We start from the raw sequence: 114,719 nt of genomic DNA on the forward strand, positions 1-114,719 counted from the left end.
GGACGATCTGGACGAAGGACCGACCGGTCGAGGCGAGCGCCATGATCGCGTAGACGATCACGAGGACGCGGCCGATGCCGGTCATGCGGGGGCGAGGCGAAGACATGACCTCACAATGATAGGCGCGGGATCAGGCGATCTGGACCGTCCAGATCGTCCACATGCGCCACACCATGACCGCGACGGCGAGCGCGGCGATGCCCATGATGACGGTGCTCCACCGGCTGCGCTCCACCAGCGCCCAGGCGACGGAGGCCGGGGGCAGCAGCGCCGCCGACACCAGGTACACCCAGAACTCGAGGAGACTGCCCGTGGGGGCGTTGCCGACGAGCGGCGCGACGACGGAGACCACCACCTGCGCGATGAGCAGCAGGAGGATCAGCGCCATGCCGCCGACGGTCCAGTCGCTGGGGCGGCGGCCCATCAGCCCCGCGACCGTCGCGAACAGTCCGGCGGCGACCGCCACGACCAGCTGGACGACCGTGAACCACAGGATCATGCGCTCTCCTCCGCCATGTTCATGATGCTCTTCACGTCGGCACCGCGGCGTTCGACGATGCCGACCAGTCGGCCGTCCGGGTCGATGGCCGCCGGGGTCGGGCCGGTCAGTCGCTCCGCGGCCCCGGTCAGGCGTTTGCCGTGCCGCAGGTCCCGCGCCTCGTCGGCGGTGACGGGGAACATGCCCAGAACGGATGCCGCGACCTCGGCGTCACGGCGCAGCGTCACGTCGCCGGTCAGATCGGTGACCGCGTCGGCCACGTCGAACGGTCCGATGCGGGTGCGGCGCAGCGCGGTCAGGTGCCCGCCGATGCCCAGGTCTGCCCCCAGGTCGCGGGCGAGGGCCCGGATGTAGGTGCCGCTGGAGCAGTCGACGACGACGTCGAGGTCGAGGTGACCGGCCGCGCGGCGCGTGGCGATGATGTCGAAGCGCGCGACGGTGACCGTGCGGGCCTTCAGTTCCACCTGCTCCCCCGCCCGGGCCAGGTCGTAGGCGCGCTTGCCGCCCACCTTGATCGCCGACACGGTGCTGGGCACCTGCGAGATCTCGCCGGTCAACGCCGCGACACCGGCACGGACGGCGTCATCGGTCACGGCGGCGAGCGTCCCGGCATCCACCCGGCTCGTCTCGGTGCCGTCGGCGTCGTCGGTGTCGGTCGCGATGCCGAGCCGGATGGTGGCCTGGTAGGTCTTGTCGAGACCGACGATGTAAGTCAGCAGGCGCGTGGCCGGACCCACCCCCAGGATGAGCAGGCCGGTGGCCATCGGGTCGAGCGTGCCGGCGTGGCCGATCTTGCGGGTGTTCAGTGCACGGCGGGCCCGGGCGACGATGTCGTGGCTGGTGACCCCGCCGGGTTTGTCGACCAGCAGGACGCCCTTCGGCGCGTTCATGCGTCCCTCGCGGAGCGGGTGGGAGCGGTGTCGTCGATGACGGTGGTCGCCTGCGCGCGGGGTGCGGCGTCGGAGGCGGGCGTGATCGGCAGGCGCATGGATCCAGCCTAGGCTTGTCCGGTGCCCGATCTCGTCCGCCCGCTGGTGCGGTGGTACCACGACCACGCGCGGGATCTGCCGTGGCGCCGTCCCGGCTTCGGCGCCTGGGGTGTGCTGGTCAGCGAGTTCATGCTGCAGCAGACGCCGGTGAGCCGAGTGATCCCGCACCTGGAGGCGTGGCTCCGGCGGTGGCCGACGCCCGCCGACCTCGCCGCCGAGGCGCCGGCGGAAGCGGTGCGCCAGTGGGCGAACCTGGGCTATCCGCGCCGCGCGCTATGGCTGCACCGGGCCGCGGTGGAGATCCGCGACCGGCATGCGGGCGTGGTGCCGCGTGACGTCGATGCCCTGCTGGCGCTGACCGGTATCGGCGACTACACGGCGCGGGCGGTGGCGGTGTTCGCGTACGGCGACCGGCATCCGGTGGTCGACACGAACACGCGGCGGGTGCTGGCACGCGCCGTGGGGGGCCGATCACAGCCCGGGCCGCCGTCGAAGCGCGACCTGGAGGCGATGTCGGCGCTGCTTCCGATCGACGAGACCGAGGCGGCCGTGTTCAACGCCGCGGCGATGGAGCTGGGCGCGGTGGTGTGCACGTCCCGCGCGCCGCGCTGCGACGCCTGCCCGCTCGCGGAGGCATGCGCATGGCGCGCGGCCGGGTATCCCGACACCGGGGACACGCGCCGTCGTCAGGCGCGCTACGAGGGCAGCGACCGCCAGGCCCGCGGCGCGGTGCTGCGGGCGCTGCGTGAGGCGGCCCCGACCGCGCCGGCGACGGACACGGTGGTCGCCGACTGGCCGGACGCACAGCAGCGTGACCGTGCGATCGACTCGCTCATCGCCGACGGACTCGTCGAAGCCGCCGACGGCCGGCTGCACCTGCCCCGGTGATCCGGGACCGGTCAGTCCTCGTCGGACTCGTCGACCTCGCGGGGCTCGCGGTACGGGTCCGCGTCGCCGGCGTAGGCGGCTGAGGAGGCCAGGCCCGCCACAGCGGCATCCCGCTCGCGCGCTTCGCGCAGCAGGTCTTCGATGTGGCCGGCGTTCTCCGGCAGACCGTCGTGGATGAACTCCAGCGTCGGGGTGAGCCGCACGTTGAGGTGCTTGCCCAGCTCGGAGCGCAGCATGCCGGTCGCCGACTTCAGCGCTTGGCCGGAGGCCTCGCGCTCCTCATCGGAACCGAGCACGGTGTAGAACACCGACGCGTGCTGCAGGTCACCGGTCACCCGGACGTCCGTGATCGTCACGAAGCCCAGGCGCGGATCGCGCAGCCCCTTCTCGAGACGCTCGGCCAGGATCACGCGGATGCGGTCGCCCAGCCGTGCCTGCCGTTCACCGGCCATGTTCCTTCTCCTTCTCCTGCCCGGTTTCCTTCCGGGGTGAGCCGGGAGGCGGAGGCGACGGATGCGTCTTCGATAGTCGGGGTCTCGGGGGTCCCGTTATCGAAGACGCATCCGGCGCCGGAGCCTGCACCGGAGCCAACAAGGATCAGCCGCGCGGCTTCTCCACCATTTCGGTCGTCTCGATCTCGTCGCCGACCTGGATGTCGTTGTACTTGCCGAGGCCGATACCGGCTTCGAAGTCGGTGCGCACCTCGGTGACGTCGTCCTTGAAGCGGCGGAGCGACTCGATGGCCAGGCCATCGGCGATCACGACGCCGTCGCGGATGACGCGCGCCTTCGCGTTGCGCGTGATCGTGCCCGAGCGGACGATGACACCGGCGATGTTGCCGAACTTCGAGGAGCGGAACACCTCGCGGATCTCGGCGACACCCGACTGCACCTCTTCGAACTCCGGCTTGAGCAGGCCCTTGAGCGACTGCTCGACGTCGTCGATCGCGTTGTAGATGACCGAGTAGTAGCGCACGTCCACGCCCTCGCGGGCGGCCCGCTCGCGGGCCTTCGTGTCGGGGCGCACGTTGAAGCCGATCACGATCGCGTTGTCGATCGTGGCGAGGTTGATGTCGGACTCGGTGATCGCGCCGACGCCGCGGTGGATGATCCGCAGCTGCACCGAGTCGTCGACCTCGATCTTGAGCAGCGACTCCTCCAGAGCCTCGACGGCACCGGAGACGTCACCCTTGATGATGAGGTTGAGCGACTCGACCTTGCCCTCTTCGAGCGCGCGGGTGAAGTCCTCGAGCGAGATGCGCTTGCGGGCCTTGGCCAGCTGGGCGTTGCGCTCGGCCGCTTCACGCTTCTCGGCGATCTGACGGGCGGTGCGGTCCTCGTCCGTGACGATGAACACGTCGCCGGCACGCGGCACCGAGTTCAGACCCTGCACCTGGACCGGACGCGAAGGCGCGGCCTCTTCGACCGAGTCGCCGTTCTCGTCGATCATCGCGCGCACGCGGCCGTAGGCGGTGCCCGCCACGATCGCGTCGCCGACCCGCAGCGTTCCGGACTGGATCAGCACGGTGGCCACCGAACCGCGGCCCTTGTCGAGCTTGGCTTCGATCGCGATACCGCGCGCCGCCTTGTTCGGGTTGGCCGTCAGGTCGAGTCCGGCATCCGCCGTCAGCAGGATCGCGTCCAGAAGCTCCTGGATGCCGGTGCCGTTTCGCGCGGAGATGTCGACGAACATGACGTCGCCGCCGTACTCCTCGGCGACCAGACCGTATTCGGTGAGCTGCTGGCGCACCTTGGCCGGGTTGGCCTCGGGCTTGTCGACCTTGTTGACCGCGACCACGATCGGCACGTTCGCCGCCTGCGCGTGGTTGAGCGCCTCCACCGTCTGCGGCATGATGCCGTCGTCGGCGGCGACCACGAGCACCGCGATGTCGGTGACCTGTGCGCCTCGGGCACGCATGGCGGTGAATGCCTCGTGACCGGGGGTGTCGATGAAGGTGAGCGCACGCTCGATGCCTTCGTGCTCGGTCCACACCTGGTACGCACCGATGTGCTGCGTGATGCCACCGGCTTCACCGGCGACCACGTTCGTCTGCCGGATCGCGTCGAGCGTGCGGGTCTTACCGTGGTCGACGTGGCCCATGACGGTGACCACCGGCGGACGGATCTCGAGGTCTTCCTCGCTCTCCGCCTCGAGCTCGGCCTCGAGGTCGAGACCGAAGCCCTCGAGGAGCTCCTTGTCCTCGTCCTCGGGCGAGACCATCTGGATCTTGTAGCCGAGCTCGGCACCCAGCACCTCGAACGTGGCCTCGTCGAGCGACTCGGTGGCCGTGGCCATCTCACCCAGGTTGAACAGGATGGTGACCAGGGTGCCCGGCTGCACGGTGTAGCCGGTCAGCGACTCGATCTTGTCGGCGAAGTCCGCGATGGATGCACCGCGGCGCATGCGGATGACCTCGCCGTTGCCGCGCTGGACGTTGACGCCACCGACGACCGGGGCATCCCGCATCTCGAATTCTTGCCGCTTCGCCCGCCGCGACTTGCGCTGACGCGACTTGCCGCCGCCCTTGCCGAACGCACCGGCGGTGCCGCCGCCGGGGCCGCGGCCACGACCGCCGCCACCGGGACGACCGGCGAAACCGCCACCGGGACGCCCGGCGAAGCCGCCACCGGTGCCGCCACCGGGACGACCGGGGCCACCGGAGCGCTGCTGGAACGGCGCGCCGGGACGACCGCCCGGACGGCCCGCACCACCGGGGCGCGGGGCACCGGGACGCGGGGCACCGGGACGCGGGGCCTGGGGCCGCGGGATGTTGCCGGGCGTGGGCCGCTGGCCCATGCCCTGCTGCGACGCGAAGGGGTTGTTGCCTGGACGGGGGCCGGCGGGGCGCTGCCCCATGCCCTGCTGCGAAGAGAACGGGTTGTTGCCCGGGCGCGCGCCACCGGGACGCGGAGCCGGCTTGGCCGGGCCGGGGGTCGGTGCGCCGCCCGCGGCGGGGGCAGCGGGAGCCGCAGGTGCGGCGGGGGCCGGAGCCGGAGCCGGAGCGGGCGCCGGCGCCTGAGCGGCCGGAGCCGGCTCGGCGGCCGGAGCGGCGGGCTTGGCCGCCGGCTTGGCGGGGCCGGGACGACCCGGCGTCGCCTGGGCGGGGGCCGCCTTGGCCTCGGTCTTCGGGGCGGCCGGCTTGCCGGCGCCGTCGGCCTCGAGGGCAGCCCGGAGCCTCCGGGCCACCGGGGGTTCGATGGTCGACGAGGGGCTCTTGACGAACTCGCCGAGCTCCTTCAGCTTCGCGAGGGCGACCTTACTGTCGACGCCGAGCTCGGAAGCGATCTCGTGCACGCGTGGTTTTGCCACAATTCTCCTGTCTGGGGCCTACCCCGGACAGGGCAGACCGTTAGTTGCGGACGGGTCTCATTTCGAGCCGTTCACTTTGTGTCCATAGCCGTTCAGCCGTTTCTCGATGGTCTGCGTGTCAAGCGGGCCTGACACACGCAATGCTCGTACGAAGGCACGACGCCGGAGGGCGGCATCCATGCACTCGCTCGTCTCATGCACCCACGCACCCCGCCCCGGGAGCTTCGCGCGCTCATCGGGGACGAGCGTCGAATCCACGGCGACCACCCTCAAGAGAGTTGACCGGGGGGCACGTACGCGGCATCCGACACACGTTCGTACGGGTTCCATCCTACACCTCGGGGCCCGGGTGGCCGCCCCGTCACCCCTCTTCGAGGATGCTGTCGGGTTGGATGTCGATCTTCGCGCCGGTGAGCTTGGCCGCGAGGCGGGCGTTCTGGCCCTCCTTGCCGATCGCCAGCGACAGCTGGTAGTCCGGCACGAGCGCGCGCACGGCCTTGATACCCGCGTCGAGGACGAAGGCCGAGGTGACCTTCGCCGGCGACAGCGCATTGGCGACGAAGGCCGCCAGTTCGGGGTTGTAGTCGACGATGTCGATCTTCTCGCCGCCCAGCTCTTCGGTCACGGCGCGCACGCGGCGGCCGAGTTCGCCGATGCAGGCGCCCTTCGCATTGATCGACGGGTCCTTCGCGGTGACGGCGATCTTGGTGCGGTGACCGGCTTCGCGGGCCAGCGACACGATCTCGACGAGGCCGGCCGCGATCTCGGGGACCTCGAGGGCGAAGAGCTTGCGGACCAGCCCCGGGTGGGTGCGCGACACCGTGATCGAGGGCCCCTTGGTGCCCTTGGCGACGCTGGTCACGTAGACGCGGATGCGCGCACCGTGCGGGTACTCCTCCCCCGGAACCTGCTCCTCAGGCGGCAGGATGGCCTCGATCGTGCCGAGGTCGACGTGCACCATGCGCGGGTTCGGTCCCTGCTGGATGACACCGGCGACGATGTCGCCCTCCTTGCCGCGGAACTCGCCCAGGATGGCGTCGTCGGCGATGTCGCGCAGACGCTGGCTGATGACCTGCTTGGCGGCGAAGGCCGCGATGCGCCCGAAGTCCTCAGGGGTCGACTCCTCCTCGCCGATGACGGCGCCCTCGTCGTCGTGCAGGGGCACGTAGACGGCGACGTGACCGGTCTTGCGGTCGAGTTCGGCGCGGGCGCCCTCGGGCAGTTCACCCGTGGGAGAGTTGTGCTTGGCGTAAGCGGTCAGGATGGCCTGCTCGATGATCCGCACCAGTTCGTCGAAGGGGATCTCCTTCTCTCGCTCGACCGTGCGCAGCAGTCCCAGATCGATGTCCATCGGGGCGCCTCCCTCTTCCGTTCCCGTATTCACTTCGCAGTGTTCGATTGTGGCTGCCGCCCACGCGCGGGGCGCGTCTGCGGCATCCCACCCACGTTACCGGATGCGTCCGGGCGCGGTGCTGGGAAGATCGAAGGCATGAGGGATGCCGCCAAGCGCACCGCCCGCACTGCGGAGCGGTCCCCCGTGATGCGTGTGCTCGCCCGCGGCGGGTACGCCGCCAACGGTGCGGTGCACGTGCTGATCGGTGTGATCGTGCTCGTCATCGCGTTCGGCGGCCGCGGCGAATCGGATCAGGCCGGCGCGTTCAAGGCGATCGCCGCGGCCCCCGCGGGGGCGATCGCTCTGTGGGCGCTGGCGGTGATGCTGGCCGGGCTCGGCGTGTGGCATGCGCTCGACGGCCTGCTGGTGGCCCGCAGCTCCTCCGCTCAGAAGTGGGGCGTGCGGGTGTCCCGGTGGGGTCAGGCGGTCGTGTTCCTCGCGCTGGGGGCCATCGCCGCGTCGGTGGCGCTGGGCGCACGACCTGACGCGGAGGAGACCGCCGAGCAGGCCAGTCGCGGTGCGCTCGCGCTGCCCGGCGGCGTGGTGGTGCTGCTGCTCGTGGGCGCAGGCATCACGATCGGCGGGGTCGCGTTCGTCGTGATGGGGGTGCGCCGGTCGTTCCGCGACAAGATGATCCTGCCCGAGGGACGGCTCGGTGACGCTGTCGTGGTCCTGGGCCTGATCGGCTTCGTGGCCAAAGGCATCGCGCTGCTGATCGTCGGCATCCTGCTGATCGTGGCCGCCGTCCGGGTCGACCCGGAGGCCGCGGGCGGGCTGGACGGGGCCATCACCGCGCTGCGGGGGATGTTCCTGGGCCCGTTGGCCGTGGCGTCGGTGGGCATCGGCCTCATCGCCTACGGCGTGTTCTGCTTCTTCCGGGCGCGCTTCGCCTGGCTCGACGCGCCGTGAGCGGTCGCCGGGCCGGGCGCGTCAGGCGGCGCGGGCAGGGCCGGCCGGCGCGCTGTCGAGCGCGTTGACGGCGTTGATCAACCGGTAGAGCGCCCCGACGGCGAACTGGTCGTAGACCATCACCAGCCGGGGCAGGTCGAGCCGGTCGTCGTCTTCGACCTCGCGACGCAGCGGCGCGCTGCGCTCGATGCGCCCTTCGAGCAGCACGGGAGCGAACTGCTCGTTCAGCGCCGCGATCTCCGCGTCCGTCGGCTCGGCGCGCAGCCGCAGCACGAGCCGCTTGCCCACCCACCGCAGCGAGTCGTAGTTGCGCCAGAACTCGGTGATCGTCTCGGCCGCGGTCTCGACCGATTCGGTGATGACGACCCGCTCGAAATCGTCCGGGGAGATGACGCCCGACGGGATGAGCTCCTCGTCGGCGAAGCGCTGCAGACCCGCCCAGAACGTGCCGCCGGGCTCGTCGAGCAGCACGATGGGCATGGGCTCGGCCTTGCCGGTCTGTTGCAGGGTGAGCAGCTCGAACAGCTCGTCGAGCGTGCCGAAGCCGCCGGGGACGCAGACGAACCCGTGCGATTCCTTCACGAGCATGAGCTTGCGGGTGAAGAAGTACTTCATGGCGACGTTGCGGTCGTTGGCCGCGACGATCGCGTTGGGCTTCTCCTCGAACGGCAGCCGGATCGAGACGCCGATCGACCGCTCGGCGCCGGCTCCCTCCGCGGCGGCCTGCATGATCCCGGGGCCGGCACCCGTCACGACCATCCACCCGCGCTCGGCCAGCGCCCGGGCCACGTCCGAGGCCTGCCGGTAGAGCTGGTCGTGGGGCTGGGTGCGGGCCGAGCCGAACACCGTCACCTTGGGGATGTGCCGGTACGGCGCGAACAGCGCGAACGCCGCGCGCATCTCGGTCAGCGCGGCCGAGGTGATCTTCAGGTCGAGGCGATCGGAGTCGTCCAGGCCCAGGCCGACGCCGGTGGCGAGGATCCGGGCGACAAGGTCGACGTCGGACGTGATGCCCGCTTCGTCGATGACGGCTCGCAGGGCTTCGGTGACCTCGGGTGGGATCTGTGCGCTCTCAGGCATGACTCCAGCGTGGCACGTCCGCCGAGCACGCGGTGAACGACACGGGAACAGCCGGGGTCGCGGGTGTCAGCGCGCCGCGAGGCGGGCGACGGCGTCGGCGGCGGCCACGACCTCACGCGCGCCGGTGCGGCGGTCCCACAGCTCGACCTGGCCGTCGGCGGCACCGCGCCCCACGACCACGATCTGCGGCACGCCCACCAGCTCGGCGTCGCCGAACTTCACGCCGGGCGACACCTTCGGCCGGTCGTCGTACAGCACGTCGAGGCCGGCTTCTTCGAGATCGGCGCTGAGCGTGTCGGCGAGGTCGAAGGCCGCGGCATCCCTTCCCGTCGCCACCACGTGCACGTCGAACGGCGCGACCGCGGCCGGCCAGATCAGCCCCTTGTCGTCGTTGCTCAGCTCGGCGATGATCGCGAGGATGCGGGTGACGCCGATGCCGTACGAGCCCATCGTGACGGTGACCTGCTTGCCGTTCTCGTCGAGGACCTTGAGGCCGAGCGTCTCGGCGAAGAACCGGCCGAGCTGGAAGACGTGGCCGATCTCCATGCCGCGGGCCAGTTCGACCGGACCGGAGCCGTCGGGGGCGGGGTCGCCCGCGCGCACGTTCGCGATCTCGACGACGCCGTCCGCGGTGAAGTCGCGACCGGCCACGAGCGAGTGCACGTGCTTCTGGTCGATGTTGGCGCCGGTGATCCACCGGGTGCCGTCGACGACCCGCGGATCCAGCAGGTACCGGATGCCGGTGGCCGACTCCTCGCCGAGCACCGGGCCGGTCTCGGACCACGGCCCCAGGTACCCCTTGACGAGGAGCGGGTGGCGTTCGAAGTCCTCGGGGGTGGCCGGGGAGACCTCGGCCGGGGCGAACGCGACCTCGGCGCGCTTGTCGTCGACGTCGCGGTCCCCGGGGATGCCGACGACGACCAGCTCCCGTGTGCCGTCGATGTGGGTGAGGGCGAGCACGACGTTCTTGAGGGTGTCGGCGGCCGTCACCTCGCGGTCGAGCGTGGCGTTGCAGTGCGCGACGAGCGTCTCGATGGTGGGAGTGTCGGGGGAGTCGAAGATGACCGGCGCCGGGGCGTCGTCGTACGGCAGCGGCTCGGGGGCCACCGTCGTGAACGCTTCGACGTTGGCGGCGTAGCCGCCGGCGGAACGGACGAAGGTGTCTTCGCCGACGGGGGTCGGGTGCAGGAACTCCTCCGAGCGCGCGCCGCCCATCAGGCCGTTGTCGGCGGCGACGATGACGTACTCGAGCCCGAGCCGCTGGAAGATCCGCTCGTACGCGTCGCGCTGCGACTGGTAGGAGGCGTCCTGACCTTCGTCGGTGTAGTCGAAGGAGTAGGCGTCCTTCATCGTGAACTCGCGCCCACGCAGGAGTCCGGCGCGGGGGCGGGCCTCGTCGCGGTACTTGTCCTGGATCTGGTAGATCGTCAGCGGCAGGTCCTTGTACGACGAGTAGAGGTCTTTCACGAGGAGCGTGAACATCTCCTCGTGCGTGGGCGCGAGCAGGTAGTCGGCCCCGCGGCGGTCCTGCAGGCGGAAGATGCCGTCGCCGTATGACGTCCAGCGGCCCGACGCCTCGTACGGTTCGCGCGGCAGGAGCGCCGGGAAGTGCACCTCGAACGCGCCGGCGTTGCCCATCTCTTCGCGGATGATGCCCTCGATCTTCGCCTTCACGCGCAGGCCCAGCGGCAGCCACGTGAAGATGCCGGGTGCGGCGCGGCGGATGTAGCCGGCGCGGACGAGCAGCTTGTGACTGGTGACCTCGGCGTCGGCCGGGTCTTCACGGAGCGTGCGGAGGAAGAAGTTGGAGAGACGGGTGACCACGAGCACCAAGCTTACTCAGCGCACACGGCGCGCCCGCGGCCGTGTTGTCCTGCGGGCTGCCCCGGGCGAACCGGCCCCGCCTACACTGGGCGCGTGCCCGTCCGCCGCTCCCGCATCGTCCCCACCGCGGCCCGCGGTGAGCTGGCCGCCTCCCTGCAGGCCCTGCGCGCCGAGCTGGGCGTGCCCGAGGAGTTCCCGGCCGCCGTGCAGGCGGAGGCCGAGCACGCGGCGCACGCCGTTCCGGTCGAACCCGCGACATCCGACCTGCCGGATCTGCGCCATATCGAGTTCCTCACGATCGACCCCGCCGGTTCCACCGACCTCGACCAGGCGCTGCACCTGGAGCGCACCGCCTCGGGCGGCGTGCTGCATTATGCGATCGCGGACGTCGCCGCGTTCGTCGCTCCCGACGGGCCGATGGATGCCGAGGCGCGCACCCGCGGGCAGACGATGTACGCGCCGGATGGGCGCGTGCCGTTGCACCCCGCGATCGTCAGCGAGGGCGCCGCGTCGCTGCTGCCCGACCAGAATCGCCGGGCGTACGTGTGGCGCTTCGTGCTCGACGAGGGCGCGCGTCCGGTCGACACGACGCTGACGCGGGCCGTGGTCCGGTCGCGCCGGCAGTGGGCGTACGACGAGGCGCAGGCGGCGGTGGATGCCGGCACCGCGCCGGGGTCGCTGGCCGCGCTGCGGTGGTTCGGCACCCAGCGTGCCGCGCGCGAGAGCGAGCGCGGCGGGGCGAGCCTGAACATCCCCGAGACGCGGGTGGTGACCGAGCCCGACGGCTACCGGCTCGAGCGGTCCAGCGGCGTCGAACTCGAGGACTGGAACGCCCACGTGTCGCTGCTGACCGGCATGGCCGCCGCCGAGATCATGCTCGCCGGCGGCGTGGGGATTCTGCGGACGATGCCGCCGGCCGGCACCGAAGACATCGAGGAGTTCCGCGCACAGACGGTCGCGCTCGGCCTGCCGTGGCCGGTCGAGCAGCCCTACGGGGAGTACCTGCGGCAGCTGCCGCGGACCCCGGCCGCGCGGGCTGTGCGCGAGCATGCGGGCGGGCTGTTCCGCGGGGCGGGGTACGTCGCCTTCGACGGTGAGCTGCCGGAGCAGACCGAGCAGTCGGCGATCGGCGCCGCGTACGCGCACACGACCGCTCCCCTGCGCCGGCTCGTCGACCGGTGGTCGCTGGCCGTGTGCGAAGCCCTCGTGAACGGACGCGAGGTGCCCGAGTGGGCGCGCGCGTCGCTGGGCGAGCTGCCCAGCCTGATGGCCCGCAGCTCACAGCGCGCGAGCCAGCTGAATGCCGGGGCGCTCGACCGGGTCGAGGCCGCCGTGCTGCACGGCCGCGAAGGCGAGGTCTTCGACGGCCTGGTGCTCGCCCAGCGCGGCGACGGCGCACGGGTCCAGCTGCGCCGCCCGCCCGTCGAGGCCAAGGTGCCCGGACTCGAGTCGGTGACGCCCGGCACCCGCGTGCGGCTGCGCCTCGTGCGCACGTCGGTGGCCGACGGCACCGTGGAGTTCCGCCCGGAGGGATCGTGACCACCGTCCTGCTGACGGGATTCGAACCGTTCGGCGGCGATCCGGTCAACCCCTCCGGCGACGCGGTGCGCGCCCTGGGCGACTCGTGGCACGGCCCGGGCACACTCGTCACCGAGATCCTGCCGGTGACCTTCGCCGGAGCGGCGAGCCGGCTGCGCGAGCTGATCGCACAGCATCACCCCGAGGTGGTCGTCGCCGCCGGCCTCGCCGGCGGTCGCGCGGCCGTCGGCGTCGAACGGGTGGCGGTGAACCTCGCCGATGCCCGGATCCCCGACAACGAGGGTGCGCAGCCGATCGACGAGCCCTGCGTGCCGGGGGCCACCGCGGCGGCGTTCGCGACGCTGCCGGTGAAGGCCATCGCACGGGCGATGCAGGATGCCGGCATCCCCGCCGAGGTGTCGCACACCGCCGGGACGTTCGTCTGCAATCACGTCTTCTTCACGGCGTTGCACGCCGCCGCACCGGGCACGCGCGCGGGATTCGTGCACGTGCCGTGGGCGACCGGTCAGGCACCGGCCGGCCAGCCGGAGCTGCCGCCCGCGATGCTCGCCCGGGCCCTGCGGATCGCCGTGCGTGTCTCGCTCGCCACGTCGGCCGACGACGCCGCTCCCGGCGGCGCGCTGCACTGATCTCGCATTGCACGGGGGCCGGCGCCGGGGATGCGGCGCGTCACGGCATGACGCGGGCGAGCGGTCCGACGCCCTCGCGGCGCTCGAACACGAGGTGCGTCTCGGTGGTGCGCACCGTCTCGTGCACCGTGATGTGCTGCAGCACGATGTCGCGCAGGGCCGCGGCGTCTTCGACGGCCACGTGCACGAGGAAGTCGTCTTCGCCGGCGACATGGAACACCTCGATCACGCCGGGCGTGCGCTCGAGGGCGTCGAACAGCCGCCCGACCCCCTCGCGGGTGTGCCGGCCGAGCCGCACGCGGATCACCGCCTGCAGGGGCAGGCCCAGCGCGGCGGGGTCGATCAGGACGCGGACACCGGCGACGACACCGCGCGAGCGCAGCGTGCGCACGCGGTACGCGCACGTGGATTCGGCCACGCCGAGGTGGCGCGCGAGGTCCTTGTTGGACTGGCCCGGGTGCTGGACCAGCGCGGCGAGGATCCGCAGGTCGAGGTCGTCCAGCCCGGAAGGACGGGTTTGCGCATCAGGCAACGGGAGCCTCCCTCCGGCATCCTTTCTTGCTGATTCCGCAATGCTCTCATGTGTTCACCCGTTCAGGAACAACTGATCTCGATATTCGTCACGTCAGACGCAACACTGGCCGGATGACTCGCGCACAGCACCCCGACACCCGCGCCGTCCACGGTGGACGCGACGACCTCACCGCGCTGGGCGTGCACGCCCCGCCCCTCGATCTGTCCTCGACCTACCCCCTGCCCGATGTCGGAATCGGCGGCGACTCGTACGAGGCGCTCGCCACCGGAGGAACCCCCATCGACGGCGGCAGCCACGTGTACGCCCGCCTGTGGAACCCGACGGTGGCGCGCTTCGAGGAAGGACTGGCACAGCTGGAGGGCGCGGAGGCGGCCGTCGCCTTCGCCTCGGGCATGGCCGCTCTGACCGCCGTGCTGCTGTCACACACCGTGTCGGTGGGACGCCCGCATGTCGTGGCCGTCCGGCCCCTGTACGGGGGCAGCGACCACCTGCTGGCCACCGGCCTGCTCGGCACCGAGGTGTCCTACTGCGCGGCCGAGGAGGTCGCCGGCCACCTGCGTCCGGACACCGGCCTCGTGCTGCTGGAGAGCCCGGCCAACCCCACGCTCGAACTCGTCGACATCGCGGACGTCGTCGCACAGGCCGGTTCCGTGCCCGTCGTGGTCGACAACACGTTCGCCACGCCGGTGCTGCAGAACCCGCTCGCCTACGGCGCGGCGATGTCCGTGCACAGTGCCACGAAGTATCTCGGCGGCCACGGCGACGTCGTCGGCGGGGTGGTGGCGTGCGCGGAGCAGACCGCCTCGGCGCTGCGTCAGGTGCGGGCGATCACCGGGTCGATCCTGCACCCGCTGGCGGCCTACCTGCTGCACCGCGGCCTGCCCACCCTGCCGGTGCGCATGCGCGCGCAGCAGGAATCGGCCACGCGCCTCGCCACGTGGCTGCAGACCCACGACGCGGTGGCCGACGTGTTCTACCCCGGGCTGTCTGGTGATCCGCTCGTGGGGACGCAGCAGCGCGGTCCGGGCGCCATGCTGTCGATCCGCCTCCGCGGCGGCTTCGACGCGGCCGCGCACGTGGCCGGCGCGACCACGCTGTTCACCCACGCAGTCTCACTCGGCGGGGTCGATTCGCTGATCCAGCACCCGGCGGCGCTCACGCACCGGCCCGTGGCACCCGAGGCGCGGCCGGGCGCCGACATCCTGCGGCTGTCGGTCGGGCTCGAACACGTCGACGACCTGATCGCGGACCTCGCCCAGGCTCTTGCGTCCGCGCCGCGGGCCGGGGCCTCGGAGCGCCCGGTGCCGGCCCACGCCGGCTGAACCCGGGCGCGGCCTCACCCGCCTCAGGCGGTGATGACCTGCGCGGTGCCGACTCCGGCATCCGGCCCCATCTCGGCGGCGATGCGGTTCGCCTCGGCGATGAGGGTCGCGACGATCTCGTCCTCGGGGACGGTCTTGATGACCTCGCCCTTCACGAAGATCTGTCCCTTGCCGTTGCCGCTGGCCACGCCCAGGTCGGCCTCGCGGGCCTCCCCCGGGCCGTTGACGACGCAGCCCATGACGGCCACGCGCAGCGGCACGGTCATGTCCTTGAGCCCCTCGGTCACACTGTCGGCGAGCGAGTACACGTCGACCTGCGCGCGCCCGCACGACGGGCACGACACGATCTCGAGCTTGCGCTCGCGCAGGTTCAGCGACTGCAGGATCTGGTGGCCGACCTTGACCTCTTCGGCCGGCGGCGCCGAGAGGGAGACGCGGATCGTGTCGCCGATGCCCTCGGCCAGCAGGATCCCGAACGCGGTCGCACTCTTGATCGTCCCCTGGAAGGCGGGGCCGGCCTCGGTCACACCCAGGTGCAGCGGCCAGTCGCCGCGCTCGGCGAGCTGCCGGTAGGCCTTGACCATGACGATCGGGTCATTGTGCTTGACCGAGATCTTGAAGTCGTGGAAGTCGTGCTCCTCGAACAGCGACGCCTCCCACACCGCGCTCTCCACGAGCGCCTCCGGGGTGGCCTTGCCGTACTTCTCGAGCAGGCGGCGGTCGAGCGACCCGGCGTTGACACCGATGCGCAGCGAGACCCCGGCGGCCTGCGCGGCCTTGGCGATCGCACCGACCTGGTCGTCGAACTTCCGGATGTTACCCGGGTTCACGCGCACCGCCGCACATCCGGCGTCGATGGCCTGGAACACGTACTTCGGCTGGAAGTGGATGTCGGCGATCACCGGGATCTGGCTCTTCGCGGCGATGATGTGCAGCACATCGGCGTCGTCCTGGCTGGGCACCGCCACGCGCACGATCTCGCAGCCCGAGGCGGTGAGCTCGGCGATCTGCTGCAGCGTGTGGTTGATGTCGGTGGTCGGCGTCGTCGTCATCGACTGGACGCTCACGGGCGCGTCGCCGCCGACGAGCACCTTGCCGACCTTGATCTGGCGGCTCTTGCGGCGGGGCGCGAGCAGCTCAGGCACGCGCGGCATTCCAAGATTGACTGCTGGCACGCCTCCAGCCTACGACCGCCCACCCGTGCCGGGGCTGAGTGCCACGGGCCGCCGCGCCGACCTGCTAGGGTGACGGCATGTTCGCGCGCAGCTCCTGGTGGCCCATCCGCTGAGGCGGTGTGCTCGCGACCGAAGAACACAGACCGCCCCTCGAGGCGGTCTTTTCGTTCTCGCGATGACGCGACCGCCCGATCCTCCAGAAAGGCCCCGGCCATGACCGTGCGCCCCTCCGCTCTCGCCGCGGCGATCTCCGGCGACCGTCCCTTCGCACTGCTGGCCCGTGACGGCGCCACGGTGGAGGTGCTCACCGGCTCGACCGTCGACGTGCCGCTGCTGGCCGACATCCCGCTCGTGGATGCCGCGGGCACCGCCCGTGAGGTGCTCGCGCTCGTGCCGTTCCGCCAGGTCGTCGAGCGCGGGTTCGCCTGCCACGACGATCACGCGCCGCTGCGCTGTCTCGTCGTCGACGACCATGACCGCATCCCGTTGGCCGACGCGGTGGCCGCGCTCCCCGACGCCGCCGTCCCGCTGACGGATGCCGGGTTCGACATCCCCGATGCGGAATACGCCGACATCGTGCGCCGTGTGATCGCCGACGAGATCGGGCGCGGCGAGGGTGCGAACTTCGTCATCCGGCGTGACTTCACGGCGTCCATCGACGTCGACGCCGTCACGGCGGGCCTCACGTGGTTCCGCGCGCTGCTCGAGCACGAGCGCGGCGCGTACTGGACGTTCCTCATCGTCACCGACGGCCACCTCGCCGTCGGCGCGAGCCCGGAGGCGCACGTGAGCGCGCAGGACGGCGTCGTCACGATGAACCCGATCTCCGGCACCTTCCGGCACCCCGCCGGCGGGGCGACCGTCGAGACCCTCACCGAGTTCCTGGCCTCGACGAAAGAGACCGAAGAGCTGTTCATGGTCGTCGACGAAGAGCTCAAGATGATGTCGGCGGTGTGCAGCGACGGCGGCCGCATCACGGGCCCGCATCTCAAGGAGATGTCGCGCCTGACCCACACCGAGTACATGCTGCGCGGGCGCAGCACCATGGATCCGCGGGACATCCTGCGCGAGACCATGTTCGCCCCGACCGTGACCGGTTCACCCATGCAGAACGCCTGCACCGTCATCACGCGCCACGAGCAATCTCCGCGGGGCTATTACTCGGGTGTCGCGGCGCTGTTCACCCCCACCGCCGACGGACGCCACGACCTCGACGCCCCCATCCTCATCCGCACGGCCTACCTCGTCGACCAACAACTGCGGGTGCCGGTCGGCGCCACCCTCGTGCGCCACTCCGACCCCGACGGCGAGGTCAGTGAGACCCACGGCAAGGCCGCCGGTGTGCTCGGCGCGATCGGCGCCGTCGATCGCGACACCACGCCGGTCGTCGACGAGGATGCGCCCGCCGCCGCGCCGCGACGACTCGCCGACGACCCCGGTGTGGCGGCGCTGCTGGCCGCACGCAACGAGCGACTCGCCGCGTTCTGGCTGAACCCGCAGGCCGCCGACGGCCACGGCCCGTACGCCGGCCGCACCGCCGTCGTGGTCGACGCCGAAGACCGTTTCACCACGATGCTCGCGCACCAGCTGCGCCACCTCGGGTTCGACGTGACCATCACGCACTGGCGCGACGCCGACCCGGCAGCGCTCGACATCGCCGACCTCGTGGTGGCCGGCCCCGGCCCCGGCGATCCCCGCGACGACACGAGCGACCGCATCGCGGCCATGCGCAGGGTCGTCGACGCCCGGCTGGTCGAACGACGCCCGCTGCTGGCGGTGTGCCTGAGCCACCAGGTGCTCGCGCACCGCCTCGGCCTCGCTCTGGTGCCGTTGGACGCGCCGCACCAGGGCCTGCAGAAGACGGTCGACGTGTTCGGGACTCCGGCATCCATCGGCTTCTACAACACCTTCACCGCCCGCGTGGATGCCGGCACCACCGCCGTTGGGGACACCGAGATCGCCGCGGACCCGGTCTCCGGCGATGTGTACGCCACGCGCGGCCCCGGCTACGCGTCGGTGCAGGGGCACCTGGAGTCGATCCTCTCCCGCGACGGCCTCGACACCCTCGAGCGGCTCGTCACGCACGCGCTGGCCTGACCGCCGGTTCGCCGGCCTCGTCAGCCGAACAGCGCGATCGGGTTGAACACGTCGGCGAGGATCAGGATGCCGCCCATCACCACCAGCGCGATGACCACGACGAAGGTCAGCGGCACGAGCTTCGTGGCATCGACCGGCTGCGGGGGCGGACGGCGGAACAGCCGTGCCCACGCGCGCTTGATCCCGTCCCACAGGGCGACGACGACGTGTCCGCCGTCCAGCGGCAGGAGCGGGATGAGGTTGAAGACGAACAGCGCGATGTTCAGCGCCGCGAGCAGGTCGATGATCGCCGAGACCCGGTTGAGCACGGGCGCGTCGATGGCCGCCACCTCACCGGCGATGCGACCGGCGCCGACGATCGACAGCGGACCGGTCGGGTCGCGCTCCTGGCCGGTGAACATGTCGACGGCCGTCTCATAGACCCGTACCGGCAGCTGCGCCATGATCTCGGCGACCTGCCCGGTGCGCTCCAGCGCGAGGGCCGGGCCGTCCCAGATCGGTTGCCGCACGTACTCGACCGTCGCGGTCATGCCGACGAAACCGACCTGCGCGGTGGTGAGGCGACCGTCATCGCCGAGCACCTCACGCTCCGCGAGCATCGGCGTCATCTGCAGGGTGTGCTGCCGGCCGTCGCGTTCCACGACGACCTCCAGGGTGCGCCCGGGGGCATCCTGCACGAGGGCCGACGCCTCGGCGAACGTCGCGACCGGGGTGCCTCCGACGGACACGAGCACATCGCCGGGCTGCAGTCCCGCCGCCGCCGCAGGTGCGACGGGGTCGTCGGGGGTGCACTCCGTCGCCGTGGACGACGCCGGCAGCGCGCACTCGCTGACGGCGGCGACGGTCGTGGTGGCCGTCTGCACTCCGATGCCGGTGACCACGACGCCGAACAGCACCATCGCCAGCAGCAGGTTCATGACCGGCCCGCCGAGCATGATGACGATGCGCTTCCAGACCGGCAGCTCATAGAACGCCCGCCGATCTCCGACATCCTCGAGAGTCTCGGCGTTGGCGGCTCGGGCATCCTGCACCATGGTCGCGAACACCCCGCCGGCGGCACGACCGGGGCGGGACGAGGACGCGGGGGCGGGCGGATACATGCCGGCCATCGAGATGTAGCCGCCGAGCGGGATCGCCTTGACGCCGTATTCGGTCTCCCGGAACCGCCGCGACCACAGCGTCGGGCCGAAGCCGATCATGTACTGGCCGACGCGCACGCCGAACTTCTTCGCCGGCAGCAGGTGCCCCAGCTCGTGCAGCGCGATCGACACGGCCAGGCCGACGACGAGCAGCACCACACCGATGGCGAATGCGAGGGCGGTCACGACACCCCAGGCTAGTCGCGGCGGCTTTGAGTTTGCCGAGCCGGCGCGGGCGGGCCGGGCCGCGGTTAAGCTCGAGATGTGGAGACGGTGGACAGATCGGCCCGGCGCGGGCGCGCGGTGCGCGGCGCCGCAGCCGCCGCGGTGGCCACCACCGTCGCCTCGACCGCACACACCCTGGCCGGCGGCGCCGCCCCGCCCGTGTGGCTTCTGACCGCCGTCACCCTGCTGGCGATGCCGGTCGCCGTCGCCCTCACCGGGCGCCGCCCCTCCCTGTGGCGCACGAGCGTCGTCGTGGCGCTCAGCCAGGTGCTGCTGCATGTCGCGTTCGCGACGGTCGGCTCCGCGCTCCCCGCCGCGAGCCGGCATGTGCACGGCGCGCCGCCGACCCTGTCGGTGGGGGTGGATGCTGCGGTCCTGGCCGTGGATCCCGTCATGATCGGCGGCCACGTGCTCGCCGCCATCGTCACCGTGGTGCTGCTCACCCGCGGCGAGCGCGCGATGCGCGCCATCGCGGCAGGGCTGCGCCAGGTCGTGAGCCGCGCGACGGTGGCCCTGCCGGCCGCCAGCCCCGTGTCGCTGCCGATGGCCCCGTTCGGCCACCGGCCGGCCCCGCTCGTCGCCCTCGCCTCGTTGTCACGCCGAGGGCCACCACTGCACGCGCACTGAGCCCGTCTCCTGACACGCCGGCCGCGGTCATCGATCGCACCGGCGTTCCCCGGCCCGCCCGGCCGTCCGGCGCGCCCCGGCGTGGCCGCCATCCGGCGATGTCTTCGCCCCTTGCCTCAGCGCACGATCCAGAGAGAAACGCATGTCTTCCACCCCCTCCGTCTCCCCCGCCCGCCGCCGCTTCCGGGTGACCGCCGGCCTCGCCGCCGGCGCTGTCCTGGCCGTCGCCGCGCCGCTGGCGGCGTCCGCCCACGTGCACGTGTCCCCCACTGACAGCCCCGCGGGGACGAGCACCCGGCTGGACTTCACCTTCAACCACGGCTGCGACGGCGCCGCCACCACCGCCCTCGTCTTCGATATCCCCGAGGGCATCGACGCGGTGACCCCCGTCCTCGACGGTGCCTGGACCATCGACCGCGAGCGCGGTGCCGACGGCATCGCCACCGAGATCACCTACGCGGCCACGAACCCGATCGACGACGGGGTGAGCGCCACGGTGTCGCTCGACGTCGTGTTCGCCTCGTCGGTGGCCGGCACCGAGGTCGCGTTCCCCGTGGTGCAGGAGTGCGCGACCGACCAGATCGCCTGGTCGCAGATCGCCGCCGACGGCGAGGACCCGCACGATCTCGACGCGCCGGCACCGGTGGTCGCCGTCGGAGAGGCCGTTGCCGCGGCCGGCCACGGCGACGCACATGCCGATGCCCCGGCTGACGCGAACGCCGACGTGGCCGCCGGCGCCGACCCCGTCGCGCGCTGGCTGAGCGGCGGTGCCCTGGTGGCGGCGCTGGCCGCGCTCGGTGTCGCCGTCTTCGGACGCCGACGCCGCGCTTGACCCACACACGAGGCACGGGCGCGGGTGAGAAGATAGACGCGCTATGCAGACTCCTTCCCCTGCCACCCCGCCCGTGCTTCGTCCGGACCACCCGCCCGTGCGTGCGCTCGATGAGATCGCGACCCGGTTCGGTTATGAGGTGCGCGGCGACCTGACCGGCCGCACGGCCACGGGCGTCACCCTCGCCACCGGGGACCTGCGTCCCGGCGACATCTTCGTCGGCATCCACGGGGTGCGCCGACACGGCGCCGAGTTCGCCGCCGATGCCGCCGGACAGGGGGCCGTGGCGATCCTCACCGACGCCGCCGGCGCGACCCTGGCCGCGGATGCCGGGATACCCGTCCTGGTCACCGACGACCCGCGCACCCGCATGGCCGACCTCGCCGCCTACGTCTACGGCAACGTCGAGGCCATGCCCGTCATGCTCGGCGTCACCGGCACCAACGGCAAGACCTCGACCGTGCACCTGCAGGATGCGCTGCTCCAGCAGCTCGGCCTCACCTCCGGCATGTCGTCCTCCGCGCGGCGACACATCGCCGGCGAGGTCGTCATGGCGCGCCTGACGACGCCCGAGTCGAGCGAACTGCACGCGCTCATCGCCTATATGAAGGAGCGCGGCGTCACCGTCATGGCGCTCGAGGTCAGCGTGCAGGCGATCGTGCGGCACCGCGTCGACGGCGTGTTCTACGACGTCGCGGGCTTCACGAACCTGCAGAACGACCACATGGACGACTTCGCCGACATGGCGGAGTATCTCGAGGGCAAGCTGCGGATGTTCCGCGCCGACCGCGCCGCCCGCGCAGTCGTCTCCCTCGACACCCCCGCGGGCCGCACCGTCGTCGAGCACGCGGACATCCCGGTCACGACGATCGCGACCGCCGAGATCGCCGAGGACGCCGAGCTGGCCGCGACCGCCCAGTGGCAGGTCCGCATGCTCGAGGAGGCCATCAACGCCACCGTCATGGAGCTCACCGGACCCGACGGGCAACACCTGGTCACGACGGTGCCCGTGACGGGGCCGCACATGGCGGCCAACGCCGGCTTGGCCATCGTCATGATCCTCGAGTCCGGGGTGGCCACATGGGAGCAGATCACGAGCGTGCTCCAGCGCGACGGCGGTATCCGCGCCGAACTGCCCGGCCGCACCGAGGTCGTCACCACCGGCCGCGGCCCGAAGGTGTACCTCGACTTCGCCCACACCCCGGACGGGTTCGACATGACCGCACAGGCGGTGCGCCGCCAGACACCGGGCAAGCTGCTCATCATGTTCGGCGCCGACGGCTCGCGCGACACGACGAAGCGCCCGGCGATGGGGCTGGCCGCCGCGCGCAACAGCGACATCGCGATCGTCACCGACCACCACCCGCGCTGGGAGGACGCCGCCGTCATCCGCGACGGGCTCTACTCCGGCGCGGTGCAGGCACCCCCGGCCGGGGGCCTGTTCAACATCACTCCCCCGGAGGACGCGATCGTGAAGGCGGTCTCGCTCGTGGGCGAGGGCGACGCGATCCTGTGGTTCGGTCCGGGTCACCAGGACCACCGGGAGATCCAGGGTGTGCGCCACCCGTACAACCCGCGAGCGATGGCGCTGAAGGCCCTGACCGACGCGGGGTGGTGACCGGCCGCATCCGGCGACCATTGTGGTCTTACCACAAGGGGTCGGCGCGCTCTGCGGTCGGCCGCTTGGCGGTTCCGTGCACGATCCGCCAGTGGTCTGACCACTCGGCGTAGCCTGGTGTCACGGACCCGCCGACACCCACCCGGCGTAGGGCGAGCCCGATCCCACGAGGACGAAGGAAGCCCGATGACCACCGTCACCCCCGACAACGTCGACGCGATCCCCGCCGCCTGGAGCGGCTTCACCCCGGGCGCCTGGCAGGACGGCATCGACGTCCGCGACTTCATCCAGCGCAACTACACCCCCTACACCGGCGACAGCGTCTTCCTCGCCGGGCCGACCGCGCGGACCACGCGCGTCTGGGACACGCTCGCGGCGATGTTCCCCGCCGAGCGGGAGAAAGGCGTGTACGACGTGGACGTCCACACGCCCTCCTCCATCACCGCCCACGCTCCCGGCTACATCAGTGACGACAACGACGTCATCGTCGGACTGCAGACGGACGCCCCGCTCAAGCGCGCCATCATGCCCAACGGCGGCTGGCGCATGGTCGAGGGCGCCCTGGCGACCTACGGCTACGACATCGACCCGACCCTCAAGACGGTCTTCACCCACTACCGCAAGACCCACAACCAGGCCGTGTTCGACGTGTACCCCCCGGCGGTGCGCGCCGCCCGCAGTTCGCACATCATCACGGGCCTGCCCGACGCGTACGGCCGTGGCCGCATCATCGGCGACTACCGACGCGTCGCCCTGTACGGCGTCGACGCTCTCGTGGCGGCGAAGAAGGTCGACAAGCTGACCCTCGACACGGCGCCGTTCGGTGAGGAGATCGTGCGGCAGCGCGAGGAGCACGCCGAGCAGATCCGCGCGCTCGGCGAACTGAAGCAGATGGCCGCGTCGTACGGGCACGACATCTCGGGTCCGGCAACGACCGCCCGCGAGGCCGTGCAGTGGCTGTACTTCGCCTACCTTGCGGCGGTCAAGGAGCAGAACGGTGCGGCGATGTCGCTCGGCCGCACCTCGACGTTCCTCGACATCTACATCGAACGCGACCTGCGCGAGGGTCGCCTCACCGAGATCGAGGCGCAGGAGCTCATCGACGACTTCGTGATCAAGCTGCGCATCGTGCGATTCCTGCGCACCCCCGAGTACGACGCCCTGTTCTCGGGTGACCCGACGTGGGTCACCGAGACGATCGGCGGCATGGGCGAGGACGGTCGACCGCTGGTCACGAAGAACTCCTTCCGCTATCTGCAGACGCTGTACAACCTGGGACCCGCGCCCGAGCCGAACATGACGGTGTTCTGGAGCCCCGCCCTGCCGCAGGGGTTCAAGGACTACTGCGCGCAGGTGTCGATCGACACGTCGGCGGTGCAGTACGAGTCCGACGAACTCATCCGGGCGGCGTGGGGCGATGACGCGGCGATCGCGTGCTGCGTGTCCCCGATGCGCATCGGGAAGCAGATGCAGTTCTTCGGCGCCCGCGTGAACCTGGCCAAGACCCTCCTGTACGCCATCAACGGCGGCCGCGACGAGGTCACCGGAAAGCAGGTGTCGCCGCTGGCGACGCCGGTCGGCGAGGGCCCGCTCGACTTCGACGACGTGTTCGCGAAGTTCGACCAGACGATGGACTGGCTGGCCGAGACCTACGTGGAGGCGCTCAACTGCATCCACTGGTCGCACGACAAGTACGCGTACGAACGACTGGAGATGGCGCTGCACGACAAAGACGTGCTGCGCACGATGGCCTGCGGCATCGCGGGCCTGTCGGTGGCCGCCGACTCGCTGTCGGCGATCAAGTACGCCACCGTCACGCCCGTGCGCGATGAGCGGGGGCTCGTCGTCGACTTCATCACCGAGGGAGACTTCCCCACCTACGGCAACGACGACGACCGGGCCGACGCGATCGCCGTCGACCTCGTCGAGCGGTTCATGGCGAAGATCCGCCGGCATCCGATGTACCGCGATGCGGTGCCGACGCAGTCGGTGCTGACGATCACGTCGAACGTCGTGTACGGCAAGGCCACGGGCAACACCCCCGACGGCCGTCGCGCCGGCGAGCCGTTCGCCCCCGGCGCGAACCCGATGAACGGTCGCGACACCCACGGCATGCTGGCCTCGGCGCTGTCGGTCGCGAAGCTGCCGTACGCCGAGGCGCAGGACGGCATCTCGCTGACCAACACCGTCGTGCCCACGGGCCTCGGCCGGACCAAGCCGGAGCAGGTGCGCAACCTCGCGGGCCTGCTGGACGCGTACATCGGCGCACAGGGCTACCACATGAACGTCAACGTCCTGAACCGGGAGACGCTGCTGGATGCCATGGAGCACCCCGAGAACTACCCCCAGCTCACAATCCGGGTGTCCGGCTACGCCGTCAACTTCGTCCGTCTGACCCGCGAGCAGCAGCTGGATGTGCTCTCGCGCACCTTCCACGGTTCGGTCTGACACCGGAAGAGGTGATCTGACGTGGCCGCCACTGTGATCGGCCGGACCCCCGCGGCCGATCCCCTCCTCGGCACGGCGCTGCCCGGCGGTGCGGCGCCGCTGCCGGCGGACGCGACGCGCCTGGACCTCCCCGTCCGGGCGCGACGCGCCGGCGCCGGGCTGGACGGCCTGACCGTCGAAGCGCTCGACCGGCCCGCACGGCTCGCGGCGATGCGCGAGGGACGGCTCGGCTCGGTGCACTCGTGGGAGCTGGTCACCGCCGTCGACGGCCCGGGCACCCGGCTCACCGTGTTCCTCAACGGCTGCCCGCTGCGCTGCCTGTACTGCCACAACCCCGACACCTTCGCGATGCGGGACGGGCAACCGGTGACCTCCGACGAGATCCTTGCGCGGGTGCGCCGCTACCTCGGCGTCTTCCGCGCGACCGGCGGCGGCATCACCCTGTCGGGCGGCGAGGTGCTCATGCAGCCGGCGTTCGCCGCACGCATCCTGCGCGGCGCGAAGCAGCTGGGCGTGCACACCGCGCTCGACACGTCGGGCTACCTCGGCGCGCACGCGAGCGACGCCATGCTCGCCGACACCGACCTCGTCCTGCTGGACGTGAAGAGCGGTGACCCGGCCACCTATCGCCGGGTCACCGGTCGCGAACTCGAGCCGACGCTGGCTTTCGGCCGCCGCCTGGCGGCCAGCGTCGACGGTCCGGAGGTGTGGATCCGGTTCGTGCTGGTGCCGGGCCTGACCGACGACCCGGGCAACGTCGAACGGGTGGCCGCCTATGCGGCCGCGCTCAACGACATCCGGCCGGGCGTGGTCACCCGCGTCGAAGTGCTGCCCTTCCACCAGATGGGTGCCGACAAATGGGAGGCCCTCGGGCTGCGCTACGAGCTGGCGGGCGTCGCAGCGCCCGAGGCCGAGCTCGTCGATCGGGTGCGCGGACAGTTCCGCGCGCACGGCCTCACCGCCTACTGATCGCCCCGCCCGGGTCGGCCGACGGCGCCTTCGCTATGCTCGGTCGCGAAGGAGGGCCGCATGGCGCACACCGACACCCCCTGGGTGTCGGTCGTGGTCCCGGTGTTCAACCCCGGCCCGTGGATCCGTCCCCTGCTGGACTCGCTCGATGCCCAGCCCGATGCCGCCGGGTCCTTCGAGGCGCTGCTGATCGACGACGGCAGCTCCGACGGCACCGAGCGCCTGCTGGAGCACTGGACGGCGTCCCGGCCCTGGGCGCGTGTGGTGCACCGGCCGCCGTCGGGCTGGCCCAGCCGCCCGCGCAACACCGGACTGGCGCAGGCGCGCGGCGACTACGTGTACTTCGTCGACCACGATGACTGGCTCACCGGCGACGCCCTCGCCCGGCTGCGCGGGTTCGCGCAGCGGACGACCGCCGATGTCATCGTGGGGCGCATGACCGGGCAGGGCCGCAAGGTTCCGCAGGTGCTGTTCCGGGCGACGGTCGACGACGCCCGGCCGCCGGCGCAGCCCGTGCAGGACAGCATGACGACGCACGCCCTGTTCCGCCGTGCGTTCCTCGACACCTCCGGCATCCGGTTCGACGAGTCACTGCGGCGTCTCGAGGACCACCTCTTCATGGCCCAGGCCTACACCCGTGCGCGGCGGATCGCCGTCTACAGCGACACCCCGGTGTACGTCCACGCCGAGCGCGACGACGGTGAGGGCGCGGGCTACCGGCGGTATCGCCCCGACGAGTATTACCCGGCGCTGCGGCGCTGCATCGACACGGTCGTCGACGCCCTGCCGCCGGGCCCGGAGCGCCAGGCCTACCTCGCGCGATGGGTCCGCATCGAGCTGGTCGGCCGGCTGCAGTCCGACGCGGTGCGCTGGCTGCCGCGCCGCGAGCGGGACGCGTTCTTCGCCAGCGTGCAGCAGGTCCTCTCCGCGCACCTGCCGCACGATGCGATCAGTGCCCTGTCCGCGCCGTGGCGGTGGCCCGCCGCGCTGGCGGCCACGGCGAGTGCCGACGAGTTCTACCGGGCCGACGACCTGATGACCACGTCCCCCGCGGCGGACCGCCCGGGCAGCGCTACGCTCACCGGCGCCGTCGCACCTGCCGCGCTGAGCCACGCGGTCCAGCTGCTCGGCGGCGACGAGCCGCTGCCGACTGCCCGCGCCGCGCGCACGCCCGCCACGGCACGCCGTCGCCGCACCCGGCGGCGGCTCATGGAACTGGTCAGCCGGTTTCCGGGTGGTGGGCTGCACCGGGCCCTGGTCGTGTGGGGGCGCACGCCGCGCCTGCTGGCCCGCCGTGCCGCCGCGGTCGCGAGCATCGTCGCCCCGGCGGCGGCGATGGTGCTCGTGGTGAGCGCCCCGGGGTGGGCGTTCGCGGCGGCGGTGGCCGGGCTGGTCCTGTCGACATGGCTGGCGGTGCGGTCACTGAGCGGCGGCCCGACCGCCCTGCGGCAGACCCTCGCGCTCGGCCCGGCCGTGGTCGGCACGATCCTGGCCCCGACCCCGCCGGCGGTGGCCGGCGTCGCGGTGGCCGGCGTCGTGATCGCGGGGGCGTGGGCGGCCGACGTCCGTGCCCGGCGCCGCGATGTACGCGCCCACGCGGGGGTGACCGGCGGGCTGTTCGCGCGCACGGGGTGGATCGCGGCGACCGCTGCGTGCGTGGCTGCGGTGGTGGCGGCCGTGGATGCCGGAGTGCTGCTGGGCTGAGTCGGGGCCGCGGGTCTCAGCGAGCGGCGATGGCCTGGTCGGCGGCCGCGCGCGCCCAGCGCTCGGCCTCCGCGAGGCCGGCCCGGTCGAGCACCGCGGGTGCCTCGTGGGCGTCGACGACCCGCGCCACCGTGTCCACGATCCCGAGGAAGTCGAGCCGCCCCTCGTGGAAGGCGTCGACGGCCTGCTCGTTCGCGGCGTTGAACACCGCGGGGAAGGTGCCGCCGGCACGCCCCACCTGTTTGGCCAGCCGCACGGCGGGGAAGGCTTCGTCGTCGAGCGGCTCGAACGTCCAGCTCTGCGCTCGGGTCCAGTCCAGCGGCGTGCCGACGCCGGTGACCCGGTGCGGCCAGTCGAGGCCGAGCGAGATGGGCAGACGCATGTCGGGCGGCGAGGCCTGCGCGATCGTGGACCCGTCGATGAACTCGACCATCGAATGGACGATGGACTGCGGGTGCACGACGACGTCGATGGCGTCGTAGGGCACCCCGAACAGCAGGTGCGCCTCGATGACCTCGAGCCCCTTGTTGACCAGGGTCGCCGAGTTGGTGGTCACGACGCGCCCCATGTCCCACGTGGGGTGGGCCAGGGCCTGCGCCGGGGTGACCTCGGTGAGCTCCTCGCGGCTGCGGCCGCGGAAGGGGCCCCCGGATGCCGTGAGCACCAACCGCCGCACCTCGTCGGCGGCCCCGGAGCGCAGCGCCTGCGCGATCGCCGAGTGCTCGGAGTCGACCGGCACGATCTGGCCCGGCGCCGCCAGAGCGGTCACCAGATCGCCGCCGACGATGAGCGACTCCTTGTTGGCCAGCGCCAGGGTGCGACCGGCTTCGAGCGCGGCGAGCGTCGGCCCGAGGCCCACCGAGCCGGTGATGCCGTTGAGCACCACGTCGGCCTCGACATCGCGGACCAGCTGCTCGGCCTCGTCGGCGCCGAGGGCGGTGTGCGCGACGCCGAACGCGGCGGCCTGCGCGGCCAGCTGCTCGCGATCGGTGCCGGCGGCCAGCCCCACGACCTCGAACCGGTCGCGGTGGGCGCCGATGACGTCCAGCGCCTGCGTGCCGATCGAGCCGGTGGAGCCGAGGATCAGGACGCGCCGCATGACCACCAGCCTATCGGCGGGTCACTCGGTCGTCGGCTGCTGCACGTGCTGCGCGCCGAGGATGTCGACGACGAACACGAGCGTCTCGCCGGTGAGGTTCTCCGCGTTGATCTCGCCCTCGCCGTAGCCCTCGGCCGGCGGGATGACGGCGAGCACCTGCGAGCCGACGGTCTGCCCGACCAGCGCCTTCTGGAAGCCCTCGACGAACCCGGTCGTCTGGTAGCTGATCGGCACGCCGCCGTCCCACGTCGAGTCGAAGACCTCGCCGTCGGACACGCGCACGCCGTGGTACTGCAGCATGACGAGGTCGCCCTCGGCCACAGTGACCCCGTCGCCCTTCTGCAGGGTCGCGATCTGGGTGGTGTCCGGCGTGGCCGTGTCGCCCACGGTGACCGAGGGCGTGCCGTCTTCAGCCAGGCTGACCTCCGGCATCCCCTCCGGCGCCTCCTGCGGCTCGCCGGAGGCGACGCCGGGCACCGTGCCGAGCACGTCGAGCACGTACACCTCGGCGTCGTACGACTCGGTCGCCGGGACGGTCGCGACCACCCGCTGGCCGGGAGCCGCGCAGCCGATCATCTGTCCCAGCGCACTGTCGGCGGACACCTGCGACGGCAGCACTTCGCCGTCCTGGTAGCCGGCGCTGGTGATCTCCTCACCGGTCGTGGCGTTGTAGACGGTGAACGCGAACGACACGAACTCACCGGCTTCGATCGGCTCGCCTTCCCCCTCGGCGATGACCGAGACCTGCGGCTCGGTGAACTCGAGAGGCGCCGTGAAGGTCGCCGTCGCCGGCTGGCCGGGGTCGCCTTCGACGCTGACCGCCTCCGACGCCTCACCCGGCTCCGCGATCGCCGCGCACAGGTCGTCTGCCGCCGCCGGCGTCGGGTCGGGTTCGGCGGTGGCGCCGCAGCCGGCCAGCAGAAGCATCGAGACGGCGATGGTGGATACAGCAGCGATCGGGCGCAGACGCACGGACAGACCTCACAGACAGGGAGCGGGGATGAGCTCTCATCCTGCCGCACGTTCTTCTGTCCCCGCTGTGAAAGCAGCATGCACGGACGGGCATGAGAATCGGAGTACCCTCGACGGGTGACCGATGCGCAGCCTCCCGCTCCCGCCGAGTCATCCTCAGACGAGGTCTCCGGCGTCGGCTTCCTGTACTACTTCGTGCGGTGGGGCATCGCACCGCTGGCACGGCTGATCTACTGGCCCCACATCGAGGGCCGCCAGCACATCCCCCGCACCGGCCCGGTCATCCTCGCCAGCAACCACCTGTCGTTCATCGACTCGTTCGTGATCCCCATGTTCGCGCCGCGCCCGGTGTACTTCCTCGCCAAGTCGTCCTACTTCGAAGGCACCGGCCTCCGCGGCCGCCTCAGCCGCAGCTTCTTCACGGCGCTGGGCGCCACGCCCGTGCAGCGCGGCGCCGGCCAGGCCGCCCTAGACGCCCTCGAGCAGCAGAAGCGCATCCTGCAGTCGGGCCGGGCCATCGCCCTGTACCCCGAAGGCACCCGCTCGCTCGACGGCCGCCTCTACAAGGGGCGCACCGGAGTCGCCTTCCTCGCCCTGCAGACCGGGGCGAAGGTGGTTCCGGTGGGACTGGCCGGCACCAACGAGGCGATGCCGGTCGGCGCGAAGTGGCCGCGCACGCGCCCCCGCGTCACCATCCGCTTCGGCGAACCGCTCGACCTCTCACAGCACGGCCCGGCCTCATCCGGCAAGGCCCGCCGCCTGGCCACCGACGAGATCATGTCGGCGATCCATGCCCTGTCGGGCCAGGAACTGGCCAACGCCTACAACGAGGCGCCCCCGCAGAACCCGGTCGAGCGGATCCGCCAGGCCCTCCCCCACGAACGCCGCTAAGCCGCCTGCCCGGCCACGGTGACGACCGGCTCATGGCGCACCGGGAAGTTGACCGAGTTGGCGATGAAGCACCAGGCGTTGGCCTGCGCGTGCGCCGCGACCGCGGCATCCACCATCGCCGGATCGGCGACCTCGACCTGTGGACGCAGGGTCACCTCGGTGAACGCGCCGCCGCCGCGGCCGTCCTCGACCATGATCCCGGTCGCGTCGTCGTGATAGGAGACGACCACGACCCCGGCGGTGACGCAGGCGTGCAGGTACGCGAGCAGATGGCACTGGCTGAGTGCGGCCAGCAGCAGGTCCTCGGGGTTCCACCGTGACGGGTCGCCGCGGAAGGGCTTGTCGGAGGATGCCGCGATGTCGGGCTTGCCGTCGACTGACAGGGTGACGCTGCGGTCGTAGTCGCGGTACCCCGTCGTGCCGGAACCCCGGTTGCCGGTCCACGTGCTGCGCAGCCGGTAATGGTGCTCGCCGATCATGAGGTCAGTCTGGCACGCGTGCTCGATAGGCTGGGCTCGTGGCGCAGACCCTTTCTGTTTCGGATGCCGTCGAACTGGCGGTCGTCGAACGCAGCGGCTTCATCGAGTCCCGCCATGCCGGCGCGGCCATCGTGCTGGACCCCGAGGGCACGGCCGTGCTGACCCTCGGCGGCGTCGACCAGCCGATCCTGCCCCGTTCGAGCCTCAAGCCGCTGCAGGCGCTCGCGTGCGTCACCGCCGGCGCACCGCTGACCGACGAACGGCTCGCGCTGGCCACCGCGAGCCATTCCGGCACCGACCGGCACGTGGCCGTCGTGCGGGAGATCCTGAACGCCGCAGACGTCGAGGAGTCCGCGCTGGGCTGCCCACCGGCGTGGCCGGGCGACCGCGCGACCCGCGATGAGCTCGTCCGCGAGCTTGGCGGACCGGACCGGCTGCGGATGAACTGCTCGGGCAAGCACGCGGCGATGCTGCTGGCCTGCCGCTCCGGCGGCTGGAGCACCGACGGCTACCTCGACCCGGAGCATCCCCTGCAGGCCCACATCCGTGACGTCATCGAACGCCTGACCGGCGCGAAGACCCTCGCCACGGCGGTCGACGGCTGCGGCGCCCCAGTGTACGCAATGCCGCTGACGGCGCTCGCGCGCGCGATCCACCGCGTCGGCACGTCGTCCGAACGCTCGCCGTTCGCCCTGCACCGCAGCGCCGGCCAGCTCGTGCAGACCGTCCGCGCCCACCCGTGGGCGATCGACGGCCCCGGGCGCCCCGACACGGTCGTCATCGAGTCGCTCGGCGTGTTCGCCAAGGGCGGTGCCGAGGGCGTGATGGTGATGGTCGCGCCCGACGGGACGACGGTGGCGCTGAAAATCCTCGACGGCAGCGGCCGCGCGGCCACCGCCGTCGCGCTCACCCTGCTCGTCCGCGTCGGGGCGCTGGCCGCCGCCGATATCGCGCACACGCTCACCAGGCTTCCGCTGACCGTATCCGGCGGCGGAGCGGATGTCGGCTCGATCAGGCCGACCGTGTAGCGGCTCCCACAAGAAGCGCGGGAAGGAAGAACGATGAGGATCTGCGTTCCCACCGAGGTCAAGAACAGCGAATATCGCGTTGCGCTCACGCCGGCGGGGGTGCACGGCCTGGTCGCCGACGGCCACGAGGTGTTCGTGCAGCGTGGCGCCGGGGCCGGCTCGTCGATGCCCGACGCCGAATACGCGGCCGCGGGTGCCGTCCTGCTCGACGACGCCGGCGACATCTGGGACCGGGCCGAGCTCCTGTTGAAGGTCAAGGAACCGGTCGTCGAGGAGTACCGGCACTTCCGCGACGACCTGACTGTCTTCGCCTACCTGCATCTCGCGGCCGACCGCACGCTCACGCAACGTCTCGCGGCCGACGGCGTCACCGCGATCGCGTATGAGACGGTGTCCGGCCCTGGCGGCGGACTGCCGCTGCTGGCGCCGATGAGCGAGGTGGCCGGCCGTCTGGCCCCGACCGTCGGCGCTGCCACCCTGCTGCGGTCGGCGGGCGGGCGCGGACTGCTCATGTCGGGCGTGCCGGGCACTCGGCCGGCCACGGTGACCGTCATCGGCGGCGGCGTGGCGGGAGCCAATGCCGCGGTCATCGCCGCGGGGATGGGTGCCGACGTGACGGTGTTCGACACCAGCATCCCCCGTCTGCGGATGCTCGACGACCACTTCCAGGGACGCATCAAGACCGCCGCGTCGAATCCGCTCGACCTCGGCGCCCAGGTGGCGGTGAGCGACCTGGTGATCGGTTCGGTGCTGATCCCCGGGGCGCGGGCACCCAAGCTGGTCACGAACGAGATGGTCAGCCGCATGCGACCGGGCTCGGTGCTGGTCGACATCGCGGTCGATCAGGGCGGCTGTTTCGAGGACACCCGGCCGACGACCCACGACGACCCCACCTTTGCGGTGCACGACACCGTGTTCTACTGCGTGGGCAACATGCCCGGCGTGGTGCCGAACACCTCGACGTCGGCGCTGACGAACGCGACGCTGCCGTATGTGCGACGGATCGCCGCCGACGGGTGGCGCGACGCGCTGCGCGCCGATGCGGGGCTCGCCGCCGGCCTCAACGTCGCCGGCGGGACGATCGTCAACGCCGGCGTGGCCGCCGCGCACGAGCTGCCGCTGCGGGACGCCGCCGACGTGCTGGGGTGATCAGCGCGCCGACCCCGCGGCGCCGGGCAGAAGGACGCGGCGGGCCTGGCCGTCGCGGTCGGTGCGGTGCAGCCAGGCGCGACCGGCGCCGGCCAGGGCGAAGGGCGGCAGGTCGGGGCTGCCGGTCAGCTGGCGGTACTCCGCCGCGCAGGCCGCGTCGATGAGCAGATCCGCCCCGGCGCGCGCCTGGGCCAGGAGCCGCCACTGCGCGAGCCACGTGTCCGGGCGCGCCCACACCACGGTGCCGGGGTCGAGGCCGTCCGTCGCCGCGGTGAGGTCGTCGAGCGCGCGGATCGGCACGCCCGCGTCCCGCCACGCCCGCAGCACCCGCCCTGTCGCCGACCCGCCCGGGGTGATGAATGCCACGGCCCGGCGGCCCGGATGCCACGGTTCACCTGCGTCGGCGGCGCGGGGCACCGGCACGTCTTCCGGTTCGCAGACCTGCAGCAGCGTGCTCCCCCAGCGACCGCGACCGGGCGGGGCATCGACGAGGGCTTCGCGCCCGTCACCGCCGGCGGCGACGTGGTCGGCGCGGGAGGGCAGCGCCAGCAGCAGGCGCCGCGGCAGCAGGTCGGCGACCCGGGTGACGCCGGCCCCGAGCCGTCGCGCCGTCAGCACCACGTGGATGCCGCGGGACCGCGCCTCCCGCGCGGCGTGTTCGAGCCGGCTCAGCGCTTCCGCGGCGTAGTCGGACGGCAGCGTCGTCAGCATCGTGTCGACGTCGTCGACCAGCACCGCGGTGCCCGGCGGCTGGGCGGCGACCTCGCCGAGCGCGTCCCACGCCTGCTCCGCGCTCCCGCCCACCCAATGCACGGCGGCGGCCTGCGTGGCGACCGCGCGCAGCACCGTGGTGCGCCCGGAGCCGGCCTGCCCGACCACGGTGAACCCGGGTTCGTGCGCCGCGAGGACGACCGGCTCCTGCCGCTGCCGCTCCGGCTCGTCGCCCAGACCCAGCACGATCGCCCCCGGGGTGCGCACCGACGCGAGCCGCACGTGTGCCGGCAGCGCCGGCAGCCAAGGTCGCCGCGCCCGAGGACAGCGGTGCTGCGCGGCGACCGCGGCGATCGTCGCGGGGTCGCATCGGGCGACGCGTACGGCGGCGGCCGTGCTGTCGGCTGCGCGGCGCACCAGCGCGGTGCCGATCGCCTCCGCGCCGCCGGGCAGCAGGGCGGCCTCGTCGGTGCCCAGCACGGCGCGGGAGTCGGCGGGGTCGGCCACGCGCAGACTGATGCGCAGCGGCGCGTTGGCGAGCACCGCGTCGCGGAAGACGCCCCCGGCCCGCTGCGAGGCGAGCACCAGGTGAAGGCCCAGCGCGCGGCCCCGCGCCGCGAGGTCGCCGAACAGGTCGTGCAGGCTCGGATGTGCCGCGACGAGCGCCGCATACTCGTCGACGACGATGACCAGCCGCCCGATCGCCCCGTCGGCCTCGGCCACGTCCCGCGCCCCGGCCGTCGCCAGGACCTGCTCGCGGTGCCGGATCTCCGCGCGCAGGCTCTCGACGGCGCGCAGCGCCGCCGTCTCGTCGAGGTCGGTGAGCACGCCCGTGACGTGCGGCAGCGGCTCGAGGGCGTCGAACGTGCGCCCGCCTTTGAAATCCACGAGCAGGAACGACACCTCGGCGGGCGTGTGCGCGGCGCACAGCGCGACGACCCAGCTCGTGAGCAGCTCGCTCTTGCCGGACCCGGTGACGCCGATCACGATCGCATGGGGCCCGTCGGCGACGAGGTCGATGACCGCCGGCGCGCCCGCCCGCACGCCGATGGGAGCGGTCAACGCCCGTGGCTGTGCGGCGGGCGCGGTCGCCAGCAGGTCGGCGAGCGTGCCCGCCGTCTCGGGGGCACCGGTGAGCGTCGTCGCCCGCTCACCGAGCGCCTCGGCCACGGCGGTCGCCTGCGTCGCCGACAGGGCCTCCACGTGCACGTCCCGCGTGAGGCCGTCATGGTCGAGCCGCGCGCGGGTCACCCCCTCGAGGGTGAGCACCGCCGCGCAGCGCGGCGGCGGGGGCGCGCCCGGGGCGACCTGGACGATCGGGATGTCGACGTCGGCGGGGATCGGCCGGGACGTGTCGCCGGCGTACAGGACGAGGGCGTCGGCCCCGCGGTGACGGTGCGGCAGCGCCTGCGGGCAGAGCGTGCTCTCGTCGTGGATGCGGACCGCGCCCGGCGGGTGCGCGAGACACACCTGGAGGGCCAGTGCGCGCGCGACCGCCCGTGCCGGCAGGGACGGCCCGACGACCGCGATCCCGACCGTGAGCGGTACGGTCACCGGCGCGTCGTCCAGGCGCGTGGCACGGCGGCGCAGGTCGCGGGCGCGCTCGCTGTCGTCGCCGCCGGTGACGGTCACGCCGCTGGCATCCGTGCCCCGCCCCACGACGACCGCCTCGGCCCGGCCGGGGACCGTGCGCCACACGTCGTCGCCGCTGCGGGCCAGCCGGGCCGCGTCGGGGTGGTGCGCCCAGCGTCGCCGGCGTTCGCGGTCATGTCGGCGGCGCAGCGCATCGGCGGCGTGGTCGAGCGCGGTGGCGGTGTCGCGGGCGGCGGCGCGGCGGGCCCGACGCGCACTGCGGAGTCCGTCCAGCAGCGAGGCGACCGCCATGAGTGGCCCCAGCGCGGCGAACCAGAGCGCGAACGCCGATCCGGTGACCTGCCACAGCACGACCGCGCCAGCCACCGGCACGAGGGCCGCGAGCACCGGCAGCGGCGGCCTGGGCGCAGGGGTGGGCGGCACGGGAAGCCGCACCGGTCCCGTGTCGTCGGCGGCAGCGTCGGCCGGCTGCGGGAGGGGGCGTTCGACGGGGCGCACGCGCACAGTCAACCCCGCCGCGACGGGACGCCCGACCGGCTCGGCCGGATCGGTGGACGGTCCGGGTCAGTCGGCGGCTGGGGAGGAAGCGGTGTGCGCGACGTTCAGCACGATGATCGTGATGTTGTCGCGCCCGCCGTTCTCGAGCGCGGCATCCAGCATCGCGGCCACCGCCTCGGCGGGGTCGTCGTGTGCGAGCAGGAAGTGCAGGATGCCGTAGTCGGTGAGCTCCTTGGTGAGCCCGTCGCTGCAGATGACGAAGCGGTCGCCGTCGACGACCTCGAGGCGGACGTAGTCGGGGGCGACGTCGTCGCTGGGGCCGACGGCACGGGTGATGACGTTGCCGTACGGGTGGTTCTCCGCCTCTTCGGGGCTCAGCCGCCCGGAGGAGATGAGCTCCTGCACGACGGAGTGGTCGGTGGTGACCTGGGCGAGGCTGTCGTCGCGGAACAGGTACACCCGGGAGTCGCCGATGTTGAGGGTGACCCAGGTGGGCTCTTCGTCGCTGAGGTCGAGATAGACCCCGGTGACGGTGGTGCCGGTGCCGTCGTCGGTGGCCTCCGGATGGGCGGAGATGTCCGCGACGGCGCGGGACAGGGCCTTCTCGATCGTCTTCGGGGTGACGGCGCCCTTCTCGGCGACCGCGGCCAGGCGCTCGACGGTGCTGGTGCTGGCGATCTCGCCGCCGATGTGCCCGCCCATGCCGTCGGCGACGACGAACAGCGGATACTTCGCGAGCACGGCATCCTGATTCACGTCGCGGCGGCGGCCGCGGTCGGTGACTTCGGCCCAGCGCAACTCGAGGGCACCGTCCGCCACCGGGACGGTCCGTGACTGGGTCGTGGGCTCGGGCACGCTCCACCCTTCCCTGGTCGACGACACCGCGCCTTCACACTCTAGTGGACGTCGCGGCGGACGCCGTCCGTCACGCCGCCGGGTCGGCGACCAGGGGGAACAGGTCGTCGATGGCGGCCAGGTCGTCGGCCGTGGGCGTCCAGGCTGCGGCGGCGGCCGCATTGGCGCGGATCTGGTCGGGCGTGGTGGCGCCGGCGATCACGCTGGTCAGCGCCGGCCGCGACAGCAGCCACCCGACCGTCGCCTCGAGCATGCTGATGTCGCGCTGGTCGCAGAAGGCCTGGAACGCCTCGAGCGCGTCCCACGGCGCATCCTCGTGCAGGTGGGGACGCTGCCGCATGATGCGACTGTCGGCCGGCCCGCCGGCGCGGGTGAACTTCCCCGTGAGCAGCCCGTTGTGCAGCGGGAAGTACGGCAGGAACCCGAGCCCGAATCGCTCGACCGCGGGCAGGACCTCCCGCTCGGCCGCGCGTCGCAGCAGGCTGTAGTGGTTCTGGGCGGAGATGAACGCGTTGACCCTCGCGGCCCGGGCCGTCAGCTCGGCCTCGGCGATCTGCCACCCGGCGAGGTTCGAGTGGCCGATGTAACGGATCTTGCCCTCGCGGACGAGGTCGTCCAGCACATCGAGCGTCTCGGGGATCGGTGTCCCCGGGTCGGGGGTGTGCAGCTGGTAGAGGTCGATCCAGTCCGTCTGCAGCCGGGTGAGTGAGGCCTCGACGGCGCGTCTCACGTAGCTGCGCGACCCGCGCGACCCTCCCGAGATCCCCACATCGACCGCGTGGTGTCCGAATTTCGTCGCCAGCACCACCCGATCGCGCCGGCCCCGCAGCGCCTCCCCCATCAGCGTCTCCGACAGGCCGGGTTCGCGCCCGTAGATGTCGGCGGTGTCCAGGAGGGTGACTCCGGCATCCAATGCCGCGTCGATGACCGCCGTGGTGCCCTCGAGGGTCTCGGTGACGGTACCGGCCCGGCCGAAGTTGTTGCAGCCGAGACCGACCGCACTCACGAGCAGGCCGGAGGATCCGAGGCGGCGCTGGGGAATCTGCATGTCTGCCACGTTACCCGGCGGGCCCCACCGGTTCGACGGGATCGAGGTCCTCCTCGATCGGCGCCTCGAACTGCGCGTTGTACAGCCGCCAGTAGGGCCCTCGCGCGGCCAGCAGGTCGTCGTGCGCGCCCTGCTCGACGATCGCGCCGTCCTCCATGACGAGGATGAGGTCGGCGTCGCGGATCGTGGAGAGGCGGTGGGCGATGACGAACGCGGTGCGGTCCTCCCGCAGCTTCGACATGGCCCGTTGGATCAGCAGCTCGGTGCGGGTGTCGACCGAGCTGGTCGCCTCGTCGAGGATGAGCAGGCGCGGGTCGGACAGGAAGGCCCGGGCGATGGTGACGAGCTGCCGTTCGCCGACGGACAGGTTGGTGGCCTCGTCGTCGAGAAGGGTGTCGTAACCGTCCGGGAGCGCGTGCACGAACCGATCGACGTAGGCGGCGGTGGCCGCCGCGACGATCTCGTCCTCGGTGGCGTCGGGCCGGCCGTAGGCGATGTTCTCGCGGATGGTGCCGGCGAACAGCCAGGTGTCCTGCAGCACCATGCCGGTGCGCGATCGCAGGTCGTCGCGGGTCATGCGGCGCGTGTCGAGCCCGCCCAGGGTGATGGCGCCCGCGTCGACGTCGTAGAAGCGCATGATGAGGTTGACCAGCGTCGTCTTGCCCGCGCCCGTGGGGCCGACGATGGCCACGGTGCTGCCCGGGCGGGCGTCGAGCGACAGTGCGTCGATGAGCGGCTTGTCGGGGCTGTAGCGGAACGAGACGCCGTCGAAGGTGAGATGGCCTTCGCCCGCGGGGACGGTCTCGGCCGGCTCGGGATCGGGTGTCTGCTCGTCCTCGTCGAGCAGCTCGAACACGCGCTCGGCGCTCGCGATGCCCGACTGCAGCAGGTTCGCCATGGAGCCGAGCTGGCTCAGCGGCTGGGTGAACTGGCGGGAGTACTGGATGAAGGCCTGCACGTCGCCGATGGACATGAGACCACCGGCCACCTGCAGTCCGCCGACCACGGCGATGGCGACATAGACGAGGTTCCCGATGAACATCATGGCGGGCATGATGATGCCCGACAGGAACTGGGCGCCGAAGCTCGCCCGGTACACCTCGTCGTTCTCGGCACGGAAGTCGGCCTCCGCCTCGGCCTGGTGTCCGAAGACCTTGACGACGGCGTGCCCCGAGAAGGTCTCCTCGACACGGGCGTTGAGGATGCCGGTGGCTTTCCACTGCGCGACGAACAGCTTCTGCGAACGTTTGGCGATCAGCACCGTGATCACGAGCGTGAGGGGAATCGTCACCAGCGCGATCACCGCCAGCAGCGGCGACAGGACGAACATCATGACGAGCACGCCGATGACCGTGAGCAGGGCCACCACCGCCTGCGACAGTGCCTGCTGCATCGTCTGGCCGATGTTGTCGACGTCGTTGGTCACGCGGCTGAGCAGCTCGCCGCGCTGCACCTTGTCGAAGTACGACAGCGGGAGGGCGTGCACCTTCTCCTCCACCTGCATGCGCAGGCGGTGCATGGCACGCTGGACGATGCCGTTGAGGATGCGGCCCTGCAGCCACCCGAAGAGACTCGCGAACACGTAGACGGCGACCACGGCGAGGATGATCGTGCTGAGCCGGGCGAAGTCGACGCCTGCTCCCGGCGTGAACTCCATCGCCGCGAGCATGTCGGCCTGCTGGGCGTTGCCCGAGGCGATGAGCTGGTCGATCACCTGCTGTCGGGTGGCACCCGCGGGCATCTGCAGCGAGATGAACCCGGCGAACACGACGTTGGTGGCCTCGCCGAGGATCTTGGGGCCGATGACGGTCAGCGCCACCGACAGCACGCCCAGTGCGAGCACGGCGACCAGCTGGGGCATGTCGGTGCGCAGCTCGCCGAGCAGGCGTTTTGCGCTCGCGCCGAAGTTCTGCGCCTTCTGGCCGGGCGCGACGCCGGCGGCGGGACCGTGACCGCTCATGCCGCTTCCTCCGCCGTGAGCTGCGATTCGACGATCTCGCGATAGGTGTCGTTGGTGGCGAGCAGGTCGTCGTGGGTGCCGCGGCCCACCATGCGGCCGTGGTCGAGCACGATGATCTGGTCGGCGTTCTGCACGGTCGACACGCGCTGTGCCACGACGATGCGGGTCGCCTCGGGCAGGTGGGTGTCGAGCGCGCGCCGCAGTGCGGCATCCGTGCGCAGGTCGAGGGCCGAGAACGAGTCGTCGAAGACGTACAGCTCGGGCTGCTTGACCAGGGCCCGGGCGATCGCGAGGCGCTGCCGCTGCCCGCCGGACAGGTTGGTGCCGCCCTGGGCGACCGGTGCATCCAGACCGCCGGGAAGCGCCGCGACGAATTCCGCGGCCTGGGCGAGCTCCAGGGCCCGCCACAGCTGCTCGTCGGTCGCGCCGGCGTCGCCGTAGCGGAGGTTGGATGCCACGGTGCCGGCGAACAGGAAGGCGCGTTGCGGGACGAGCCCGATGCGACGCCACAGGTCGTCGGGGTCGAGTCGGCGCACGTCCTCACCGTCGAGGGTCACAGCCCCGCCGGTGACGTCGAACAGCCGGGCGACCAGCCCCACCAGGGTGGTCTTGCCGGCCCCGGTGGAGCCGATCACGGCTGTGGTCGTGCCCGGTTCGACGGTGAAGTCGATGCCGCGGAGGACGGCGTCGTCGGCCCCGGGGTAGGCGAAGTCAACGTTCTGGAACTCGACGCGGCCGCGACCGGCGGGGGCGTCGACCGGGTCGAGCGGCGCCTGGACCGACGGCTCGGTCTGCAGCACCTCGCCGATGCGGCGCGCGCACACCGCCGCGCGCGGGATCATGACGAACATGAAGGTGGCCATCATGACGCCCATGAGGATCTGCATGAGGTAGTTGAGGAAGGCGAAGAGGGTTCCGATCTGGACGCCCTCGTTCTGCACCTGGAAGGCGCCGAACCAGATCACCGCGACGCTGGACACGTTCATGACGAGCATGACGGCGGGGAACATGAGCGCCATGAGGTTGCCGGCGCGCAGGGCCGTGTCCATGACGTCGCCGCTGGCCCGTTCGAACCGGGCCTGCTCGTGGTCTTCGCGTACGAAGGCACGCACGACGCGGATGCCGGTGAGCTGCTCGCGGATCACCTGGTTGACCCGGTCGATGCGCGCCTGCATCTGCGTGAAAGCGGGCACCATGCGCACGACGATCAGCCCGACGATGACGAGCAGCACCGGTACGGCGGCGACCATGAGCCAGGACAGTCCGGCATCCTGGCGGATCGCCATGATGATGCCGCCGATGGCCAGCATCGGCGCCGACACCATCACGGTCGCCGACATCTGCACGAGCATCTGCACCTGCTGGACGTCGTTGGTGTTGCGGGTGATGAGCGACGGCGCGCCGAACTGGCCGACCTCGCGCTGCGAGAACGCGACGACCCGGTGGAACAGCGCCGCGCGCAGGTCGCGCCCCATCGCCATGGCCAGCCGTGACCCGAAGTAGACGGCGACGATGGCGCAGACGACCTGCACGCCGCTGACGAGGAGCATGACCCCGCCGGTGCGCCAGATGAAGTCGATGTCGCCGACGACGACACCTTTGTCGATGATGTCGGCGTTGAGCGTCGGCAGCTGCAGCGAGGCGATGGACTGCGCCAGTTGGAAGACGATCACCGCGAGGATCAGCGGCCAGGCGGGACGCAGATAGCGCACGAGTAGTCGGCCGAGCACGAGGTTCCCTTTCCGGCGCGCAGACGCACCGCACGCGAGGATCGACGCTACGCCGGTCGCCGGCGCGGCTCAACTTGAGGGCGTGCGCTGTCAGCGAACCGATCAGGTCAACGATCTGAGCCTCAGACGACCAGCTCGAGCTCTCCGTCGGCGCCGGGGCGTAGCATCCACCCCGCCTCGTCGGCCCACCGTCGTAACGCGTCCGCGCGCTCGCAGCGGGGCCGGCTCAGTGCCAGGGCACGCACCAGCGCGCCCTTCGCGTGCTTGTTGAAGTGGTTGAGCGCACGCGTCGCGCCGTCGGGCCCCTCGGTGACCACGCGTACGTACGCACCGCGCTTTCGTTCGGGCACCGGTCCCAGTGCCGCATAGGCCTCCGAGCGCAGGTCGAGGACGAAGTGGCCCGGCTCCTCATCGAGTGCCGCGGTCACCGGCGCCGCCCACACCCGGCGCAGTGGCGGCAGGTCGGGCACCGATGTACCGGCGGCCAGCCGATACATCGGGATGCCGTCGAGGGCGCCGACGGGCCCGAACGGCGCCGAGTGGATGAGCACGTGGGCGCCCAGCCAGCGGCGGGCCGCCGCGGGCAGGGTCGCGGCGTCGAGCGCATCGAACAGGACGCCGGTGTACCGGTCGACGGCCGGCATGGTCGGCGCCGTGCGCAGGGCGGCGTTGTGGGGGATGTCGCCACGCTGCCGCTCCGACAGCTTCAGCACCCGCGCCGCACGCTCGGGATCGGCGCTGAGCGCGATGAGCGCATCGACCACGGTGTCGCGCTGGTCGTGCAGCGACGGCAGGGCGAGCCGATCGATGGCGAGCGGTGCGCCATCGCCGCCGGGTCGCTTGGTCTCGGAGGGCGGGAGAAGGATCAGCATGTGGTCTCCGCAGACGACGAACGCCGCCCGGACGGATCCGGACGGCGTCGTCGTGTGACGTCAGGAAGTGAGCGCGGCGTGCCCGGCCACGATGGTGAGCTCGTCGCCCTCCATTGACAGGAAACCCGAGTGCGCGTCCGCGATCACCTTGGTGCCATCGGTCTGCGTGATGCGGACCTGACCCTCGGCGAGGATCGCCAGGACCGGCTCGTGTCCGGTCATGAACCCGATCTCGCCCTCGACGGTCTTGGCGACGACGAGGCTGGCCTCACCGTTCCAGACTTCCGCCTCGGCGGAGACGAGCGTGACCGTCAGTGCCATGTCAGCCGTTCTCCTTCTGGATCTGCGCCCAGCGCTCTTCGACGTCGCTGATGCCACCGACGTTGAAGAAGGCCTGCTCGGCCACGTGGTCGAAGTCACCCTTGACGATCGCGTCGAACGACTCGATGGTCTCCTTGATCGGGACCGTGGAGCCCTCGACACCGGTGAACTTCTTCGCCATGTAGGTGTTCTGCGAGAGGAACTGCTGGATGCGGCGGGCGCGGGCCACGACGACCTTGTCCTCTTCGGAGAGCTCGTCGACACCGAGGATCGCGATGATCTCCTGCAGCTCCTTGTTCTTCTGCAGGATCTGCTTCACGGCGGTGGCCACGCGGTAGTGGTCCTCACCGATGTAGCGCGGGTCGAGGATGCGGCTGGTCGAGGTCAGCGGGTCGACGGCGGGGTACAGACCCTTCGACGCGATCTCACGGCTCAGCTCGGTCGTCGCGTCCAGGTGGGCGAACGTCGTGGCCGGAGCCGGGTCGGTGTAGTCGTCGGCGGGCACGTAGATCGCCTGCAGCGAGGTGATCGAGTGACCGCGGGTCGAGGTGATGCGCTCCTGGAGCACACCCATCTCGTCGGCGAGGTTGGGCTGGTAGCCCACGGCCGAGGGCATGCGGCCCAGCAGCGTGGACACCTCGGAACCGGCCTGCGTGAAGCGGAAGATGTTGTCGATGAACAACAGCACGTCCTGCTTCTGCACGTCGCGGAAGTACTCGGCCATGGTCAAAGCCGACAGCGCGACGCGCAGACGCGTCCCCGGCGGCTCGTCCATCTGACCGAAGACGAGGGCGGTCTTGTCGAAGACGCCGGCCTCTTCCATCTCGTGGATCAGGTCGTTGCCCTCACGGGTGCGCTCGCCGACACCGGCGAACACCGACACACCACCGTGGTCCTGCGCGACGCGCTGGATCATCTCCTGGATGAGGACGGTCTTGCCGACGCCGGCACCGCCGAACAGACCGATCTTGCCACCCTGCACGTACGGGGTCAGCAGGTCGATGACCTTGATGCCGGTCTCGAACATCTGGGTCTTCGACTCGAGCTGGTCGAAGTTCGGCGCCTGGCGGTGGATGCCCCAGCGCTCGGTGACCTCGATCGTCTCGCCCGGCGCGGCGTTGAGGACGTCACCGGTGACGTTGAACACGCGACCCTTGGTGACGTCGCCGACCGGCACCGTGATGGGGCCGCCCGTGTCGCGCACCTCCTGGCCGCGGACCATGCCGTCGGTGGGCTTGAGGGAGATGGCACGGACGAGGTCGTCACCCAGGTGCTGGGCGACCTCGAGCGTGATCTCGGTGGACTCGTCGCCGATCGTGATCGTCGTCTTGAGCGCGTTGTAGATGTCGGGAATCGAGTCGTGCGGGAACTCGATGTCGACGACCGGGCCGGTGACGCGCGCGACGCGACCGACGACCGTGGTTTCGGCCTTCTCGGCTGTGGCAGTCATTCTCTGTCTCTTTCGGTGTGGTCTTACTTGCCCGACGCCAGAGCGTCGGCGCCGCCGACGATCTCGGCGATCTGCTGAGTGATCTCGGCCTGGCGCGCGTTGTTGCGCAGGCGGGTGTAGTCGGTGATGAGCTTGTCGGCGTTGTCGCTGGCGGACTTCATCGCCTTCTGCGTGGCCGCGTGCTTGGCCGCCGACGACTGCAGGAGCGCGTTGAACACGCGGCTCTGCACGTACACCGGCAGCAGCGCGTCCAGCACGACTTCGGCGCTCGGCTCGAACTCGTACAGCGGGTACACACTGGTCGTGGCGACCTCGGCCTCGTCGGCTTCGACGACCTCGAGCGGAAGCAGGCGCACCGTCTCGGGCGTCTGCGTCATCATGCTCACGAAGCGGTTGTAGACGAGGTGGATCTCGTCGACACCGGTCGGGTCCTCGCCCGTGCGGTCGTAGGCGTCCAGCAGGGCGCCGGCGATCTGCTCGGCCGTGTTGAAGTGCGGGGTGTCGGTGTCGCCCACCCACTCACCGGCCGCGCTGATGCGGCGGAACTGGAAGAAGCCCACCGCCTTGCGCCCGACGAGGTAGTACGCGACCTCCTTGCCCTGCGACCGGAGCAGCTCGCCCAACTGCAGCCCCTCACGGAGGATCTGCGAGTTGAACGCGCCGGCCAGACCACGGTCGGAGGCGAAGATCACCACGGCGGAGCGTCGGATGACCTCACGCTCCTGCGTGAGCGGGTGGACGGTGTTCGAGTGCGTCGCGACGGCGGAGACGGCGCGCGTCACGGCCCGCGCGAAGGGGGACGAGGCGCGCACGCGCCCCATCGCCTTCTGGATGCGCGAAGCCGCGATGAGCTCCATCGCCTTCGTGATCTTCTTCGTGGTCTGCGCAGAGGCGATCTTCTGCTTGTAGACCCGGAGTTGTGCGCCCATGGATTCTTCTCCTCAGACGCTCAGCCGCGGCGGCCCTTGACGATCTTCTCCTGGTTCACGTCTTCTTCGTGAGCTGCGGCGACCTCTTCGTGACCCGGCTTGTTGATGGCCTGGCCCTTGCCGCCCTGGAACTCCAGGATGAACGCGTCGGTGACCTTCTCGAGCTCGGCGACGGTGTCGTCGTCGAGCACGTTCGAGTCGCGGAGACGGTCGAGGATCGTCGTGTTGCGCTTCAGGTAGTCGAGCAGGTCGCGCTCGAAGCGCAGCACGTCCTCGACCTCGATCGTGTCGAGCTTGCCGTTGGTGCCGGCCCAGATCGAGACGACCTGCTCCTCCACCGGGTACGGCGAGTACTGGGGCTGCTTGAGCAGCTCGGTCAGGCGCGCACCGCGCTCGAGCTGACGGCGCGAAGCCGCGTCGAGGTCGGAGGCGAACATCGCGAACGCCTCGAGCGAGCGGTACTGGGCCAGCTCGAGCTTGAGCGTGCCGGAGACCTTCTTGATCGACTTGACCTGAGCGTCACCGCCCACGCGCGAGACCGAGATACCCACGTCGACGGCGGGGCGCTGGTTCGCGTTGAACAGGTCGGACTGCAGGAAGATCTGACCGTCGGTGATCGAGATGACGTTGGTCGGGATGTAGGCCGAGACGTCGTTGGCCTTCGTCTCGATGATCGGCAGACCCGTCATCGACCCGGCGCCGAGCTCGTCCGACAGCTTCGCGCACCGCTCGAGCAGACGCGAGTGCAGGTAGAACACGTCACCCGGGTAGGCCTCACGCCCCGGCGGGCGGCGCAGCAGCAGCGACACGGCACGGTAGGCCTCGGCCTGCTTGGACAGGTCGTCGAAGATGATGAGCACGTGCTTGCCGCCGTACATCCAGTGCTGGCCGATCGCCGAGCCGGTGTACGGAGCGAGGTACTTGAAGCCGGCGGGGTCGGATGCCGGAGCGGCGACGATGGTGGTGTACTCCATGGCGCCGGCTTCCTCGAGCGCGCCCTTCACCGAAGCGATGGTCGAGCCCTTCTGGCCGATCGCGACGTAGATGCAGCGGACCTGCTTGTTGACGTCGCCGGACTCCCAGTTGTCCTTCTGGTTGATGATCGTGTCGATCGCCAGCGCGGTCTTGCCGGTCTGGCGGTCACCGATGATCAGCTGACGCTGGCCACGGCCGACGGGGATCATCGCGTCGATCGCCTTGACACCGGTCTGCATGGGCTCGTGCACGCTCTTGCGCTGCATGACGCCCGGCGCCTGCAGCTCCAGCGCGCGACGACCCTCGGTGGCGATATCGCCCAGGCCGTCGATCGGGTTGCCGAGCGGGTCGACGACGCGGCCGAGGTAGCCGTCGCCGACGGCGACGGAGAGGACCTCACCGGTGCGCGTGACCTTCTGGCCCGCCTCGATGCCGGAGAAGTCACCGAGCACGACGACGCCGATCTCGTCCTCGTCGAGGTTCAGCGCGAGACCCTCGACGCCGTTCTCGAACCGCACGAGCTCGTTCGCCATCACGCCGGGCAGTCCCTCGACGTGGGCGATGCCGTCTGCGGCGTCCACGACGGTGCCGACCTCAGTCGCGGCCGCGGCCGTCGGCTCGTACGCGGCGACGAAGTCTTTCAGCGCGTCACGGATGACGTCGGGGCTGATGGACAGTTCTGCCATGGTTTTCCTTCTATGTCTGTCGGAGGGCGCCTGCCCTGCCGTGTCCGCTCCCGGTGGAGCGGGAAGTTCTAGCCGGCCAGCCGCTGACGCAGGTCGCCGAGTCGGGATGAGACGGTGGCGTCGATCACATCGTCGCCGATCTCCACACGCACACCGCCGACGACCGCGGGGTCGATGACGATGTTGAGCGCCACGTCGGTGCCGTAGCGCTGACCGAGCACGGTGCGCAGGCGGGAGACCTGGGCGTCGCTGAGGTCACGGGCGGCGTGCACGATCGCGACCGTGCGGCCACGCTGAGCGGCCACCAGGTTGAGCGCGCGGGTCAGCAGCGCACGCACGCGGCGGTCCCGCGGCCGCTGCACCAGCGACGACACGATGAGCGTCGTCGCCTCGCTGGCCCGGCCCGACAGGATCGACTCGATGAGTCCGCCCTTCGCGTCGGCGTCGCCGAGTCGGCTGCCCAGGGCCAGCTCGAGCTCGGGGCTGCCGGCCACGGCGCGTGCCACCTCGAACAGCTCCGCGTCGATGTCGACCTCCGGCGAGGCGACCGCGGCGGCCCGGATCGCGAGCTCTTCGACACCGCTGATGAGGTCGTCCGTGGACGACCAGCGCTGCGCGGCGACGGTGCTCAGCAGCGACACGGTGACGTCGCGTGCACCGGCAAACACGTCGGCGACGACCTTCGTGCGCGCCTCGGCGGGCGCGACGGCGGCGGAGAGCGCACCGCTCAGCTGCGGCGTGTCACCCAGGGCACGGGCCGCAGCGAACAGCTCGCGGGCGACGTCGAGGTCGATGCCGCTCGCGGCGTCCAACGCCGCGGTCGAAGCCGCGAGCGCCTGAGTGGTCGCGCTGCCCATTACTTCGCCGCCTTCTCGGAGGCCTCGAGGTCGGCCAGGAAGCGGTCGACCACGGCCTGTGCCTTCGCGTCGTCGGAGAGCGTCTCACCGATGACCCCACCGGCCAGGTCGAGGGCCAGCGTGCCGACCTCGCTGCGCAGCGAGACGAGTGCGGTCTGGCGCTCGGCTTCGATCTGCGTGTGCGCGGCGGCGGTGAGGCGGGCGGCCTCGCTCGCGGCGGCTTCCTTGGCCTCGGCGACGATCTTCTTGCCGTCCTCACGGGCGGCGTCACGGATCTCCCCGGCCTCCTTGCGCGCTTCGGCCAGCTGCGAGGTGTACTCCTCGAGCGCGGCCTCGGCCTTGCGCTGAGCCTCATCGGCCTTGGCGATGTTCCCCTCGATGGCGGCGGCCCGCGCGTCGAGCAGGTCCTTCATCTTCGGAAGGGCGACCTTCCAGAAGACGAACAGGATGACCACGAAGCACACAGCCGACCAGATGATGTCGTACCACGCGGGGATGAGCGGGTTGTGCTCCGCCTCCGCCTCCGCGGCGTACGCGACAAGAGCGTTGAGCATCCTGTCTCCTTACGTCAGGTGTGCGGGATCAGAAGCCGAAGATGAAGGCGGTGGCGATGCCGATGAAGGCGAGCGCCTCGGTGAAGGCGATACCGATCCACATCAGCACCTGCAGGCGGCCGGCCAGCTCGGGCTGACGGGCGACGCCCTCGATCGTCTTTCCGACGACGATGCCCACGCCGATGGCCGGGCCGATGGCGGCCAGGCCGTAGCCGAGGGTCGCGAGCGAGCCGGTCACGTCGAGGTTGACAGCGGCCAGAACCGTAGTTGCGTCCACGGGGTGTTTTCCTTTCGGTTGGGTGGGAGGGCTTGAGCCCGCCCGCTCAGTGCTCTTCTGCCACCGCGAGCTGGATGTAGACCGCGGTGAGGATGGTGAAGACGTAGGCCTGGAGGGCGGCCACCAGGATCTCGAAGACCGTGAAGGCGAGGCCGAAGGCGAGCGATCCCGCCGCCAGCGCCGACCACCAGCCGCCCAGGTCGATGAGGAAGAAGTGCGTGGCCGCGAAGAACAGGACCAGCATGAGGTGTCCGACCATCATGTTCATGAGAAGTCGGAGCGTCAGCGTGACGGGGCGCACCAGGAAGGTCGAGATGAACTCGAGCGGCGTCACGATGATGTACAGGAACGGCGGCACGCCCGAGGGGAACAGCGAGTTCTTCACGAACCCCTTGGGGCTCTTCTTCAGGCCCGCGTAGATGAAGGTGACATAGCTGACCACGGCCAGCAGCAGCGGGACGGCGATGATGCTCGTGCCGGCGATGTTCAGGAACGGGATGATGCCGGTCAGGTTCATGAACAGCACCATGAACATGATCGTGGTCAGGATCGGCAGGAAGCGCTGCCCGTCCTTCTTGCCCAGCAGGTCTTCGGCGATGTTGATGCGCACGAAGTCCAGCCCCATCTCGACGATGCTCTGGAAGCGTCCCGGAACGACCGTCATGCGGCGCGTGCCGAGCCAGAAGATCAGGACGACGGCGGCCGTCGCCAGGAACTGGATGAGGTGGATCCGGTTGATGACCAGATCGCCGATCTGGAAGACGGCCTCCGGGAAGAACTCATCAACGGACGGACCATGGAACTCGGGTCCGCTTTCAGCGGTCTTGGCGATCAGGGTCGCAGCTTCAGTAAACAGCGCTGGCTCCAGCTTCGGGGCATCGGTGTGGACCGAGGCAACGATGGTCGGTGAGCGTGATTGCACCAGCGCTCAGCGGCGAACGCGAGCGGGCACGGGGATCAGCCTATCAGGACTCCGGACCGCTAATTACCTCCGGACCGGCCTCATCGTCGGTCGGATCGTCGATGTCGGCCGCGGTGGGCAGGGTGGTGTCGCTGACATGTGGCACCCGCATGCGCAGCATGACCGTCACGTCGATGGCGAGCGCGGCCACGACGCCGGCGATCAGGGCGATCACGAACACGGTCGGATGCAGCCACTCCTGCCCGCGCAGGACGAACAGGGCGACCAGGAACAGGACGAACTTCAGCAGCCATCCGCCCATCACGGCACCGAAGAAGATCGGCACGAACAACGGGTCGCCGTACCAGCGGTTCGCGACGAGGATCGTCACCCCGGTCAGCGACAGGAACACGGCCGCCAGCACGATCGCGATCAGGGCGCTCCACAGTCCCGGCATCCCCGCGACCGCATATCCGATGACCGCGCCGGCGATCGCGAGCACCGCGGTCACCCCCGCGGACCACAGCAGGGTGGTGCGCAGGATGCGGTTGCTGGAGAGGCTCTGGCTGCTCATGAGGGCTGTTCCTGTTCGAGAGGGGTGGATGCCGCGGCCCGCGGGGGCCACGAGGGGGTGAGGGTCACGATGAGGCAGGCGACGACACCGACGCCGAGATAGGCGACGCCGGGCCAGTAGCCCCACGGCCAGTCAGCGGTCGTCCCGATGTACATCAACAGGACGGCCAGGCTCACGATCGTCGTCCACGCGTAGAAGATGACCACGGCGGCGCGGTCGGAGTGCCCCATGTCGAGCATGCGGTGGTGCAGGTGCTTGCGGTCGGGGCTGAACGGCGACTTGCCGCGCGACATCCGCCGCACGACGGCCATCCCGAAGTCCATGAGTGGCAGCAGCACCACCACCAGCGGCAGCAGGATCGGGATGAAGGCACCCAGCAACTGCGAGCGTCCGAACACGTCGTTGTCACCGAGCAGGCCGGGGTCGAGCTGTCCGGTGAACGCGATCGCCGACACGGCCATGAGCAGGCCCAGCATCAGCGCGCCGGAGTCCCCCATGAACAGCCGCGCGGGGCTCCAGTTCAGCGGCAGGAAGCCGATGCACACCCCCACCAGGACGATCGCGATGAACGACGCGAGGCTCGAGTAGCTGTCGATGCCGGTGTCGCGGGCCACGAGGTAGGTGTAGACGAAGAAGATGCCGTTGGCGATGAGGGCCACCCCGGCGACGAGTCCGTCGAGGCCGTCGATGAAGTTGACGGCGTTCATGACGATGACGATGGCGAACACCGACAGCATGAAGCTCTGCCAGCTCGACAGGAGCAGCTGACCGCCCAGCGGGATGACGAACAGCTGCACACCGCCGAAGCCGACGACGATGCCGGCTGCGAGGAACTGCACACCCAGCTTGATCAGCCAGTCGAGGTCCCACAGGTCGTCGGCGACGCCGACGAGGACGATGAGCACGGTGGCCGCGTAGATCGCCCACATCACCTGGGGCTTCTGCCAGATGATGTCGAAGTACGGCACCTGCGACGACAGCGCGAACATCCCGGTGAAGCCCAGGAACATGCCCACGCCCCCCAGGCGGGGCTTGGGCGTCTTGTGCACGTCGCGCTCGCGGATGCCGGGATACAGCTTGTAGCGCATGCTCACCCGCCACACGACCCACGTGAGTGCGAGAGTGAGCGCACCGGTCAGGATGACCGTGAAGATGTAGTGCTTCACGTGTCGCCGCCGGGGTCGGGATCCGCCTCCAGCAGGTCACCGAGCACCCCGCGCAACGCGGCACGATCGACCGCACCCTCGCGGAGCACCCGCACCTCGCGTGCGGAATCGCCGACCAGACCGGTCGCGTCGATGATGGTCGAGGCCACACCGGTGCTGACCGGTCCCCCGTCGAGATACACCGCGACGTCGTCGCGGAGCATGTCGACCGCTTCGTGCACCGCGGTGGCCGCGGGCCGACCGGTGAGGTTGGCGCTGGACACCGCCAGCGGCCCGCACTCCTCCAGCAGCTCCAGCGCGATCCGCTCGGCCGGCATCCGCACCGCGACGGTGCCTGCGGTGTCGCCGAGGTCCCAGGACAGTGACGGCTGGGCAGGCAGGACGATCGTCAGGCCGCCGGGCCAGAACGCGTCGATGAGCCTCTCGATGGGCTCGGGCACCTCGGCCACGAGGGCGCGCATGGTCGCGACCCCGGCCACGAGCACCGGCGGCGGCGACTGGCGGCCGCGCCCCTTCGCCTCCAGCAGCCGGGTGACCGCGCTGGCGTTGAACGCGTCGGCGGCCACGCCGTAGACGGTGTCGGTGGGCACCACCACGAGCTCACCCCGGCCGATGGCCTGCCGTGCGGCCCGCATGGCGGGAAGCAGCTGGTCGGCATCGCAGCAGTCGAAGACGGGAGACATATCCGCAACATTCTACGGTCGGGTCGCTGAGGAACCTGCGCGGGGGCGCTGCGCGATTCCGGTCAGGGGCGGATCGCGGTGGTGGCGCGGTCGCGCAGCGTCAGGTCGGGGTGGGTGGCCGTCGCCCGCCAGCCGTCGGCGGACAACAGCTCGCGGATCGGCGCGCCCTGCCACTCCCCGTGTTCGATCACGAGCGTGCCACCGGAGTGCAGCAGCCGCAGCGCCACCTGCGACAGCGTGCGGACCACATCGAGCCCGTCGGCTCCGCCGTACAGCGCGGCGGGCGGATCCCAGTACCGTACCTCCGGATCGCGCGGGATGGCGTCGTCGGGCACGTAGGGCGGGTTGGATGCCACGACCGACACCGTCCCGTCGAGCTCGGCGAACGCGTCGGCGAGGTCGATGAACGCGAGACGCGCGTTGCCCGCCCCCACCCGGGCGAAGTTCTCCTTAGCCCACACGAACGCGTCGACCGAGTTCTCGGCAGCATGCACCTGCGCGTGCGGCACCTCGGTGGCCATCGCCAGGGCGATCGCCCCCGACCCGGTGCCGAGGTCGACGGCGATCGGCGTCGGGGTCGGCGTCGCGCGCAGCGCATCGATCGCGAGCTGGGCGACCGTCTCGGTCTCGGGGCGCGGCACGAACACCCCCGGCCCCACGCGCAGCTCCAGGTGGCGGAACGCGGCGTGCCCGGTGATGTGCTGCAGCGGTTCGCGCGCGGCGCGGCGGGCGACGAGGTCGCGCACCTGCTGCACCTCGGCCTCCCCCACCGTGTCGCCACGGAGCGCGGCGGCGGCGAGCTGTCCGCGGCCGATGCCTCGCACATGGGCGATCAGCAGCTCGGCGTCGGCGTCCGGTGAGGGCACGCCGGCGGCGGTCAGGGTGGCGGTGGTCTCACGCAGGAGCGCTGCCAGCGGCTGCGGATGGTCGAGGGAGGTCATGAGCGCGCACCAGCCTAGCCGTGAAGATCCGTCATATTCGCCGGTGCCCGCCGGCGCACGCGTACGCTGGTGCGAACAGCTTTGCCCCGCGGGAGTGGCCTCCATGCCGCTCGCGCAGACCCGATCCGCACGAAAGGCCCGCCCATGCCCGGCATCCACTCTGACATCACGAGCACGTTCGGCAACACCCCGCTGGTCCGCCTCAACCGCCTCTCCGACGGGCTGCCGGGCACCGTGATCGCCAAGCTCGAGTACTTCAACCCGGGGTCGAGTGTGAAGGACCGCATCGGGGTCGCGATCGTGGACGCCGCCGAAGAGGCCGGGGCGTTGAGCGCCGGCGGCACCATCGTCGAGGGTACGAGCGGCAACACCGGCATCGCCCTGGCCCTCGTCGGCGCCGCCCGCGGCTACAAGGTCATCCTGACGATGCCGTCGTCGATGTCGATCGAGCGTCGCCAGCTGCTGAAGCGGTTCGGCGCCGAGATCGTGCTCACCGACCCGGCCGAGGGCATGAAGGGCGCCGTCGCGAAGGCGAAAGAGCTGGTCGAGGCCACGCCCGGCGCCATCCTCGCGCGCCAGTTCGAGAACGCGGCCAACGCCGCCATCCACCGCAAGACCACCGGTGAGGAGATCTGGCGCGACACCGACGGCGCCGTCGACGTGTTCGTCGCCGGCATCGGCACCGGCGGTACGATCACCGGCGCCGGCAACCTGCTCAAGGAGCGCAAGCCCGACGTGAAGGTCGTCGCCGTGGAGCCGACCGCCTCGCCGCTGCTGTCACAGGGCACCGCGGGCCCGGCGAAGATCCAGGGCATCGGGCCGAACTTCGTGCCGCCGATCCTGGACACCACCGTCTACGACGAGGTCGTCACCGTCGAGTTCGACGACGCGATCGAGACCTCGCGGGGCCTCGCCGCCCAGGAGGGCATCCTCGCGGGCATCTCGGCCGGAGCCGCGGTCTGGGCGGCCCTGCAGATCGCCGCGCGCCCCGAGAGCGAGGGCAAGAACATCGTGGTGATCGTCCCCGACACCGGGGAGCGCTACCTGTCCACCGCCCTGTTCGAGGACCTCCGCGAGGACTGACCGGCGGGTGCGCCCGCCGTCCGGCCGTCGCTCGAGCTCCGTCCCCGGCCTGGGGCCGGCGCGAGCCGACGGCCGAACGGCGCCGATAGGCTGGATCCATGACCCGACTCGGCATCATCCCGCGGCTGCGCGAAGACGTCGCCGCGGCGAAGCTGCGTGACCCCGCAGCACGCAGCGGCGTGGAGGTCGCCGTGCTGTACTCCGGACTGCACGCGATCTGGTCGTATCGCCTCGCCCACGCATTGTGGGTGCGGGGCCTCCGCTTCCCCGCGCGGGCGATCTCCCAGGTCACCCGCTGGCTGACCGGCATCGAGATCCACCCCGGCGCCACCATCGGCCGGCGGTTCTTCATCGACCACGGCATGGGCGTCGTCATCGGCGAGACCGCCGAGATCGGCGACGACGTGATGCTCTACCACGGCGTGACGCTCGGCGGCCGCACCCGCGACGGCGGCAAGCGGCATCCCACCCTCGGCGACGGCGTCGCCGTGGGCACCGGCGCGAAGATCCTCGGGCCCATCACCATCGGCGCCGGGTCGGTCGTCGGGGCGAACGCGGTCGTGACCCGGGACGCCCCGCCGGACTCCGTGCTGGTCGGGATCCCCGCCAAGCCGCGCCGTCGCGCCGAGGGTCAGGACACCCGCGCCCTGCTCACCGCACCCGAGTACTACATCTGACCGCGTTCACTCCTCTCGCGAGACGCCTACATTCGTCCGAGCCGCCCAGATCCGGACGGTCCACACGTGGGCGGCTCGCACAGGGGTAGGCGGCTCGGCGGCGACCCGCGACACGCCGAGCGGCACCGAAATCTCCTGCAAGACGAACCGTACCGAGCCGAACCGTACGGCACGTCCAGCTGACGACCGCCGGGGTTAGGACTCGGCGCCGACGGCGGCCAGGCGGGCCTCTTCGTCGGCCGCGATCGCAGACTCGATGAGCGGATCGAGGGCACCGTCCATGACCTGGTCGAGGTTGTAGGCCTTGTAGCCGGTGCGGTGGTCGGCGATGCGGTTCTCGGGAAAGTTGTACGTGCGGATCCGCTCCGACCGGTCCATGCCGCGGATCTGCGACCGGCGGGCGTCGGAGGCGGCGGCGTCACGCTCCTCCTGCTGCTTGGCCAGCAGGCGTGCCCGCAGCACGCGCATGCCGGCCTCCCGGTTCTGCAGCTGCGACTTCTCGTTCTGCATCGACACGACGATGCCCGTGGGCAGGTGGGTGATGCGCACGGCCGAGTCGGTCGTGTTCACGGACTGGCCGCCGGGTCCGGACGAGCGGTAGACGTCGATCTTGAGGTCGTTCGGGTTGATCTCGACCTCGTCGGGCTCGTCGACCTCGGGGAACACCAGCACGCCGGTCGTCGACGTGTGGATGCGGCCCTGCGACTCGGTCGCCGGCACCCGCTGCACGCGGTGCACACCGCCCTCGTACTTCAGGTGCGCCCACACGCCCTGCGCCGGATCGCTCGAGGAGCCCTTGATCGCCACCTGCACGTCCTTGTAGCCGCCCAGGTCGGATTCGTTGCGCTCGAGCAGCTCGGTCTTCCACCCCTTGGATGCGGCGTACTGCAGGTACATCCGCAGCAGGTCGGCGGCGAACAGCGCCGACTCGGCACCGCCCTCCCCCGCCTTGATCTCCATGATCACGTCCCGGGCGTCGTCCGGGTCGCGCGGGATGAGCAGGCGCCGCAGCTTCTCCTGCGCCTCGGCGAGGCCGGCTTCGAGCGCGGGGATCTCCTCGGCGAACGCCTCGTCCTCCCGGGCCAGCTCACGCGCGGCGTCCAGATCATCGGATGCCGCGAGCCACGCCTCGTGGGCCGCGACGATCTTCGAGAGTTCGGCGTAGCGCCGGTTCACGCGCTTGGCGCGCGCGGCGTCCGCGTGCACAGCCGGGTCGGAGAGCTCCTCCTGCACCGCCTTGTGCTCCGCGATCAGCCCCTGGACCGACTCGAACACCGTCGCCGCCTCAGCGGATGTTGTTCTCGTGCCCGTGGCTGTGACCGCCGCCGTGACCGTCACGGGTGGGCGCGGGCATCGACTTCTGCATCTGCACGAGGAACTCGACGTTCGACTGCGTCTCCTTGAGCTTACCGAGCACGACCTCGAGGGCCTGCTGCGGGTCGAGCCCGGCCAGGGCGCGACGCAGCTTCCAGGTGATCTTGACCTCGTCGGGCGACAGCAGCATCTCCTCGCGACGGGTGGACGACGCGTTGACGTCGACGGCCGGGAAGATGCGCTTGTCGGCCAGCTGGCGGTTCAGGCGCAGCTCGCTGTTGCCGGTGCCCTTGAACTCCTCGAAGATGACCTCGTCCATCTTGGAGCCGGTCTCCACCAGGGCGGTGGCCAGGATCGTGAGCGAGCCGCCGTTCTCGATGTTGCGCGCCGCGCCGAAGAACCGCTTGGGCGGGTACAGCGCCGACGCGTCGACGCCGCCGGTGAGCACACGACCGCTGGTGGGCGCGGAGATGTTGTAGGCGCGGCCCAGACGCGTGATCGAGTCGAGCAGCACGACGACGTCGCGGCCGAGCTCCACGAGACGCTTGGCGCGCTCGATGGCGAGTTCGGCGACCGTCGTGTGGTCTTCGGCGGGGCGGTCGAAGGTCGAAGCGATGACCTCGCCCTTGACGGTGCGCTGCATGTCGGTGACCTCTTCGGGCCGTTCGTCGACCAGCACCACCATGAGGTGGACCTCGGGGTTGTTGATCGCGATCGCGTTGGCGATCTGCTGCAGCACGATGGTCTTGCCGGCCTTGGGCGGGGCGACGATCAGGCCGCGCTGGCCCTTGCCGATGGGGGCGACCAGGTCGATGATGCGCTGGGTGAGCTTCTCGGGCGCCGTCTCCAGGCGCAGGCGCTCCTGCGGGTACAGCGGGGTCAGCGCGCCGAACTCGACGCGGCCGGCGGCGTCGTCCACCGACAGGCCGTTGATCGAGTCGACCTTGACGAGCGCGTTGTACTTCTGGCGACTGGACTGCTCGCCCTCGCGCGGCTGCTTGATGGCGCCGACGACCGCGTCACCCTTGCGCAGGTTGTACTTCTTCACCTGGCCGAGCGAGACGTAGACGTCGCTGGTGCCGGGCAGGTACCCCGTCGTGCGCACGAACGCGTAGTTGTCGAGGACGTCGAGGATGCCGGCGATCGGGATCAGGACGTCGTCCTCGCCGATCTCGGGCTCGAACTCGTCGCCGCCGGTGCCGCGCCGCTTGTTGCGCTGGCGGTTGCGGCCCTGGTTGCCGCCGTTGCCGCCGTCGCTGTCGTCGGACGACTTGTCGTCGCCCTGACCGTCCTTCTGGCCATTGCGGTTGCGGTTGCGGTTGCGGCTCCGGCTGCGGCTGCGACCGGTGCCCTCGTCGCCGTCGTCCGAGGTGTCGGCGTCGGTGCTCTTGTCGTCGCTGCCGCCCTTGTCGTCGGCGCCGGCGGCGTCGGTGCTCTTGTCTTCGGTGCCCTGGTCGGCACCGCCCTTGCCCGCACCGCCCTTGCCGGCGCCGGCCTTGCCCGCGCCGTCGGTGTCATCCTTGGTCGCGGCATCGGTGGCGGCCTCGGCCGAGGCGGCCTTGTCAGCGCCCTTGTCCGCGTCGCCGGCGTCGGCGGCCTTGTCGGTCTCGCCGGTCGCAGCGGTCTTCGTCGCGGCACGGCGGCCGCGGGGGGCGCGCGCCGGCTTCTCGGCAGCCGGCTTGTCGTCGGCGGCCTTGTCGTCGACCGACGTCTCGTCCGCCGAGGTCTCGGCGGCCGGCTTGTCGGCAGCGGCAGCCTGGTCGGCGTTCTTGTCCGCGGCGGCCGCGTCGGCGGCGGGCTTCTCATCCGTGGATGCCGGGGCGGCGGCCTGCTCGGCGGCCTCCGGAGCCGCGGCGGCGACGTCTTCGCTCTTCGCACGGCGCGGTGCACGCTTGCGCGGCGCGCGCGCCGGCTTGTCCGCGGCGGTCGCGTCGGCGGCGGGCGCGTCGGCGGCCGGTGCCGTTTCGGCGGCGGGCTGTGTGCCCGCGGCATCCTGAGCCGGCGCGGACGCCGTGTCGGTGCCCGGCTGCGCGGCGACGTCGGCGGCGGCGGTGGCATCGGTGTTCTGAACCTCGGAGATGGACTCCACGAGTACTCCCTTGTCAAGCGGTGGAAAGTTGATGAATCGCATGCGGACCGGTCCACGACAGGTGCCGACCGTCCCACGCGCACAGCCCACGGGTGAGGTACGTGCGACAGCGGGGGGTTATGCGATGGTTCGCAGATCTGCGACGGAGGTCAGATTCACGAGTAGCCCGTGGAACCCTCCGTATAGTCCTTCACTGTACCACCCCGCACATCGACGGCGAGCATCAGCGCCTCCCACGGGGTGTCGGTGACACGGGCCGCCAGCTCAGCCGCGGCCAGGCGTCGACCGGGCCCGTCGGCCAGCACGAGGACACTCGGACCGGCCCCGGACACCACGGCGGCGAACCCCTCGGCGCGCAGCGCCTGCACGAGCTTGTCGGTCTCCGGCATCGCCTGCGCGCGGTACGACTGGTGCAGTTTGTCCTCCGTCGCCGCCATGAGCAGTTCGGGGCTCTGCGTGAGCGCGGCGATCAGCAGCGCCGAGCGGGACACGTTGAACACGGCGTCCTCACGCGTCACCTGCAGCGGCGCCAGCTCACGCGCCGCAGACGTGGACATCGTGAAACCGGGCACGAACACCAGCGGCGAGACGCCCCGGTGCACCAGCAGCTTCTTGTGCCGCGGACCGTCCGGCTCCATCCACGCGATCGTGAGGCCGCCGAACAGCGCCGGCGCGACGTTGTCGGGGTGCCCTTCCAGCTCGGTCGCCAGCCGCAGCAGCGTCGACGGGCCCAGCTCGACGTCACCGGCGAGCAGCCCCTTGGCCGCCAGCAGCCCGGCGACCACCGCCGCCCCCGACGAGCCCATGCCCCGGCCGTGCGGAATGGTGTTGTGCGCGGTCAGGTGGATGCCGGGCATCTGCCGACCGCAGGACTCGTACGCGTAGGCGATCGCCCGCACGACCAGGTGCGAGGCGTCCGTGGGCACATCGGCGGCGCCTTCGCCGGTCACCGTGATCTCGACCCGCTGTTCGGGCAGGGTCGCGACGGTGAGCTCGTCGTAGACGCTGAGTGCGAGCCCGAGCGTGTCGAACCCCGGTCCGAGGTTGGCGCTCGTGGCAGGCACCCGCACCGCGACGGCGCGACCGGGCGCCGGCACCGCTGCCGCGGTCATGCGGGGGCTGCCGCCAGGTCGAGCACCGAGGCCACCTCGCTCGTGGTCGCGTCGACGACGATCGGCTCCACCTGCGAGCCGTCGGCGTTGCGCAGCGCCCACTGCGGGTCCTTGAGTCCGTGACCGGTGACCGTGAGCACGACCTTCGCGCCGGCGGGGATCACACCCGCCTCGGCACGATCGAGCAGGCCCGCGACGCTGATGGCCGACGCCGGCTCGACGAACACGCCGACCGTGCCGGCCAGCAGCTTCTGCGCCGCGAGGATGCGCTCGTCGTCGATGGCGCCGAACCACCCCTCGGTCGCGTCACGCGCTTCCAAGGCGAGCTCCCACGAGGCCGGGTTGCCGATGCGGATGGCGCTGGCGACCGTCTCGGGGTTCTTGACGACCTCGCCGCGCACCAGGGGCGCCGAGCCCTCGGCCTGGAAGCCGAACATGCGCGGCACCCGGGTGGCGGCGCCGCGGGCGGCCTCTTCCCGGTAGCCGCGCGCATAGGCGGTGTAGTTGCCGGCGTTGCCGACGGGGATGAAGTGGAAGTCGGGCGCGTCGCCCAGCTGCGCGACGACCTCGTAGGCGGCGGTCTTCTGTCCCTCGATGCGGTCGGGGTTGACCGAGTTGACCAGGTGCACCGGGTAGTTGTCGGCCAGTTCCCGGGCGATCTCGAGGCAGTCGTCGAAGTTACCGCGGATCTGGATGAGCGTGCCCCCGTGCGCGACGGCCTGGCTGAGCTTGCCCATCGCGATCTTGCCTTCGGGCACCAGCACCGCGGCGGTGATGCCCGCGTGCGCGGCGTAGGCGGCCGCCGAGGCGGACGTGTTGCCGGTCGAGGCGCAGATGACCGCTTTGGCGCCGTGCTCGACGGCGCGCGAGAGCGCCACCGTCATGCCGCGGTCCTTGAACGAACCGGTCGGGTTCATGCCCTCGAACTTCACGTACACGTCGGCGCCGGTGATCTTCGACAGCGACGGCGCCGGGATCAGCGGCGTGCCCCCTTCGCCGAGCGTCACGATCGTCGAGGTGTCGGTCACCCCGAGCCGGTCGGCGAACTCCCGCAGGACTCCCTGCCACACATGTGCCATCGTCAGTCTCCTTCCACCCGCAGCACCGACACGACGCGATCGACCACACCACTGGCGGCGAGACGATCGACGGTGTCGTTCAGATTCTGTTCCCACGCCGTGTGCGTGCCGATCACGATGCGCGCGATGCCCGGCGTGCCGTTGCCCTCGCGGATCACGGTCTGCTCGAGGGTCGCGATCGACACGTCTCCGTCGCTGAGGATGCCGGCGATGGTCGCCAGCACGCCGGGACGGTCCTCGACCTCGAGCGTGATCTGGTAGCGCGTGCGCACGCGGCCCACCGGCAGGATCGGCAGGTTGGCGCGGGTGGACTCCCCGACGCCGATCCCCCCGGCGATGTGCCGGCGCGCGGCCGAGACGACGTCGCCGAGCACCGCGGACGCGGTCTGGATGCCGCCGGCGCCGGCGCCGTAGAACATGAGGTCGCCGGCGGCCTCGGCCTGCACGAAGACGGCGTTGTTCGCGCCGTGCACGGAGGCCAGGGGGTGGTCGCGGGGCACGAGCGCCGGGTACACCCGCACCGAGATGGCCTCGCCCTCCTCGCGGGTCACGCGCTCGCACACGGCGAGCAGCTTGATGACGTACCCGGCGGCGCGGGCCGCACGGATCGTCTGCGCGTCGATGGCCGCGATGCCCTCCCGGTGCACGGCCTCCAGCGGGACGGCGGTGTGGAACGCGAGGGAGGCCAGGATGGCGGCCTTCTGGGCGGCGTCGAAGCCCTCGACATCCGCCGTGGGGTCGGCTTCGGCGTAGCCGAGCGCCTGCGCGTCGGCGAGCACCTCGGCGAAGTCGGAGCCCTCGACGTCCATGCGGTCGAGGATGTAGTTCGTCGTCCCGTTGACGATGCCCATGATGCGGTGCACGCGGTCACCGGCCAGCGAATCGCGCAGCGGCCGAATGATGGGGATCGCACCGGCCACGGCGGCCTCGTACGACACGGTCGCGCCGACCTGGTCGGCGGCTTCGAACAGTTCCGGGCCGTGCGTGGCCAGCAGGGCCTTGTTCGCGGTGACGACGTCGGCGCCCGAGGCGAGGGCTTCGAGGATGCGGCTGCGCGCCGGCTCGATGCCGCCGGTGAGCTCGATGACGATGTCGGCGCCCACGATCAGCTGGTCGGCGTCGGTGGTCAGCAGCTCGCGGGGGAGCTCGACGTCACGGGGCGCGTCGACGTCGCGGACGGCGATGCCGACCAGGTCGAGCGCGGCCCCGGCACGGTCGGCGAGTTCGTCGGCCTGCGTGCGCAGCAGGTGCGCGACCTGGGAGCCGACGGCTCCCGCGCCCAGCAGCGCCACACGGAGGCGGCGGAAGTCGGTCATGCGTCTCCTTCGCTGACGATGCCGGCGTCACGGGCCAGCAGATCTTCGATGGTCTCGCCGCGCACGATCACCCGCGCGTGTCCGGCGCGCACGGCGACGACGGGCGGTCGGGGCACGTAGTTGTAGGTGCTGCCGAGCGAGAAGCAGTAGGCGCCGGTGGCGGGCACGGCGACCAGGTCGCCGGGCGCGATATCGGCCGGCAGATACTCGTGGTCCACGACGATGTCGCCGGACTCGCAGTGGCGCCCCACGACGCGCGACAGCGCCGGCGCGGCGTCGCTGATGCGCGACGCGACCCGCGCCGAGTACTGGGCACCGTACAATGCCGGGCGGGCGTTGTCGCTCATGCCGCCGTCCACGCTCACATAGAGTCGCTCGACGTCGTCGCTGACCCGCACCGGCTTGACGGTGCCGACCTCGTACAACGTCACCCCGGCACGGCCGATGATCGCGCGGCCGGGTTCGAACGCGAGCTCGGGGACGGGGATGCCGCGGGCGGCGCATTCGCGGGCGACCGCGTCGACGATCGCCTCGGCGAGCTGCTCGATCGGGGTCGGGTCGTCGACCGAGGTGTAGGCGATGCCGAACCCGCCGCCGAGGTTCATCAGCGGCACCTCGCCGCCGGCGAGCAGTTGGGCGTGCACCTCGACGAGCCGGGATGCGGACTCTTCGAAGCCGGCCACGCCGAAGATCTGCGACCCGATGTGGCAGTGCAGCCCGATGAAGCGCAGCCCCGGCAGTTCACGGATGCGCGCGACGACGTCACCGGCATCCGCCAGCGGGAAGCCGAACTTCTGGTCTTCGTGGGCGGTCGCCAGGAAGTCGTGGGTCTCGGCGTGGACGCCGGTGTTGACGCGCACGAGCACGTTCTGCACGGTGCCGTGCCGTTCGGCGATCGCCGAGAGGCGCTCGATCTCGATGCGGCTGTCGACGATGACGGTGCCCACGCCGATCTCGACGGCGCGTTCGAGCTCGGCGGGCAGCTTGTTGTTGCCGTGCAGGCCCAGGGCGGCGGGGTCGGCGCCCGCGGCCAGCGCCACGGCGAGCTCTCCCCCGCTGGCGACGTCGACGGCCAAGCCCTCATCGGTGACCCAGCGGACCACCTCGGTCGACAGGAACGCCTTGCCGGCGTAGTACACCCGGGCGTGGGTGCCGTGGCGGGCCGCAGCGGCGCGGAAGGCGGCGAGCACGCGGGCGGCACGCGCACGCACCGCGTCCTCGTCGAGCACGTACAGCGGAGTGCCGAACTGTGCGCGCAGCGTGGTGACGGGCACCCCGCCCAGCTGCAGGACGCCGGCGGCGTCGCGTGAGGCATCCGGCGGCCACACTTCGGGGGCGAGGGCATTCACGTCGTCGGGCGCCACGAGCCATGCGGGCGCCGGCCGGCGGTTTTCAGAGGTGGACACGCGATCACCTATCGGGTGGAGGGGGTGCGGCGAGCGGAGGATTCACGCCCCGGCAGTTCTTGCAGTCTAGGACACCGCGCACCGCGCGACGCGCCTCGTGACGCCGGAGGACGCAGGGGCGGGCGCGGGCCGGGTCACTCACACGAACCGGGCCGGCGCAGGGCCTCGTCGGTGACGATGTCGCCGTCGATCGCGAACTCGGCGACCACGGTGGTGCGCGTGACGTCGACCGCGGACAGTTCGACGCCGGCGGGGAGCTGATCGGCCACGCACACCTGCCAATCGCGCACGACGGTGCCGGCGATCGCGCCGAACTGGCGGACGAGCGCGTCGGCGGTGATCTCGGCGCCGGCCACCCGCAGCGTCGACGGGGTGAGCACGATGTCTCCCCCGGCGGCGCCGGGCACGAGTGTGACCCCGACCGGCACCGTCAGCGCGAACAGCTGCAGCTCCATCGAGACCTCGACGGCGGGGGCGTCGATGGCGACCGTGTCGGCGGGGAAGCCCTCGATCGTGCCCAGCAGCGCCGTCAGCTGCGCCTCGTCGAGCGTGACGGTGGCCGTCGCGGCGGTCAGCGGGGCGTCGCCGCGCACCGGCACTCCGGTGGCGTGCACGGTGACGTCGCCGGACAGTTCACCGAAGGTGACGTCGTCGCCGGTGACGGTGATCTCGTCCAGAGTGCCGCCGATCAGTTGCGGCAGGATCTGGCCCGGGATGTCGACGCCGATCGGCTGGTCGGCCGGCAGGGACAGCTCGGTGACGACGCGCTCGCGGATCGTGCTCTCGACGACGTTGCGGGCGATCTGCTCGCCGGCCACCCAGGCGACGATCGCGAGCACGACGACGGCGACGCCGGCGACGATCCAGGGCCACCGCGCCCGGCGGCGCTGCGCCGGTGCCGGGCGGTCGGGGGTGACCAGCATCCACTGTGCCGCCGGGTCGGGCAGCGGCGCGGTGTCGTGCCGGTCGTCGGTCACGTCACATCCGCTCGGGCGCGCTCACGCCGAGCAGGTCGAGGCCGTTGCGCAGCACCTGTCCGGTGGCGTCGTTCAGCCACAGCCGCGTGCGATGCAGGTCGGTGACCTCCTCGTCGCCGAGGGGCGTGACCCGGCAGTTGTCGTACCAGCGGTGGTAGAGGCCGGCCAGCTCTTCGAGGTAGCGCGCGACCCGGTGCGGCTCGCGCACCTCGGCGGCGAAGGCGACGATGCGCGGGAACTCCTGCAGCGCGCCCAGCAGGGCCGCCTCGGTCTCATGGGTGAGCAGCTCGGGCGCGAAGGCGTCGCGGGTGACGCCGGTGCCGGCCGCGTTGCGGGCGACGTTGGCGGTGCGCGCGTGCGCGTACTGCACGTAGAAGACGGGGTTGTCGTTGGTGCGCTTGCGCAGAATCTCGGGGTCGAGGGTGAGCGGCGAGTCGGCCGGGTAGCGGCCCAGCGAGTAGCGCAGCGCGTCGGTGCCGAGCCAGTCGCGCAGGTCGTCGAGTTCGATGATGTTGCCGGCGCGCTTGGACAGCCGGGCCCCGTTGACCGACACGAGCTGGCCGATGAGCACCTCGATGTCGGCGTCGGGGTCGTCGCCGGCCGCCCCGGCGAGCGCCTTGAGCCGGTGCACGTAGCCGTGGTGGTCGGCGCCGAGCAGGTAGATCTTGTGCGCGAAGCCGCGGTCGGACTTGTTGAGGTAGTACGCGGCGTCGGCGGCGAAGTAGGTGTACTCGCCGTTGGACCGGCGGATCACGCGGTCCTTGTCGTCGCCGAAGTCGGTGGTGCGCACCCACACCGCGCCTTCGGCGTCGAACACGTGCCCCTGGGCGCGCAGCCGCTCGACCGCCTGTTCGACCAGGCTCGGCTCCCCGTTCGGTCCCGGGGCGTGCAGCGTGCGCTCGCTGAAGAACACGTCGAAGTGCACGTTGAACTTGACGAGCGATTCCTGCAGGTCGCCCAGCTGGAACTCGTAGGCGCGGTCGCGCGCGACGATCAGCTGCGCGTCCTCGTCGAGGTCTTCGATGTCGGGGGCGACCTCGCGCACCCGTTGCGCCAGGTCGTCGATGTAGGCGCCGGGGTAGCCGTCCTCCGGGGTCGGCTCCCCCTTGATCGCGGCGAGCACCGAGCGGCCGAACCGGTCCATCTGGGCGCCGGCGTCGTTCACGTAGAACTCGCGGACGAGGGTCGCGCCGCTGGCCAGCAGCAGGCGTGCCATCGAATCACCCAGGGCCGCCCACCGGGTGTGGCCGATGTGCATAGGTCCGGTCGGGTTGGCGCTGACGAACTCGAGGTTGATGGTCTGCCCGCGCTGCGAGTCGTTGGTGCCGAATGCGGCGCCGGCCTCGACGATGGTGCGGGCCAGTGCACCGGCGGCCGCGGCGTCGAGACGGATGTTGATGAAGCCCGGCCCGGCGACCTCGACGCTGGCGATGCCGTCGGTCTGCTCGAGCTGGGCGGCGATCTCCGCGGCGAACTCGCGCGGGTTCGCACCCACCGCCTTGGCGAGCTTCAGCGCGGCGTTGGACGCCCAGTCGCCGTGCTCACGATTCTTCGGCCGCTCCAGCGGCAGGTCGGCGGCCGTCAGTCCTTCGCTCGCACCGGCGCGTCGCGCCTCGGCGAGCGGGGCGATCACGGCGAGCAGGGCAAGGGAGAGGGCTTCAGGATCCATAGCCCCTCGATTCTACGGGCGCGGGTGCACTCGCCCGGCGCGGCGGTGGATGCCGGTGTTCGGCGTCGCGGCCGACGTGACCTACCCTGTTCGCATGAGCCCGCGCGAACACCCGCTGCGCCGCGTGCCGCTGCGCGTCGGCGCGCTGCTGGCCGCGGTGTTCGCCGCCGTCGTGGTGGCGGCGCTGCTGCCGGGGTGGATGAACGCGCCGACCACCGTGGTCGCCGGCGACGGCACGCAGGTCGAGCTGGCTCCCGAGCCGCTGGATCTGCCCGACGATCCGACGGTGCTGATCTTCGGCGATTCGTGGACGTACGGGTCCGCGGCATCCACCCCCGAGGGCGGCTACGCGTATGTGGTGGCCGACCTGGCCGGATGGACCACCGTGGTGGACGGCGTGCGCGGCAGCGGGTATCTCAAGCCCGGCATCGACGGGCCGGACTTCGGCACGCGGATCGCGGAACTGGACCCTTCGCTCGACCCTGATCTGGTGATCATCCAGGGGTCGATCAACGACCGGCGCCTGCCCGCCGCCGGCTATGCCGACGCGGTGAACGCGGCGTGGGATCAGCTGGCCGCCGTCTACCCCGCCGCCCGGGTCGTGGTGCTGGGGCCTGCCCCGCAGGTGCTGCCCGTCGAGCGTGCGACGGCGCGCATCGACAGCGATCTGACCGAGCTGGCCGCCGCGCGGGGCTGGTGGTACATCTCGCCGCTGCGGGAGGGCTGGATCACGCAGGACAACTATTACGCGGTGATCGACACGGGTGTCGGCCGCGACCACCCGTCGACCGCGGGGCACCGCTACCTGGCGGTGCGGCTCGCCGAAGCGGTGACCGCCCTCACTCGGTGATATTCTCGATCGGTACGCCTCCGTAGCTCAGTGGATAGAGCGCCGGTTTCCGGTACCGTAGGTCGCAGGTTCGACTCCTGTCGGGGGCGCGATGGGTTGTACGCGGAAGGGTCATGAACTCGTACGCGGAACTGCTGAAAACGAAGAACGCCACCTGTTTCCGGGTGGCGTTCGTCGTTTGCGGGGGTCTTTTCGTGCCGATTCGCTGCGGAGGGCATCAGCGAGGGCGTGTTCAGCGCGGTGCGCTGCTCGATGGCCACTACTGGCTCGTCTGGTCACAGAAGATTGGGCGCCGTTCGGGAGCTGTAGTAGAGGCGGACGAGGGGTGCGCCCAGGACCCCGGGGCAGCGGTTGACCAGATTCCTGGCAGGGTGTCGATAGCGTGAGCATGTCTGAGAGGAACGACAGCGGATATGCCCTTGAGTCGCGATGAGATGCTGCAACTGCGCCAAGCGATCGACGAGGTGGCCGCGTGGTCGAGGCGCGGCTCGGCCATCCAGGCCCATCGCGCTCGCATCGCCACGGACGCCGACACCGCGTTCGGGGTTCTGCAAGAACGCCTGATCGACGTCAAAATGCGCACTGACCGTCGGTGGATCGTGTTGCCCCTGCAAGCAGCTGACGGCGGGTTGCTCGCCTCCTTGGCACGTCGAGTTTCCCTGCCGAAGATCGAGGCGAACGAGACGACCTGGCTCAGTCAGCTCACGACCGACGTTCCGAAAGCGCTGAACGACGCGAAATCCAACTTCGGTCTCCGAAAGCTGTTCAGCGGTGGACAGGCGCGCGAAGTAGGGGAACGCGCAGCTCGCTACCTGCTTGATTACCAGCGGTGGGGTGCCGCGTCGGGTGTGGCCGCGGCCCTCGCCCGCCTCGACGATCGCGCGCGACCGGTACAGCCGGTCGATGTGGTTCACGCGCTCGTCCCGTCAGTCGGGCTTGCTCCGCGGCTGTCGTGGCTGGGTACCGGCCAGCTCGTCCCAGGCACAGCCGTGGCCGCTCTCCCCGCGGCGGTCAAGACGATCCAGGACGCGCTCGCCAAGGAGTCGCGGTACCGACAGCAGGCCGTCGACGCAGGTGTCGCTCTGCGGAAGGCCGAGGCACAGAGAGTCATTGCCGAGATGCCGGTGGAACGCCTCAAAGACGCGACCCGTGAGCGCATCCGCATCAGCCCGCTCACTGATGCAGGTATCGCCACGATTCAGGATGTGTTCACCTACGCGAACCGCCTCGCCGCGATCCAGGGAATCGGCGCGACGACAGCGCATCGGATTCGTGGGGCCGCCCAGACACTCTGGCAGACGACCTACGAAGAGATGCCGGTGCGGATCGACATCGCCGCCCCCTCGCCGCAGACGATCGATCTCGTTCGGCAACTTGCCATCTGGGACGCGACCCGACGGACGAAGAATGCCACCCGCGACGTCGCACGAGCCGAGGCCCTCACCCCGTTGGCACAGGCACTCGATCCGCGAGTGATCCAGCTCGCTGTGTTCGGCGGCAACACGGACGAGTTCATCGGTGCCATCCGGTCCGTCGTGCAACGTGCGCACAGCATCACACGCACCGCGCCTGGCTCGGCTCCCGCCGACCCCTGGCAGGACTTCCTCGCCAGGCCGGCCGACTACTTCACCATGTTGCAGGAGCTGGGTTTCCTCACCGAGGACGAGGACGCGGTGCTCGGCGGACTACCCGAGGAAGTAGTCGCCGCAGTCCGTGAATTCGAGCTGGATACGGAGCACCTTTCCATCTCCTTGCGTGGGTATCAGGGCTTCGCGGCACGGTTCGCGCTCGTGCAGCGCAAGGTCATCATCGGCGACGAGATGGGACTTGGAAAGACCATCGAGGCGCTCGCGGTGCTCGCCCATCTCCGCGCGAAAGGTTCGCACCATTCGCTGGTGATCTGCCCCGCGGCTGTCGTCACCAACTGGGTTCGAGAGGTGCAGGCAAAGTCCACCTTGAACGCTCACCGCCTACACGGACCTGATCGAGATGCCGCGCTTCGGGGCTGGCGCCGCCAGGGCGGGGTCGCCGTGACAACCTACGAGTCACTCGGATGGTTGGAGCCCCACCTCGGAAGCGTAGAGGAACTGGCCTGCGTTGTGCTCGACGAGGCGCACTACATCAAGAACCCCGCTGCGCTCCGCGCTCAACGCAGCGCCCGCGTGATCGACAGCGCTGACCGTGCGGTGCTGCTCAGCGGCACTCCACTGGAGAACCGCGTCGAGGAGTTCCGCACTCTCGTCGACTACATCCGCCCAGATCTCGTCGTCGATTCCTCCGACCTCCGGCCGCGACTCTTCCGGCAGCAAGTCGCACCCGTGTACCTGCGGCGCAACCAGGAGGACGTGCTGACAGAGCTTCCCGAACTGGTCGAGGTCGAGGAATGGCTACCGCTCTCCGGCGCCGACGCCACCGCATACCGGCACGCGGTGATGGCGGGCAACTTCCAGGCGATGCGCCAAGCCGCATTGCTTCAAGGAACCAACTCCGAGAAGCTCAAACGTCTCATCGAAATCGTTGAGGAGGCTGAGGATAACGGCCGCAAGGTCATCGTGTTCTCCAACTACCTGAGCGTCCTTAACGAGGTCACCGCTGCACTGCCCGGCGCTGTCTTCGGGCCACTCACCGGCGCTGTCCCTGCGGCGAAGCGTCAGGCGATGGTGGACGATTTCTCCTCGGCCGAGGCAGGGGCGGTGCTCGTCTCACAGATCGTCGCCGGGGGTGTCGGCCTGAATATCCAGGCGGCCTCGGTGGTGGTGATCTGTGAACCGCAGCTCAAGCCGACGACCGAGTGGCAAGCCATCGCCCGCGCCCGCCGGATGGGCCAGTTGCAGTCCGTGCAGGTGCATCGCCTGCTCTCCGAGGAAGGCGTTGACGCGCGCATCATGCAGATCCTCGCCAAGAAGCGCCAACTGTTCGCGGAGTTCGCCGCGATCAGCGAGACCGCCGAGACTGCCCCGGAAGCGTTCGACGTGTCCGAAGCCGAACTCGTGCGCGAAGTTATCGAGTCCGAACGTCAGCGCCTCTTCTCTGGCGCGCGGACTCCCGAGCCTGCTGACGAGGCGGCTGGCTGACTTCGCTCGCTACTCGGCCTCGAACTCGTTGGTCGTGAACTTCAGCGTTGTGGCATTCTCGCGGATGGTGCGGAGCTGCTGTTCGGTGAAGCCCTCGGGATGAACGGCGTCGATGGACAGCGAGATGGTGAGCTTTGCGCCGGAGGCGGCGAGGTTGGCGAGCACTTCGCTGGCGATCTTGGCGAAGTCCGCGGAGTAGCGTTCCGCGTTGATCGGTGCGCTGCCGACGTACCGGGTCGATGTAGGCTTCGTCGCTGGCGTGGGTGCCACCGTTGCGGTGCTACCCGGCGCGGCCGATGCACCCCCGTGCGGCGGTGCGGGCGCATCCGCCCCGGTCTCGGAGGCGTTCCGGGCAGTCGCCGCGGCAACATCCGCTGCGCGCTGGGTTTCGGCGGGTTGAGGCTTGACGATCAGGGTGGCGTCTGTGACAGGTGCGCGTCCGGTGTCGCCGGGCAACCATAGTCCGTAATAGCGGCCGGTCGCTTCGTCGTAGCGATCGGCGAGGGCGAAGCTCTCGCTCTGCCAGAGCAGGGGTTGGTTGTCGATGGCGTCGATGAGCACTTCGCGAGAGCGCAATCGGGGCATGTATGGGTACTGCGCGTACAGGCTCCACAGGTCGCCGACGGCGATGTGGCCCGCCGACCAGGCTGCGGGCACCTTGGTGTCGAGTGCGAGCCGGATCGAGCGGGCCGCGTGCTGGGTCGAGTAGGCTCCCGCGCTGCCGAGCTTCTTGGCGACGCGCTCGGCGAGCGAGCCCGCCTGTCCGTCGGCCTTGACCTCGTCCAGCTCGAACGGCGAGCCGGGGTCGGGCGCGACGGGGTTGAGCACCCACTGGTAGGTCAGCGCGAGCCGGTCGTCGACGGTGCGGCCGAACTGGTCGCGCTTGTCGGTGGCCTGCGCGAGCTGCTGCGGCGTGAGGTTCAGCTCGTTCGCCTTCTCGGCGATCTCCTTCCACGCCAGGAATGAGCGCGCGGCCTGGTCGAGTTCTGCCAGGCGCTCCTCGTCAGGGGCGAGGAACACGACCATGTTGCGGCTCGCGCGGTTCGCGGTGCCACGCCGCTCGGTTGCCTGCTGGGCGAACTCGTGTGCGGGCGAGTCGCCCTTCTTGCGACGGTGCGGGAACTTCGGGTGCAGGATGACGAGCCGGGCCTGGTCGGTGTCGGGGATGTCGCCCGAGTCGGTCGGGCCGACGTGGACGCCCGCGAAGTCGGAGCGCACGCGCTCTTCGCCGCGCAGCCGCTTCACGATCTCGGCCCACACGTCCTCGGGGTGCAGCGCATCGGCGGCGTCCTTCGCACGGCGGGTGATGTTGGCCTGGGTGTCGTACCAATGCTTGCCCGCCGATGAGTAGTAGTAGGTCGTGCGGTCGCCGAGCTGGGTGAGGGCGGAGTGGAAGTTGCCGACGACATCGCCGGGAACCGCGGTGCCGATGAACACGCGCTGCGTGTCGATGCCCTTATGCGCGGTGCCGATGGTCGGTGCTGCGCCGAAGAACACGGTGCGCGCCAGACGCTTGGTCACCGACCGCTGCCCGAGCACCGGCTTGTCGCTGTCGATGCGGGCGGGCTCAGAGTTGGCGCCGTCCACGTCGGCGTCGATGACGGCCTTCCAGGAATCCTGAAGGTACTGCGTCAACTCCGCATTCACCGAGGCGACCGCCAACGGGATCGAGCCAGGCAAGATGAGCGGACCCTGGTCTTCTCCGACCCACAGCGCGTGAATGACCGCGTTCATCAACCGCAGCACGCCGCGGGTGCGCTGGAACCGCTCCAGCGAGGACCAGTCCTCGTAGAGCCGGTCGAACAGCTCGGGATGCAGCGGGTAGGTCTGCTGGATGCGCCGCCCGTACTGCGGGTCGCGAGCCTCCTTCGGGAACTCCCCCGCGTTGGCCTGGTAGAAGTCGCTGAACGCCTTCGCGGTCGCTGCGATCTGCGCGAGCGCGGTGGCATCCTCCGACTCGAACAGGCGCTGCTTCACGATCCGGTACGCCTCGTCGCTGGAGGCCGGACGCCACTGGTCGGCTACTCGGCGCACGACGTTCTGGAGGCGCTTCAGCGCTTCCATGCCGTTCGATCCGCCGACCTCCTCGGCCGCGCCCGTGACCTCGCCGCTGTCGTCACCGTCGTGCGAGGCCGGGATCGAGATAGCGAGCAGGACACCCGGGATCGACTTCGCGGCCTCGGTCAGCGACTGCGCGAACGTGAACTGCGTGTCGAAGGTGCCGCCCGCGAGATCCTCGCGGCCGTAGAGCTGCCGGGCGTAGGCAACCCACTCGTCGATCAGGATCACCGCGGGCGCGTACTTCGCCAGCAGGACATGCAGGTCGCCGCCGGGGTTGGTGCGCTTCTCGTCGTGCTCCCGCACGATCTCATACGCCTCGCGCCCGCCGAGCTGCCACGCCAGCTCGCCCCACAGCGTGTTCACGCGGGTGCCGTCGTCCTTGGTCTCACCCTGCGGCGCGAAATGGTTGCCGACGAGCGCCACACGGCTCGCAGTGATGCCCTCCGCTGGGTAGCCGTTCGCCGTCAGCAGCTCCTGCGCCTCCTGCGGGAACTTGGCCAGCGGCAGACCGCCGGCCAAGTGCCACAGCGCGAGCATCGAGTGCGACTTCCCTCCACCGAAGTTGGTCTGAAGGTTCACCACGGGCGAGGCGTTCGCGTCCCCGGCGAGCCGCTTGACCGCGCGGCCGATGAGGTCGCGCAGACCCTCGGTGAGGTAGGTGCGGGCGAAGAACTGCGCCGGGTCGGAGTACTCCCCGCTCGTCGCCGCCGGATCGCGGGCGACCTTGTAGAGGTCGGCGGCGAACTCGCTGGACTGGAAGTTGCCCGTCGCCACCTCGTCGCGCGGCTTCAGCACCTGCCGCCACGGGGCCAGCCCCGACGCGCCGGGCACCACCGTGGACGACTTCAGCGCCCGCGTGTCCTGCTTGCCCGTCGCGATGCGGCGCAGGTCGAGGCGGATCGCGTCCACCTTGTCGGCCGCATACGCCTGCCCCACCGCGGCCAGCAGCAGCCGTGCGTAGTCAAGCGCGCGCAACGCCGCGTCATCATCGAACGTGGCGTTGTGCGCCCACTGGTTCCGAGTCTCGCGCAGCAGGCTCGCATACGCCTCGTGCTCGCGGGTGACGATCCCCTTGAATGGATACCAACCCTTCTTCACACGACCCGTAAGGCCCTCGGTCAGCATCCGAAGCTGCACGGCAGGGTCTTCCCGGCTGTATGCCTTGCCGGTAATGCCCTTCTCCTCGTCGGCGAGCTTGACCACCAGCGCCCAATCGGAATCACCGATCTGAGGCTCCAGCACCTCCGCGATGAACGGGTCCAGCGCCTCCGCAAGGATCTCGAACATCCGCCCAATGCGGTCACGATTTGATGTTGCCACTAGAAGGCCTCCTGACTCTCCAGGCTACCGAGGGCCTGCGACGCAGTTTCGGTCGACGCGGCGGGACGCTATCAGCTGGGCCCGACCAGCACGGTTGTCACGAACGGGTAAATATCGGACCACGCGACTGGCTCGGGGTAGCCAGGATAGGGAAGCCACAGGTCTAGATCATCGACGTACGAGCGCTGATCATCGTCAATCGGACGGGCGGCTCGTTCATTCATCCGTTCTGCGAGTTTGCGCACGTACTCGGGAATCGAGTCTTGGTCATGTAGCCGCGCCTCGGGCTGTTGCCAAGCCTCGGCAAGCCCTAGTAGGGCTGAGGGTAGATCGGGCGACGGAGCGCCTGACGCACCACCACCGCCACTCCCACCAAAACCGCCTACACCGCCGACCGGACCACCGCCACCGCCACCGCCACCGGGCCCACTCGTGACTCCCCAATGTCGAACGAGGCAGCTCAACGGGGAACAGATCTGCTCGACGTCCTTGCGACGAACGCTCCGCGCCACATGAGGACCAATGGCTGTCGCGCTTGCGATGCTGATTCCGTTGATGTCCGGAGCGCCATCCCCATGCCCGCACGCTGAGGTGCTCGGCTCGGCGCCACGAAGGCCGTTGTAGAAGGCGTAACCTGCAAGAGCCCCTTCCCTTTTGGCTCCGTTGATGAGCATGTCGTATTGCCGTCCGTGCCTGTTGTGGTGATCAAGCCCGCCATAGGTGCCGTCGCTTCTCAACACTTTCGATTGGAGATGGACACCGGCAAACTTTCCGGCAGCGTTGACGAACCAGAGAGCGATATCCGCTCCGTAGAGGCGAGCTTCCTGCTGCTTGGTGAACTCGTTGACGCTCGCTCTAAGCTTCGCGCGCCGAATCTTGGCGATGTAGTCGCTGACGAAATTCTGAGTCAACGTCTCTTCGTGTGGTGTAACACCGTTCCCGTGATCGCGCAGGATGCGCTTGTTGGTGCTCTTTGCACCGTCATCGAGGATGCGCGCTTGCTTGGCGATCGACATCAGCCCTCCAACGCGCCGAAGTCGAGCGTCGCGGCGGTGCTGACCGGCGCAGCCGTCCGCCCGGATTCGAGCAGCTCCGACCACGAGGTGGCGATGCCGTTGAAGGAGATGGCGTCCTTCGTCCAGCCGTTCTTCTCGGCCACCTGGAACAGGAGGTACGCCAGCTCCTTCACGAGGTCGAGGTCGACCGCCCCGTCGGATCGGCGGCTCGCGTCGTGCAGGAACGCTCCCGCTGCCGGAATGCCCTTCGACTCTTGGATGCGGATGGTGTGCTGGAGTGCCTCCCACGCGGACGTGTGCTGGTCGGAGGTCACGTCGTAGTCGTCCGGCAGATCGGTCGGACGATAGAGCTGAACCTTGCCTGCGCGGGCGCTCAGGATGCCGCCGCGCTCCATCGCCGAGACCGCCGTGGCGCGTGCTCGCGCCAGGTTCTCGGCGTCGCCGAACGCGCCCGCGTCGTAGCCGTTGCTGCGATACCAAGCAATGGCAAAACGGGTGGTCGGATCGAAGTCACCCTCCTGCTCGGTCAGCAGTTCGTCCAGTACCTCGTTGATGCGCGCGAGCGCCGAGCGCACCGTCATCTCCGAGCCGTCGGACTCGATGACCTTCGCGTACCGAGAGAACACAGCCATGCCAGGGCCAATGGCCGACTGCGGAAGATCGACCGGCGCAATCCCGCCCTGCTGCAACTCCCGCAACGCCGGACCAAGCTCGCGCTTCATCGCGGCGATGAAGCCGCGCCGGTCCGTCACAGCAGCGTCCTCGGGACGCGGGCGGAGTGCGAGCACCACCGAGGAAGCAAGCGCATTGGAAGCCAGCGCACGCATACGCCCCTCGCCCTCAGTTCGAACCGGCCAGGTTGCTGTTACAAGCCACCCCGCGCGAACCATACCGTCGAGGATCGTTTCCCACCCAGTCGACGTCGCTTCGCCGCCGTGATTCTCCATCTGCCTGAAGGCGTAGTAGACAGCGATGGGATAGTTGTCGCTAGCACCCTCTCGGGCGCGCTCAAAGACTCGATAGAAGCCGCGCTCGAAGAAGTCCTTGGCCGCTTCCTTGCCGCCTTGGCGGTCTCGGTTCGCGACAAGCTCGTCGGCCTTCGGCGTGAGGGCAGTACCAAAGAGATCTGGAAAAGTATCCCCAAGACCCCGCCGCAGCCAGACATAGAAGAAGTCTGAAATGTCCGCATAAGGAACGTTGTCGTAATATGGCGGGTCGGTGGAAACCAGCGCAGCCCCATAGTCCCGAGCAGACGCGTCCGCTTGCCCAACCACGCCGATGGTGCCCTCGGGGAGCTCGTCAAGCACCTTCGCAGCCTTCTCCACCGCCGACGCAAAAGTGCCGCCGCCGACTCCAAGCGGGTTGCTTTCAGCAAAGTCCCAAACCATCGAGATGGCTTGACGCGCAAACGTCTCCCTAAACGCTCCTCGATCGCTCATCCAGGAGGTCAGCGCGGAACCTACGTTGGACGACTTGCTGATGCTAAGCACAAGGTAGGTGAGCACGGCATCGGCATATGCGGTCCGGCCAGTGGCGCCGTCTGAAAGCCTTCCGCTGGTGTCTTCTCCAACGATCATGCGCCGCACGTCGGTCGAGAGTTCGAGCAACGTCTCAAGAAAGTACAGCTGTCTTGTCGTGAACAACGACCCAAAAGTCTTAAGGCCGTAGAGCGGCGCGCCCATGTACTGGGAGTTAGTCGCGAGCGTTTCGTCAGGAGCGTGCGCGATCGGGGTGCTCCCACCAATCTCCGCTGACGTGGGCGGGAGGTAGAGGCGCTGTCGTTGGCCCTCAGCAACAACCGCAATTGGGACGGAACCGAGCCGACCCCCGTTTCCTTCTGCTTTGACGTAGGCCAGCGGCGCGAACGTCCCACAGGCCACGCACGTTGCGCCCGATCGGCGCACCGTCCCATCATTTTCAGTTGTCGGAGCCTGACTTGCAGAATGACCCACCTCGTACTCGACCTGACCCGCGGCTACACGCGGCACGACGTAGGCTTCCTTGCCCTTCTTCTTCCCGAGCCACCACGAGCGCACAAGGGGCATCTCGATGCCGCAAGCCGGGTTCGGGCAGGTGACGGTGCGCGCCCATATCCAGGCAATGACGGTCGCCTCTCCGCCACCGGGGAGCTTCGCCTTCGGATAGAGGTGGCCGATGCGCTTCTGCGCCTCGTCGCGCATCCACTCGCCGTATCGTCGCACGTCCTCCGCGAGGCCCGTTGCCTTCGGCCAGTCAGTGCGGGTGCCCGCTGCACCGGGGAACACCGGCTCCCTCCCGGCAAACTTGGGCGGAATCTCGATGAGCGCCTTGTTGATGAGGACCGCGACGGGGTTGAGGTCGCTGGCGTGAGCCTCCAGGCCGAGGCGCTGCGCCTCCAACGGGATCGTGCCTCCGCCCGCGAAGGGGTCGAGGATCGCGGGCGGGTTGCCATTCGTGGACTTCAGAATCTCGGCTCGCACGGCGTCGAACAGTGCCTCATCACCCAGGTTCTCCCAATTGACCATGCGGGTGATGAGGTCGAACAGGCGCTCGCGCTCCTGCTTGATGCGGTGGCCGGCCCAGCCTTCGGGGTCTTCGTAGCCCTTCTCTCGGGCCTCGGCGATGAACTCGTCCTCACGCACGGACGGGTCATCGACGAGTTGCGCGAACAGCACCGCCCGCGCCGTCGCCAGCGGTCGCCGAGCCCACCACAGGTGCAGTGTGCTCGGGTGCCCGTGACGGATCGACTTCTCTCGCGCCGACTGCTTGTTGATTTCGTCGAGCGGGATCGAGACCTCGATCAGCTTGCGCTTGACTGCCACTGGGTTCCTCTCGCGTGCGCTCTCGCGCCTGATAACTGCGACTCTTGAGCCTACCCGCGGGGTCGGACACGAGCGGGGACTCCGGCGTCCGCACACGCTGCAACGAGGAGACTCGTAGCGCCGGAGAACCGGCGCGATCGTCGAAGAGGACGAACGCTGCGTGACGATAGTTCAGTTCCGCCACATAGGTGCGGAGTTTGCAGAGGTCCACTCGCAGACTCTCTTCGCTCAGCGCAGACGCGAGCTTCGCTTCGACAACCAGACTGTTGTTCCGCTGCTTACCGCGCTCATGCACGATGATGTCAGGGAACACTCCACCGCGACGGCGCTCCTGCTTTTCGTCAAAGCTCTGACAGTTGCGTTGCAACCTCTTGACCCGATCCTCGGCTCCTGGCGTGCCTACCCTGTTGTACTCGCAGTCGACACTGCGCGGGTAGTCGGCAGGCAGGAGCTCCTGCTCCAGATAGAGCGCCAGCCGATGGCAGAGAGCCCGTTCGCTCGCCTGGTGTTCGAGCAGCAGTCCGTCCTGCGCAACGAAGGTGCTGGCCGCTCGCAGGAGCGCGCCAATTTCCTCGGAGTCGGAGTCGGAGTCTTCGGTGACCTCAACGAAGCCCCGAGAGCGGAGATCGCCAGTCGCACCCTCGTACATCAGAACGGCTCCCTACCGCGCGCCCACCAGTCGTCCCAGGAGAGGTTCTGGGAGACGACATCGAAGTCGGTGAGCCAGGCTGGTTCAACGCCCTCGAAGGCGTTGTCGATGTAGCGCACCTCGTCGTGCGGCGCGCCGTTGGCGCTGACGCGCACGAGCGCGAGTCGGTGGTCGGGTGCGGCGTTGAGCGCGGTGAGCACTTCGGTGCGGGTAATGGTGAAGGTGTCGGATCCTTCGATGCGGGCCTTGACTTCGATACGAATGCTCGCGCCCTCGGTGGGCTGGGAGAGCACGTCGAAGCCGGGGTTGTTGTGCGCTTGTTCCTCGGGGTTGCGGCCGAGTGCTTGCTCGGCGGCGAGCACGGCGTCGACGCCGCGGCGTTCGACCTCTGCTCGCGCCGCGGCACTGACCGTGACGTCACCCGGCGCCCCGGCATCGATGACGGTCGGCATGACGAGGGCGCTGGCGGTGATGCGCGGGGTCACGGGTGACATGGCGAGTTGGCGGTCGATGAGCGCGAGCCGGGTCTCGCGGCGCTGTTCCAGTTCTTCGGCGCGGCGGCGCAGGGTTTCGGCGGAGTAGCGGACTTTCTTGCCTGCGGCCGCATCCGCGTCGGTCTTCAGCGCCTCGGTGTAGAGGCGGTTGACCTCGCGGGTCAGGCGGGTGGCAACGCGCTCGCGGACGCGCTCGTACTCCTGCGTGCGGCGCGTCGTCACGTCGGTGGCGAACACCGGGAGCTGTTCGGCGATCACCCAGGAGACGGCATCCTTTTCGCGCTGCGTGAGCCACGGCAGGCTCGTGCCCGTCGCGCGCTGCGGCTCGTCGGCGGGTGCGTAGTCGAGGTATGGTGCGGGGCCGGCGTCGCGTACGATGCCGTCGGCGCCGACGACGGAGTAGCCGAAGCGCTTGCTGACGGTCTGTCCGGTGGAGTCGCGCACTTCGTTGAGCACGCCGACGAGCAGGGTCGGCTCGGTCACCGCGTCGGAGGTGAGCACGGTGCCGCGGTCGAGCACCGGTCCGTACTGGTCGATGACGAGCTGGAGTGCGGCGTCGTGCAGTGGGTGGCCGGGTGCGAGCAGTTCGGCGCGGGGCGTGCCCTGCACGTCGATGGTGGCCGCATCGAAGGTGATGCGCTCGTAGCGGCGGGCGACGGGTGCGCGCCCCGCGCGTTCCCGGATGCTCGCGGGGACGTGGGTGATCTCGTAGCGGCCCTTCTCGCGCCGCTCGATGCGCCCGCCCGCGCGGTCGAAGGCTTCGAGGAAGGCGTCGCGGATGAAGTGGGGCTGGAGGCGCTTGGCCTTCGCGTCCTCCATCTGGCGGCGCAGCTCCTCCAGGTCGGTGGGCGCGAGGGCTTCGCTGGCGAGGGCCTCGTCGTCGAGCAGTTCCTGGAGCCCGGCGGAAACGCCCTCGTCGATGACCTCCCACATCTTGGCTTTCACGTCGGGCTGCTCGCCGTAGCGGATCGCATCGCGCAACACCCGCGTCAGCGACAGGTCGCCGAGGGAGGTGCCGAGCACGTTGAAGATCTCGCCGTCGTAGGCGGCGCGCTGTTCCTCGATCTTGTCGAGCAGGCGGATGAACACCTCGCCCTCGCGGGTGTCCTCCGCGACGAGGTTCCACAGCCGGCACACCTCGGTCTGTCCGATGCGGTGAATGCGGCCGAACCGCTGCTCGATGCGGTTCGGGTTCCACGGCAGATCGTAGTTGACCATCAGATGCGCGGCCTGGAGGTTCAGGCCCTCCCCCGCGGCGTCCGTGGCGATGAGGATCTGCACCTCGGGGTTCGAGGTGAACTCGGCCGTGATGCGGCGTCGCTCATAGCGCGGAACTCCACCGTGGATCGAGACGACGGCCTCGCGCTTGCCGAGGAGCTGGGTGATGCGCCGTTCCAGGTAGTTCAGCGTGTCGCGATGCTCGGTGAAGACGATGAGCTTGCGCGGCTTGCCGTCGGGCGTCGTGAGCACCTGGCTCTCGATCACGCCGCGCAGCTCGCGCCACTTCACGTCCTGCTGCGAGTCCAGCAGCCTGCGGGCATGCTCGGTGAGCCGCCGCAGGTCGGCGATCTCGGTCTCCAGCTCGGCCGCGGTGCGGGCGGCGGTCGCCGCGTCGACGAGTTCCTCTTCAGCTTCCTCCAGCTCCGCGGCATCCAGCTCGTCCGTGTCGTAGTAGCCACTGTCAGAATCGTCACCGAGTAGCGAGGCGGGGGCGTCGCGCGGCGGGGCGTCGAGGATGCCGTCGAGCAGGTCGGCGCGGGTGCGCTCCAACCGGTCGGTGCGGCGTCGCAGCGACTGGAAGATCGCCTCCGGGCTCGACGCGAGACGCCGCTGGAGCACCGTGAGCGCGAAGCCGACCGTGTTCTTCCGCTTGCCCTCCAGACGGTCGGCGAGGTTCATCCCGTTGCGGACGTACTCCGTGACCTCCTCGTAGAGGAACTGCTCATCCGGCGACAGGCGGTAAGAGGCGGTCTCCGCGATCCGCTCCGGGAACAGCGGACGCCCCTCGAAGGTGACAAGCTTCTCCTTCACCATGCGCCGCATCAGCCCATCGGCCGTGCCGGTCTGAGCGTGCCGGTCGCCGGGACCGACGAAGCGGTCACGGTCGAGGAGTGAGAGGAAGGTCTGGAAGTCCTCTTCCTTGCCGTTGTGCGGGGTCGCCGTCATCAGCAGGAAGTGGCGGGCGCGCTCGCTCAGCAGCTCGCCGAGCTGGAACCGCTTCGACGCCTTCAGCTCGCCGCTGAACCACGACGCGCTCATCCGGTGCGCCTCATCCACGACCACGAGGTCGAACTCTGCCTGCTCCACCTGCTCCAGCAGTACCTCGTTGCGCGCGAGCTGATCCATCCGTGCGATGAGCAGCCGCTTCTGCTCGAACACGTTCTTGCTCGCAGTCGTGTCCTCGGCGCCGGGCGCGAGGATCTCAAACTCCAAGCCGAACTTGAGCGCCAGCTCGTCTTGCCACTGTTCGACCAGCCCGCCCGGCGCGACAACCAGACATGTCCGTACGTCATCGCGGAGGATCAGCTCCTTGATGTAGAGCCCCGCCATGATCGTTTTGCCCGCCCCGGGGTCATCGGCCAGCAGGAACCGCAGCGGGGCACGCGGCAGCAGCTCCCCGTACACGGCGCGGATCTGGTGCGGCAGCGGCTGCACGTCGCTGGTGGCGACGGCCAACATCGGGTCGTGAAGTCCCGCGAGCATGATGCGCTGGGCCTCGGCGGCCAGCCGGAAGTCGCGGGGGTCACCGTCGAAGGGTCGCCCACCGCCGAGGTGACGCTCGACCCGTTCCTCGTCGGCGCGGTAGAGCACGATCTGCCCCAGGCCGCCGTTCTCGTCCCGATACGTGACCTCGACCGCATTGGCCCCGTGCATCCACGCCGCGAGCACTTCGACGGGTCGACCCGGCACGATGCCGGCGAGGCGTTGCGACGCGGCAATGTCTTCGAGACGCACGTTAGTCCTTCCCCAGGAGATGTGATGAGCGTAGCGAACAGGACCGACGGCCCCACGCTTGCGCCACGCGACAATGCCCACCAGGAGCGGTCCGTGCGCGACAACGATGTCGGGGGCGGATCCTAATATCCCCGCATGCGGCACGCTACCCAGAACGCGGCGTTCACCGGACAACCGGAGGTACGGCAGGTGTTCGCCCGTACCTCCAGCGGCGCGATCGAGTACATGCCGGACGGGAACGCGCAAGCCTTCAAAGATCGTCGCGCGGCCGGAGAGACGTTCTCCTGTCTTGTACCCGGATGCGATTGCCCTGTGTTGACCGTTGTCGACCGGAAGAGTAGACGGGATGGTTTCGCGCACCACTCGGGCGGTGGTCACCCAGGAATGGGACTGGCCCACCTTCAGGCGCAGCTGCTCGTGCAACGGTGGGTTCGAACACGTTATCCCTCACTGCAGGTGGAACTCGAGATGACGACCGAAGATCGGAGCCGACGCGCCGATGTCATGGTCATCTCACCCGCTTCGGGCGCGCGGATCGCTTTCGAGATCCAGTACGCCGGAATGACACCGGAAGAGTGGGAGACCCGTCACCTGTCCTACCAGCAACAAGGGATCGTCGACATCTGGTTGTGGGGATACGGCGGCGAACACGCACGCCCCACCACCAGCGGATCGAATCGCATCAACGGCAGCACAACGCTCCGGGCGGTGACTGCGCACGGATCAACCATCCTGTTCATCGACCCCGAGTGGGAACACATCGGCTACGTTTCCCACCTGCCCGAGCCGTTCGCGGCGCCCGACGTGCGCGCGCTGTGCCCGGACGGCTACGGACAATTCCATACCGAGCCGATGGACGCATTCCGTCTCAACGCCGACCGTCAACTGACCTCCACCAACCTCGAGGAGCTTGTGCGTGGCGCAGAACTGATCCGCATAGCACGCGAGAAGCAAGAGCGAGAATGGGCACGCGCACGCGCGACCGAACAGGCCCAGAAAGCTCAGAAAGAGCAGGCGAAGACGCGATTCCTGGAACGCGTCGGCGCGAAAGCCGCGGATTCGGAACGTCGGTGGACGGGGTCTTCGGACCACCGGGAGATACTCGCCTTGTTCGGGATCGTTCCGCAGGTCCTTCAGCACGAGCCCGTCAGCGGGAATACACCGATCCGTCTCCCCGTCGCTCCCATGGTTTGGCAAGGACGGCTCTACCTACGACACATCCACAAGCAACCTGTCGGGCGCCGGTTGAGTATCCGCAGAATGTCCTCAGAGCTTGAGCACATGGACCCGGACATTCGATTCGCCGAAGAAGCAGTTCGCAGTTGGCTCGGTGCCTTGGAGACCAGAGGCGTCGTCGCGAGAGTTCCCACGACGCACCGTTATGACCGGTGGCCGAAGTTCACCGTCGCCGCCGCACTCACCACGGGAGAGGTGACGAGCAACGGACTGTGACCCGTCTGCGGATGACTGATCATGGTCCCACCGACCGCGAACACTCGATACGGGAGCGTCGGGATAGGTCGAAGACTGTCTGCTCCGCTTGTTCTGCCTCGCCGGCTCAGATCGGTCGCGTTCATGGTGTGCGAGTCGTTACGCCGGTCGTTCCCGATTGGGCGCGGGGGATGTCGGATCACGCGCATGCGCTCGCGTGGGCGCGCGGTAGGCGGCGAGGATCTGAGCGATCGCGTCGGCTGGGAGATTTTGCGAGTCGGGAAGCTTCGAAAGGTAGTCGGTGAGCGGGTTCGGCGACTGTTGTCGGACATACCGCTCGATCATCCAGATCTCATAGTGGGACAGGTCCAGCTCGGTGCGCAGTCGCCGACGTACCGGGATCCACGCCCGGTACGCAGCCTCGCTGCCCCAGCCGGTGCGGCGCCGCTGGGCGCCCTCCCGGTCCCGGTCCCGCCGACGCTGCCGACGCAGTTCCTCGTGACCGGCCGGGCTCGACGCCAACTCCAGCCACTGCTCCATCTCCCTCACATCCGCTGGGATGATCCCGGAGCACCCGTTGATCCGCTGCAGTCGCGTGAGCGCCCGATCTATCGGTCGACGGCGGGCATCGAAACCCGGCCACGGGACGTTGTCATCGACCCACAGCACGGGCCTCGATGGGAAATCTCGGGCGAGGATGCGTGCTTTCCATTCCGGTGACTCTTCCGACCGGCGCACGCCCCCTTGCACCGCCACCGGCAGCGGGGGGAGCCCAAGGACCGGAGCGAAGTAGGTATTCGCCCAGCCTTGCCAGGTGGTTGCCCACCTCACATCGACCCCACGTGCGACAAGATCACGCACCCAGTCCGCACCCGTGCGCGAGAACCAGTGCACGTCCGTCCAGACTCCGTCCTCGTCCCATGGAGGCTGCCCATGCAGATACTTCGGGAAACTGCCCTGGTGCATCGTGATTTCCTCCCCGAACACCGCGGCCGTGCCCGCCCCGTACTCCCCCACAGAGCGGGCGCCCACGCGCAGCACACCATCCACGTCGATGGCCACCACCGGCTTGAACCTCATCTCGACCCACCGACGGGTGAAGGCGACACGACCAGGCGATGCGCGGCCACCGTAAGCACAACGTCTGGCAGATCGAGGCGTTCGGCGAGGTCCAGCACAGTCAGCGGCATCACGGCTCCCATCGACGTCGAGTCATGGTTCGGCACGGCACCACGCATGCACCCTCACCACGGTGACGCTAACAACGCTGATTTCGTGGGGTCGCATCAACTGCGAGCGACGGTCCCTGCTTCGTCAAGAAGTGGCGCGCCACCGCCGATCCGGCTGCAACCAGGCGCGCGTGGGATGCGAAGCACGCACAAAGGTTAAGGAGCGAGAGTGCGAACGGACACCTGCCGACGCTGCAGGTGTGGGTGACGGGCAGGCCGCGAAGGGCCCGCTGCGCCGGCGAGAATCGCCGCGCGATGTCGCTCGGCTCTGTCATGATCTACTCCATGGGCAATCAAGCGCCGGCCGGGTGGTACCCGGATGGGCAGGGGAATGAACGATTCTGGGACGGGGTCGCGTGGACGGAGGACGTGCGGAAGCCACAGCCAACGCCAGACCTAGCAACACCGAAACGTGATGGCGTGTTCTCAAAGGTGAGCGCCAAAGTCACGAATGCAGCCGCAGAAAGACAAGCTGCAAGGTCCGAGGCAAACCGTCAACATGAAGAGGCACGGACAGCCGCAGGCGCCCTCGCGACCAGCGCTGTTTTCGCTGGCAACACTGTTGAGATCTATCAGGGCGGCTACGTGCGCATTGCGCCCCGGGTCACGTCAAACACGCCATTCGAACAGCTTCGGGGCATCGGGTACGAACCACCCAAGGGCGAGGACACCAACAAGGCGAATGCTGCCATCTCCGGAGTCACAGGCCTGCTTCGCGGCGGTGTCGGCGCACTCGCGAACACGTCCGCCGTCACGGGGCTCGTGACCAGCGGTCTTCAAGAGCTCGCTGCCGCATCACTCCGAAAGTCCGTGCTGACCATCACCACCGACAAGACGATCCACACCCTCGCGGATGAAGGCGGACCCGGGAAATCCACAGTTGGTCACGCGTTGGCTGCCGCGGGCCGGGCGGTCATCGTGGTAGACAACCCGGAGTATCACGATCTGCTCACCCGCGGCGAGTTTGGGGACTGCACGGTCGAGATCTACCAGGATGGTTTCGTGCGCGTTGCCGCTGACATCGTCAACAGCACCCCCTACGAGAAACTCCGTTCGATCAAGTTCACGCGCGCGGAACCGAGCAAGTCACTCGGGGTGCCGCCCGCTGTCGTGAATGCGTCCGCGCTCGCGTCGGGATTGATGAAGGGAAAGGTTGCCGGCCTCGTGTCGGAGGGCATTCGCAAGGTCGGCGGCGGAGCCGAACTAGCCAAGTCGAACCTGACGATCGTCACGGACGCACAAATCCACTCTCTCGTCGAAGGCAGTAGCGTGAGGTCCGATGATGTCGGCGCGGCTCTCGAAGACGCAGGAAATTCGGTCCTCGGGGCGGCGAGTGCTAAGGCGACAGAGCCGACACCTCCGACCTCGAACGGGACCGTGGGTGAGAAATTGCGCGAACTTGCCGCACTCCACCAGGACGGCATCCTCTCAGATGACGAGTTCGCCGCTGCGAAAGCAACGTTGCTCGGCGCTCTCTGACACCTGCTCGTTGGGCCCGCGTCCGCCGCGAGCGCAACCATCGACGCCGGGGGCGAAGACAAATCGACTTCGCCTGCTGGCGCCGTTCCGGCCGATCCGGTACCGCTGGCTGCCACCGAACTGATTGGCGAGCGCGCGCTGACACGTCCTGGTCTCCGCGCAGTTCCACCCCGACCTACGTGCAACGATCGCCAGTGACGACATCGAGGTGACGCACTGCTCGATGTTCCAGGCATCGCGATGGCTGTAAGCGAGTGCAGCTGGCGCGCGAGGGACGCGCCAGCACAGCGGGTTTGATGATCGTTGGGTGTCGGGGTACCCGGCTACGGTGAATGTCATGGCCAGAGGCGGGGTTGAACCGAATCCAGAGGACGAAGCAGCACCTGGTGAGTCTCAGGGTTTCGCGCACACGAACGGTTTCAACTCGTCGCTATTGTCGGACCGGTTCGATTACGACGGGTTCGATGAGGAAGGCCGTTACCACTTCGCGGACCGTTTCGTGCTCGCCGAGTCCTGGCGAATCGCCGCTGAGGTCGTGAGTCGACATCCGGAACTGCGCATTTCCCGTGTCGAGGACGGCGACCAAAATGCTCTGCTTCTCCTGCACAGAGGCGCTACCGGGTGGCGTGCGCAGTTCGACCTGTTCAGCGGTATCGGCTACGAACATGGCGGGGAGTACCGCCGCCACAGCTGGCTCACTGTGTTCTCGCAGCATGATCCACTGGCAGTCATCAAGAGGCTGCAGGTAGCTTCAGGCTTGCGAATCATCCCCGCCAAGCGCGGGGAGACCGGGCACAGCAGTGCCTACCAGGCGATCGCATCGATTCTCGGCCTGCACGTGAGTTCGAGATCTACTTGGCAGGCCATACCTGTTCGGTTGTTCGACGGGCAAGACGTGAAATCCGACACGGCGGCACTCAGCGAATTCCCTAGCGCAATGCACGCGGCCGATGACTACATCGCCGCCGCTGTGCACGACTTCCAGAGCAGTAGCGATGACCTCGTCGTGTATTGGCACGAACCACTGTGGTTCCTTTACGAGGGCTTCCAGGTACGGGCCATCGTCGACGAGGCAGGATGGGTGCACGTCACGGGCGGGGCTTCACCAATCGACATCCGCGCCACGCACGCCGCGTGTGGTCCCTCCTGGTCACTCACGGCCGCGCACATCTACGAAATCATCGATTCCCCAGCCACCGACGCCCAGAGCGGGCAGAGCCCTCGAGGGAGATTGTGAGATGCCTCTGATCGCGATCCACCAAGTCCGGAGGACGAAGGGTGCGCCTCCGGAACCCGTGGGAGCCTGGTGGATTGACGGCGCAGCGGGCACCCCGTACTACCCACCAGAGCACCAGAAGTACCTCAAGCGCGGCGAGAAGGCGTTGCTGGAACGCCCAATCGCGTCTCTTGAGGACTGGATACACTTCCTCGCGCACAAGTCCCGGAGCTGGCGAATCCACAAGCCCGTCAGCGAGCCGCTCTTCGAAGAGCCCATGCCTGACGCCCTCGCGGCGTACATCAAAGCGCAACGAGCTTTCCATGAGTACGCCATGTCGCTGCACGAGAAGAAAACCGTGACTCGCGCCGCTGGCGCTGAAGCTGTGCGCGACGCCGACCACGCTCCAAGCGCGGGTTGGGGTGCTACGCGCATCGCGCTCGCACAGTCGTGGTGGATCGCATCGGAACTCGTCCGACGGCACCCCCGCCTCATTGCATACGAGATGCACCCTGGCGGAGGACAGTACGACGTGCTGTGCGTCACCGACCCCGACTCGCTCTCGCCTCACGCAGCAGCGAAACCCCTACCGCGCGTCATGCTCAACCGAACCGGCACACTCCAGGTCCATGGGGGCGCCGATTCAGGGATCGTCGTGACCTGGAATCAGGTGCTCGAATCGCCCACGCCACACAGCATCGTCAAGGATCTCGAACGGCACGCAGGATGGCCACCACCGCGGAGCTCTCCAGCCACAACGAAGAGGACCCTCGCCTACCGCCTCTTTGCGTCCGTGCTGAATATCACCCTCAACAATCGGTCCTTATGGGACGTGAGAAGCGAGTTCGTCGACAGTTCCGGAGACGAAGACCATCGCGCCGGCTATCTTGCCGCTTTCCCGGCAGCCCTCGAGTCCGCAAGAGACATTCAACCTCTTGGGATCTACGGTGAGCCGGAAAGCCACTTCTGGGCACTCCGCCGCGGCACGGAGACAATCGCGATGGTTTCGATCGAAGGTCAGGCGTACTTCGCCGATGGCAAGCAGACCGATCTCATGGACTTGTACAAGAAGCACAATCGCCGCATCGCCCCTATGACGGTCGCATTACTCAAGAACTGGCTCTGATTCCGCCGCTTGACGAGCGTCACCAACAACGGTTCTGCCTGGGTACCCTTTCGCCCGTACCGGGTTCGACCCATCCGCTTGGAACTTCGTCGGTCCCACGCAAGCCTGGTCGCGTCTCCATAGGAACGACCACGAACTGCTGCCAAATCGCCGAAGCTAAGCGCGCCACCTCCGGCGAACTCACACCGACCAGCGCCTCGAGCGGTCCGACGACCTATCGTGTCGACCCCTCGCCCGCACCGGCATCCCCCGCGGTGCCGGCCACGTTGTTCAGGTGTCAAACGGCCCTGATCGCCGTCGGCTTAGTACTCAGCCGAGATCGCGGATGCCACGCCAACGCCTAGCTTGCTCCGCCGTTATCCCCACGTAGAGCTGGTCGTACATGCCGAGGTTCCGGCCAGAAACTCCAACGAGGGGCCACACCGGACGCCCGTCCGACTTCGACCCATTGGCCCAGCGAGGCACATCGGGATAGTGCTTGTCGAGATGGGCTCCGATCTTGCGACACGCCGATCGCCACTCGTCAACGCTCATTCCCGTTCGCTGAGCGACGTCGGTAGTCGAGATAAGCGGAAAGTCGGGCGTCTCCTCCCGAACCACCACACAAAGGTCCATCACCTGCGTGAATCGTTTGGTCGTGACGGTGGAAGCCTCGGCAAGGCGCCGCAGGGCTTCATCAGGCCAGTCCTCGTGCTTCTCGAAGGCGTTTCTGACCACTGCCGCTCGCTTGAGTTCATCGCTGCGCAGTTCTTCAACCGTCGGCGCAGCCGATTCCCCTCTCTGCGTCTGCCGGAGGTCCACCATGCGCTTGAGCTCGTCATAGTCCTCGGCTGGCACCGCCATCAACATCCAAGTCGTCGCCATTGCGCTCGCTCTCCTCGCTCTTAGCTGGCCATGTGGGCATTCGGTTACCCACAAAGTGATGCTACCCATTATCCAAATATGTTGCAATCCAGAACCCGTGCGCCTATGCTCTGCTCAAGACGCCGGCCAAGTCACCGTTAGGAAAACCGCGAGGAGCGACCTTCCAGTTATGGATCCTGAGGACCTTCGCGGTCCGGACGTCCCCGGCCGCCAAGACTTGCTCGGATGGAAGTTCCGCGACAAGTACTGGAACGACGACACGTCTAGCGTGGTCGCTTGGGCGAGCGCGTTCGGGTGCGTATTCCACGAACAGCGCTGTTCACACACCCCACAGACTGAGCAGCCCACGGCGCTGTGTCGAATGGACCGTGTCCGCGAGGTGTTCGCGACCGAACGGCTGAAGGGCACCGTGCGCTACTTCGGATTCTGCGGCCACTGCCTCGCCGAACGCGTCGCCAACTACGGCTGGCAACCCAGCAGCAGCGATCTCGCCCAGTTGAACAACATGACCGAGCGTCTCAACGACGTCCGGATTCTCCGCGAGTCCCCGATCACGTGGAGCGAACTCATCACCAGAATGAAGCGCTACGGCAGCGGCGACCTCACCAAAAAGGAGCTGAAGCGACTCCTCGAGTACTACCGACACAACCGCGGCGACGAGGAAGAGGACCTGACACGTCTCGTCATCCTCTGATGCCCACGAGAATTCGTGATTGGCGGGGTGTTGGAGTCCGCAAAGGCGCGAAAGCTACCAGCGGCGGCAGTTGACCTCCGTCAGACGGAAGGCATCCGCCCCGTCGGTGAGGGTGGTCAGCTCGAAGGCGACTGTCTCCCCGCACGAATCGTCGGGGTGATCTCGTCCTTGCAGTCGATTGCGGTCCCTTCGTTCATGACGTCTGCCTTGAGGTACGCGCCACCCGGGCATCCGCTGGACATCGCTTCTGATCATGTCGAACCGTTGCAAACACCTCTGTATCGACACAGGAGCATGACGCGGTTTCCCGGACGGCGCCCGGCATCGAGCCGGGATTTCGGGGCGGTGTGGAAGGCTTCGAGGTCGGCTGGGCTGAGATCGCCGAGCCTGGGCCGTCGCCGACGGGGTTGTGGAACACCCCTAGATCCACTCGGACCCTGCCGACGCGACGAGAGTCAGCCATGGCCCTCAGCATTCCCTTACGATGAGAACATTCTCATCGTAAGGGACTAAGGCGAAGAGACGAGGAGGTGTCGTGGCCGAGAACGAAGCACCCGCGCCGCCGGCGGGGTGGTACCCCACCCCCGAGGGCGGTCAACGCTATTGGGACGGTCATCAATGGACCGACCTACCAGCGCCATCTCCAGGTGTCGGATCGGCCACTCCGCAGAGCACGACCCATCGCGAACGAGCCGCAACGGGCCGCCGACGGACCGGCGTCATCGCCGCGGTCATCGCTGTGACCCTCCTGCTGGCCGGCGGGGGAACGGCGATCGCCCTAAAGCTCAACGCAGACGCCGAGCAAGCCGCAGCAGACCAAGAAGCCGCAGCCTCCAAGAAGGCTGCAGAAGACAAGAAACGTGCGGACGCCAGAGAGCGCGAGGTTCAAGAAGCGCAAAAAAGGGCCGACGAGGTTGAGCGCGAGCGCCGCGCCGATGCCATTGAAGACATCGAAAAGTCCGTAGAGAAGATGGCAAAGGACCACGTGTCCGACGACTTCATTGAAGGTCCGATCATCGACGTGGGATGCGTACCGGTCGACGGCGGGTCGACCGACGACTTGACGGAGACCACGACCGTGTTCCAGTGCTTCGTCGCGAACGAGAAGCACAAGGACGGGACTATGAGCGGGCACTACTACAACGCCACCATGAACTGGAACACTGGCTCGTACACGTACGGCTATGGCCAGCCCTGACTCACCCTGACACGGCACGCCTGAGAAGGTATCTGGCTCTTGATCTGCAGTGGCATGTGCTGCTGCATGCAAGGTCGAATTCGCGCTTTCAAGGTCTAACTCGGGGCCGACCGCGGATGAGTACACGAGATAGACCGAGTTGCGTCCTCGCCGGAGGGTCAGCCGGCTCGCTCATCCATGCGCGCGCACCCCCACGGGATCCGCAGCTGCCCGCCAGTAGCGGACGTCATCGACTATCGCACCGTCGACTTGGTCATAGATCGATATCCACCCCAGCCGCGCCACGCCGACCGACGCGGCGAGGTTCTTCATCGCGCTCGTTGTAGAGACGATGGACCTCCTCCTTAGCGTCTGCGGGGGAAGCCTCCATCCGCAACGGGCGGACTCTGTCGACGAACTCCACCTCACCTGCCCTGCGGAGATAGCACCGGTCGAAGCGCAGCCGCGCGGGCTCCCGTCCTCACCATGAGGAACAGCCTGGCCCCGGGCAGAGACGCCTCCCACTTCACGTCGGCGCGCCACCCGCTTCGACGGCAGAGGATTATCGGACAAAGCGCAGAGGATTACGCTTCTAAAGCCCCCATCAGATCCGCGGAATCACGCGGCAGATCGAGTTCCGCGTACAACCCGCGATTTGTGAAGAGGGAGCACGCTTCGGCGGCTCCTCTTCTCGTACCCGGATGCCGCCCGCTGGTCACCGCGCGGAATCATCCTCCGGGATGATGCGGATGCGCCGGGCGACCGACGCAGCCGCGACCCCGGCATCCCTAGCGTCGAAGCATGACCTCCGCGATCGCTCTGCCTGCCCCCTCATCCGCGTCGAGTGGTTCGGCGGCGGGCGCTGCGGCCCTGTCGATCGCCGGCAGCATCATGGCTCTGCTCGTGGCCGGGCTCGGTCTTCTCACGGCGCCCGTGGCGGCCGTGATCGTGTTCGGCCCGACGCTGTGGGAACTGCTGTGACGCCCGGTCAGCCGCCGGCGGCGATCTCGTCCGCCAATTCGGCGGCGATCTCGTCCTCGAGGTGCAGCCCCGCCTGCGCGGCGCGCTCTCGGAGCAGGTAGCCGATCTGGGTTGCCGTGGCACCGGACAGGTCGGCCCGGGTCTGGGCGATGACGCCGGCGAGCTTCTCGGCGACGCTCGCGTTGTTCTGCGACATCGCGGGCATGCCCTGTTCGCGGGCGCCGCGCAAGGCGTGCTGCGCCTGGCCGACGGTCACCGTCGTGCGCCCGTGGTCCTGACCGTGGTGGTCACCGCCGTGCCCCGGGGCGGGGGCGCCGTGCTCGGGTGCGGGCCGCTCGGCGTCGCCGGGGGCGGCGGGCACCCGCTCACTGGCCCGGTCGACCTCCGGCGCGGCGTCTGCGGGCACCGCGTCTCCGGCCCCGTCGGCGGCCCCGGCGGCCGGATCGACCGCGTCCGGGTCGGTGGGCGACGCGGCATCCGCAGCCGCGGCATCGGGGGCGGTGTCACGGTGCTCGCCGGCATCCGGATAGTTGCCGCCGGGATCGTCGTATGCGTTACCGCCGTCGTCCCCGGCGGGGACGCGGTCGGGCGTGGGGTTGTGGTCCATGCCCCCACTGTCCATCGGGACCGCGCCCGTGTCGAGGGGGTTGACGCCGCGCGCGGGTCGGCCTATCCGGTGCGGCCAGACCGTCACGCCGCGGGGTCGAGCGGCCCGGCCACGCCGTCGCCGACCCGTGGCGAAGGCCGCGGCGCCCGCTCGTCGTAGATCTCGTGCCACTCGCTCTCGAGCGCGTCCTCGAAGTCGTAGTCCTGCGCCATCAGCTCTTCATCGTCCTCCGGATTCGGAGGCCGGTCATCCTGGCTGCGCGTGCTCATCGGTTCTCCTCCTCGTATCGGCCCCGTCGTCGATCCGGGGCAGGTCGCTCACTGCGGGCCCTTCGATCACCTCGCCCGTCGCGGCGAACCGCGAGCCGTGCAGCGGGCAGTCCCACGTGCGCTCGGTCTCGTTCCACCGCACGATGCCGCCCATGTGCGTGCACACGGCGGACACCCGGCACACCCTCCCGTCGACGGTGGACTCGGCGACCGGCTGCACGCCGTCCCGCCCGATGCGGGCACCGTCCCCGGGCGCCGGGCGACCGAGGCCCACCCACCCGCCGATGAGGTGCGCGCCCACCTCGGCGCCGGCCTTCACCGTCGCGGCGGCGCCCTGCAGGCGGGGTCTCCGGCGATACAGGGGCGCGGCCCAGGCCGGCTCGGCGTCGGCCATGCGCCCCGCGATGGCCAGCGCCGCGGCCACCGCCCCGGTCATCCCCCACTTCGCGAACCCGGTCGCCACGTGCACCCGTCCCCCGCCGAACCCGGCGGGCCCGGCCAGCGGTGCACCCGTCGTCGGCCGGTAGTCCTGCGCCGCCCACCAGGTGAACGGCTCCGCCCCGGGGAAATGGGCCGCGACCCAGGCGTGCAGCCCGGTGACGTCGGCCGTGCCCCGGCCGGTGTCGTACCCCGCTCCCCCGACGACGAGCGCCGGCGCACCGTCGGGCGCGGTGGCCATGCGCAGCGAGTGCGAGGTCGGGTCGACGGACAGGTGGATGCCGGTCAGCGGCGCGGGGCCACCGGAATCGGGCAGCCGGTAGGCGGCGACCACCTCGCGGGTGGCGACCAGCCGGGCGAACGCGAGGGTCCGGTCGAGCACGGGCGTGCCGGTGGCCAGCACCAGGTGCTCGGCGCGTACGGTCCCGCGCGTCGTCTCGATCTCGAGCCCGGTGCCGCCGGCGTGGACCTTCTGCACGCGGCAGCGGTCGACCAGGATGCCTCCGCCGGCCCGCACGGCGGCGGCGAGCGCTGCGGTGGCCCGGGCGGGATGCAGCTGCGCCTGATCGTCGAGCGTGAGGGCGGCGCGTACCGGCAGCGGCAGCCCCGGCACGGCGTCGACGTGATGACGCACCGGCCGCTTTGCCGCCGCCATCGCCTTCGCCTCCCGCTGCAGCACGCGCACACCCGCCTCGGTGGTGGCGAACGTGGAGGCGTGCTGGGCCTGCCAGGCGTCCGGCACCTCGGCCAGCTCCTCGCGCAGCCAGCGCTGCGCGGCTTCCGCCGCGTCCAGGTAGGCCCTCGCTGTGGCACGGCCGGCGTGGCTGAGCACCCGGGAAACGGTCGCCCCCTGTAGGAGGCTCACCTTGCCGGTGGTGCCCCCGGTGGTGCGGCCGCCGAACTCCTGCGCCTCGACCACGACGACGAAGCGGCCGTGCCGCACGAGCTCGGTCGCGACCGCGAGTCCGGCGAGGCCGCCACCGGCGACGACGACGTCTGCGCGCGGGGGCAGCGTCCCGTCGGCCGCGATCGCCGGGCCGGTGAGCTGCCACAGCGACGCGGGGGTCATGATGCCCGTAGCGGCGGCCGATGCGGGATCGGGTGCGGCTTGGCGACGCGGGAGCGTTCGCAGTCGAGGAGGACCGCCGCCTCACGCAGGAGGTCGCCGAAGGTCGCGAACACGGCGGTGCCGAGCCCGCGCACCACCCACGTCACGTCGTAGCGCCCGTCGTCGCGCAGCTCGACGTAGGCGAGGACGTTGGCGGCGTCCGACGGCGCTGCCGATCCGTCGCACAGTCGCCAGGAGGTGTCGTCGAGCGGCTCGAGCGTGAGCCGCCCGGGATCATGTGGTCGCATGGGGCTCTCCGCTGTCGTGGGTGGGGCGGAGGACGATCTTGATGCAGCCGTCCTCCTTCTTCTGGAAGGTCCGGTACAGGTCGGGTGCGTCATCGAGAGTGCCGCGATGGGTGACCAGGTCCCGCAGGCCCAGCGGGTCGTCCCGGTCCTCCACGAGCGGAAGGAGGCTGCCGATCCAGCGCTTGACGTTGCATTGGCCCATGCGCAGCGTCAGCTGCTTGTCGAACATGGTGCCCAGCGGGAGGACGTCGGCGTCGCCGGCATAGACACCGCTGAGCGACAGCGTGCCGCCGCGGCGTACCGCGTCGATGGACGCGTACAGCGCCGCCAGGCGGTCGACCGCCGCGTGAGCCATGACGGGTCGGGCGATCGCATCCGGCAGCGCCGCGGCCGTCGACTGCACGGCGTGTGCGGTCGGGCTGCCGTGCGCTTCCATGCCCACCGCATCGACGACGGCGTCTGCGCCGCGCCCCTCGGTACGGTCCGCGACCCAGGACAGCAGGTCCTCCGGGTCCTCGGCCTCGACGCCGTTCCGGCGGGCCATCTCTCGACGCTCGGCGACGGGGTCGACGGCGAGCACGCGGCATCCGTGATGGAGCGCGATCCGCGCGGAGAGCTGGCCGACCGGCCCCAGCCCCATCACCAGCAGCGTGTCCCCTGGCGACGCGTCCGCGTAGCGCACGGCCTGCCATGCCGTGGGCAGGATGTCGCTGAGGAACAGGTAGCGCTCGTCCGGCAGCTGTGAGCCGACCGGGATCGTGTTGTATTCCGCGAGCGGCACGCGGAGGTACTCGGCCTGCCCACCGGGCACCTGGCCGTACAGCTTGGTATAGCCGAACAGCGATGCCCCGCGCCCCTGAGCGGTGTTCTGCGTCGTGGCGCACTGCGACTGCAGTCCGCGCCGGCAATAGAAGCAGTCGCCGCACGCGATGTTGAACGGGATGACGACGCGTTGCCCTACCCGCAGGGTCGTCACGCCCGGCCCCACCTCGGTCACCACACCCATCGACTCGTGGCCGAGGATGTCGCCGCGGTCCATGAAAGGACCGAGGAGCTCATACAGGTGCAGGTCGGAGCCGCACACGGCGGTGGAGGTGACCCGGATGATGGCGTCGCCCGGCTGCTCGATGCGGGGATCGGGCACCTCCATGACCTCGACCTTGCGGCGACCCTGCCAAGTGACGGCTCTCATGGTTCCCTTTCGCGCTGCCGCGACGGTGACGGCACCGGCTCAGCATCGCCCGGAGCGCGCACCGATCCGAGGGCCTTGACAGCCTTGACGTGCTCGGATACGCCGTTCACTCTGCGGCAGGAGCCGCGCCGGTCAGCGCGGGGTCGCGCCGGTGCGGGTCATTCGCCGCTGACGAGCTTGAGCCCGACGATGCAGCCGACCAGCCCCATGATGAGGAGCATCTTGACGAGCGAGAGCTGCTCGTCGCCGGTGATCATCGCGTACACGACGGTGATCGACGCGCCGATGCCCACCCAGACCGCGTACGCGGTACCGGTCGAGATGTCGCGCATCGCGAGGGCGAGCCCACCCATGCTGGCGATCAGCGCGACGCCGAACACGACCGAGGGCCACAGTTTCGTGAAGCCCTCGGACTTGCCCAGGGCCGTCGCCCAGACCGCTTCGAGCACGCCCGAGATGATGAGGATGACCCACGCCATGACTGTTCCTCCTGGCCAGTCTTGTCGCACACCGGGTACTGATCCCTCGTCCGGGGACCCGGTCGGGGTCCGCCACCCACGATAGCCCGCGATTCTGGGCAGTTCCAGGGCACCGCCCCGGCTCGGCTCACGGCGAGACGAAGAACAGCCAATCCAGCAGACCCGGGTTGTGGGCGTGCACGAGCACGGCGAACACGACCGCGTCGAACAGCAGGTGCACGGTCACGACGTAGCCCAGCGACCGGGTGCGCAGGAAGATCACCGCCTGCAGCAGTGCGAAGGGGATGGTGAGCACCGGACCCCAGGCCTGGTAGCCGAGCTCCCACAGGAACGAGACGAACACGATCGCTTGGAGCACGTTGGCGGCGCCGTCGGCGAAGTGCCGGCGCAGCAGCGCGAAGCACGTGCAGATGAAGAACAGCTCGTCCCAGATGCCCACCGCGCCCACCCCGACGAACAGCCGTGCGATGAGGTCGGGCGTGTCGACGACGGGCCAGTTCGCGTAGACGCCGGAGGTGATGAAGTAGAACGGCAGGATCAGCCAGCCCAGCACGAGCACCGCCGCCAGCCACAGCCACTGCCACCGCTTCCACCGGTGCCCGCCGCGCCACGGGAACCCGATCGCGCGGTCGCGGTACATCCACCGCGAGATCACGTACGGCACGACCACGGCGCCACCCAACGCCAGCGTGAACCGCAGCATCGCGGCGTTGTCGAGCTCGGCCTTCAGCTCGATCGCGCTGACGATGAGCAGTCCGCAGGCGATGAGCGACAGGTCGCGGGTCAGCGACGGGGTGGATGCCAGGATGCGGCGCCGCTCGATCGCTGCGGCGCCGGCCAGGCCCGCCGCCAACAGGGCCCAGCCCAGCCACGGCACCATGAGCACGAAGAAGGCCGGTGCGGCCAGGCACACCAGCACCGCGGGGATCGTCGCCACCCCGACCACCGGACGCGCGCCGAGCCGCGCCACTCCCGCACCGGGCATCTCAGGCCCCGTCCCGCGCACGGCGCCGGTAGGCGAGGTCGCGGATCTCCCGACCCTTCGCGATGCCCTTGCGCTCGAACGCGGTCATCACGCGCCCCTCGAACCGCGGCGCCCACTCCCCGTCGAACGCCGGGGCGAAGTCGGCGGCGTCGGCCATCACGTCGCGCATCTGCAGCGCGTAGTCCTCCCAGTCGGTGGCCAGGCGCAGCATGCCGCCGTCCCGCAGGGCGCGGGCCACGAGCGGGGGGAACCCGGGGTCGATCAGGCGCCGCTTGGTGTGCTTCTTCTTGTGCCACGGATCGGGGAAGAAGATCCACACCTCGTCGACCGATCCGGGCGGCAGCAGGTGCTCCAGCACCTCCGGGGCGTTCGCTTCGACCAGGCGCAGGTTGTCGGCGCCGGCCCGCTCGGCGTCGAGCATCGTGCGCGCCAGCCCCGCCCGGAACACCTCGACGGCGAGGAAGTCGGTGCCGGGGGTGGACACCGCCGCGTGCACGATCGCGTGTCCCTGCCCCGATCCGATCTCGACGATGACCGGCGCGGCGCGTCCGTACACGGCGACCGGGTCGATGGCCGTGCCGGGACGGATGCTGGTGGCCGCCGCGTCCCGCTCCACCGGCAGCACGTAGCGCGGTGACAGCCCGGCCCACGCCCGTTCCTGACCGTCGCTCATGCGGCCGCTGCGGCGGACGAAGGAGACGGGCTCGGTTCGGAAGCGCCGCGGCTCGGGTGCGGGTGCGGGTTCGGGCTGCGGCATCCTTTCAGGGTAGTCGGGCCGGCTCCGCGGTGACGAAGTCGATGAGCTCCTCGACCCGGCCCAGCAGAGCGGGGTCGAGGTCGCGGTAGGAGCGCACCGCGCCGAGGATGCGCTGCCAGTTGCGCGCGAGGTCGGCCTGCTCGGCGGCCGGCCACCCCAGCGCGCGGCTGACGCCGGTCTTCCAGTCCACGCCGCGCGGCACCTGCGGCCATGCGGAGATGCCGAGGGCACGCGGCAGCACGCATTCCCACACGTCGACGTGCGGATGGCCGACGATGCGCACGAAGCGCCCGTGCGGCCCGCGTTCGACCGCCTGCGCGATCCGGGTCTCCTTCGAGCCGGGCACCAGGTGGTCCACGAGCACGCCGTACCGGCGCTCGGCCGACGGCGGGTCGCTGCGCAGCAGGTCGTCCAGCAGATCGATGCCCTGCAGGAACTCGACGACGACGCCCTCGGCACGCAGGTCGTCGCCCCACACCTTCTCCACCAGCTCGGCGTCGTGCTTGCCCTCGACGAGGATGCGTGAGGCCCGCGCCACCCGCGCCCGCTGCTGCGGGGCGGCGAACGACCCCGACGCCGTCCGAGCCCGGCCGGTCGGCTGCGTCGGCCGTGGCGCGACGAGTTCGACGCGTTCGCCGTCGATGAGAAAGCCCAGCCCCAGCGGGAACAGGCGCCTACGGCCGACGCGGTCCTCGAGCTCGACGTGGCCCGAGCGCACCGCGGTGACCGCACCGCAGAATCCGTCGTCGTCGACCTCGACCACCAGGTCGGTCTCGGCCTCGACCTTCGGGGTCATCCGCCGCCCGGCATCCCGCCATCCGGATGCGAGCACATCGCGGCCGTATCTGTCGTCCATGGCACCTCCGAAACGGTGAGCCTAATCGCCGTCGCGCTCGGTCGGTCGCCGCCACGCGCACGGGCCGCGACCGGCTGGTGTGCCATGAACGCCGGGGCATAGACTCGCGGTGACGGCTCGTCGCGAAAGGGGACTGTATGCGATCCCGCCTCCTGTTGGCGTTGCTGGCGGCAGTCGCATGGGTGGTGGGTGTTCCCGCCGCCGCGCTGGCGACCGACCCGGTGACGCTGGGTGCGGGCCGCGTGCTGGACGAGGCCGGGGTGCTCAGCAGCTCCGAGGAGACGGCGATCCAATCGCGCTACGAGGCACTGTCGCAGTCGTCGGGCGTCGACCTGTGGGTCGTGTACGTGCCGACCTTCACGAACCCGTCCAGCTCGCAGGAGTGGGCCGACATCGTCGCCGAAGACAACGGGCTCGGGATCCACCAGTACCTGCTGGCCATCTCGACCGAGGGCCGGCAGTACTACCTGTCGGGCGCGCAGGAGGGCCCGGTCACCTGGGACCAGCTCGGCGCCATCGAACAGGACCGCATCGGCCCCGCCGGGCAGAACCTCGACTGGGTCGGCATGGCGATGGCCGCCGCCGACGGACTGGCCGACGCCGTGGGCGACAGCGGCGAGGCGCCGGCGGATCCGGACACCGCACCGGTCTCCCCCGGCGACGACGACGGCGGCTCGTTCCTCCCCGGCCTGATCATCGTGGTGGTGCTGACGGTGGCCGCCGGTGTCGTCGTCTGGCTCATCCTGCGCGCGCGGAAGAAGAGCGTCGGCGGCGCGGCCCCGAAGGCCGGCGAGCTGGCGCAGCTCAGCACCGCCGAACTCGAACGCCGCGCGTCGTCGGCGCTCGTGGCCACCGACGACGCCATCAAGACCAGCGAACAGGAGCTCGGCTTCGCCCGCGCCCAGTTCGGCGACGCGGCCACGGTCGAGTTCGTCGAGGTGCTCGCACAGGCCAAGTCCCGGCTCGACGAGGCCTTCGCCCTGCGGCAGAAGCTCGACGACGACGTGCCCGACACCGAGGCCGACATCCGCGCCGTCCACACGAAGGTGCTCGAGCTGTGCACCGCCGCGAACCAGAGCCTCGACGAGAAGGCGGCCGCTTTCGACGAACTGCGCCAGCTCGAGCAGAACGCCCCCGAGGCGCTCGCCCGCGTTCAGCAGCTGCGCACCACCGTCGGCGCGCAGTCCGACGCCGCCGCCGCGAAACTCGCGAGCCTCACCGGCGTGTACGCCCCCGAGGCGCTCGCGCCCATCGCCGACAACCCCGACCAGGCCCGCCAGCGGCTCGCCTTCGCCGACGCCCAGCTGACCGCGGCGGCCGAGGCCGTCGGCGCCGGGCAGACCGGACCGGCGGCCGTGGGCATCCGCGCCGCGGAGGAAGCCGTCGACCAGGCGCAGCACCTGCAGGACACCGTGTCCGCGCACGCCGACGACCTGGCCGCGGGCGAACGCGAGGCCGCGGCACTCATCGGCGAGATCGACACCGAGATCGCGACCGCCGGCGCCCTGCCCGACCCCGACGGCCGCATCGCCGCCGTCGTGGCGTCGACCCGGCAGCGGGTCGAGGCCGCGAAAGCCCACCTCGGTGCGACCGGGAAACGGCCGCTGACCGCCCTGGAATCGCTGCAGCAGGCCGACCGGGAGATCGACGCGCTGCTGGACGGCATCCGCGACGCACAGGAGAAGCAACGCAAGGCCGCGCAGTCGCTGAGCCACCTGATCGTGCAAGCCCAGGCGCAGGTACGCGCCGCCGAGGAGTACATCACTTCGCGCCGGGGCGCGGTCGGCGCCGACGCCCGCACCCGGCTGGCCGAGGCCGGCGCCTCTCTCGTGCGGGCACAGCAGCTGCAGCACACCGACCCCGTGCAGGCGCTCCCGCACGCGCAACGCGCCAACGACCTCGCCGCGCAGGCCATGCGCGCCGCACAGAGCGACGTCGGCGGGTTCGGCGGCGGGATGCTCGGTGGCGGCGGCCGCTCCGGTGGGGGCGACGTCATGGGCGCCGTGCTCGGCGGCATCGTGATCAACTCGCTGCTGGGCGGCGGTTCGCGCTCCCGCGGCGGCGGCATGTTCGGCGGAGGAGGCGGGTTCGGCGGCTTCGGCGGCGGATCCCGCGGCGGCGGATCCCGCGGCGGCGGGTTCGGCGGCGGTTGCTCCTCGGGCAGCTTCGGCGGTGGCGCCACGCGCGGCCGCCGCGGAGGAGGCCGCTTCTGATGTCCGCTCCCCTCCACCCCACAGGCTCATCCCACGACACTTACCTCTAGAAAGGAACACCGATGGCAAAGCAGTCCATCTTCGGCCGCATCTCGACCCTGGTGAAGGCGAACATCAACGCCCTCCTCGACTCCGCCGAAGACCCGCAGAAGATGCTCGACCAGCTCGTCCGCGACTACACGAACTCGATCGCCGACGCCGAGTCGGCCATCGCCGAGACGATCGGCAACCTGCGTCTGCTCGAGCGCGACCACGAAGAAGACGTCAAGGCTGCGCAGGAGTGGGGCAACAAGGCCCTCGCCGCCAGCCGCAAGGCCGACGAGCTGCGCGCGGCGGGCAACGCCGCCGACGCCGACAAGTTCGACAACCTCGCCAAGATCGCGCTGCAGCGCCAGATCGGCGAGGAGAACGACGCGAAGGCGATCGCGCCGACCATCGCGTCGCAGACCGAGGTCGTCGACAAGCTCAAGGACGGCCTCAACGGCATGAAGCAGAAGCTGGAGCAGCTCAAGGCCAAGCGCAGCGAACTGCTCGCCCGGGCCAAGACCGCCGAGGCGCAGAACAAGGTGCACGACGCCGTCAAGTCGATCGACGTACTCGACCCGACCAGCGAGCTGGGCCGGTTCGAAGACAAGGTGCGCCGCCAGGAGGCCCTCGCCGCCGGCAAGCAGGAGCTGGCCGCCTCGACGCTGGACGCGCAGTTCAACGCCCTCGAGGACATCGGCGAGCTCACGGAGGTCGAGGCGCGGCTGGCCGCGCTCAAGTCGGGTGCCCCGGCGCCCGCGATCGAGCAGTAACACCTCACCGCGCACACGGCGCCGGGCATCACACGATGCTCGGCGCCGTCGCGGCTGTACAGGAGGACCGCATGACCCGATTCCTGGTCGTCCCGCAATGGCAGGGCTCCCCGTCCGCCCGGGCGATGCTGCTGATCGACGGCGCCGAAGCGATCGCCGGGGACCTGCCGCGCGCCGCGTGCACGCGCATCGAGGTGCCCGTCGAGGCCGGTGACGCGCAGCAGACCGGCATCCGCCGGTTCAGCGCCCTCGCCCGCGTGCGCGACGCCGTCCTCGAGGCACTCGCCGCCGGCACCGAGCCGGCACTCATCGTGGGCGGCGACTGCGGCGTCGCCGTGCCGGGCGTGGCGCACGCGGCCACGCGCGAGCCTGAGCTGGCCGTCGTGTGGTTCGACGCCCACGCCGACCTGCACACCGTCGACTCCTCACCCTCGGGCGCGGTGGGCGGCATGGCCCTGCGCGCGGCGACCGGTGACGGCCCCCTGGCCTGCGGTCCCACCCTCGCGCCGGACCGCATCGTGCTGGCCGGGGTCCGCGAGTTCGACCCCGCCGAGCGGGAATGGGTGGATGCCGCCGGCGTCACGGCGCTGCCCGTCTCGGCTCTGGAAGACCCCGATGCCGTGGCCGACGCCGTCGCCGCCACCGGTGCCCGCGCGGTCTACATCCACGTCGATCTGGACGTGCTCGATCCCGCGGCCATGACCGGCGTCGGGCTGCCGGTGCCGTTCGGGGTCCAGCCGGCGGCGCTGACCGCCGCGATCGGTGCCGTCCGGGCCCGGCTGCCGCTGGCCGGCAGCTCGATCTCCGGGTTCGCCCCGGCCTCGGTCGCCGCCGCCGTCGACGACCTCGGCACGATCCTGCGCATCGTCGGGGCGCTGGCGTGACGGCGCGGCCACTCGTCCCCGACTGGCGCGCCCGCGCCGACCGTGCCGTCGAGCGCGGGGAGCGGTGCGACCGGCTGATCCCCGGCATCCTGCTGGACTCGCCGATCAGCCGGCTCGGCTACTGGTGGGGCACGGCGGTCGGCTGGGTGTGGGGCGGCATGTGGTCGACGGGACGGGTGCGCCGCAGCCACGGCCTGTGGGTGTTCACCGGCATGCCGTCGTGGACCTACCGTCGCGGCGGGACGTGCGTCGGCGGATGCTTCCTCACCGGCGACCGGGAACCGTCCGAACCCGTCCTCCGGCACGAGGCCGTCCACGCGCAGCAGTGGCGCCGCTACGGCATGCTCATGCCGATCCTCTATCTGCTGGCCGGGTTCGATCCGATGACCAACCGGTTCGAGATCATGGCCGGCCTCGAAGACGGCGGCTACGTGCGCCGCGGCGCGCGGTGAACCGCGTCAGCGGGCGTCGGCGAGGCGGAACTCAGCCGGGGTGTGCACGGTCGCGGCGTCCAGGTGCAAGTCGCCGGTGAGGTGGTCGAAGATGTCGGCGGTGCCGAGGTAGCCGCCCAGCAGGTGGATGCGGGTCTGGTCCCCCTCCTGGCAGAGCATCTCATCCGCCCAGGCGTTCACCGCTCGTGCCAGCGCCTGCCCGGGGGCGCACGCGCGGCCGGAACCCGGGGCGCCGCTGCGGCGTGAACGGTCGAGCCAGGTCACGATCATGCGGGCCGGCACCGTGACCTCCCCGATCCACTCGGGCCCGGGGACCTCCACGAACACCCGGCCCGTCGAGCACAGCGGCAGCGTGGCCACGAGCGCCTCGAGATCGGCCAGCGAACGCTCGTCGGCGGTGATCAGATGCTGCACGCGCGAGTGCTTCGCCGCCCGGCAGGCGGTGGCGTTGTGCACGGCAGGTGAAGTCATATCGCCTTCACTATACCCCGAATGTAGGGTTGCCTAACCTTGCCCGTCCTATCCGGTGGCCACGAGCACGCGGCGCAGCTCCCGGATCTCGTCGTCGGTCAGCCCGTGGGCGCGCAGATACTCCACCGGCGCGCCGTACTGCGCGTGCAACTCATCGATCAGCCCCCGCATGGCCGGTGCCGGCGAGCGGGTGGCGAGGTCCTCGAGGTGACGCGCGTGCGGGTGCAGGCGCCGCAGGTAGGCCAGCACGGACTCGTTGCGGCGCGCCGGCAGCAGAGCCTCGGTGCGGGCGTAGTCGCCGATCACCGCGTCCTCGTCCACTCCGGCCGCCAGCAGCGTGAGGGCGACCGTCACACCGGTGCGGTCCTTGCCGACCGTGCAGTGCACCAGGACGGGCTGGTCGGCCAGCACCGCCCGGACGACGTCGACGATGCCCGCCGCGGACCCCGCGATGAGGGACTGGTACATCTGCGCGAGCGACAGGTCCTCCTCGAAGAAGGATGCCGCGGAGCCCACGAACAGCGGTATCCGCACGGTCTCGTGTCCGAACCCGTCCAGGCGCGTGGGCTCGAGCGCGATCTCCGCGTCCTCGCGCAGGTCGACGATGCGCCGCAGGCCCAGGGCCCGCAGGGCGTTCCGCCCTCCGGCATCCACCCGGGCGAGGTTGCCCGACCGGAACAGCACACCGCTGCGGGTGCGCGCGTCCCCGGCGGGCAGACCCCCGACATCACGGAAGTTGAGGGCTCCGGTGATCTGCGGGTCGATCATGACGGGTGCGCCGCGTGCTCCCGCCGGCGCGGGGGGACCGGATACTTGCCGGCGATGGTGATGCGGTTGAACGCGTTGATCGACACGAGCAGCCAGCTCAGCGCCACGTACTCCTGCTCGCTGAGGATGCCGCCCACGTGGTCGTAGACCTCGTCGGAGACGCCGTCCTCATGGATGAAGACATAGCTCTCGGCCAGTTCGAGCGCGGCCCGCTCGCGGGCGGTGAAGACGCCCGACTCGCGCCAGACGGCGATCTGCGCGATCTCGTCGGCGGTCAGTCCCGCCTTCACGCCGCGGTCGGCGTGGATGCGCACGCAGTAAGCGCAGCCGTTGAGCTGCGAGGAGTGGATGAGCGCGATCTCCTTGAGCCGGTCGTCGATGCCGGCCTCGGCGGCGAGCGCACCGACCGTCTTGGAGAACGCCTCCAGCGCGTCATAGGCGGGGCGCGCTGATCGGGACAGGTGCACACGTCGTTCGGGGGCCATGCCGACCACCCTATCCGCGGCACCGGCGGCGCCGGCCCGGCCGCGATGGAGCGTCATTGTGACCGGCTGTGTCCGCACGGCCCGCTCCGGGACTCTAGGCTGTTACGCGCACCTGAGTTCGCAGGACGCCATCCGACAGCAACGATGCTCCTGCGCCCGCGAAAGGATTTCCTCACATGATCCGCAGAACCGCACTGGCCGCGGCCGCTCTCCTGGCCGCCGGGGCGCTCGTCCTCACCGCCTGCACCGGCGGGAGCGATCCGGCGCCGGACAGCACCGAGGTGACCGCCGATCCCGACGCCTCGGTCGCCATCCGGCTCGTGCTCGAGCCGGGCAACCTCGACATCCGCGAGACGGCCGGTGCCGCGCTCGATCAGATCCTCATCGACAACATCTACCAGGGACTGGTCTCCCGCACCGCCGATCAGGAGGTCGTCCCGGCGCTGGCGACCGACTACGAGATCTCCCCCGACGGCCTGACCTACACCTTCACCCTGCGAGAGGGGGTCACCTTCCACGACGGTCAGGAGCTCACCCCGCAGGACGTCGTGTGGTCGCTCACCCAGGTGAAGGAGAACCCGGCCTACCGGGACTCGGACCGCCTGGCGAACGTGGAGACGATCACCGCGGACGGCCAGACGATCACGCTGACCCTCAGCGCGCCCGATTCGACGCTGCTGTGGAACCTCACCGGGCGCGCCGGCCTCATCCTCAAGGAGGGCGACACGGTCGACCGGAAGACCGACGCCAACGGCACCGGTCCTTTCGTGTTCGACAGCTGGAAGCAGGGCGACAGCATCACGTTCACGCGCAACGACGACTACTGGGGTGAGACCGCCCAGGTCGCCGAGGTCGTGTTCAGCTACATCCCCAACACCCAGGCGGCCCTCAACGGGGCCCTGGCCGGCGAGCTCGACGTGCTCACCGGCTTCGATGCGAACCTGACCGACCAGCTCGAGGCGAGCGGCGACTTCCAGGTCGTCGTGGGGCCGTCGACCGACAAGGGCACCCTGGCGATGAACCAGACCTCCGGCCCGCTCGCCGACAAGCGGGTGCGCCAGGCGATCCGCCAGGCGATCGACAAGGACGCCATCGTAGAGGCGCTGGGCGCGGGGCAGACCCAGTTCGGTCCGATCCCTTCCCTCGACCCCGGCTACGAGGACCTGTCCGAGGTGGCACCGTTCGACCCGGCCGCCGCGCGCGAGCTGCTGGCCGAGGCCGGCCAGGAGGACCTCGACCTGACGCTGACCATCTCGTCGAGCTACGGCACGACCGTGACGCAGATCCTGGTGTCGAACCTCCACGACGTGGGCATCACTCTGAAAGTGAACAGCGTCGAGTTCGCCACCTGGCTCAACGACGTCTACATCAACCAGGACTACGAACTCAGCTTCGTGCTGCACACGGAGGCCCGCGACTTCGAGAACTGGGCGAACCCGGAGTACTACTTCACGTACGACAACCCCGAGGTGCAGCGCTTGTACGCCGAGTCGGTCGCCGCCACCGATCCGGCCGACGCCGAGGCGCTGCTGGCCGAGGCCGCGCGCATCGTGTCGGAGGACATGGCCGCCGACTGGCTGTACAACGGCGCCTCGGTCGTCGGCGTGGGCACGCACGTGACGGGCATGCCCTCGACCAACGTGAACGAGCGGCTCAACCTCGCCGGCCTCGTCGAAGGCGCTCTGTGAGCCACTGCGCCGATCAGATGCTCGTCCGGGCCCCATCGAACCGTTGAGTCACCGGCGTGATCCGCTACGCGTTGAACCGTCTCGGCCTGCTGATCGCGGGGCTGCTGACGGCGAGCGTGCTCATCTTCGCAACGCTGCGGGTCTTCCCCGGTGACATCGCCCAACTGATCGCCGGCACCAACTCCACGCCGGAGCAGGTGGCGGCCATCAGCGAGCGCCTGGGACTGGACCGGCCGCTGCCGGTGCAGTACCTCGAGTGGATCTCAGGCCTGGTCACCGGCGATCTGGGCGCCTCCCTGCTGACCGGCACCCCGGTGATGGACGAGCTGGTGCAGAAGGCGCAGGTGACCGTCCCGCTGGGGCTCATGTCGATGGCCATCGCGCTGGTGGTCGCCCTGCCGTTCGGGGTGCTGTCGGCGCTGCGGCGGGGCCGCGCCGACGGCACCCTGCTCAGCGTCGGCGCACAGACCCTGGCCGCGGTGCCGGTGGTCTGGGCGGGCATGATGCTCGTGGTCGTGTTCGCGGTGTGGCTGGGATGGCTGCCGGCGCAGGGCTTCCCCCGCGGCGGGTGGACCGACCCGGCCCGCGCGTTCCAGTCGCTGCTGCTGCCGGCACTCACCATCGGCATCGTCGAAGGCGCGATGCTCATGCGGTTCGTGCGCTCGGCGACGCTGCAGGCGGTCGGCCAGGACTACGTGCGCACCGCGGCGGCGAAGGGCCTCACCCGCACCCGTGCGCTCGTGCGGCACGGACTGCCCGCGGTCGGCCTGTCGATCATCACGGTGCTGGGCCTGCAGGTGGCCGGCATCATCGTCGGCGCCGTCGTCATCGAGGAGCTGTTCGGACTTCCCGGAATCGGGCGCATGCTGGTCGCCGACGTCGGCAACCGCGACCTCGTCAAGGTGCAGAGCGAACTGCTGGTGCTCACGGGCATGGTGCTGCTCATCGGCTTCCTCGTCGACCTGTTCCACCGGATCGTCGATCCCCGGCAGCGGGAGGCGGAATGAATCTCGCGTGGCTGCGACGGCTGTGGTCGCTGACCACCGGCCGAGTGGGGCTGATCATCGTGCTGACCGTGGGCGCGGTGGCCTTCGTGTCGCTGTTCTGGCTGCCGTTCGACCCCCGCACCGTCGACATCGCCGCGCGCTGGCAGCCGCCCTCCTGGCCGCACCTGATGGGCACCGACGGGTCGGGACGCGACATCCTCAGCCTCATCATGGCCGGGGCACGCACCACGGTGTGGGTCGCGCTGGGCGCGGGCCTGGTGGCCACGGTCATCGGCATCCTGCTGGCGGCCCTGGGGGCGCTCACCGCCCGGTGGATGCGGGAGACGACCGCCGTGCTGGTGGACATCCTCATCGCCTTCCCGGTGCTCATCATCGCGATGATGATCTCCACCGTCGCGGGCGGTTCGCTGTGGGTGGTCATCCTGTCGGTCGGCATCGGCTTCGGCGTGAACGTCGCCCGGGTGACCCGCCCGGAGCTGCGTCGCGTGCTGCACAGCGACTTCGTCACGGCGGGCCGTGCGTCGGGCCTGACGGCGTGGCAGAACCTCTGGCGCCACCTGTTCCCCAACGTCGCCCCCGTGTTCATTGTGCAGCTGTCGTGGGGCATGGCGGTGGCCGTGCTGGCCGAGGCCGGCCTGAGCTTCCTCGGCTTCGGCGCCCCGGTCACCGAGCCGTCCTGGGGGGTGCTGCTCAGTGAGCTGCAGGCGTACATCACGGTGCATCCGGTCTCGGTGGTCTGGCCGGGACTGGCCATCACCCTCACGGTGCTCGGCCTGAACCTGCTCGGTGATGCGCTGCGCGAGGCGACCGACCCGACCCTGGCCCGCAGACGCGACGACGAGGTGCAGATGCCGGAGGTGGTGGCATGAGCCTTCAGGTGCGTGACCTGTCCATCACGATCGGCGGGCGCCGGGTCGTCGAGGACGTCACCTTCGATGTGCCCGACGGCGCCCGGGTGGGTCTGATCGGCGAGTCCGGCTCCGGCAAGTCGCTGACCGCGCTGGCCGTGCTGGGGCTCCTCCCCGACGGCGCCACCGCCACCGGCAGCATCCGCTGGAACGGTCAGGAGCTGATCGGCCTGCCCGACCGCGAGCTGGCGCAGCTGCGCGGCGACGAGATCGGCATCGTCTTCCAGGAGCCGCGCACCGCCCTGAACCCGATCCGCACCGTCGGCCGCCAGATCGGCGAGTCGCTGCGCATCCACGAGGGTCTCGGCCGCCGGGCTTGTCTGGCCCGCGCCGTCGACGAAGCCGCGCGCGTGCACCTGCCCGACCCCGCGCAGATCGTGCGGCGCTACCCGCACCAGCTGTCGGGCGGCCAGCGGCAGCGGGTCGCGATCGCCATGGCGCTCGCGTGCCGTCCGCGGCTGCTCATCGCCGACGAGCCCACGACCGCCCTGGATGTGACCATCCAGGCCGAGATCCTCGAGCTGCTGCGGCACCTGGTGGCCGACGACGGCATGTCGCTCGTGTTCATCACCCACGACCTGGCGGTGCTGTCGCAGATCGTCACCCACGCCGTCGTGCTCGAAGACGGCCGCGTCGTCGAGCAGGGGCCCATCGCGACGCTGCTGTCCGAGCCCGCCTCGCCGGTGACCCAGGGCCTGCTGCGCGATGCCACGGCGACGCTGTGGCGCCCGGGAGGTGTGGATTGAGCATCCCCGACACCCCGCTGATCCGCGGCCGCGGCCTCACCCGCCGGTTCCGCGCGCCGCGCACGAAGCCGTTCGAGCCGCGCCGGTTCACCACGGCGCTCGACGACGCCGACATCGACGTGCGGGAGGACTCGTCGGTGGGCATCATCGGCGAGTCCGGGTCGGGCAAGTCGACCCTGGTGCGCCTGCTGCTGGGGCTGGACACCCCGACGGCCGGCACCGTCGAGGTCGACGGCCGCCGGGTCGACCCCACCGCCCGGGCCCGATCGCTGCACTGGCTGCGCCGCATCACCGGCATGGTGTTCCAGGACCCCTACGCCTCGCTCGACCCGCGCATGGACGTGGGCCGCATCGTGGCCGAGCCGCTGTGGGCGCTGGGCATCCCCGGCGACCGCCGCGCGCGGGTGCGCGAGGTGCTGACCGCCGTCGGCCTCGAGCCGGAGATGGCGGCCCGCTTCCCCCACGAGTTCTCCGGCGGACAGCGGCAACGGATCGCCATCGCCCGGGCGATCGTGCACCGGCCCCGGGTGCTGGTCGGCGACGAGCCACTGTCGGCCCTGGACGTCACCGTCCGCGCGCAGATCCTCGACCTGCTGCGCACGCTGCGCGAGAGCGAGCGGATGTCGCTCGTGCTGGTCTCGCACGACATCGGCATCGTGCAGAACCTGTGCGACGAGGTGATCGTGATGAAGGACGGCAAGGTCGTCGAGGAGGGACCGACCGAGAAGGTGCTGCTGTCGCCGCAGGTCGCCTACACCCGGCGCCTGCTGGCTTCCATCCCGGTCATCGACCCGCACGGCCCGGGCGTCGGCGGCCCCCGCTAACCTGACGGCTATGCGCGCGATCGTCCCCGAGTACCTGCTGGCGCGACTCGCGGCCGCGCAGCAGCCGCACCTGGCCCGCGCCGCGCAGGCCGCGCGCGCCACCCTCGCCGCCCCGCGCGACTACCGACCCGAGCGGGCGCGCCTCGACCTGTCCGTCGACGGCGGCACGCTCGTGGTCGAGGCCACACCGGCACCCGACCGCGTCATCTCCGACTCCCAGGGGCGCGAGCGGCTGCCGGGGGTGCGCGTGCGCGGCGAAGACGACCCGCCCACCGGCGACCCCGACGCGGATCAGGCGTTCGACGGCCTGGGCGCCGCGTTCGACCTCCTCTTGGACGCGTTCGCGCGCGTGTCGATCGACGGTGCCGGCGGCACCCTGTCGGCCACCGTGCACTACGGCGAGGACTACGACAACGCATTCTGGAACGGCGAGCGCATGGTGTTCGGCGACGGCGACGGGGAGGTGTTCACGGGCTTCACCCAGTCGCTCACCGTCATCGGCCACGAACTGGCGCACGGCGTCATCGAGCACGCCGGCGGGCTCGTGTACCGGGGGCAGTCGGGCGCCCTCAACGAGTCGATCGCCGACGTGCTCGGCGCCCTGACCGAACAGCACCACCTCGGCCAGACCGCGCACGAGGCGTCGTGGCTCATCGGCGCGGGCCTGTTCACCGACGCCGTCACCGGCGTCGCGCTGCGGTCGATGAGCGCGCCGGGCACCGCCTACGACGACGACGTGCTGGGGCGCGACCCGCAGCCCGGCCACATGCGCGACTACGTCGACACGACCGCCGACAACGGCGGTGTGCACATCAACTCCGGCATCCCCAACCGCGCGTTCCACCTCGTCGCCACCGCGCTCGGCGGGCACGCGTGGGAGCGCGCCGGCCGCATCTGGTATCTGACTCTGACCGGTGGCCTGCTCACGCCGCAGACCGACTTCGCCGGGTTCGCGGCGGCGACGCAGCAGGTGGCGGCGGCGGAGTACGGTGAGGACTCGGAGGAAGCCGCCGCCGTGCGCGCCGCGTGGGCCGGCGTCGGCGTGACCGACGATGACCAGACCCCCTGACCCCACCCCGGAGCCCGGCCTTCCCGCGCTGACGGTGACTGTCATACGCTCGGGCGGCTTCGCCGGGCGGATGCGACGCTGGCACGTCGAGGCGGATGCCGGAGACGCCGACCGATGGGTCGCCCTCATCGAGAAGTGCCCGTGGGACCGGTGCCCGCAGGCCGCCCCCGCCGGGCCCGACCGGTTCACCTGGGAGGTCGCCGTCGACGGCGCACGGCAGCATCATGCCGAGCTGCCCGAGCAGCACGTCGCCGGCCCGTGGCGGACGCTCATCGACGCCGTGCGCGACGCGGACGCGTCAGCGGCGCCGCCCGAACCATGACCGTCGGGGGCGCTTCAACGACTTCTGCAGGTACACCGTGCCCAGCCAGCGCCCGAACTTGAAGCCGACCCGGCCCATGCGCCCGACCTCGACGAACCCCAGCCGCTTGTGCAGGGCGATGGACGCGTCCGCGCCCTTGTCGCTGACGACGGCGACGATCTGACGGATCCCCCGCTGCTCGCACGCCGCGATCAGCGCCTCCAGCAGGGCACGGCCGAGCCCTTTGCCGGTCGCGGCCTGACCGAGGTAGATCGAGCTCTCCACCGTGTACCGGTAGCCGGAGGTGCCGGTCCAGGGCGAGACGAGCGCGTAGCCCAGCACCTGCCCGGATGCGGAGACGGCGACCAGGAACGGCATGTCGAGCTTGTGCAGGTGGTCGAACTTGTCGAACCACTGCGCGTGCGTCCACCGGCGCTCGTCGAAGGTGACGACCGAGTTGGTGACGTAGTGGTTGTAGATCTCGCGGATCTGGGGCACGTCGGTGCGGACGGCCGGACGGATCTCGTACGCGAACGGCGTCTCCGGAGCCGGAACGCGCCGCAGGTGGCGGGGCAGTCGCCGGCGGCCGCGATCCTCTCCTTCGAGCATGGGATCAGCCTAAAGGCGGGATGCGCCAGTCCACCGGCGCGGCCTCGAGACCGTGCAGCAGCTCGTTGGCCCGGGAGAACGGCCGAGAGCCGAAGAACCCGCGGTGCGCCGACAGCGGCGACGGATGCGGCGACTCGATCACGGGGGTGCCGCCCAGCAGCGGCTTCAGGCCCGCGGCATCCCGCCCCCACAGGATCGCCACCAGCGGTCGCTGGCGGGCCACGAGGGTGCGAATCGCATGGTCGGTCACCTTCTCCCACCCCCAGCCGCGGTGGGATGCCGGGGCGCCCGGCGCGACGGTGAGCACGCGGTTGAGGAGCATGACCCCCTGATCGCTCCACGCCGACAGGTCGCCGTGCCCGGCCCGGGCGATGCCGAGGTCGCTCTCGAGCTCCTGGTAGATGTTGGCGAGGCTGCGCGGCAGCGGCCGCACATGCGCGTCGACGGCGAACGACAGCCCGATGGGGTGCCCGGGGGTCGGGTACGGATCCTGTCCCACGATGAGCACCTTCACGGCATCCAGCGGTCGCGCGAAGGCGCGCAGCACCCGATCACCGGCCGGCAGATAGCCGCGACCGGCCGCCGTCTCGGCGCGCAGCCGCTCCCCGAGGGCGGCGATGTCGTCGGCGACCGGCGCCAACGCGGCCGCCCACTGCGGGTCGATCAGTCCGCTCCGACCGAGCTCGGCGAGGGTCTGCGCCACGGGCCGGGTCAGCGGTCGGCGAGCGCGCTGCGCAGCGGACCGCGGGCCAGCAGGTGCTGCGCCGACTGGGCCACCGGACGCATCGTGATCAGGTCGAGGTTGACGTGCCCCGGAGTGCCCAGCGCATACGCGATGACGTCGGCGACGTCTTCGGCGGTCAGCGGGTTCTGCACGCCTTCGTACACGCGCTCGGCCGCGACCTTGTCACCGGCGAGCCGGTTGAGCGTGAACTCCTCGGTGTGCACCATGCCGGGGGCGACCTCGACGACGCGGATCGGCTCGCCGTTCAGCTCGAGCCGCAGAGCCCGGGCCACCATCGACTCCCCCGCCTTGGCCGCGTTGTAGCCGGCCCCGCCGGGGTACGCGGTCTGGGCCGCCGTCGAGGTGACGAACACGGTGTCCGCGTGCCCGGTCTGGTCGGCGCCGACCCGCAGCAGCGGCAGCAGCGCCGCCGTCACCAGCTGCGCCGACAGCACGTTGACTTCGAACATCCAGCGCCAGTCGTCGGGGTCGCCGTCTTCGACCCGATCGGTGCCGCGCGCCCCGCCGGCGACGTGCACGAGCGCGTGCAGCGGGCCCGAGTCGGCCACGTGCCGGGCGAGCGCGTCGACGTCCGCCTGCTGCGTGAGGTCGGCGGCGAACGACTCCGAGCCGACCTCGGCGTCCAGCGCCGCCAGCCGGTCTGCACGGCGGGCGACGCCCACGACGTCCCATCCGGCGGCCCGCAGCGCGCGGACCACCGCCTCACCGATTCCGGAACTGGCTCCGGTCACCACTGCACGTCTGGTCATGGCTCCCACGGTACCCAGCCGGTGGCCGTTACCGCATGTCGGCGGCGCGCGAGTCGCCCGCGCCGAAAGTTACGCAACATTTCCCGGCCTTTGGCTTCCGAGATGCCGGTGCATACCGTCTACTCAAGCGCCCGGCATCCGCCGCGCCGAACCGTCCAGATGGAGCCCGACATGTCCGCACCCGAGAACTGGCGCTTCGAGACCAAGCAGATCCACTCCGGCGCCGCGCCGGACCCGGTCACCAAGGCTCGCGCCACGCCGATCTACCAGACCACGTCGTACGTGTTCGACAACACCGACCACGCCGCGAACCTGTTCGCCCTGGCCGAGTTCGGCAACATCTACACCCGCATCCAGAACCCCACGCAGGACGTGCTCGAGCAGCGCCTCGCCGCGCTCGAGGGCGGCACCGGTGCGCTCGTGCTGTCCAGCGGCCAGGCCGCCTCGACCTTCGCGATCCTGAACATCGCGCAGGCCGGCGACCACTTCGTCGCCTCGAGCTCGATCTACGGCGGCACGTACAACCTGTTCAAGTACACGCTGGCCAAGCTCGGCATCGAGGTCACGTTCGTCGAGAACCAGGACGACCCGGAGGAGTGGCGCCGCGCCATCCGCCCGAACACGAAGCTGCTGTTCGCCGAGACCATCGGCAACCCCCGCATCAACGTGCTCGACATCCGCACCGTGGCCGACATCGCCCACGACGCCGGCGTGCCGCTCATCGTCGACAACACGATCGCCACGCCCTACCTGATCCGGCCGTTCGAGCACGGCGCCGACATCGTCACGCACTCGATCACGAAGTTCCTCGGCGGCCACGGCACCACCATCGGCGGCGTCGTCATCGACGGCGGCACCTTCCCGTGGTCCAAGCACGTCGACCGCTTCCCGGGCCTGACCGAGCCCGACCCGTCGTACCACGGCGCGTCGTACACGACCGCGGTCGGCGACGGCCTGGCCTACATCATCAAAGCGCGCGTGCAGCTGCTGCGCGACCTGGGTTCGGCCATCTCGCCGCAGAGCGCGTGGAACCTCATCCAGGGCATCGAGACGCTGTCGCTGCGCATCGAGCGGCACGTGCAGAACACGCAGGAGATCGCCGAGTGGCTCGAGAACCGCGACGACGTCGCCTCGGTCAACTACTCGGGCCTGCCCACCTCGCCGTGGTACGCCCTGGCCAACCGGTACGCCCCGAAGGGCGTGGGCGCCGTCGTGTCCTTCGAGCTGAAGGGCGGCGTGGACGCCGGCCGTGAGTTCGTCAACTCGCTGGAGCTGTTCAGCCACCTCGCCAACATCGGCGACGTGCGTTCGCTCGTGATCCACCCCGCCTCGACCACGCACTCGCAGCTCACCCCCGAGCAGCAGCTCAGCGGTGGCGTCACGCCGGGCCTGGTGCGCCTGTCGGTGGGTCTGGAGAACATCGAGGACCTCAAGGCCGACCTGGCGCAGGCCTTCGACGCGGCCCGCCGCGTCACCGAGGCCGCGCGCGCCTGACGCGCCTCGCGCGCCGCGCCCGCGCGCCGCGCACCCTCCGAACCGCGAGAGAACACGGGGCGGACGAGAGAACGGGTGATACCCGTCTTCTCGTCCGCCCGTTGTTCTTTCGCGGGCAAGGGCCCGGGCCCGGGCGGGCCAGGCGGCCAGGCGGCGCGCGGGGGCGTAACACGGGGCCGGGTGGGGCGGCGGGCAGGGACAATGGAGGCATGGATTGGCAGACCTCCGAGGACACGGTGCCCAGCGCACCGATCACGGAGGCCGACGCCCGCCAGCTGCTGGGCCGTCCGCCCGCCACCGGCGCCTGGCGTGACGGCGACCCGGTCGGACAGCGCCAGTTCGCCGCCTCCGGCCCGTTCCGCACCGAGGGCGGCCGCGAGCTGCCCGGCATCCGGCTGGCCTACGAGACCTGGGGCGAGCTGAACGCCGCCCGCGACAACGCCGTGCTCATCGCGCACGCGCTCACCGGCGACAGCCACGTG

Annotated in this window: 102 protein-coding genes, 1 tRNA gene and 1 riboswitch (2 of these 104 only partly in view); of the genes, 40 read left to right on the plus strand and 63 right to left on the minus strand. The window is 70.2% G+C overall.

The annotated features are described in order from the left end of the window. The 3 genes in view from ACQ143_RS11880 to truB are tightly spaced (at most 24 nt apart) and all read right to left on the minus strand, a layout consistent with a single transcriptional unit that may run on beyond the window. Nucleotides 1-106: the start of a hypothetical protein gene (locus tag ACQ143_RS11880; protein WP_449570910.1), read on the minus strand. The gene continues 341 nt to the left of window position 1, outside the view; only the first 106 of its 447 coding nucleotides appear in the window; its start codon is at nt 104-106; the stop codon falls past the left edge of the window. Between the two features lie 24 nt (nt 107-130). After that, nucleotides 131-499: a hypothetical protein gene (locus ACQ143_RS11885; protein ID WP_449570911.1), complete on the minus strand. Its 369-nt coding sequence runs from the start codon at nt 497-499 to the stop codon at nt 131-133. Next, nucleotides 496-1,389 carry a tRNA pseudouridine(55) synthase TruB gene (gene truB, locus ACQ143_RS11890; protein ID WP_449570912.1) on the minus strand — a complete coding sequence of 298 codons (894 nt, stop codon included), beginning with the start codon at nt 1,387-1,389 and terminating at the stop codon, nt 496-498. The genes ACQ143_RS11885 and truB overlap by 4 nt, the downstream gene beginning before the upstream one ends. A gap of 120 nt (nt 1,390-1,509) precedes the next feature. On the opposite strand from truB, the gene ACQ143_RS11895 reads away from it, so the two are divergent. Next, complete coding sequence (locus ACQ143_RS11895) at nt 1,510-2,376, plus strand: A/G-specific adenine glycosylase (protein WP_449570913.1); 867 nt, start codon at nt 1,510-1,512, stop codon at nt 2,374-2,376. Nucleotides 2,377-2,387: 11 nt separating this feature from the next. Here the strand turns inward: ACQ143_RS11895 and rbfA are convergent, their stop codons facing one another. The 4 genes from rbfA to nusA all read right to left on the minus strand — a co-directional run bounded on the left by rbfA (nt 2,388) and on the right by nusA (nt 7,036). Further along, nucleotides 2,388-2,828: a 30S ribosome-binding factor RbfA gene (gene rbfA, locus ACQ143_RS11900; RefSeq protein WP_449570914.1), complete on the minus strand. Its 441-nt coding sequence runs from the start codon at nt 2,826-2,828 to the stop codon at nt 2,388-2,390. A gap of 145 nt (nt 2,829-2,973) precedes the next feature. Further along, a complete protein-coding gene (gene infB, locus ACQ143_RS11905) occupies nt 2,974-5,685 on the minus strand; it encodes a translation initiation factor IF-2 (RefSeq protein ID WP_449570915.1) in 2,712 nt (903 codons plus the stop codon). A gap of 57 nt (nt 5,686-5,742) precedes the next feature. After that, nucleotides 5,743-6,015, minus strand: coding sequence for a YlxR family protein (locus ACQ143_RS11910; RefSeq protein WP_449570916.1), 273 nt, complete (start codon nt 6,013-6,015; stop codon nt 5,743-5,745). Nucleotides 6,016-6,046: 31 nt separating this feature from the next. After that, nucleotides 6,047-7,036, minus strand: coding sequence for a transcription termination factor NusA (nusA, locus tag ACQ143_RS11915; protein ID WP_449570917.1), 990 nt, complete (start codon nt 7,034-7,036; stop codon nt 6,047-6,049). A gap of 138 nt (nt 7,037-7,174) precedes the next feature. On the opposite strand from nusA, the gene ACQ143_RS11920 reads away from it, so the two are divergent. Next, on the plus strand, nt 7,175-7,987 hold the full coding sequence (locus tag ACQ143_RS11920; protein WP_449570918.1) for a DUF1206 domain-containing protein: 813 nt from the start codon (nt 7,175-7,177) through the stop codon (nt 7,985-7,987). Between the two features lie 21 nt (nt 7,988-8,008). Here ACQ143_RS11920 and ACQ143_RS11925 read toward each other — a convergent pair whose 3' ends face one another. Together ACQ143_RS11925 and ACQ143_RS11930 are read right to left on the minus strand one after the other, a co-directional pair. Next, complete coding sequence (locus ACQ143_RS11925; protein ID WP_449570919.1) at nt 8,009-9,067, minus strand: LOG family protein; 1,059 nt, start codon at nt 9,065-9,067, stop codon at nt 8,009-8,011. A gap of 66 nt (nt 9,068-9,133) precedes the next feature. After that, nucleotides 9,134-10,891, minus strand: a complete 1,758-nt coding sequence (locus ACQ143_RS11930; RefSeq protein ID WP_449570920.1) for a proline--tRNA ligase — start codon at nt 10,889-10,891, stop codon at nt 9,134-9,136. Between the two features lie 93 nt (nt 10,892-10,984). On the opposite strand from ACQ143_RS11930, the gene ACQ143_RS11935 reads away from it, so the two are divergent. Next, the gene (locus ACQ143_RS11935; protein WP_449570921.1) at nt 10,985-12,430 is read left to right on the plus strand and encodes an RNB domain-containing ribonuclease; all 1,446 of its coding nucleotides are present in this window, start codon (nt 10,985-10,987) and stop codon (nt 12,428-12,430) included. Further along, nucleotides 12,427-13,059, plus strand: a complete 633-nt coding sequence (gene pcp, locus ACQ143_RS11940) for a pyroglutamyl-peptidase I (RefSeq protein ID WP_449570922.1) — start codon at nt 12,427-12,429, stop codon at nt 13,057-13,059. The genes ACQ143_RS11935 and pcp overlap by 4 nt, the downstream gene beginning before the upstream one ends. Nucleotides 13,060-13,099: 40 nt before the next feature. Here the strand turns inward: pcp and ACQ143_RS11945 are convergent, their stop codons facing one another. After that, nucleotides 13,100-13,591: an Lrp/AsnC family transcriptional regulator gene (locus ACQ143_RS11945; RefSeq protein ID WP_449570923.1), complete on the minus strand. Its 492-nt coding sequence runs from the start codon at nt 13,589-13,591 to the stop codon at nt 13,100-13,102. 113 nt (nt 13,592-13,704) lie between these two features. Between ACQ143_RS11945 and ACQ143_RS11950 the strand changes: the two genes are divergently transcribed. Next, nucleotides 13,705-14,916, plus strand: a complete 1,212-nt coding sequence (locus tag ACQ143_RS11950) for a trans-sulfuration enzyme family protein (protein ID WP_449570924.1) — start codon at nt 13,705-13,707, stop codon at nt 14,914-14,916. A gap of 23 nt (nt 14,917-14,939) precedes the next feature. Here ACQ143_RS11950 and ispG read toward each other — a convergent pair whose 3' ends face one another. Continuing rightward, a complete protein-coding gene (gene ispG, locus ACQ143_RS11955) occupies nt 14,940-16,070 on the minus strand; it encodes a flavodoxin-dependent (E)-4-hydroxy-3-methylbut-2-enyl-diphosphate synthase (protein WP_449571113.1) in 1,131 nt (376 codons plus the stop codon). Nucleotides 16,071-16,304: 234 nt separating this feature from the next. Here ispG and ACQ143_RS11960 point away from each other — a divergent pair, with 234 nt between their 5' ends. Further along, nucleotides 16,305-18,188 carry an anthranilate synthase family protein gene (locus ACQ143_RS11960; RefSeq protein WP_449570925.1) on the plus strand — a complete coding sequence of 628 codons (1,884 nt, stop codon included), beginning with the start codon at nt 16,305-16,307 and terminating at the stop codon, nt 18,186-18,188. 20 nt (nt 18,189-18,208) lie between these two features. On the opposite strand, the gene ACQ143_RS11965 is transcribed toward ACQ143_RS11960, so the two are convergent. Then, nucleotides 18,209-19,513 (minus strand): M50 family metallopeptidase, encoded by a 1,305-nt coding sequence (locus ACQ143_RS11965; RefSeq protein WP_449570926.1) that lies wholly within the window; start codon nt 19,511-19,513, stop codon nt 18,209-18,211. A gap of 78 nt (nt 19,514-19,591) precedes the next feature. Here ACQ143_RS11965 and ACQ143_RS11970 point away from each other — a divergent pair, with 78 nt between their 5' ends. The 6 genes from ACQ143_RS11970 (at nt 19,592) to ACQ143_RS11995 (ending at nt 27,750) form a co-directional block, all read left to right on the plus strand. Beyond that, nucleotides 19,592-20,179 carry a hypothetical protein gene (locus ACQ143_RS11970; protein ID WP_449570927.1) on the plus strand — a complete coding sequence of 196 codons (588 nt, stop codon included), beginning with the start codon at nt 19,592-19,594 and terminating at the stop codon, nt 20,177-20,179. Between the two features lie 142 nt (nt 20,180-20,321). Beyond that, nucleotides 20,322-21,011 carry a DUF1775 domain-containing protein gene (locus tag ACQ143_RS11975; protein WP_449570928.1) on the plus strand — a complete coding sequence of 230 codons (690 nt, stop codon included), beginning with the start codon at nt 20,322-20,324 and terminating at the stop codon, nt 21,009-21,011. 97 nt (nt 21,012-21,108) lie between these two features. Next, nucleotides 21,109-22,629, plus strand: coding sequence for a Mur ligase family protein (locus ACQ143_RS11980; protein WP_449570929.1), 1,521 nt, complete (start codon nt 21,109-21,111; stop codon nt 22,627-22,629). Nucleotides 22,630-22,815: 186 nt separating this feature from the next. Continuing rightward, nucleotides 22,816-25,077 carry a formate C-acetyltransferase gene (gene pflB / locus ACQ143_RS11985; protein ID WP_449570930.1) on the plus strand — a complete coding sequence of 754 codons (2,262 nt, stop codon included), beginning with the start codon at nt 22,816-22,818 and terminating at the stop codon, nt 25,075-25,077. A 99-nt stretch (nt 25,078-25,176) separates the two neighbouring features. Then, on the plus strand, nt 25,177-26,046 hold the full coding sequence (gene pflA / locus ACQ143_RS11990; RefSeq protein ID WP_449571114.1) for a pyruvate formate-lyase-activating protein: 870 nt from the start codon (nt 25,177-25,179) through the stop codon (nt 26,044-26,046). A 60-nt stretch (nt 26,047-26,106) separates the two neighbouring features. After that, complete coding sequence (locus ACQ143_RS11995; RefSeq protein WP_449570931.1) at nt 26,107-27,750, plus strand: glycosyltransferase family 2 protein; 1,644 nt, start codon at nt 26,107-26,109, stop codon at nt 27,748-27,750. Nucleotides 27,751-27,766: 16 nt separating this feature from the next. Here ACQ143_RS11995 and dxr read toward each other — a convergent pair whose 3' ends face one another. Both dxr and ACQ143_RS12005 read right to left on the minus strand, forming a co-directional pair. After that, nucleotides 27,767-28,849 carry a 1-deoxy-D-xylulose-5-phosphate reductoisomerase gene (gene dxr / locus ACQ143_RS12000; protein WP_449570932.1) on the minus strand — a complete coding sequence of 361 codons (1,083 nt, stop codon included), beginning with the start codon at nt 28,847-28,849 and terminating at the stop codon, nt 27,767-27,769. 21 nt (nt 28,850-28,870) lie between these two features. Then, nucleotides 28,871-29,821: an FKBP-type peptidyl-prolyl cis-trans isomerase gene (locus ACQ143_RS12005; RefSeq protein WP_449570933.1), complete on the minus strand. Its 951-nt coding sequence runs from the start codon at nt 29,819-29,821 to the stop codon at nt 28,871-28,873. Nucleotides 29,822-29,938: 117 nt separating this feature from the next. Between ACQ143_RS12005 and ACQ143_RS12010 the strand changes: the two genes are divergently transcribed. After that, nucleotides 29,939-30,712: a lysophospholipid acyltransferase family protein gene (locus ACQ143_RS12010; protein WP_449570934.1), complete on the plus strand. Its 774-nt coding sequence runs from the start codon at nt 29,939-29,941 to the stop codon at nt 30,710-30,712. Here the strand turns inward: ACQ143_RS12010 and ACQ143_RS12015 are convergent. Further along, nucleotides 30,709-31,191, minus strand: coding sequence for an OsmC family protein (locus ACQ143_RS12015; protein WP_449570935.1), 483 nt, complete (start codon nt 31,189-31,191; stop codon nt 30,709-30,711). The genes ACQ143_RS12010 and ACQ143_RS12015 overlap by 4 nt on opposite strands. A 38-nt stretch (nt 31,192-31,229) precedes the next feature. Here ACQ143_RS12015 and ACQ143_RS12020 point away from each other — a divergent pair, with 38 nt between their 5' ends. Together ACQ143_RS12020 and ald are read left to right on the plus strand one after the other, a co-directional pair. Continuing rightward, a complete protein-coding gene (locus tag ACQ143_RS12020; protein WP_449570936.1) occupies nt 31,230-32,219 on the plus strand; it encodes an asparaginase in 990 nt (329 codons plus the stop codon). A 33-nt stretch (nt 32,220-32,252) separates the two neighbouring features. Next, a complete protein-coding gene (ald, locus tag ACQ143_RS12025) occupies nt 32,253-33,368 on the plus strand; it encodes an alanine dehydrogenase (RefSeq protein ID WP_449570937.1) in 1,116 nt (371 codons plus the stop codon). Here the strand turns inward: ald and ACQ143_RS12030 are convergent, their stop codons facing one another. The 18 genes from ACQ143_RS12030 to prmC form a co-directional block, all read right to left on the minus strand. Then, entirely contained in the window at nt 33,369-36,170 is a 2,802-nt protein-coding gene (locus tag ACQ143_RS12030) for an FtsK/SpoIIIE domain-containing protein (RefSeq protein WP_449570938.1), read from the minus strand. Nucleotides 36,171-36,236: 66 nt separating this feature from the next. Next, the gene (locus ACQ143_RS12035) at nt 36,237-37,025 is read right to left on the minus strand and encodes a PP2C family protein-serine/threonine phosphatase (RefSeq protein WP_449570939.1); all 789 of its coding nucleotides are present in this window, start codon (nt 37,023-37,025) and stop codon (nt 36,237-36,239) included. Nucleotides 37,026-37,095: 70 nt separating this feature from the next. Continuing rightward, nucleotides 37,096-38,073 carry an aldo/keto reductase gene (locus tag ACQ143_RS12040; RefSeq protein WP_449570940.1) on the minus strand — a complete coding sequence of 326 codons (978 nt, stop codon included), beginning with the start codon at nt 38,071-38,073 and terminating at the stop codon, nt 37,096-37,098. Between the two features lie 10 nt (nt 38,074-38,083). Beyond that, entirely contained in the window at nt 38,084-40,033 is a 1,950-nt protein-coding gene (locus tag ACQ143_RS12045; RefSeq protein ID WP_449570941.1) for an ABC transporter ATP-binding protein, read from the minus strand. Continuing rightward, the gene (locus ACQ143_RS12050) at nt 40,030-41,763 is read right to left on the minus strand and encodes an ABC transporter ATP-binding protein (protein ID WP_449570942.1); all 1,734 of its coding nucleotides are present in this window, start codon (nt 41,761-41,763) and stop codon (nt 40,030-40,032) included. The genes ACQ143_RS12045 and ACQ143_RS12050 overlap by 4 nt, the downstream gene beginning before the upstream one ends. 122 nt (nt 41,764-41,885) lie before the next feature. Then, entirely contained in the window at nt 41,886-42,635 is a 750-nt protein-coding gene (locus tag ACQ143_RS12055; protein ID WP_449570943.1) for a YaaA family protein, read from the minus strand. A gap of 60 nt (nt 42,636-42,695) precedes the next feature. Next, on the minus strand, nt 42,696-42,956 hold the full coding sequence (locus ACQ143_RS12060; protein ID WP_449570944.1) for a F0F1 ATP synthase subunit epsilon: 261 nt from the start codon (nt 42,954-42,956) through the stop codon (nt 42,696-42,698). A gap of 1 nt (nt 42,957) precedes the next feature. Next, entirely contained in the window at nt 42,958-44,406 is a 1,449-nt protein-coding gene (gene atpD / locus ACQ143_RS12065; RefSeq protein WP_449570945.1) for a F0F1 ATP synthase subunit beta, read from the minus strand. A 23-nt stretch (nt 44,407-44,429) separates the two neighbouring features. Next, entirely contained in the window at nt 44,430-45,335 is a 906-nt protein-coding gene (locus tag ACQ143_RS12070; protein WP_449570946.1) for a F0F1 ATP synthase subunit gamma, read from the minus strand. Nucleotides 45,336-45,355: 20 nt separating this feature from the next. Continuing rightward, the gene (gene atpA, locus ACQ143_RS12075) at nt 45,356-46,996 is read right to left on the minus strand and encodes a F0F1 ATP synthase subunit alpha (RefSeq protein WP_449570947.1); all 1,641 of its coding nucleotides are present in this window, start codon (nt 46,994-46,996) and stop codon (nt 45,356-45,358) included. Between the two features lie 68 nt (nt 46,997-47,064). Next, complete coding sequence (locus ACQ143_RS12080; RefSeq protein ID WP_449570948.1) at nt 47,065-47,853, minus strand: F0F1 ATP synthase subunit delta; 789 nt, start codon at nt 47,851-47,853, stop codon at nt 47,065-47,067. Then, nucleotides 47,853-48,407 (minus strand): F0F1 ATP synthase subunit B, encoded by a 555-nt coding sequence (locus tag ACQ143_RS12085; RefSeq protein ID WP_449570949.1) that lies wholly within the window; start codon nt 48,405-48,407, stop codon nt 47,853-47,855. The genes ACQ143_RS12080 and ACQ143_RS12085 overlap by 1 nt, the downstream gene beginning before the upstream one ends. Before the next feature lie 28 nt (nt 48,408-48,435). Further along, entirely contained in the window at nt 48,436-48,684 is a 249-nt protein-coding gene (atpE, locus tag ACQ143_RS12090) for an ATP synthase F0 subunit C (protein ID WP_449570950.1), read from the minus strand. Between the two features lie 46 nt (nt 48,685-48,730). Then, nucleotides 48,731-49,540, minus strand: a complete 810-nt coding sequence (gene atpB / locus ACQ143_RS12095; RefSeq protein WP_449571115.1) for a F0F1 ATP synthase subunit A — start codon at nt 49,538-49,540, stop codon at nt 48,731-48,733. 109 nt (nt 49,541-49,649) lie between these two features. Further along, nucleotides 49,650-50,159 carry a hypothetical protein gene (locus tag ACQ143_RS12100; RefSeq protein WP_449570951.1) on the minus strand — a complete coding sequence of 170 codons (510 nt, stop codon included), beginning with the start codon at nt 50,157-50,159 and terminating at the stop codon, nt 49,650-49,652. Next, the gene (locus tag ACQ143_RS12105; RefSeq protein WP_449570952.1) at nt 50,156-51,325 is read right to left on the minus strand and encodes an MraY family glycosyltransferase; all 1,170 of its coding nucleotides are present in this window, start codon (nt 51,323-51,325) and stop codon (nt 50,156-50,158) included. Before ACQ143_RS12105 ends, ACQ143_RS12100 begins: the two co-directional genes overlap by 4 nt. After that, nucleotides 51,322-52,008: an L-threonylcarbamoyladenylate synthase gene (locus ACQ143_RS12110; RefSeq protein ID WP_449570953.1), complete on the minus strand. Its 687-nt coding sequence runs from the start codon at nt 52,006-52,008 to the stop codon at nt 51,322-51,324. Before ACQ143_RS12110 ends, ACQ143_RS12105 begins: the two co-directional genes overlap by 4 nt. Before the next feature lie 62 nt (nt 52,009-52,070). Beyond that, nucleotides 52,071-52,949: a peptide chain release factor N(5)-glutamine methyltransferase gene (gene prmC, locus ACQ143_RS12115; protein WP_449570954.1), complete on the minus strand. Its 879-nt coding sequence runs from the start codon at nt 52,947-52,949 to the stop codon at nt 52,071-52,073. A gap of 144 nt (nt 52,950-53,093) precedes the next feature. Here prmC and cysK point away from each other — a divergent pair, with 144 nt between their 5' ends. Both cysK and epsC read left to right on the plus strand, forming a co-directional pair. After that, nucleotides 53,094-54,032, plus strand: coding sequence for a cysteine synthase A (gene cysK / locus ACQ143_RS12120; protein WP_449570955.1), 939 nt, complete (start codon nt 53,094-53,096; stop codon nt 54,030-54,032). A gap of 98 nt (nt 54,033-54,130) precedes the next feature. Further along, on the plus strand, nt 54,131-54,709 hold the full coding sequence (gene epsC / locus ACQ143_RS12125; protein ID WP_449570956.1) for a serine O-acetyltransferase EpsC: 579 nt from the start codon (nt 54,131-54,133) through the stop codon (nt 54,707-54,709). A 195-nt stretch (nt 54,710-54,904) separates the two neighbouring features. On the opposite strand, the gene prfA is transcribed toward epsC, so the two are convergent. The 8 genes from prfA to ACQ143_RS12165 form a co-directional block, all read right to left on the minus strand. Next, a complete protein-coding gene (gene prfA, locus ACQ143_RS12130) occupies nt 54,905-55,984 on the minus strand; it encodes a peptide chain release factor 1 (protein ID WP_449570957.1) in 1,080 nt (359 codons plus the stop codon). Between the two features lie 10 nt (nt 55,985-55,994). Beyond that, complete coding sequence (rho, locus tag ACQ143_RS12135) at nt 55,995-58,154, minus strand: transcription termination factor Rho (protein ID WP_449570958.1); 2,160 nt, start codon at nt 58,152-58,154, stop codon at nt 55,995-55,997. A 113-nt stretch (nt 58,155-58,267) separates the two neighbouring features. Beyond that, nucleotides 58,268-59,224, minus strand: a complete 957-nt coding sequence (gene thrB, locus ACQ143_RS12140; RefSeq protein WP_449570959.1) for a homoserine kinase — start codon at nt 59,222-59,224, stop codon at nt 58,268-58,270. Then, a complete protein-coding gene (gene thrC / locus ACQ143_RS12145; RefSeq protein WP_449570960.1) occupies nt 59,221-60,303 on the minus strand; it encodes a threonine synthase in 1,083 nt (360 codons plus the stop codon). Before thrC ends, thrB begins: the two co-directional genes overlap by 4 nt. 2 nt (nt 60,304-60,305) lie before the next feature. After that, on the minus strand, nt 60,306-61,619 hold the full coding sequence (locus tag ACQ143_RS12150; protein WP_449570961.1) for a homoserine dehydrogenase: 1,314 nt from the start codon (nt 61,617-61,619) through the stop codon (nt 60,306-60,308). Beyond that, nucleotides 61,616-63,025: a diaminopimelate decarboxylase gene (lysA, locus tag ACQ143_RS12155; RefSeq protein ID WP_449570962.1), complete on the minus strand. Its 1,410-nt coding sequence runs from the start codon at nt 63,023-63,025 to the stop codon at nt 61,616-61,618. Before lysA ends, ACQ143_RS12150 begins: the two co-directional genes overlap by 4 nt. A gap of 134 nt (nt 63,026-63,159) precedes the next feature. Then, the gene (locus ACQ143_RS12160) at nt 63,160-64,002 is read right to left on the minus strand and encodes an LmeA family phospholipid-binding protein (protein WP_449570963.1); all 843 of its coding nucleotides are present in this window, start codon (nt 64,000-64,002) and stop codon (nt 63,160-63,162) included. Between the two features lies 1 nt (nt 64,003). Further along, the gene (locus tag ACQ143_RS12165; RefSeq protein ID WP_449570964.1) at nt 64,004-65,671 is read right to left on the minus strand and encodes an arginine--tRNA ligase; all 1,668 of its coding nucleotides are present in this window, start codon (nt 65,669-65,671) and stop codon (nt 64,004-64,006) included. Between the two features lie 94 nt (nt 65,672-65,765). Here ACQ143_RS12165 and ACQ143_RS12170 point away from each other — a divergent pair, with 94 nt between their 5' ends. From ACQ143_RS12170 to ACQ143_RS12180, 3 genes are all read left to right on the plus strand, one after another. Continuing rightward, nucleotides 65,766-66,521 carry an SGNH/GDSL hydrolase family protein gene (locus ACQ143_RS12170; RefSeq protein ID WP_449570965.1) on the plus strand — a complete coding sequence of 252 codons (756 nt, stop codon included), beginning with the start codon at nt 65,766-65,768 and terminating at the stop codon, nt 66,519-66,521. Between the two features lie 16 nt (nt 66,522-66,537). Then, a tRNA-Arg gene (locus ACQ143_RS12175) sits at nt 66,538-66,610 on the plus strand. A gap of 330 nt (nt 66,611-66,940) precedes the next feature. After that, the gene (locus tag ACQ143_RS12180; RefSeq protein WP_449570966.1) at nt 66,941-69,595 is read left to right on the plus strand and encodes a DEAD/DEAH box helicase; all 2,655 of its coding nucleotides are present in this window, start codon (nt 66,941-66,943) and stop codon (nt 69,593-69,595) included. A gap of 9 nt (nt 69,596-69,604) precedes the next feature. Here ACQ143_RS12180 and ACQ143_RS12185 read toward each other — a convergent pair whose 3' ends face one another. The 4 genes from ACQ143_RS12185 to ACQ143_RS12200 form a co-directional block, all read right to left on the minus strand. Next, nucleotides 69,605-72,943 (minus strand): Swt1 family HEPN domain-containing protein, encoded by a 3,339-nt coding sequence (locus ACQ143_RS12185; protein ID WP_449570967.1) that lies wholly within the window; start codon nt 72,941-72,943, stop codon nt 69,605-69,607. Nucleotides 72,944-73,047: 104 nt separating this feature from the next. Then, nucleotides 73,048-73,992 (minus strand): DUF6615 family protein, encoded by a 945-nt coding sequence (locus ACQ143_RS12190; RefSeq protein WP_449570968.1) that lies wholly within the window; start codon nt 73,990-73,992, stop codon nt 73,048-73,050. Next, the gene (locus ACQ143_RS12195; protein WP_449570969.1) at nt 73,992-76,793 is read right to left on the minus strand and encodes a DUF1156 domain-containing protein; all 2,802 of its coding nucleotides are present in this window, start codon (nt 76,791-76,793) and stop codon (nt 73,992-73,994) included. Before ACQ143_RS12195 ends, ACQ143_RS12190 begins: the two co-directional genes overlap by 1 nt. 648 nt (nt 76,794-77,441) lie before the next feature. Further along, nucleotides 77,442-80,891 carry a helicase-related protein gene (locus ACQ143_RS12200; RefSeq protein WP_449570970.1) on the minus strand — a complete coding sequence of 1,150 codons (3,450 nt, stop codon included), beginning with the start codon at nt 80,889-80,891 and terminating at the stop codon, nt 77,442-77,444. Between the two features lie 135 nt (nt 80,892-81,026). Here ACQ143_RS12200 and ACQ143_RS12205 point away from each other — a divergent pair, with 135 nt between their 5' ends. Beyond that, nucleotides 81,027-82,343 carry a competence protein CoiA family protein gene (locus ACQ143_RS12205; RefSeq protein WP_449570971.1) on the plus strand — a complete coding sequence of 439 codons (1,317 nt, stop codon included), beginning with the start codon at nt 81,027-81,029 and terminating at the stop codon, nt 82,341-82,343. Nucleotides 82,344-82,481: 138 nt separating this feature from the next. Here the strand turns inward: ACQ143_RS12205 and ACQ143_RS12210 are convergent, their stop codons facing one another. Next, nucleotides 82,482-83,387, minus strand: coding sequence for a hypothetical protein (locus tag ACQ143_RS12210; protein ID WP_449570972.1), 906 nt, complete (start codon nt 83,385-83,387; stop codon nt 82,482-82,484). A 437-nt stretch (nt 83,388-83,824) separates the two neighbouring features. On the opposite strand from ACQ143_RS12210, the gene ACQ143_RS12215 reads away from it, so the two are divergent. The 3 genes from ACQ143_RS12215 (at nt 83,825) to ACQ143_RS12225 (ending at nt 87,372) form a co-directional block, all read left to right on the plus strand. Beyond that, nucleotides 83,825-85,030, plus strand: coding sequence for a DUF2510 domain-containing protein (locus tag ACQ143_RS12215; RefSeq protein ID WP_449570973.1), 1,206 nt, complete (start codon nt 83,825-83,827; stop codon nt 85,028-85,030). Nucleotides 85,031-85,367: 337 nt separating this feature from the next. After that, the gene (locus ACQ143_RS12220) at nt 85,368-86,267 is read left to right on the plus strand and encodes a TY-Chap2 family putative peptide chaperone (protein WP_449571116.1); all 900 of its coding nucleotides are present in this window, start codon (nt 85,368-85,370) and stop codon (nt 86,265-86,267) included. Between the two features lies 1 nt (nt 86,268). Then, a complete protein-coding gene (locus tag ACQ143_RS12225) occupies nt 86,269-87,372 on the plus strand; it encodes a TY-Chap2 family putative peptide chaperone (RefSeq protein WP_449570974.1) in 1,104 nt (367 codons plus the stop codon). 309 nt (nt 87,373-87,681) lie between these two features. Here ACQ143_RS12225 and ACQ143_RS12230 read toward each other — a convergent pair whose 3' ends face one another. Next, complete coding sequence (locus ACQ143_RS12230) at nt 87,682-88,236, minus strand: hypothetical protein (RefSeq protein ID WP_449570975.1); 555 nt, start codon at nt 88,234-88,236, stop codon at nt 87,682-87,684. Nucleotides 88,237-88,405: 169 nt separating this feature from the next. Between ACQ143_RS12230 and ACQ143_RS12235 the strand changes: the two genes are divergently transcribed. Both ACQ143_RS12235 and ACQ143_RS12240 read left to right on the plus strand, forming a co-directional pair. Next, entirely contained in the window at nt 88,406-88,930 is a 525-nt protein-coding gene (locus ACQ143_RS12235; RefSeq protein WP_449570976.1) for a hypothetical protein, read from the plus strand. 535 nt (nt 88,931-89,465) lie between these two features. After that, on the plus strand, nt 89,466-90,128 hold the full coding sequence (locus ACQ143_RS12240; RefSeq protein WP_449570977.1) for a DUF2510 domain-containing protein: 663 nt from the start codon (nt 89,466-89,468) through the stop codon (nt 90,126-90,128). A gap of 171 nt (nt 90,129-90,299) precedes the next feature. Here the strand turns inward: ACQ143_RS12240 and ACQ143_RS12245 are convergent, their stop codons facing one another. Beyond that, nucleotides 90,300-90,440: a hypothetical protein gene (locus ACQ143_RS12245; RefSeq protein ID WP_449570978.1), complete on the minus strand. Its 141-nt coding sequence runs from the start codon at nt 90,438-90,440 to the stop codon at nt 90,300-90,302. Nucleotides 90,441-90,908: 468 nt separating this feature from the next. Between ACQ143_RS12245 and ACQ143_RS12250 the strand changes: the two genes are divergently transcribed. Next, a complete protein-coding gene (locus ACQ143_RS12250) occupies nt 90,909-91,088 on the plus strand; it encodes a hypothetical protein (RefSeq protein WP_449570979.1) in 180 nt (59 codons plus the stop codon). Between the two features lie 7 nt (nt 91,089-91,095). Here ACQ143_RS12250 and ACQ143_RS12255 read toward each other — a convergent pair whose 3' ends face one another. The 9 genes from ACQ143_RS12255 to ACQ143_RS12295 form a co-directional block, all read right to left on the minus strand. Beyond that, a complete protein-coding gene (locus ACQ143_RS12255; RefSeq protein WP_449570980.1) occupies nt 91,096-91,695 on the minus strand; it encodes a hypothetical protein in 600 nt (199 codons plus the stop codon). 83 nt (nt 91,696-91,778) lie between these two features. Further along, nucleotides 91,779-91,964 (minus strand): hypothetical protein, encoded by a 186-nt coding sequence (locus ACQ143_RS12260; RefSeq protein ID WP_449570981.1) that lies wholly within the window; start codon nt 91,962-91,964, stop codon nt 91,779-91,781. Beyond that, a complete protein-coding gene (locus ACQ143_RS12265) occupies nt 91,942-93,471 on the minus strand; it encodes an FAD-dependent oxidoreductase (protein ID WP_449570982.1) in 1,530 nt (509 codons plus the stop codon). The genes ACQ143_RS12260 and ACQ143_RS12265 overlap by 23 nt, the downstream gene beginning before the upstream one ends. Next, on the minus strand, nt 93,468-93,758 hold the full coding sequence (locus ACQ143_RS12270) for a hypothetical protein (RefSeq protein WP_449570983.1): 291 nt from the start codon (nt 93,756-93,758) through the stop codon (nt 93,468-93,470). Before ACQ143_RS12270 ends, ACQ143_RS12265 begins: the two co-directional genes overlap by 4 nt. After that, nucleotides 93,745-94,950 (minus strand): alcohol dehydrogenase catalytic domain-containing protein, encoded by a 1,206-nt coding sequence (locus ACQ143_RS12275; RefSeq protein ID WP_449570984.1) that lies wholly within the window; start codon nt 94,948-94,950, stop codon nt 93,745-93,747. The genes ACQ143_RS12270 and ACQ143_RS12275 overlap by 14 nt, the downstream gene beginning before the upstream one ends. 158 nt (nt 94,951-95,108) lie before the next feature. Further along, nucleotides 95,109-95,429 carry a DMT family transporter gene (locus tag ACQ143_RS12280; RefSeq protein WP_449570985.1) on the minus strand — a complete coding sequence of 107 codons (321 nt, stop codon included), beginning with the start codon at nt 95,427-95,429 and terminating at the stop codon, nt 95,109-95,111. Nucleotides 95,430-95,439: 10 nt separating this feature from the next. After that, nucleotides 95,440-95,504, minus strand: a riboswitch (guanidine-III (ykkC-III) riboswitch). 52 nt (nt 95,505-95,556) lie between these two features. Then, entirely contained in the window at nt 95,557-96,414 is an 858-nt protein-coding gene (locus ACQ143_RS12285) for a CPBP family intramembrane glutamic endopeptidase (RefSeq protein ID WP_449570986.1), read from the minus strand. 1 nt (nt 96,415) lies between these two features. Then, nucleotides 96,416-97,171 (minus strand): tRNA (guanosine(46)-N7)-methyltransferase TrmB, encoded by a 756-nt coding sequence (gene trmB / locus ACQ143_RS12290; protein WP_449570987.1) that lies wholly within the window; start codon nt 97,169-97,171, stop codon nt 96,416-96,418. Between the two features lie 4 nt (nt 97,172-97,175). Then, nucleotides 97,176-98,027: a DUF3097 family protein gene (locus ACQ143_RS12295; RefSeq protein ID WP_449570988.1), complete on the minus strand. Its 852-nt coding sequence runs from the start codon at nt 98,025-98,027 to the stop codon at nt 97,176-97,178. Between the two features lie 137 nt (nt 98,028-98,164). On the opposite strand from ACQ143_RS12295, the gene ACQ143_RS12300 reads away from it, so the two are divergent. From ACQ143_RS12300 to ACQ143_RS12315, 4 genes are all read left to right on the plus strand, one after another. Next, entirely contained in the window at nt 98,165-100,240 is a 2,076-nt protein-coding gene (locus tag ACQ143_RS12300; RefSeq protein WP_449570989.1) for a TPM domain-containing protein, read from the plus strand. Nucleotides 100,241-100,302: 62 nt separating this feature from the next. Beyond that, nucleotides 100,303-101,037 carry a PspA/IM30 family protein gene (locus ACQ143_RS12305; RefSeq protein WP_449570990.1) on the plus strand — a complete coding sequence of 245 codons (735 nt, stop codon included), beginning with the start codon at nt 100,303-100,305 and terminating at the stop codon, nt 101,035-101,037. A 71-nt stretch (nt 101,038-101,108) separates the two neighbouring features. Further along, nucleotides 101,109-101,921 carry an arginase family protein gene (locus tag ACQ143_RS12310; protein WP_449570991.1) on the plus strand — a complete coding sequence of 271 codons (813 nt, stop codon included), beginning with the start codon at nt 101,109-101,111 and terminating at the stop codon, nt 101,919-101,921. After that, nucleotides 101,918-102,373: a Fe-S oxidoreductase gene (locus tag ACQ143_RS12315; protein WP_449570992.1), complete on the plus strand. Its 456-nt coding sequence runs from the start codon at nt 101,918-101,920 to the stop codon at nt 102,371-102,373. The genes ACQ143_RS12310 and ACQ143_RS12315 overlap by 4 nt, the downstream gene beginning before the upstream one ends. Before the next feature lie 6 nt (nt 102,374-102,379). Here ACQ143_RS12315 and ACQ143_RS12320 read toward each other — a convergent pair whose 3' ends face one another. From ACQ143_RS12320 to ACQ143_RS12330, 3 genes are read right to left on the minus strand one after another with little or no spacing between them, the layout of a single operon-like run. After that, nucleotides 102,380-102,844: an SIP domain-containing protein gene (locus ACQ143_RS12320; RefSeq protein WP_449570993.1), complete on the minus strand. Its 465-nt coding sequence runs from the start codon at nt 102,842-102,844 to the stop codon at nt 102,380-102,382. Between the two features lie 48 nt (nt 102,845-102,892). Continuing rightward, nucleotides 102,893-103,612 (minus strand): tyrosine-protein phosphatase, encoded by a 720-nt coding sequence (locus ACQ143_RS12325; protein ID WP_449570994.1) that lies wholly within the window; start codon nt 103,610-103,612, stop codon nt 102,893-102,895. After that, nucleotides 103,609-104,097: a carboxymuconolactone decarboxylase family protein gene (locus ACQ143_RS12330; protein ID WP_449570995.1), complete on the minus strand. Its 489-nt coding sequence runs from the start codon at nt 104,095-104,097 to the stop codon at nt 103,609-103,611. The genes ACQ143_RS12325 and ACQ143_RS12330 overlap by 4 nt, the downstream gene beginning before the upstream one ends. Nucleotides 104,098-104,273: 176 nt before the next feature. Between ACQ143_RS12330 and ACQ143_RS12335 the strand changes: the two genes are divergently transcribed. From ACQ143_RS12335 to ACQ143_RS12365, 7 genes are read left to right on the plus strand one after another with little or no spacing between them, the layout of a single operon-like run. Then, entirely contained in the window at nt 104,274-105,785 is a 1,512-nt protein-coding gene (locus ACQ143_RS12335; protein WP_449570996.1) for an ABC transporter substrate-binding protein, read from the plus strand. Between the two features lie 56 nt (nt 105,786-105,841). Continuing rightward, nucleotides 105,842-106,792, plus strand: coding sequence for an ABC transporter permease (locus tag ACQ143_RS12340; RefSeq protein ID WP_449570997.1), 951 nt, complete (start codon nt 105,842-105,844; stop codon nt 106,790-106,792). Further along, entirely contained in the window at nt 106,789-107,661 is an 873-nt protein-coding gene (locus ACQ143_RS12345) for an ABC transporter permease (protein ID WP_449570998.1), read from the plus strand. Before ACQ143_RS12340 ends, ACQ143_RS12345 begins: the two co-directional genes overlap by 4 nt. After that, nucleotides 107,658-108,446, plus strand: coding sequence for an ATP-binding cassette domain-containing protein (locus tag ACQ143_RS12350; RefSeq protein WP_449570999.1), 789 nt, complete (start codon nt 107,658-107,660; stop codon nt 108,444-108,446). Before ACQ143_RS12345 ends, ACQ143_RS12350 begins: the two co-directional genes overlap by 4 nt. Then, a complete protein-coding gene (locus ACQ143_RS12355) occupies nt 108,443-109,270 on the plus strand; it encodes an ABC transporter ATP-binding protein (protein ID WP_449571000.1) in 828 nt (275 codons plus the stop codon). Before ACQ143_RS12350 ends, ACQ143_RS12355 begins: the two co-directional genes overlap by 4 nt. A 10-nt stretch (nt 109,271-109,280) precedes the next feature. Then, on the plus strand, nt 109,281-110,339 hold the full coding sequence (locus tag ACQ143_RS12360; protein WP_449571001.1) for a M4 family metallopeptidase: 1,059 nt from the start codon (nt 109,281-109,283) through the stop codon (nt 110,337-110,339). Further along, a complete protein-coding gene (locus tag ACQ143_RS12365; protein ID WP_449571002.1) occupies nt 110,323-110,661 on the plus strand; it encodes a protealysin inhibitor emfourin in 339 nt (112 codons plus the stop codon). The genes ACQ143_RS12360 and ACQ143_RS12365 overlap by 17 nt, the downstream gene beginning before the upstream one ends. Here the strand turns inward: ACQ143_RS12365 and ACQ143_RS12370 are convergent. The 3 genes from ACQ143_RS12370 to ACQ143_RS12380 are packed head-to-tail and all read right to left on the minus strand — an operon-like array spanning nt 110,638 to nt 112,743. After that, nucleotides 110,638-111,249, minus strand: coding sequence for an N-acetyltransferase family protein (locus ACQ143_RS12370; protein WP_449571003.1), 612 nt, complete (start codon nt 111,247-111,249; stop codon nt 110,638-110,640). The two genes, ACQ143_RS12365 and ACQ143_RS12370, sit on opposite strands and share 24 nt — an antisense overlap. A 4-nt stretch (nt 111,250-111,253) precedes the next feature. Further along, nucleotides 111,254-111,952, minus strand: a complete 699-nt coding sequence (locus ACQ143_RS12375; protein WP_449571004.1) for a uracil-DNA glycosylase — start codon at nt 111,950-111,952, stop codon at nt 111,254-111,256. Between the two features lie 8 nt (nt 111,953-111,960). After that, complete coding sequence (locus ACQ143_RS12380) at nt 111,961-112,743, minus strand: SDR family oxidoreductase (protein WP_449571005.1); 783 nt, start codon at nt 112,741-112,743, stop codon at nt 111,961-111,963. Between the two features lie 171 nt (nt 112,744-112,914). Between ACQ143_RS12380 and ACQ143_RS12385 the strand changes: the two genes are divergently transcribed. Both ACQ143_RS12385 and metX read left to right on the plus strand, forming a co-directional pair. After that, nucleotides 112,915-114,237 (plus strand): bifunctional o-acetylhomoserine/o-acetylserine sulfhydrylase, encoded by a 1,323-nt coding sequence (locus ACQ143_RS12385; protein WP_449571006.1) that lies wholly within the window; start codon nt 112,915-112,917, stop codon nt 114,235-114,237. A 209-nt stretch (nt 114,238-114,446) separates the two neighbouring features. Then, on the plus strand, nt 114,447-114,719 hold the 5' end (the start) of the coding sequence (metX, locus tag ACQ143_RS12390) for a homoserine O-acetyltransferase MetX (protein ID WP_449571007.1). Its footprint extends 930 nt past the window's final position; the window shows 273 of its 1,203 coding nt (coding positions 1-273); it begins with the start codon at nt 114,447-114,449; its stop codon lies beyond the right edge, outside the window.

The sequence above is a fragment of the Microbacterium pollutisoli genome (genome assembly GCF_053586795.1).

What these genes read in the sequence shown, in the direction of transcription:
- ACQ143_RS11885 (WP_449570911.1), bottom strand. Translation starts at nt 499, where the DNA reads ATGATCCTGTGGTTCACGGTCGTCCAGCTGGTCGTGGCGGTCGCCGCC.
- truB (WP_449570912.1), bottom strand. Translation starts at nt 1,389, where the DNA reads ATGAACGCGCCGAAGGGCGTCCTGCTGGTCGACAAACCCGGCGGGGTC.
- rbfA (WP_449570914.1), bottom strand. Translation starts at nt 2,828, where the DNA reads ATGGCCGGTGAACGGCAGGCACGGCTGGGCGACCGCATCCGCGTGATC.
- ACQ143_RS11910 (WP_449570916.1), bottom strand. Translation starts at nt 6,015, where the DNA reads ATGGAACCCGTACGAACGTGTGTCGGATGCCGCGTACGTGCCCCCCGG.
- nusA (WP_449570917.1), bottom strand. Translation starts at nt 7,036, where the DNA reads ATGGACATCGATCTGGGACTGCTGCGCACGGTCGAGCGAGAGAAGGAG.
- ACQ143_RS11920 (WP_449570918.1), top strand. Translation starts at nt 7,175, where the DNA reads ATGAGGGATGCCGCCAAGCGCACCGCCCGCACTGCGGAGCGGTCCCCC.
- ACQ143_RS11925 (WP_449570919.1), bottom strand. Translation starts at nt 9,067, where the DNA reads ATGCCTGAGAGCGCACAGATCCCACCCGAGGTCACCGAAGCCCTGCGA.
- ACQ143_RS11950 (WP_449570924.1), top strand. Translation starts at nt 13,705, where the DNA reads ATGACTCGCGCACAGCACCCCGACACCCGCGCCGTCCACGGTGGACGC.
- ispG (WP_449571113.1), bottom strand. Translation starts at nt 16,070, where the DNA reads ATGCCGCGCGTGCCTGAGCTGCTCGCGCCCCGCCGCAAGAGCCGCCAG.
- ACQ143_RS11960 (WP_449570925.1), top strand. Translation starts at nt 16,305, where the DNA reads ATGACCGTGCGCCCCTCCGCTCTCGCCGCGGCGATCTCCGGCGACCGT.
- ACQ143_RS11975 (WP_449570928.1), top strand. Translation starts at nt 20,322, where the DNA reads ATGTCTTCCACCCCCTCCGTCTCCCCCGCCCGCCGCCGCTTCCGGGTG.
- pflB (WP_449570930.1), top strand. Translation starts at nt 22,816, where the DNA reads ATGACCACCGTCACCCCCGACAACGTCGACGCGATCCCCGCCGCCTGG.
- ACQ143_RS11995 (WP_449570931.1), top strand. Translation starts at nt 26,107, where the DNA reads ATGGCGCACACCGACACCCCCTGGGTGTCGGTCGTGGTCCCGGTGTTC.
- dxr (WP_449570932.1), bottom strand. Translation starts at nt 28,849, where the DNA reads ATGCGGCGCGTCCTGATCCTCGGCTCCACCGGCTCGATCGGCACGCAG.
- ACQ143_RS12015 (WP_449570935.1), bottom strand. Translation starts at nt 31,191, where the DNA reads ATGATCGGCGAGCACCATTACCGGCTGCGCAGCACGTGGACCGGCAAC.
- ald (WP_449570937.1), top strand. Translation starts at nt 32,253, where the DNA reads ATGAGGATCTGCGTTCCCACCGAGGTCAAGAACAGCGAATATCGCGTT.
- ACQ143_RS12040 (WP_449570940.1), bottom strand. Translation starts at nt 38,073, where the DNA reads ATGCAGATTCCCCAGCGCCGCCTCGGATCCTCCGGCCTGCTCGTGAGT.
- ACQ143_RS12045 (WP_449570941.1), bottom strand. Translation starts at nt 40,033, where the DNA reads ATGAGCGGTCACGGTCCCGCCGCCGGCGTCGCGCCCGGCCAGAAGGCG.
- ACQ143_RS12055 (WP_449570943.1), bottom strand. Translation starts at nt 42,635, where the DNA reads ATGCTGATCCTTCTCCCGCCCTCCGAGACCAAGCGACCCGGCGGCGAT.
- ACQ143_RS12060 (WP_449570944.1), bottom strand. Translation starts at nt 42,956, where the DNA reads ATGGCACTGACGGTCACGCTCGTCTCCGCCGAGGCGGAAGTCTGGAAC.
- atpD (WP_449570945.1), bottom strand. Translation starts at nt 44,406, where the DNA reads ATGACTGCCACAGCCGAGAAGGCCGAAACCACGGTCGTCGGTCGCGTC.
- ACQ143_RS12070 (WP_449570946.1), bottom strand. Translation starts at nt 45,335, where the DNA reads ATGGGCGCACAACTCCGGGTCTACAAGCAGAAGATCGCCTCTGCGCAG.
- atpA (WP_449570947.1), bottom strand. Translation starts at nt 46,996, where the DNA reads ATGGCAGAACTGTCCATCAGCCCCGACGTCATCCGTGACGCGCTGAAA.
- ACQ143_RS12080 (WP_449570948.1), bottom strand. Translation starts at nt 47,853, where the DNA reads ATGGGCAGCGCGACCACTCAGGCGCTCGCGGCTTCGACCGCGGCGTTG.
- ACQ143_RS12085 (WP_449570949.1), bottom strand. Translation starts at nt 48,407, where the DNA reads ATGCTCAACGCTCTTGTCGCGTACGCCGCGGAGGCGGAGGCGGAGCAC.
- ACQ143_RS12100 (WP_449570951.1), bottom strand. Translation starts at nt 50,159, where the DNA reads ATGAGCAGCCAGAGCCTCTCCAGCAACCGCATCCTGCGCACCACCCTG.
- ACQ143_RS12110 (WP_449570953.1), bottom strand. Translation starts at nt 52,008, where the DNA reads ATGTCTCCCGTCTTCGACTGCTGCGATGCCGACCAGCTGCTTCCCGCC.
- prmC (WP_449570954.1), bottom strand. Translation starts at nt 52,949, where the DNA reads ATGACCTCCCTCGACCATCCGCAGCCGCTGGCAGCGCTCCTGCGTGAG.
- cysK (WP_449570955.1), top strand. Translation starts at nt 53,094, where the DNA reads ATGCCCGGCATCCACTCTGACATCACGAGCACGTTCGGCAACACCCCG.
- epsC (WP_449570956.1), top strand. Translation starts at nt 54,131, where the DNA reads ATGACCCGACTCGGCATCATCCCGCGGCTGCGCGAAGACGTCGCCGCG.
- rho (WP_449570958.1), bottom strand. Translation starts at nt 58,154, where the DNA reads ATGCGATTCATCAACTTTCCACCGCTTGACAAGGGAGTACTCGTGGAG.
- thrB (WP_449570959.1), bottom strand. Translation starts at nt 59,224, where the DNA reads ATGACCGCGGCAGCGGTGCCGGCGCCCGGTCGCGCCGTCGCGGTGCGG.
- thrC (WP_449570960.1), bottom strand. Translation starts at nt 60,303, where the DNA reads ATGGCACATGTGTGGCAGGGAGTCCTGCGGGAGTTCGCCGACCGGCTC.
- ACQ143_RS12150 (WP_449570961.1), bottom strand. Translation starts at nt 61,619, where the DNA reads ATGACCGACTTCCGCCGCCTCCGTGTGGCGCTGCTGGGCGCGGGAGCC.
- ACQ143_RS12165 (WP_449570964.1), bottom strand. Translation starts at nt 65,671, where the DNA reads ATGGATCCTGAAGCCCTCTCCCTTGCCCTGCTCGCCGTGATCGCCCCG.
- ACQ143_RS12170 (WP_449570965.1), top strand. Translation starts at nt 65,766, where the DNA reads ATGAGCCCGCGCGAACACCCGCTGCGCCGCGTGCCGCTGCGCGTCGGC.
- ACQ143_RS12185 (WP_449570967.1), bottom strand. Translation starts at nt 72,943, where the DNA reads ATGTTCGAGATCCTTGCGGAGGCGCTGGACCCGTTCATCGCGGAGGTG.
- ACQ143_RS12190 (WP_449570968.1), bottom strand. Translation starts at nt 73,992, where the DNA reads ATGTCGATCGCCAAGCAAGCGCGCATCCTCGATGACGGTGCAAAGAGC.
- ACQ143_RS12205 (WP_449570971.1), top strand. Translation starts at nt 81,027, where the DNA reads ATGCGGCACGCTACCCAGAACGCGGCGTTCACCGGACAACCGGAGGTA.
- ACQ143_RS12215 (WP_449570973.1), top strand. Translation starts at nt 83,825, where the DNA reads ATGATCTACTCCATGGGCAATCAAGCGCCGGCCGGGTGGTACCCGGAT.
- ACQ143_RS12220 (WP_449571116.1), top strand. Translation starts at nt 85,368, where the DNA reads ATGGCCAGAGGCGGGGTTGAACCGAATCCAGAGGACGAAGCAGCACCT.
- ACQ143_RS12225 (WP_449570974.1), top strand. Translation starts at nt 86,269, where the DNA reads ATGCCTCTGATCGCGATCCACCAAGTCCGGAGGACGAAGGGTGCGCCT.
- ACQ143_RS12230 (WP_449570975.1), bottom strand. Translation starts at nt 88,236, where the DNA reads ATGGCGACGACTTGGATGTTGATGGCGGTGCCAGCCGAGGACTATGAC.
- ACQ143_RS12235 (WP_449570976.1), top strand. Translation starts at nt 88,406, where the DNA reads ATGGATCCTGAGGACCTTCGCGGTCCGGACGTCCCCGGCCGCCAAGAC.
- ACQ143_RS12245 (WP_449570978.1), bottom strand. Translation starts at nt 90,440, where the DNA reads ATGAAGAACCTCGCCGCGTCGGTCGGCGTGGCGCGGCTGGGGTGGATA.
- ACQ143_RS12250 (WP_449570979.1), top strand. Translation starts at nt 90,909, where the DNA reads ATGACCTCCGCGATCGCTCTGCCTGCCCCCTCATCCGCGTCGAGTGGT.
- ACQ143_RS12255 (WP_449570980.1), bottom strand. Translation starts at nt 91,695, where the DNA reads ATGGACCACAACCCCACGCCCGACCGCGTCCCCGCCGGGGACGACGGC.
- ACQ143_RS12260 (WP_449570981.1), bottom strand. Translation starts at nt 91,964, where the DNA reads ATGAGCACGCGCAGCCAGGATGACCGGCCTCCGAATCCGGAGGACGAT.
- ACQ143_RS12265 (WP_449570982.1), bottom strand. Translation starts at nt 93,471, where the DNA reads ATGACCCCCGCGTCGCTGTGGCAGCTCACCGGCCCGGCGATCGCGGCC.
- ACQ143_RS12270 (WP_449570983.1), bottom strand. Translation starts at nt 93,758, where the DNA reads ATGCGACCACATGATCCCGGGCGGCTCACGCTCGAGCCGCTCGACGAC.
- ACQ143_RS12275 (WP_449570984.1), bottom strand. Translation starts at nt 94,950, where the DNA reads ATGAGAGCCGTCACTTGGCAGGGTCGCCGCAAGGTCGAGGTCATGGAG.
- ACQ143_RS12280 (WP_449570985.1), bottom strand. Translation starts at nt 95,429, where the DNA reads ATGGCGTGGGTCATCCTCATCATCTCGGGCGTGCTCGAAGCGGTCTGG.
- ACQ143_RS12285 (WP_449570986.1), bottom strand. Translation starts at nt 96,414, where the DNA reads ATGCCCGGTGCGGGAGTGGCGCGGCTCGGCGCGCGTCCGGTGGTCGGG.
- trmB (WP_449570987.1), bottom strand. Translation starts at nt 97,171, where the DNA reads ATGCCGCAGCCCGAACCCGCACCCGCACCCGAGCCGCGGCGCTTCCGA.
- ACQ143_RS12295 (WP_449570988.1), bottom strand. Translation starts at nt 98,027, where the DNA reads ATGGACGACAGATACGGCCGCGATGTGCTCGCATCCGGATGGCGGGAT.
- ACQ143_RS12300 (WP_449570989.1), top strand. Translation starts at nt 98,165, where the DNA reads ATGCGATCCCGCCTCCTGTTGGCGTTGCTGGCGGCAGTCGCATGGGTG.
- ACQ143_RS12305 (WP_449570990.1), top strand. Translation starts at nt 100,303, where the DNA reads ATGGCAAAGCAGTCCATCTTCGGCCGCATCTCGACCCTGGTGAAGGCG.
- ACQ143_RS12310 (WP_449570991.1), top strand. Translation starts at nt 101,109, where the DNA reads ATGACCCGATTCCTGGTCGTCCCGCAATGGCAGGGCTCCCCGTCCGCC.
- ACQ143_RS12320 (WP_449570993.1), bottom strand. Translation starts at nt 102,844, where the DNA reads ATGACTTCACCTGCCGTGCACAACGCCACCGCCTGCCGGGCGGCGAAG.
- ACQ143_RS12325 (WP_449570994.1), bottom strand. Translation starts at nt 103,612, where the DNA reads ATGATCGACCCGCAGATCACCGGAGCCCTCAACTTCCGTGATGTCGGG.
- ACQ143_RS12330 (WP_449570995.1), bottom strand. Translation starts at nt 104,097, where the DNA reads ATGGCCCCCGAACGACGTGTGCACCTGTCCCGATCAGCGCGCCCCGCC.
- ACQ143_RS12335 (WP_449570996.1), top strand. Translation starts at nt 104,274, where the DNA reads ATGATCCGCAGAACCGCACTGGCCGCGGCCGCTCTCCTGGCCGCCGGG.
- ACQ143_RS12345 (WP_449570998.1), top strand. Translation starts at nt 106,789, where the DNA reads ATGAATCTCGCGTGGCTGCGACGGCTGTGGTCGCTGACCACCGGCCGA.
- ACQ143_RS12350 (WP_449570999.1), top strand. Translation starts at nt 107,658, where the DNA reads ATGAGCCTTCAGGTGCGTGACCTGTCCATCACGATCGGCGGGCGCCGG.
- ACQ143_RS12360 (WP_449571001.1), top strand. Translation starts at nt 109,281, where the DNA reads ATGCGCGCGATCGTCCCCGAGTACCTGCTGGCGCGACTCGCGGCCGCG.
- ACQ143_RS12365 (WP_449571002.1), top strand. Translation starts at nt 110,323, where the DNA reads ATGACCAGACCCCCTGACCCCACCCCGGAGCCCGGCCTTCCCGCGCTG.
- ACQ143_RS12370 (WP_449571003.1), bottom strand. Translation starts at nt 111,249, where the DNA reads ATGCTCGAAGGAGAGGATCGCGGCCGCCGGCGACTGCCCCGCCACCTG.
- ACQ143_RS12380 (WP_449571005.1), bottom strand. Translation starts at nt 112,743, where the DNA reads ATGACCAGACGTGCAGTGGTGACCGGAGCCAGTTCCGGAATCGGTGAG.
- ACQ143_RS12385 (WP_449571006.1), top strand. Translation starts at nt 112,915, where the DNA reads ATGTCCGCACCCGAGAACTGGCGCTTCGAGACCAAGCAGATCCACTCC.